This window comes from Sphingobium baderi (assembly GCF_001456115.1).
Lineage (GTDB): Bacteria > Pseudomonadota > Alphaproteobacteria > Sphingomonadales > Sphingomonadaceae > Sphingobium > Sphingobium baderi_A.
Map to the genome: position 1 here is coordinate 3,712,528 of NZ_CP013264.1, position 114,158 is coordinate 3,826,685.

109 protein-coding genes and 1 tRNA gene (2 of these 110 only partly in view) are annotated in these 114,158 nt (G+C 63.2%); 42 read left to right on the forward strand and 68 right to left on the reverse strand.

The genetic code is table 11. The annotated features are described in order from the left end of the window. The 6 genes from ATN00_RS18175 to ATN00_RS18200 all read left to right on the forward strand — a co-directional run. Positions 1-135, forward strand: the final stretch of a protein-coding gene (locus ATN00_RS18175; protein WP_062067334.1) for an MFS transporter. The gene continues 1,170 nt to the left of window position 1, outside the view; only the last 135 of its 1,305 coding nucleotides appear in the window; its start codon lies off the left edge, out of view; the stop codon is at positions 133-135. Continuing rightward, a complete protein-coding gene (gene cysK / locus ATN00_RS18180; protein WP_062067344.1) occupies positions 132-1,049 on the forward strand; it encodes a cysteine synthase A in 918 nt (305 codons plus the stop codon). Before ATN00_RS18175 ends, cysK begins: the two co-directional genes overlap by 4 nt. Positions 1,050-1,067: 18 nt before the next feature. Continuing rightward, positions 1,068-2,417, forward strand: a complete 1,350-nt coding sequence (locus ATN00_RS18185; protein ID WP_062067347.1) for a cell wall hydrolase — start codon at positions 1,068-1,070, stop codon at positions 2,415-2,417. 348 nt (positions 2,418-2,765) lie between these two features. Further along, complete coding sequence (gene rpoB / locus ATN00_RS18190) at positions 2,766-6,932, forward strand: DNA-directed RNA polymerase subunit beta (protein WP_062067350.1); 4,167 nt, start codon at positions 2,766-2,768, stop codon at positions 6,930-6,932. Positions 6,933-7,018: 86 nt separating this feature from the next. Next, positions 7,019-11,275 carry a DNA-directed RNA polymerase subunit beta' gene (gene rpoC / locus ATN00_RS18195; RefSeq protein ID WP_062067353.1) on the forward strand — a complete coding sequence of 1,419 codons (4,257 nt, stop codon included), beginning with the start codon at positions 7,019-7,021 and terminating at the stop codon, positions 11,273-11,275. A gap of 290 nt (positions 11,276-11,565) precedes the next feature. Further along, positions 11,566-11,639: transfer RNA gene (locus tag ATN00_RS18200), tRNA-Gln, on the forward strand. 74 nt (positions 11,640-11,713) lie between these two features. Here the strand turns inward: ATN00_RS18200 and ATN00_RS18205 are convergent. Continuing rightward, entirely contained in the window at positions 11,714-12,469 is a 756-nt protein-coding gene (locus tag ATN00_RS18205; RefSeq protein ID WP_062067355.1) for a helix-turn-helix domain-containing protein, read from the reverse strand. Between the two features lie 178 nt (positions 12,470-12,647). On the opposite strand from ATN00_RS18205, the gene ATN00_RS18210 reads away from it, so the two are divergent. The 3 genes from ATN00_RS18210 (at position 12,648) to ATN00_RS18220 (ending at position 16,412) form a co-directional block, all read left to right on the forward strand. Continuing rightward, a complete protein-coding gene (locus ATN00_RS18210; RefSeq protein ID WP_062067358.1) occupies positions 12,648-14,771 on the forward strand; it encodes a marine proteobacterial sortase target protein in 2,124 nt (707 codons plus the stop codon). Next, entirely contained in the window at positions 14,768-15,376 is a 609-nt protein-coding gene (locus tag ATN00_RS18215; protein ID WP_062067361.1) for a class GN sortase, read from the forward strand. Before ATN00_RS18210 ends, ATN00_RS18215 begins: the two co-directional genes overlap by 4 nt. A gap of 70 nt (positions 15,377-15,446) precedes the next feature. Then, positions 15,447-16,412, forward strand: coding sequence for a hypothetical protein (locus ATN00_RS18220; protein ID WP_062067364.1), 966 nt, complete (start codon positions 15,447-15,449; stop codon positions 16,410-16,412). Positions 16,413-16,424: 12 nt separating this feature from the next. Here ATN00_RS18220 and ATN00_RS18225 read toward each other — a convergent pair whose 3' ends face one another. From ATN00_RS18225 to ATN00_RS18235, 3 genes are all read right to left on the reverse strand, one after another. Then, the gene (locus ATN00_RS18225) at positions 16,425-18,047 is read right to left on the reverse strand and encodes an NAD(P)/FAD-dependent oxidoreductase (protein WP_062067367.1); all 1,623 of its coding nucleotides are present in this window, start codon (positions 18,045-18,047) and stop codon (positions 16,425-16,427) included. Between the two features lie 55 nt (positions 18,048-18,102). Further along, positions 18,103-20,106 (reverse strand): TonB-dependent receptor family protein, encoded by a 2,004-nt coding sequence (locus tag ATN00_RS18230; protein WP_062067370.1) that lies wholly within the window; start codon positions 20,104-20,106, stop codon positions 18,103-18,105. A 76-nt stretch (positions 20,107-20,182) separates the two neighbouring features. After that, positions 20,183-20,608: a DUF2946 family protein gene (locus ATN00_RS18235; RefSeq protein ID WP_062067373.1), complete on the reverse strand. Its 426-nt coding sequence runs from the start codon at positions 20,606-20,608 to the stop codon at positions 20,183-20,185. A 108-nt stretch (positions 20,609-20,716) separates the two neighbouring features. On the opposite strand from ATN00_RS18235, the gene ATN00_RS18240 reads away from it, so the two are divergent. The 3 genes from ATN00_RS18240 (at position 20,717) to ATN00_RS18250 (ending at position 23,965) form a co-directional block, all read left to right on the forward strand. Then, positions 20,717-21,127: a MerR family transcriptional regulator gene (locus ATN00_RS18240; RefSeq protein WP_062067376.1), complete on the forward strand. Its 411-nt coding sequence runs from the start codon at positions 20,717-20,719 to the stop codon at positions 21,125-21,127. A gap of 45 nt (positions 21,128-21,172) precedes the next feature. Further along, positions 21,173-22,975, forward strand: coding sequence for an acyl-CoA dehydrogenase C-terminal domain-containing protein (locus ATN00_RS18245; RefSeq protein WP_062067379.1), 1,803 nt, complete (start codon positions 21,173-21,175; stop codon positions 22,973-22,975). 114 nt (positions 22,976-23,089) lie between these two features. Continuing rightward, complete coding sequence (locus ATN00_RS18250) at positions 23,090-23,965, forward strand: serine hydrolase domain-containing protein (RefSeq protein WP_062067382.1); 876 nt, start codon at positions 23,090-23,092, stop codon at positions 23,963-23,965. A gap of 48 nt (positions 23,966-24,013) precedes the next feature. On the opposite strand, the gene ATN00_RS18255 is transcribed toward ATN00_RS18250, so the two are convergent. The 5 genes from ATN00_RS18255 to sdhC form a co-directional block, all read right to left on the reverse strand. Beyond that, the gene (locus tag ATN00_RS18255) at positions 24,014-24,814 is read right to left on the reverse strand and encodes a DUF2189 domain-containing protein (RefSeq protein ID WP_062067385.1); all 801 of its coding nucleotides are present in this window, start codon (positions 24,812-24,814) and stop codon (positions 24,014-24,016) included. Between the two features lie 185 nt (positions 24,815-24,999). Then, on the reverse strand, positions 25,000-25,497 hold the full coding sequence (locus ATN00_RS18260; RefSeq protein ID WP_062067387.1) for a GNAT family N-acetyltransferase: 498 nt from the start codon (positions 25,495-25,497) through the stop codon (positions 25,000-25,002). A gap of 114 nt (positions 25,498-25,611) precedes the next feature. Further along, positions 25,612-27,429, reverse strand: coding sequence for a succinate dehydrogenase flavoprotein subunit (gene sdhA / locus ATN00_RS18265; RefSeq protein WP_062067390.1), 1,818 nt, complete (start codon positions 27,427-27,429; stop codon positions 25,612-25,614). Continuing rightward, positions 27,429-27,818, reverse strand: a complete 390-nt coding sequence (gene sdhD, locus ATN00_RS18270; RefSeq protein WP_062067393.1) for a succinate dehydrogenase, hydrophobic membrane anchor protein — start codon at positions 27,816-27,818, stop codon at positions 27,429-27,431. Before sdhD ends, sdhA begins: the two co-directional genes overlap by 1 nt. After that, complete coding sequence (gene sdhC / locus ATN00_RS18275) at positions 27,818-28,213, reverse strand: succinate dehydrogenase, cytochrome b556 subunit (protein ID WP_062067396.1); 396 nt, start codon at positions 28,211-28,213, stop codon at positions 27,818-27,820. Before sdhC ends, sdhD begins: the two co-directional genes overlap by 1 nt. 175 nt (positions 28,214-28,388) lie before the next feature. Here sdhC and ATN00_RS18280 point away from each other — a divergent pair, with 175 nt between their 5' ends. The 3 genes from ATN00_RS18280 (at position 28,389) to ATN00_RS18290 (ending at position 31,712) form a co-directional block, all read left to right on the forward strand. After that, positions 28,389-29,717: a methyl-accepting chemotaxis protein gene (locus ATN00_RS18280; protein WP_062067398.1), complete on the forward strand. Its 1,329-nt coding sequence runs from the start codon at positions 28,389-28,391 to the stop codon at positions 29,715-29,717. Between the two features lie 277 nt (positions 29,718-29,994). Next, positions 29,995-30,990 (forward strand): 50S ribosomal protein L11 methyltransferase, encoded by a 996-nt coding sequence (locus ATN00_RS18285; protein ID WP_062067401.1) that lies wholly within the window; start codon positions 29,995-29,997, stop codon positions 30,988-30,990. Between the two features lie 2 nt (positions 30,991-30,992). Then, positions 30,993-31,712: a dienelactone hydrolase family protein gene (locus ATN00_RS18290; protein ID WP_062067404.1), complete on the forward strand. Its 720-nt coding sequence runs from the start codon at positions 30,993-30,995 to the stop codon at positions 31,710-31,712. Between the two features lie 101 nt (positions 31,713-31,813). Here ATN00_RS18290 and ATN00_RS18295 read toward each other — a convergent pair whose 3' ends face one another. Both ATN00_RS18295 and ATN00_RS18300 read right to left on the reverse strand, forming a co-directional pair. Further along, a complete protein-coding gene (locus ATN00_RS18295) occupies positions 31,814-32,944 on the reverse strand; it encodes a M14 family metallopeptidase (protein WP_062067407.1) in 1,131 nt (376 codons plus the stop codon). Further along, positions 32,941-33,537 carry a DUF4136 domain-containing protein gene (locus tag ATN00_RS18300; RefSeq protein WP_062067409.1) on the reverse strand — a complete coding sequence of 199 codons (597 nt, stop codon included), beginning with the start codon at positions 33,535-33,537 and terminating at the stop codon, positions 32,941-32,943. The genes ATN00_RS18295 and ATN00_RS18300 overlap by 4 nt, the downstream gene beginning before the upstream one ends. A 295-nt stretch (positions 33,538-33,832) precedes the next feature. On the opposite strand from ATN00_RS18300, the gene ykgO reads away from it, so the two are divergent. Further along, positions 33,833-33,958, forward strand: a complete 126-nt coding sequence (gene ykgO / locus ATN00_RS18305) for a type B 50S ribosomal protein L36 (protein WP_003046794.1) — start codon at positions 33,833-33,835, stop codon at positions 33,956-33,958. Between the two features lie 51 nt (positions 33,959-34,009). Further along, positions 34,010-34,651 carry an HAD family hydrolase gene (locus ATN00_RS18310; RefSeq protein ID WP_062067412.1) on the forward strand — a complete coding sequence of 214 codons (642 nt, stop codon included), beginning with the start codon at positions 34,010-34,012 and terminating at the stop codon, positions 34,649-34,651. On the opposite strand, the gene pyk is transcribed toward ATN00_RS18310, so the two are convergent. Continuing rightward, positions 34,635-36,086, reverse strand: coding sequence for a pyruvate kinase (pyk, locus tag ATN00_RS18315; RefSeq protein ID WP_082635250.1), 1,452 nt, complete (start codon positions 36,084-36,086; stop codon positions 34,635-34,637). The two genes, ATN00_RS18310 and pyk, sit on opposite strands and share 17 nt — an antisense overlap. Positions 36,087-36,188: 102 nt before the next feature. On the opposite strand from pyk, the gene ATN00_RS18320 reads away from it, so the two are divergent. From ATN00_RS18320 to ruvC, 6 genes are all read left to right on the forward strand, one after another. After that, complete coding sequence (locus ATN00_RS18320; protein WP_062067415.1) at positions 36,189-36,488, forward strand: DUF1244 domain-containing protein; 300 nt, start codon at positions 36,189-36,191, stop codon at positions 36,486-36,488. 40 nt (positions 36,489-36,528) lie between these two features. Beyond that, positions 36,529-36,771 carry a DUF2312 domain-containing protein gene (locus ATN00_RS18325; protein WP_062067418.1) on the forward strand — a complete coding sequence of 81 codons (243 nt, stop codon included), beginning with the start codon at positions 36,529-36,531 and terminating at the stop codon, positions 36,769-36,771. Between the two features lie 24 nt (positions 36,772-36,795). After that, positions 36,796-37,122: a heavy metal-binding domain-containing protein gene (locus ATN00_RS18330; protein WP_197413621.1), complete on the forward strand. Its 327-nt coding sequence runs from the start codon at positions 36,796-36,798 to the stop codon at positions 37,120-37,122. A 67-nt stretch (positions 37,123-37,189) separates the two neighbouring features. Further along, entirely contained in the window at positions 37,190-37,933 is a 744-nt protein-coding gene (locus tag ATN00_RS18335) for a YebC/PmpR family DNA-binding transcriptional regulator (protein ID WP_062067420.1), read from the forward strand. Positions 37,934-38,023: 90 nt separating this feature from the next. Continuing rightward, the gene (locus ATN00_RS18340) at positions 38,024-38,251 is read left to right on the forward strand and encodes a hypothetical protein (RefSeq protein ID WP_062067423.1); all 228 of its coding nucleotides are present in this window, start codon (positions 38,024-38,026) and stop codon (positions 38,249-38,251) included. Beyond that, on the forward strand, positions 38,248-38,739 hold the full coding sequence (gene ruvC, locus ATN00_RS18345) for a crossover junction endodeoxyribonuclease RuvC (protein WP_062067426.1): 492 nt from the start codon (positions 38,248-38,250) through the stop codon (positions 38,737-38,739). Before ATN00_RS18340 ends, ruvC begins: the two co-directional genes overlap by 4 nt. A gap of 30 nt (positions 38,740-38,769) precedes the next feature. On the opposite strand, the gene ATN00_RS18350 is transcribed toward ruvC, so the two are convergent. From ATN00_RS18350 to ATN00_RS18370, 5 genes are all read right to left on the reverse strand, one after another. Continuing rightward, on the reverse strand, positions 38,770-39,048 hold the full coding sequence (locus ATN00_RS18350) for a DUF2218 domain-containing protein (protein WP_062067429.1): 279 nt from the start codon (positions 39,046-39,048) through the stop codon (positions 38,770-38,772). A 2-nt stretch (positions 39,049-39,050) separates the two neighbouring features. After that, on the reverse strand, positions 39,051-39,686 hold the full coding sequence (locus ATN00_RS18355) for a PadR family transcriptional regulator (protein WP_031292409.1): 636 nt from the start codon (positions 39,684-39,686) through the stop codon (positions 39,051-39,053). 206 nt (positions 39,687-39,892) lie between these two features. After that, on the reverse strand, positions 39,893-40,447 hold the full coding sequence (grpE, locus tag ATN00_RS18360; protein ID WP_062067432.1) for a nucleotide exchange factor GrpE: 555 nt from the start codon (positions 40,445-40,447) through the stop codon (positions 39,893-39,895). After that, positions 40,444-41,487, reverse strand: coding sequence for a heat-inducible transcriptional repressor HrcA (gene hrcA / locus ATN00_RS18365; protein ID WP_062067435.1), 1,044 nt, complete (start codon positions 41,485-41,487; stop codon positions 40,444-40,446). Before hrcA ends, grpE begins: the two co-directional genes overlap by 4 nt. 32 nt (positions 41,488-41,519) lie before the next feature. After that, positions 41,520-42,035: a DUF6438 domain-containing protein gene (locus ATN00_RS18370; protein WP_197413622.1), complete on the reverse strand. Its 516-nt coding sequence runs from the start codon at positions 42,033-42,035 to the stop codon at positions 41,520-41,522. Between the two features lie 100 nt (positions 42,036-42,135). Between ATN00_RS18370 and rph the strand changes: the two genes are divergently transcribed. The 3 genes from rph to hemW all read left to right on the forward strand — a co-directional run bounded on the left by rph (position 42,136) and on the right by hemW (position 44,912). After that, positions 42,136-42,852: a ribonuclease PH gene (gene rph, locus ATN00_RS18375; protein ID WP_062067438.1), complete on the forward strand. Its 717-nt coding sequence runs from the start codon at positions 42,136-42,138 to the stop codon at positions 42,850-42,852. A 107-nt stretch (positions 42,853-42,959) separates the two neighbouring features. Then, positions 42,960-43,589, forward strand: coding sequence for an RdgB/HAM1 family non-canonical purine NTP pyrophosphatase (rdgB, locus tag ATN00_RS18380; RefSeq protein WP_062067441.1), 630 nt, complete (start codon positions 42,960-42,962; stop codon positions 43,587-43,589). 147 nt (positions 43,590-43,736) lie between these two features. After that, positions 43,737-44,912, forward strand: coding sequence for a radical SAM family heme chaperone HemW (gene hemW / locus ATN00_RS18385; RefSeq protein WP_062067444.1), 1,176 nt, complete (start codon positions 43,737-43,739; stop codon positions 44,910-44,912). 3 nt (positions 44,913-44,915) lie between these two features. Here hemW and ATN00_RS18390 read toward each other — a convergent pair whose 3' ends face one another. From ATN00_RS18390 to ATN00_RS18430, 9 genes are all read right to left on the reverse strand, one after another. Then, positions 44,916-46,427 carry a M56 family metallopeptidase gene (locus tag ATN00_RS18390; RefSeq protein ID WP_062067447.1) on the reverse strand — a complete coding sequence of 504 codons (1,512 nt, stop codon included), beginning with the start codon at positions 46,425-46,427 and terminating at the stop codon, positions 44,916-44,918. After that, positions 46,424-46,798 carry a BlaI/MecI/CopY family transcriptional regulator gene (locus tag ATN00_RS18395; protein WP_062067450.1) on the reverse strand — a complete coding sequence of 125 codons (375 nt, stop codon included), beginning with the start codon at positions 46,796-46,798 and terminating at the stop codon, positions 46,424-46,426. The genes ATN00_RS18390 and ATN00_RS18395 overlap by 4 nt, the downstream gene beginning before the upstream one ends. 353 nt (positions 46,799-47,151) lie before the next feature. Next, positions 47,152-47,484, reverse strand: a complete 333-nt coding sequence (grxD, locus tag ATN00_RS18400; RefSeq protein ID WP_062067453.1) for a Grx4 family monothiol glutaredoxin — start codon at positions 47,482-47,484, stop codon at positions 47,152-47,154. 61 nt (positions 47,485-47,545) lie between these two features. Next, positions 47,546-47,779: a BolA family protein gene (locus tag ATN00_RS18405; RefSeq protein WP_062067455.1), complete on the reverse strand. Its 234-nt coding sequence runs from the start codon at positions 47,777-47,779 to the stop codon at positions 47,546-47,548. Between the two features lie 23 nt (positions 47,780-47,802). Next, positions 47,803-48,126 carry a DUF1476 domain-containing protein gene (locus tag ATN00_RS18410; protein WP_062067458.1) on the reverse strand — a complete coding sequence of 108 codons (324 nt, stop codon included), beginning with the start codon at positions 48,124-48,126 and terminating at the stop codon, positions 47,803-47,805. A 57-nt stretch (positions 48,127-48,183) separates the two neighbouring features. Next, on the reverse strand, positions 48,184-48,777 hold the full coding sequence (gene leuD / locus ATN00_RS18415; protein WP_062067461.1) for a 3-isopropylmalate dehydratase small subunit: 594 nt from the start codon (positions 48,775-48,777) through the stop codon (positions 48,184-48,186). A gap of 109 nt (positions 48,778-48,886) precedes the next feature. Continuing rightward, a complete protein-coding gene (leuC, locus tag ATN00_RS18420) occupies positions 48,887-50,338 on the reverse strand; it encodes a 3-isopropylmalate dehydratase large subunit (protein WP_062067464.1) in 1,452 nt (483 codons plus the stop codon). Between the two features lie 89 nt (positions 50,339-50,427). Further along, positions 50,428-51,114 carry a glutathione S-transferase family protein gene (locus tag ATN00_RS18425; RefSeq protein WP_062067467.1) on the reverse strand — a complete coding sequence of 229 codons (687 nt, stop codon included), beginning with the start codon at positions 51,112-51,114 and terminating at the stop codon, positions 50,428-50,430. A 218-nt stretch (positions 51,115-51,332) separates the two neighbouring features. Then, positions 51,333-52,925 (reverse strand): isocitrate lyase, encoded by a 1,593-nt coding sequence (locus ATN00_RS18430; protein ID WP_062067470.1) that lies wholly within the window; start codon positions 52,923-52,925, stop codon positions 51,333-51,335. A gap of 140 nt (positions 52,926-53,065) precedes the next feature. On the opposite strand from ATN00_RS18430, the gene ATN00_RS18435 reads away from it, so the two are divergent. Further along, positions 53,066-54,475: a helix-turn-helix domain-containing protein gene (locus tag ATN00_RS18435; RefSeq protein WP_062067473.1), complete on the forward strand. Its 1,410-nt coding sequence runs from the start codon at positions 53,066-53,068 to the stop codon at positions 54,473-54,475. A 212-nt stretch (positions 54,476-54,687) separates the two neighbouring features. Here the strand turns inward: ATN00_RS18435 and ATN00_RS18440 are convergent, their stop codons facing one another. Both ATN00_RS18440 and ATN00_RS18445 read right to left on the reverse strand, forming a co-directional pair. Then, positions 54,688-54,891 (reverse strand): hypothetical protein, encoded by a 204-nt coding sequence (locus ATN00_RS18440; protein ID WP_062067475.1) that lies wholly within the window; start codon positions 54,889-54,891, stop codon positions 54,688-54,690. 102 nt (positions 54,892-54,993) lie between these two features. Next, on the reverse strand, positions 54,994-55,932 hold the full coding sequence (locus ATN00_RS18445) for a NosD domain-containing protein (RefSeq protein ID WP_062068996.1): 939 nt from the start codon (positions 55,930-55,932) through the stop codon (positions 54,994-54,996). Positions 55,933-56,111: 179 nt separating this feature from the next. On the opposite strand from ATN00_RS18445, the gene ATN00_RS18450 reads away from it, so the two are divergent. Beyond that, positions 56,112-56,459 carry a DUF3060 domain-containing protein gene (locus ATN00_RS18450; protein ID WP_062067478.1) on the forward strand — a complete coding sequence of 116 codons (348 nt, stop codon included), beginning with the start codon at positions 56,112-56,114 and terminating at the stop codon, positions 56,457-56,459. Positions 56,460-56,478: 19 nt separating this feature from the next. On the opposite strand, the gene metH is transcribed toward ATN00_RS18450, so the two are convergent. The 4 genes from metH to ATN00_RS18470 all read right to left on the reverse strand — a co-directional run bounded on the left by metH (position 56,479) and on the right by ATN00_RS18470 (position 62,119). Then, positions 56,479-59,097 carry a methionine synthase gene (gene metH, locus ATN00_RS18455; protein ID WP_062067481.1) on the reverse strand — a complete coding sequence of 873 codons (2,619 nt, stop codon included), beginning with the start codon at positions 59,095-59,097 and terminating at the stop codon, positions 56,479-56,481. Positions 59,098-59,181: 84 nt separating this feature from the next. After that, on the reverse strand, positions 59,182-60,228 hold the full coding sequence (locus ATN00_RS18460) for a homocysteine S-methyltransferase family protein (protein WP_021247255.1): 1,047 nt from the start codon (positions 60,226-60,228) through the stop codon (positions 59,182-59,184). After that, entirely contained in the window at positions 60,225-61,151 is a 927-nt protein-coding gene (gene metF / locus ATN00_RS18465; protein ID WP_062067483.1) for a methylenetetrahydrofolate reductase, read from the reverse strand. The genes ATN00_RS18460 and metF overlap by 4 nt, the downstream gene beginning before the upstream one ends. After that, a complete protein-coding gene (locus ATN00_RS18470) occupies positions 61,148-62,119 on the reverse strand; it encodes an ArsR/SmtB family transcription factor (protein ID WP_062067485.1) in 972 nt (323 codons plus the stop codon). The genes metF and ATN00_RS18470 overlap by 4 nt, the downstream gene beginning before the upstream one ends. A 213-nt stretch (positions 62,120-62,332) precedes the next feature. Between ATN00_RS18470 and ATN00_RS18475 the strand changes: the two genes are divergently transcribed. Next, positions 62,333-62,560, forward strand: coding sequence for a hypothetical protein (locus ATN00_RS18475; RefSeq protein WP_062067488.1), 228 nt, complete (start codon positions 62,333-62,335; stop codon positions 62,558-62,560). Between the two features lie 78 nt (positions 62,561-62,638). After that, on the forward strand, positions 62,639-62,896 hold the full coding sequence (locus ATN00_RS18480; protein ID WP_062068998.1) for a hypothetical protein: 258 nt from the start codon (positions 62,639-62,641) through the stop codon (positions 62,894-62,896). A 163-nt stretch (positions 62,897-63,059) separates the two neighbouring features. On the opposite strand, the gene ATN00_RS18485 is transcribed toward ATN00_RS18480, so the two are convergent. After that, positions 63,060-63,470, reverse strand: coding sequence for a glycine zipper 2TM domain-containing protein (locus ATN00_RS18485; RefSeq protein ID WP_062067491.1), 411 nt, complete (start codon positions 63,468-63,470; stop codon positions 63,060-63,062). Positions 63,471-63,655: 185 nt separating this feature from the next. Here ATN00_RS18485 and ATN00_RS18490 point away from each other — a divergent pair, with 185 nt between their 5' ends. Further along, a complete protein-coding gene (locus tag ATN00_RS18490) occupies positions 63,656-64,639 on the forward strand; it encodes an esterase-like activity of phytase family protein (RefSeq protein ID WP_062067495.1) in 984 nt (327 codons plus the stop codon). A 73-nt stretch (positions 64,640-64,712) separates the two neighbouring features. Here the strand turns inward: ATN00_RS18490 and rpmB are convergent, their stop codons facing one another. After that, positions 64,713-65,006 (reverse strand): 50S ribosomal protein L28, encoded by a 294-nt coding sequence (gene rpmB, locus ATN00_RS18495; RefSeq protein ID WP_062067498.1) that lies wholly within the window; start codon positions 65,004-65,006, stop codon positions 64,713-64,715. Between the two features lie 158 nt (positions 65,007-65,164). Here rpmB and ATN00_RS18500 point away from each other — a divergent pair, with 158 nt between their 5' ends. Together ATN00_RS18500 and ATN00_RS18505 are read left to right on the forward strand one after the other, a co-directional pair. Further along, a complete protein-coding gene (locus tag ATN00_RS18500) occupies positions 65,165-65,386 on the forward strand; it encodes a hypothetical protein (protein ID WP_062067501.1) in 222 nt (73 codons plus the stop codon). A 39-nt stretch (positions 65,387-65,425) separates the two neighbouring features. Further along, on the forward strand, positions 65,426-65,884 hold the full coding sequence (locus tag ATN00_RS18505) for a nucleoside deaminase (RefSeq protein ID WP_062067502.1): 459 nt from the start codon (positions 65,426-65,428) through the stop codon (positions 65,882-65,884). Here the strand turns inward: ATN00_RS18505 and ATN00_RS18510 are convergent. After that, positions 65,846-67,747 carry a hypothetical protein gene (locus tag ATN00_RS18510; RefSeq protein WP_062067506.1) on the reverse strand — a complete coding sequence of 634 codons (1,902 nt, stop codon included), beginning with the start codon at positions 67,745-67,747 and terminating at the stop codon, positions 65,846-65,848. The genes ATN00_RS18505 and ATN00_RS18510 overlap by 39 nt on opposite strands. A gap of 44 nt (positions 67,748-67,791) precedes the next feature. On the opposite strand from ATN00_RS18510, the gene ATN00_RS18515 reads away from it, so the two are divergent. Beyond that, positions 67,792-68,211 carry a GtrA family protein gene (locus ATN00_RS18515; protein WP_062067511.1) on the forward strand — a complete coding sequence of 140 codons (420 nt, stop codon included), beginning with the start codon at positions 67,792-67,794 and terminating at the stop codon, positions 68,209-68,211. A gap of 11 nt (positions 68,212-68,222) precedes the next feature. Here the strand turns inward: ATN00_RS18515 and ATN00_RS18520 are convergent, their stop codons facing one another. The 3 genes from ATN00_RS18520 to ATN00_RS18530 form a co-directional block, all read right to left on the reverse strand. Beyond that, positions 68,223-69,023, reverse strand: coding sequence for a LytR/AlgR family response regulator transcription factor (locus ATN00_RS18520; RefSeq protein ID WP_062067513.1), 801 nt, complete (start codon positions 69,021-69,023; stop codon positions 68,223-68,225). Continuing rightward, on the reverse strand, positions 69,020-70,126 hold the full coding sequence (locus tag ATN00_RS18525) for a sensor histidine kinase (protein WP_062067514.1): 1,107 nt from the start codon (positions 70,124-70,126) through the stop codon (positions 69,020-69,022). The genes ATN00_RS18520 and ATN00_RS18525 overlap by 4 nt, the downstream gene beginning before the upstream one ends. Before the next feature lie 121 nt (positions 70,127-70,247). Further along, positions 70,248-70,724, reverse strand: a complete 477-nt coding sequence (locus tag ATN00_RS18530; RefSeq protein WP_062067517.1) for a winged helix-turn-helix transcriptional regulator — start codon at positions 70,722-70,724, stop codon at positions 70,248-70,250. Positions 70,725-70,834: 110 nt separating this feature from the next. On the opposite strand from ATN00_RS18530, the gene ATN00_RS18535 reads away from it, so the two are divergent. From ATN00_RS18535 to ATN00_RS18550, 5 genes are all read left to right on the forward strand, one after another. After that, complete coding sequence (locus ATN00_RS18535; protein WP_062067523.1) at positions 70,835-72,940, forward strand: RelA/SpoT family protein; 2,106 nt, start codon at positions 70,835-70,837, stop codon at positions 72,938-72,940. Positions 72,941-73,249: 309 nt separating this feature from the next. Next, positions 73,250-73,765 carry a 50S ribosomal protein L10 gene (gene rplJ, locus ATN00_RS18540; RefSeq protein WP_062067526.1) on the forward strand — a complete coding sequence of 172 codons (516 nt, stop codon included), beginning with the start codon at positions 73,250-73,252 and terminating at the stop codon, positions 73,763-73,765. 89 nt (positions 73,766-73,854) lie between these two features. Continuing rightward, positions 73,855-74,235, forward strand: a complete 381-nt coding sequence (rplL, locus tag ATN00_RS18545; protein ID WP_062067529.1) for a 50S ribosomal protein L7/L12 — start codon at positions 73,855-73,857, stop codon at positions 74,233-74,235. Between the two features lie 238 nt (positions 74,236-74,473). Beyond that, positions 74,474-74,644 (forward strand): hypothetical protein, encoded by a 171-nt coding sequence (locus tag ATN00_RS23480; RefSeq protein WP_156415306.1) that lies wholly within the window; start codon positions 74,474-74,476, stop codon positions 74,642-74,644. A 71-nt stretch (positions 74,645-74,715) separates the two neighbouring features. Continuing rightward, positions 74,716-75,042 carry a YnfA family protein gene (locus ATN00_RS18550; protein WP_062069000.1) on the forward strand — a complete coding sequence of 109 codons (327 nt, stop codon included), beginning with the start codon at positions 74,716-74,718 and terminating at the stop codon, positions 75,040-75,042. Positions 75,043-75,047: 5 nt separating this feature from the next. Here ATN00_RS18550 and ATN00_RS18555 read toward each other — a convergent pair whose 3' ends face one another. The 9 genes from ATN00_RS18555 to ATN00_RS18595 form a co-directional block, all read right to left on the reverse strand. After that, positions 75,048-75,548, reverse strand: coding sequence for an asparaginase domain-containing protein (locus ATN00_RS18555; protein ID WP_062067534.1), 501 nt, complete (start codon positions 75,546-75,548; stop codon positions 75,048-75,050). 31 nt (positions 75,549-75,579) lie between these two features. Continuing rightward, positions 75,580-76,395, reverse strand: a complete 816-nt coding sequence (locus ATN00_RS18560; protein ID WP_062067537.1) for a pyrroline-5-carboxylate reductase family protein — start codon at positions 76,393-76,395, stop codon at positions 75,580-75,582. A 9-nt stretch (positions 76,396-76,404) separates the two neighbouring features. Further along, complete coding sequence (locus ATN00_RS18565) at positions 76,405-76,911, reverse strand: type III secretion system chaperone family protein (RefSeq protein ID WP_062067540.1); 507 nt, start codon at positions 76,909-76,911, stop codon at positions 76,405-76,407. Between the two features lie 49 nt (positions 76,912-76,960). Next, positions 76,961-77,260, reverse strand: a complete 300-nt coding sequence (locus tag ATN00_RS18570) for an accessory factor UbiK family protein (protein WP_062067542.1) — start codon at positions 77,258-77,260, stop codon at positions 76,961-76,963. A 46-nt stretch (positions 77,261-77,306) separates the two neighbouring features. Further along, complete coding sequence (locus ATN00_RS18575) at positions 77,307-77,855, reverse strand: TspO/MBR family protein (RefSeq protein ID WP_062067546.1); 549 nt, start codon at positions 77,853-77,855, stop codon at positions 77,307-77,309. A gap of 23 nt (positions 77,856-77,878) precedes the next feature. Further along, a complete protein-coding gene (locus ATN00_RS18580; RefSeq protein ID WP_062067549.1) occupies positions 77,879-80,983 on the reverse strand; it encodes an efflux RND transporter permease subunit in 3,105 nt (1,034 codons plus the stop codon). Positions 80,984-80,994: 11 nt separating this feature from the next. Then, positions 80,995-82,041 carry an efflux RND transporter periplasmic adaptor subunit gene (locus ATN00_RS18585; protein WP_062067552.1) on the reverse strand — a complete coding sequence of 349 codons (1,047 nt, stop codon included), beginning with the start codon at positions 82,039-82,041 and terminating at the stop codon, positions 80,995-80,997. Between the two features lie 68 nt (positions 82,042-82,109). After that, positions 82,110-82,850, reverse strand: coding sequence for a TlyA family RNA methyltransferase (locus ATN00_RS18590; RefSeq protein WP_062067555.1), 741 nt, complete (start codon positions 82,848-82,850; stop codon positions 82,110-82,112). Next, positions 82,850-84,877: a protein-disulfide reductase DsbD family protein gene (locus tag ATN00_RS18595; protein ID WP_062067558.1), complete on the reverse strand. Its 2,028-nt coding sequence runs from the start codon at positions 84,875-84,877 to the stop codon at positions 82,850-82,852. Before ATN00_RS18595 ends, ATN00_RS18590 begins: the two co-directional genes overlap by 1 nt. A 77-nt stretch (positions 84,878-84,954) precedes the next feature. Here ATN00_RS18595 and ATN00_RS18600 point away from each other — a divergent pair, with 77 nt between their 5' ends. Continuing rightward, a complete protein-coding gene (locus tag ATN00_RS18600) occupies positions 84,955-86,619 on the forward strand; it encodes an alkaline phosphatase family protein (protein WP_062067562.1) in 1,665 nt (554 codons plus the stop codon). A 359-nt stretch (positions 86,620-86,978) separates the two neighbouring features. Here the strand turns inward: ATN00_RS18600 and ATN00_RS18605 are convergent, their stop codons facing one another. The 15 genes from ATN00_RS18605 to ectA form a co-directional block, all read right to left on the reverse strand. Then, the gene (locus tag ATN00_RS18605; protein ID WP_062067565.1) at positions 86,979-88,286 is read right to left on the reverse strand and encodes an ATP-binding protein; all 1,308 of its coding nucleotides are present in this window, start codon (positions 88,284-88,286) and stop codon (positions 86,979-86,981) included. 8 nt (positions 88,287-88,294) lie between these two features. Then, complete coding sequence (locus tag ATN00_RS18610; protein WP_062067568.1) at positions 88,295-89,005, reverse strand: response regulator; 711 nt, start codon at positions 89,003-89,005, stop codon at positions 88,295-88,297. 174 nt (positions 89,006-89,179) lie between these two features. Next, on the reverse strand, positions 89,180-90,016 hold the full coding sequence (locus ATN00_RS18615) for a TorF family putative porin (RefSeq protein ID WP_062067571.1): 837 nt from the start codon (positions 90,014-90,016) through the stop codon (positions 89,180-89,182). A 291-nt stretch (positions 90,017-90,307) separates the two neighbouring features. Next, positions 90,308-91,804: a SulP family inorganic anion transporter gene (locus tag ATN00_RS18620; RefSeq protein WP_062067574.1), complete on the reverse strand. Its 1,497-nt coding sequence runs from the start codon at positions 91,802-91,804 to the stop codon at positions 90,308-90,310. 3 nt (positions 91,805-91,807) lie between these two features. Further along, positions 91,808-92,506 carry a carbonic anhydrase gene (locus tag ATN00_RS18625; protein ID WP_062067576.1) on the reverse strand — a complete coding sequence of 233 codons (699 nt, stop codon included), beginning with the start codon at positions 92,504-92,506 and terminating at the stop codon, positions 91,808-91,810. A gap of 116 nt (positions 92,507-92,622) precedes the next feature. Continuing rightward, entirely contained in the window at positions 92,623-93,333 is a 711-nt protein-coding gene (locus ATN00_RS18630; protein WP_062067578.1) for a response regulator transcription factor, read from the reverse strand. A gap of 185 nt (positions 93,334-93,518) precedes the next feature. Then, a complete protein-coding gene (locus tag ATN00_RS18635; protein WP_062067580.1) occupies positions 93,519-94,856 on the reverse strand; it encodes a chloride channel protein in 1,338 nt (445 codons plus the stop codon). 141 nt (positions 94,857-94,997) lie between these two features. Beyond that, entirely contained in the window at positions 94,998-96,260 is a 1,263-nt protein-coding gene (locus ATN00_RS18640; RefSeq protein ID WP_062067583.1) for a mechanosensitive ion channel family protein, read from the reverse strand. After that, on the reverse strand, positions 96,257-97,603 hold the full coding sequence (locus ATN00_RS18645; protein WP_062067585.1) for an MFS transporter: 1,347 nt from the start codon (positions 97,601-97,603) through the stop codon (positions 96,257-96,259). Before ATN00_RS18645 ends, ATN00_RS18640 begins: the two co-directional genes overlap by 4 nt. Further along, entirely contained in the window at positions 97,600-98,850 is a 1,251-nt protein-coding gene (locus ATN00_RS18650; RefSeq protein ID WP_062067587.1) for an MFS transporter, read from the reverse strand. Before ATN00_RS18650 ends, ATN00_RS18645 begins: the two co-directional genes overlap by 4 nt. Before the next feature lie 24 nt (positions 98,851-98,874). Further along, positions 98,875-100,326 carry an aspartate kinase gene (locus ATN00_RS18655; protein ID WP_062067589.1) on the reverse strand — a complete coding sequence of 484 codons (1,452 nt, stop codon included), beginning with the start codon at positions 100,324-100,326 and terminating at the stop codon, positions 98,875-98,877. Next, the gene (gene thpD / locus ATN00_RS18660) at positions 100,323-101,243 is read right to left on the reverse strand and encodes an ectoine hydroxylase (protein WP_062067591.1); all 921 of its coding nucleotides are present in this window, start codon (positions 101,241-101,243) and stop codon (positions 100,323-100,325) included. The genes ATN00_RS18655 and thpD overlap by 4 nt, the downstream gene beginning before the upstream one ends. Before the next feature lie 25 nt (positions 101,244-101,268). After that, a complete protein-coding gene (locus ATN00_RS18665) occupies positions 101,269-101,682 on the reverse strand; it encodes an ectoine synthase (RefSeq protein WP_062067593.1) in 414 nt (137 codons plus the stop codon). 15 nt (positions 101,683-101,697) lie between these two features. Continuing rightward, on the reverse strand, positions 101,698-103,005 hold the full coding sequence (ectB, locus tag ATN00_RS18670; RefSeq protein ID WP_062067596.1) for a diaminobutyrate--2-oxoglutarate transaminase: 1,308 nt from the start codon (positions 103,003-103,005) through the stop codon (positions 101,698-101,700). Positions 103,006-103,039: 34 nt separating this feature from the next. Further along, the gene (ectA, locus tag ATN00_RS18675; protein WP_062069002.1) at positions 103,040-103,471 is read right to left on the reverse strand and encodes a diaminobutyrate acetyltransferase; all 432 of its coding nucleotides are present in this window, start codon (positions 103,469-103,471) and stop codon (positions 103,040-103,042) included. 325 nt (positions 103,472-103,796) lie between these two features. On the opposite strand from ectA, the gene ATN00_RS18680 reads away from it, so the two are divergent. After that, a complete protein-coding gene (locus tag ATN00_RS18680) occupies positions 103,797-104,285 on the forward strand; it encodes a MarR family winged helix-turn-helix transcriptional regulator (protein ID WP_062069004.1) in 489 nt (162 codons plus the stop codon). 163 nt (positions 104,286-104,448) lie between these two features. Here ATN00_RS18680 and ATN00_RS18685 read toward each other — a convergent pair whose 3' ends face one another. The 6 genes from ATN00_RS18685 to ATN00_RS18710 form a co-directional block, all read right to left on the reverse strand. Continuing rightward, positions 104,449-104,796 (reverse strand): nuclear transport factor 2 family protein, encoded by a 348-nt coding sequence (locus ATN00_RS18685; protein ID WP_062067599.1) that lies wholly within the window; start codon positions 104,794-104,796, stop codon positions 104,449-104,451. Positions 104,797-104,865: 69 nt separating this feature from the next. Continuing rightward, complete coding sequence (locus ATN00_RS18690; protein ID WP_062067602.1) at positions 104,866-106,248, reverse strand: phosphotransferase; 1,383 nt, start codon at positions 106,246-106,248, stop codon at positions 104,866-104,868. 179 nt (positions 106,249-106,427) lie between these two features. Beyond that, positions 106,428-107,591, reverse strand: a complete 1,164-nt coding sequence (locus tag ATN00_RS18695) for a sulfotransferase (RefSeq protein WP_062067605.1) — start codon at positions 107,589-107,591, stop codon at positions 106,428-106,430. Positions 107,592-107,663: 72 nt separating this feature from the next. After that, positions 107,664-108,905, reverse strand: a complete 1,242-nt coding sequence (locus ATN00_RS18700; RefSeq protein WP_197413623.1) for a DUF1214 domain-containing protein — start codon at positions 108,903-108,905, stop codon at positions 107,664-107,666. Positions 108,906-109,024: 119 nt separating this feature from the next. Next, a complete protein-coding gene (locus tag ATN00_RS18705; protein ID WP_062067609.1) occupies positions 109,025-110,425 on the reverse strand; it encodes an amidase in 1,401 nt (466 codons plus the stop codon). A 113-nt stretch (positions 110,426-110,538) separates the two neighbouring features. Next, complete coding sequence (locus tag ATN00_RS18710) at positions 110,539-112,782, reverse strand: TonB-dependent receptor (protein ID WP_197413624.1); 2,244 nt, start codon at positions 112,780-112,782, stop codon at positions 110,539-110,541. Positions 112,783-113,295: 513 nt separating this feature from the next. Here ATN00_RS18710 and ATN00_RS18715 point away from each other — a divergent pair. Beyond that, positions 113,296-114,158: the 5' portion of a PKD domain-containing protein gene (locus tag ATN00_RS18715; RefSeq protein ID WP_197413625.1), read on the forward strand. It continues 1,237 nt past the right edge of the window; 863 of the gene's 2,100 nt are visible here — the first part of the coding sequence; it begins with the start codon at positions 113,296-113,298; its stop codon lies off the right edge, out of view.

The window sequence follows — 114,158 nt, forward strand, 5'->3', positions numbered from 1 at the left end:
GTGATCGGCGGAGGAATCGGCGCTATTGTCATCACCCTTGTCTGGGCGCGCCTGTTTCCCGAATTGCGCCTTGCACGCACCTTCGACCCACCCGACATAAGGGAGGCGGACATCAGCCAGGAGAAGTCCTCATGAAAGCTGCCAATATTCTCGAAACCATCGGCAACACGCCGCATATCCGCATCAACAAGCTGTTTGGCGACGCGGAAGTATGGATCAAGTCCGAACGCTCCAACCCCGGCGGGTCGATCAAGGATCGCATCGCCCTCGCGATGATCGAGGCGGCGGAGGCTTCGGGCGAACTCAAGCCCGGCGGCACGATCATCGAACCGACCTCCGGCAATACCGGCGTCGGTCTGGCCATGGTCGCCGCGGTCAAGGGCTATAAGCTGATCCTGGTCATGCCCGAAAGCATGTCGATCGAGCGGCGGCGCCTGATGCTGGCCTATGGCGCGCGTTTCGACCTGACGCCGCGCGAAAAGGGCATGAAGGGCGCCATCGAGCGCGCGCTGGAACTGATCGACCAGACGCCGGGGTCATGGATGCCGCAGCAGTTCGAGAATCCCGCCAATATCGACGTGCATGCCCGCACCACCGCGCAGGAGATCGCCCATGATTTCGCCGATGCGCCCATCGATGCGCTGATCACGGGCGTGGGCACGGGCGGCCATATCACCGGGGCCGCCGAGGTGCTCAAGAAACTGTGGCCGAACCTGAAAGTCTATGCGGTGGAACCCACGCTTTCCCCTGTCATCAGCGGCGGACAGCCCGGACCCCACTCTATTCAGGGAATTGGCGCGGGGTTCATTCCGGCCAATCTCCATACGCAGTTGCTGGACGGCGTGATTCAGGTCGATCCCGCCGATGCGAAGGACTATGCCCGGCGCGCGGCAAGCGAAGAAGGATTGTTGGTTGGCATCTCATCCGGCGCGACACTGGCGGCCATCGCCCAGAAGATCAGGGAACTGCCCGCCGGGAGCCGCGTTCTGGGCTTCAACTATGACACTGGCGAACGCTATTTGTCCGTTCCCGATTTCCTGCCGGAATAAGGGCAAGCCGGAAGCGGCATGACGGACGCTCTCCCTCGGAGGGAGCCGCATCCGCTGGTGTGGCTCGTCTGGCTTGCGCTGTTCGTCGGGCTGCCGATGGCCATCGCGAGCTGGGAAGCGCGGGAACGCCCCTTGACGGCTCCGCGCTTCACCGCTGCCGATGCGGAGCGCACGATCCGCCCACCCAGCCCGCCCCCACCCGTCGAACCGGTGGAAGTTTACGACATCGATCGCGATCAGGCGCGGACGCTCAACGCTTCCGTGCCCTTTTCGCATGGCCCCAATCCGGCGGCGCGGCCCTTTCAGTTCACCGGGTCTGCGGACGATCTGGCCCGCGCGACCGACTGCCTCGCCGCCGCCCAGCTTTATGAGGCGGGCGACGATGCGGTGGGCGAACGGGCGGTCGCGCAAGTCGTGCTCAATCGCGTGCGGCATCCCGCTTTTCCCAAGACGGTGTGCGGTGTCGTCTTTCAGGGGCAGGAACGAGCGACGGGATGCCAGTTCACCTTCACCTGCGACGGCGCACTGGCCCGCTCGCCGGGCCAAGCGGCCTGGGAACGGGCACGCGCCATCGCGCAACAGGCGTTGGCGGGCAAAGTGTTCAAGCCGGTCGGCTACGCCACCCATTATCACACCGACTGGGTGGTGCCTTACTGGAGCGGCACGCTGGACAAGGTGACGGCGGTGGGGACGCATCTGTTCTTCCGCTGGCGCGGCTGGTGGGGGACGCCGCCCGCCTTTCGGAAAGCGCAGGAGACAAACGAGCCGGTCATCAGCCGGATCGCCCGCCTGTCTCCAGCGCATCAGGGGCTGCCCGGCCTGATGCCTGGCCTGACGCCGTCGATGCTGGTGGGCGGCACAGCGGCCGAGCTGGCGGGGAAGCCGCAACAGCCGGTGGAGGGTAATGCCATCGCCGGGGCGCGGCTGGTGGTAGCCGTTCCGGGCGGCAAGAGCTTTCTGGTCGAGCTGGCGAGGGAGAGCATGGCGGACAACTGGCCCGTCATGGCGCGCACTTTCTGCGCGGGCCGGCGGGAGTGCCGCATCATGGGCTGGCGTGTGGGGAGCGCACCCACCAGCGTGCCCTTGTCGGGCGAACAGATGGAGAGCATGACCTTCGCCTATATCCACAATGCGGCGACGGGATTGCAGCGGTCCTTGTGGAACTGCGCCCAGTTTCCGCGCGCTAACAGCAATGAATGCATGCGCCAGCGCGAGCCGGTCATCGCAGAGGGGCCGAACGCGGTGGCGGATGCTCCGAAACCCGCCCCTCCCGCCCTGCTGGGCGTTCGGCGGAAGGAGCGCTTTGAAACGGTGAAGATCGCGCCACCAACCTTGCCGGTCGCCGCGGCACCGGCGGCGAAGCCATAAAGGCAGCGATGCGATTTGCGGCGAGGCGGGTAGAAGCGATCCCTCCTCCCCCTTCACAAACCGGGACGTATATCCTATATGCCTTTCTGAAATCCGGTCGATCCGCCGCTTTTGCGGAGTTTGACTGGCCCACGATCCCACCGGGGTCCGAAACCGGGTAGCGCGCGGTTTTCGGCGGAATTGGGTGAGTTCGGCGGGTGCACAAGACGCTGACAGTGCGGATCGGACAGTCCCGGCCCGCACTTTTTTGCGTGGCGAATCGAGTCGAATCCGGCCCGAAAATCGTCCCGTCAGGCTGAGTTTTCGCTGCGATGCGAAAAAATGCGACGAACAAAAGGCAGGAAACGCATGGCGACCAAAGCTCTTCCCCCCATCAGCAACACCGGCGCGAAGAAGCGCATCCGCAAGGTGTTCGGCGACATCCACGAAGTGGTGCAGATGCCGAACCTGATCGAGGTCCAGAGGGAGAGCTACGAGCAATTTCTGCGGTCCGATCCCAAGATCGGCTATGTTTCGGGCCTTGAAAAGACGCTGCGCTCCGTCTTCCCGATCCGCGACTTTGCGGGCACGGCGGAAATGGACTTCGTCCATTATGAGCTGGAAGACCCGAAATATGACGTGGAAGAATGCCGCCAGCGCGGCATCACCTACGCAGCGCCGATGCGCGTCACGCTGCGCCTGATCGTGTTCGAAGTCGACCAGGACACCGAAACCCGCTCCGTGCTCGATATCAAGGAGCAGGACGTCTATATGGGCGACATGCCGCTCATGACCGGCAACGGCACCTTCATCGTCAACGGAACCGAGCGCGTCATCGTGTCGCAGATGCATCGCTCACCAGGCGTGCTGTTCGACCATGACCGGGGCAAGACGCACTCGTCGGGCAAATATCTGTTCGCCGCGCGCGTCATCCCCTATCGCGGTTCGTGGCTGGACTTCGAATTCGACGCCAAGGACATCGTCAACGTCCGCATCGACCGCAAGCGCAAGCTGCCGGTCACGGCGCTGCTCTATGCGCTGGGTCTGACGGCTGAGGACATGCTCGGCTATTTCTACAACAAGGTCGTTTTCGTCCGTGGCGAAGGCGGCTGGCAGATCCCCTATCTCGCCGAAGCATGGCGCGGCCAGAAGCCCGCTTTCGACATCGTTGACGCCAAGTCGGGCGAAGTCGTCTTCGCGGCAGGCCACAAGATTTCGCCCCGCGCCGCCAACAAGGCGGAAAAGGACGGGCTTGAAACGCTGCTGATCCCGACCGAGGAAGTCTATGGCCGCTACAGCGCCTATGACCTCATCAACGAAGCGACTGGCGAAATCTATATCGAGGCGGGCGACGAAGTGTCGCCGGAGAACCTGGAAAAGCTGGACAAGGCGGGCATCGACCGGCTCGAACTGCTCGACATCGACCATGTGACCACCGGCCCGTGGATCCGTAACACGCTGAAGGCCGACAAGGCCGAGGAACGCGATCAGGCTCTGTCCGACATCTATCGCGTCATGCGCCCCGGCGAACCGCCGACGAAGGAAACCGCCGAGGCGCTGTTCGCGGGCCTGTTCTTCGACCCGGAACGCTATGACCTGTCCGCTGTGGGCCGCGTGAAGCTCAACATGCGCCTTGACCTCGACGCAGAGGACACCGTGACGACGCTGCGGGTCGAGGACATCCTCGCCGTGGTCAAGGAACTGGTGAACCTGAAGGACGGCAAGGGCGAGATCGACGATATCGACAACCTCGGCAACCGCCGTGTCCGTTCGGTGGGCGAGCTGCTGGAGAACCAGTATCGCGTCGGCCTGCTCCGCATGGAGCGCGCGGTCAAGGAACGCATGTCGAGCGTCGACGTGTCGACCGTGATGCCGAACGACCTCATCAACGCGAAGCCCGCCGTGGCTGCGGTGCGCGAGTTCTTCGGTTCCTCGCAGCTTTCGCAGTTCATGGATCAGACCAACCCGCTGTCGGAAGTCACCCACAAGCGCCGCGTGTCGGCGCTTGGGCCGGGCGGTCTGACCCGCGAGCGCGCCGGCTTCGAAGTGCGCGACGTTCACCCGACCCATTATGGCCGCATCTGCCCGATCGAAACGCCGGAAGGCCCGAACATCGGTCTGATCAACTCGCTGGCCACATTCAGCCGCGTGAACAAATATGGCTTCATCGAAACGCCCTATCGCAAGGTGATCGACGGCAAGGTGACGAACGACGTCGTCTATCTGTCGGCCATGGAAGAAGCCAAGCACACCATCGCGCAGGCGAACGCCGAAGTGAACGCCGATGGCTCGCTGGCCGAAGACCTGATCTCCGCGCGGGAAGCGGGCGAATTCCTGATGGCGCCCCGTGACCACATCACATTGATGGACGTCAGCCCCAAGCAGCTCGTGTCGGTTGCAGCTTCGCTCATTCCGTTCCTGGAAAACGATGACGCTAACCGCGCGCTCATGGGATCGAACATGCAGCGTCAGGCGGTGCCGCTTGTCCAGGCCGAAGCGCCCTTCGTCGGCACCGGCATGGAAGGCACGGTCGCGCGCGATTCCGGCGCGGCCATCGCGGCCAAGCGCGCAGGCATCGTCGATCAGGTCGACGCGGCCCGTATCGTCATCCGCGTGACCGGCGATATCACTGCCGGACAATCGGGCGTCGATATCTACACGCTGCAGAAGTTCCAGCGTTCCAACCAGGACACCTGCATCAACCAGCGTCCGCTGGTGAAGGTGGGCGACCTCATTGAAGCCGGCGACGTGATCGCGGACGGCCCGTCGACCGAGTTCGGCGAGCTGGCGCTGGGCCGCAACACGCTGGTCGCGTTCATGCCGTGGAATGGCTACAACTATGAGGATTCCATCCTCATCAGCGAACGCATCGTGAAGGATGACGTCTTCACCTCGATCCATATCGAGGAGTTCGAAGTCATGGCCCGCGACACCAAGCTGGGGCCGGAAGACATCACCCGCGACATTCCAAACGTCGGTGAAGAAGCGCTGCGTAACCTCGACGAGGCAGGCATCGTCTATATCGGCGCCGAGGTCGAACCCGGCGACATCCTGGTCGGCAAGATCACGCCCAAGGGCGAAAGCCCGATGACGCCGGAAGAAAAGCTGCTGCGCGCCATCTTCGGCGAAAAGGCGAGCGATGTGCGCGATACGTCCCTGCGCCTGCCGCCGGGCGTTGCCGGCACGGTCGTCGAGGTGCGCGTGTTCAACCGCCACGGCATCGACAAGGACGAGCGCGCCATGGCGATCGAGCGCGAGGAGATCGATCGTCTGGCGAAGGACCGCGAGGACGAACGCGCAATTCTGAACCGCGCGACCTTCAACCGCCTGCGCGAAATGCTGCAGGGTCAGACCGCCACGGCCGCGCCCAAGGGCATCCGCAAGGGTGTGGCGATCGACGAGGCTCTGCTGAACGAGGTCGAGCGCCACGAATGGTGGAAGTTCGCGGTCGAGGACGACAAGATCCAGAGCGATCTGGAAGCCGTCAAGGCACAGTATGACGAAGCCGTCCGCTCGATCGTCGAGAAGTTCGAGGACCGCGTCGACAAGCTGCAGCGCGGCGACGAACTGCCCCCGGGCGTGCTCAAGATGGTCAAGGTCTTCGTCGCGGTGAAGCGCAAGCTGCAGCCGGGCGACAAGATGGCCGGCCGTCACGGCAACAAGGGCGTGATCTCGCGCATCCTGCCGATCGAGGACATGCCGTTCCTAGAGGACGGCACCCATGTCGACATCGTGCTCAACCCGCTGGGCGTGCCGTCGCGCATGAACGTCGGGCAGATCTTCGAAACGCATCTGGGCTGGGCCGCGCGTGGCCTCGGCCAGCAGCTCAAGCACGCGCTGGAAGATTGGCGGGAAGCCAATCCGAACGCGCAGGCTGGCGACATGCCGGATGCGGTCAAGACGCGCCTGCTCGAAACCTACGGCCCGCAATATGCGGACCAGATCAACGGGCGGACCGCGGACCAGATCGTCGATCTGGCGCAGCATCTGGAACGCGGCGTGCCGATGGCGACGCCGGTGTTCGACGGTGCGCGCGAAGCGGACGTGTCGGCGATGCTGGAACTGGCGGGGCTGAACTCGTCGGGTCAGAGCGACCTGTATGACGGCCGCACGGGCGACAAGTTCGACCGTAAGGTGACGGTGGGCATCATTTACATGCTCAAGCTGCACCACTTGGTCGATGACAAGATTCACGCCCGTTCCATCGGCCCCTACAGCCTCGTCACCCAGCAGCCGCTGGGCGGTAAGGCGCAGTTCGGCGGCCAGCGCTTCGGTGAAATGGAGGTGTGGGCGCTCCAGGCCTATGGCGCCGCCTACACGCTGCAGGAAATGCTGACGGTGAAGTCGGACGACGTGGTCGGCCGCACCAAGGTCTACGAAGCGATCGTCAAGGGCGACGACACCTTCGAAGCTGGCATCCCCGAAAGCTTCAACGTGCTCGTCAAGGAAATGCGCTCGCTGGGCCTCAACGTCGAACTCGCCGCGATGGACGAGATCGAAGAAGACGGCGACGGCTTCGCGCAGGCGGCAGAATAAGGGAACCTGCGGGCACTGTCTCCCAAAGGCAGTGCCCCTTCCCTCCTTCGCAGCTCCCAAATTTACCCTCTAGAGGGACTTGAATTATGAACGAACTGACCAACTTCGCGAACCCCGTCCAGAAGGCGGAGACCTTCGACCAGATCCAGATCGGCCTTGCCTCGCCCGAGCGCATCCGGTCCTGGTCCTTCGGCGAGATCAAGAAGCCGGAAACCATCAACTACCGCACGTTCAAACCCGAACGCGACGGCCTGTTCTGCGCGCGCATCTTTGGTCCGATCAAGGATTATGAGTGCCTGTGCGGCAAGTACAAGCGCATGAAGTACAAGGGCATCGTCTGCGAAAAGTGCGGTGTCGAAGTCACGGTGTCGAAGGTCCGCCGCGAGCGGATGGGCCATATCGAACTGGCCGCGCCGGTCGCGCATATCTGGTTCCTGAAGTCGCTGCCCAGCCGCATCGGCCTGCTGCTCGACATGCAGCTCAAGCAGCTTGAGCGCGTGCTCTATTTCGAAAGCTACATCGTCACCGAGCCGGGCCTGACCCCGCTGGAGAAGTTCCAGCTTCTGACCGAGGACGAACTGCTCGACGCGCAGGACGAATATGGCGAGGACGCCTTCACCGCCGGGATCGGCGCGGAAGCGGTCAAGCAGATGTTGATGGACCTCGACCTGGAAGGCGAGAAGGTCGCGCTGCTCGACGAGCTGGCCACCACCAAGTCGGAACTCAAGCCCAAGAAGATCATCAAGCGCCTGAAGGTCGTCGAGAGCTTTCTGGAATCCGGCAATCGCCCGGAATGGATGATCCTGGACGTGGTGCCGGTCATCCCGCCCGAACTGCGCCCGCTGGTGCCGCTGGACGGCGGCCGCTTCGCGACGTCGGACCTCAATGACCTGTATCGCCGCGTCATCAACCGTAACAACCGCCTGAAGCGGCTGATGGAACTGCGCGCGCCGGACATCATCGTCCGCAACGAAAAGCGCATGTTGCAGGAAGCCGTCGACGCCCTGTTCGACAATGGCCGCCGCGGCCGCGTCATCACCGGCGCGAACAAGCGTCCGCTCAAGTCGCTGTCCGACATGCTCAAGGGCAAGCAGGGCCGCTTCCGCCAGAACCTGCTCGGCAAGCGCGTCGACTATTCGGGCCGTTCGGTGATCGTGACGGGCCCGGAACTCAAGCTGCATCAGTGCGGCCTGCCCAAGAAGATGGCGCTCGAACTGTTCAAGCCCTTCATCTACGCGCGGCTTGACGCCAAGGGTCTGTCCATGACCCTCAAGCAGGCGAAGAAGTGGGTCGAGAAGGAGCGCAAGGAAGTCTGGGACATCCTGGACGAAGTGATCCGCGAGCATCCGGTCATGCTGAACCGTGCGCCGACACTCCACCGTCTGGGCATCCAGGCGTTCGAACCCGTGCTGATCGAAGGCAAGGCGATCCAGCTTCACCCGCTGGTCTGCTCGGCGTTCAACGCGGACTTCGACGGCGACCAGATGGCCGTGCACGTTCCCCTGAGCCTTGAGGCCCAGTTGGAAGCGCGCGTGCTGATGATGTCGACCAACAACATCCTCAGCCCCGCGAACGGCAAGCCGATCATCGTCCCCTCGCAGGACATGGTGCTGGGTATCTATTACCTGTCCATGGAACGCGAAGGCGAGCCGGGTGAAGGCATGCTGCTGGCCGACATGCAGGAAGTGCATCAGGCGCTCTTCGCCAAGGCAGTGACGCTGCACACGAAGATCACCAGCCGCGTGCCGCAGACCGACGAAGCCGGCAATCAGTATATGAAGCGCTTCGAGACGACGCCCGGCCGCATGCTGCTGGGCGAGTGCCTGCCCAAGAGCCACAAGGTGCCCTTCGACGTCGTCAACCGCCTTCTCACCAAGAAGGAAATCGGGGACGTCATCGATCAGGTCTATCGCCACACCGGCCAGAAGGACACGGTGCTGTTCGCCGACGCGATCATGGCGCTGGGCTTCCGCCACGCGTTCCAGGCGGGCATCTCGTTCGGCAAAGACGACATGGTCATCCCTGATTCCAAGGAAGGAACCGTTGCGGAAACCAAGGCGCTGGTGGCTGATTATGAACAGCAATATCAGGACGGCCTGATCACCCAGCAGGAAAAGTACAACAAGGTGATCGACGCCTGGAGCCGTTGCGGCGACGTGGTCGCGAACGCCATGATGGACGAAATCCGCGCCCAGCCCAAGGACCCGCAGACCGGCCGCCTGGCCCCGATCAACTCCATCTACATGATGGCGCACTCGGGTGCGCGTGGTTCGCAGGCCCAGATGAAGCAGCTTGCCGGTATGCGCGGCCTCATGGCCAAGCCGAGCGGCGAGATCATCGAAACGCCGATCATCTCGAACTTCAAGGAAGGCCTCACCGTCCTTGAATATTTCAACTCCACCCACGGCGCCCGCAAGGGTCTGGCCGACACCGCGCTCAAGACGGCGAACTCGGGCTACCTGACCCGCCGTCTGGTCGACGTGTCGCAGGATTGCACCATCGTCGAAGAGGATTGCGGCACCGAAAAGGCGCTGGAGATGAAGGCGATCGTCCAGGGCGGCAGCGTCATCGCCTCGCTTGGCGAGCGTATCCTGGGCCGCACCACGGCCGAGGATATCGTCGACACGAAGGACGGCCGCATCGTGGTGCCGGTCGGCACCCTGTTGGACGAGCCTCTCGTGGCTGAGATCGAAGCCATCGGCACGCAGGCGGTGAAGATCCGCAGTCCGCTGATCTGCGAAAGCAAGATGGGCGTTTGCGCGAAATGCTATGGCCGTGATCTTGCTCGCGGCACGCCGGTCAATATCGGCGAAGCGGTCGGCGTCATCGCGGCGCAGTCCATCGGCGAGCCGGGCACGCAGCTCACCATGCGGACCTTCCACATCGGCGGCGCGGCGAACTTCAACGAAACGTCGAACCTGGAATCCATGTCGGACGGCACGATCGAGCTGCGCGACATGCCGACCATCACCGACAAGCAGGGTCGCCGCCTGTCGCTCGCCCGCAATGGCGAGATCGCGATCATCGATTCCGAAGGCCGCGAACGCGAAACGCACCGCCTGCCTTACGGCGCCACCATCCTGTTCGCGGATGGCGACACCGTGAAGAAGGGCGACCGCTTCGCCGAGTGGGATCCCTTCACCATGCCGGTCATCACCGAAAAGCCGGGTGTCGTGAAGTATCAGGATCTGATCGACGGCAAGACGCTGACCGAACAGACCGACGAAGCCACCGGCATCGCGCAGCGCGTGGTCACGGAATTCCGTGGCGCCGCCCGCACGAAGGAGGATCTGCGTCCGCGCCTCACTCTGCTGGATGACGAATCCGGCGAGGCCGCCCGCTACATGCTGGCGGTGGGTGCTACGCTGTCGGTCGATGACGGAGCGCAGGTGCAGGCCGGTGACGTGCTGGCGCGTGTCTCCCGCGAAGCCGCGAAGACCCGCGACATCACCGGCGGTCTGCCGCGCGTCGCCGAACTGTTCGAAGCCCGCAAGCCCAAGGACAATGCGATCATTGCCAAGGTGTCGGGCCGCGTCCAGTTCCTCAAGGATTACAAGGCGAAGCGCAAGATCGCCATCAATCCCGAGGATGGCGGCGAGCCGGTCGAATATCTGATCCCCAAGAGCAAGGTGATCGACGTTCAGGAAGGCGACTTCGTGAAGCGCGGCGATAACCTGATCGGTGGTTCGCCCGATCCGCACGACATTCTGGAAGTGCTCGGCATCGAGCCGCTGGCCGAATATCTGGTCGCGGAAATCCAGGAAGTCTATCGCTTGCAGGGCGTGAAGATCAACGACAAGCACATCGAAACGATCGTTCGTCAGATGCTGCAGAAGGTCGAGATCATCGAGTCCGGCGACACCACGCTGCTGGTGGGCGAGCAGGTCGACCGCGAGGAAATGGACGAGATCAACGCCAAGCTGGCACCGGGCTTTGCGCCCGCGGCTGGCAAGCCGGTGCTGCTCGGCATCACCAAGGCGTCGCTCCAGACCCGTTCGTTCATCTCGGCCGCGTCCTTCCAGGAAACCACCCGCGTCCTCACGGAAGCGGCGGTTCAGGGTAAGAAGGACACGCTGGTCGGTCTGAAGGAAAACGTCATCGTCGGCCGCCTGATCCCGGCGGGCACGGGTGCGGGCATGAACCGGATGCGCGTTGCCGCCTCGTCGCGTGACGCGGCGCTGCGAGCCGCGCTGCGCGCTTCAAGCCAGGTCGACCTGATCGCGCCAAAGACCGCCGCGCAGGAACATGCCGCTGAACTGGCGCAGGGTGCCGAAGCGGCGATCGGCGACGATCCGCTGGGCGCTGTCCAGGGTGAGGACTTCACCACACAGGATATGGACTGAACCATCAGAAAGGGGCCGCTTTCCACCGGGAGAGCGGCCCCTTTTCATTTGGGAATGACGCAGTTTGTAAACAGCCCGAACGTATGGGCAAGGGGACTTATCACCGGGCTACCGGAGATGGACCTGATCGGCCTGACAATATCCGCCCTTCCTGCCTCGGCCATTCGGCGTGGCAAAGGTCGGTCAAACCGCGTTGCGGAAACTAGGTCTGATGGGTTTCAGAACCCCTTGACCTGACCAAAAACCAAGCCTATTTGCGCCTCTCCGGACGGAGCATGGCTTCGTTCTGATGCCCGATCGTCTAAAGGTAAGACTACGGACTCTGACTCCGTCAATTGAGGTTCGAATCCTCATCGGGCATCCACTTTCCCATATAAGCAGATGAAAACGCGGCCTGTTATGGGGGATTTTCTTGCATTCCCCGCCAAGCGCGCCGCGTTATCCGCCATGCCAGCGGCAGAAATCGTCCTTCGTGGCGCGGTCTGTTATGGCGCGACAGACAGGGAAATGCGGGCTCTGCGCGGTCAGGACGCCCATCGGCACATCGGGTAACTGCGCGCGCGGGACGAAGGCGACGGGGCAGGCCACCGGCACAAGCTGCGATCCGGCACCGGCCTGAAGCGTGGTGAGCAGACCGAACATCTGCCCTTCGCGGGTGGGGCGGCCCAGGATGATGAGGCGATGCTGCCCCGCTTCATTGGTCGCCAGATAGGTATGACCCGACAGATTGGGCATGGAAACATGCCCCGCCTGCGCGAAGGCACCGTCCGCCCTGTCCGATTCCGCAAAGCGCAGATGGCCCGCTGCATCATCCCAGAACAGCGTCGTGCGATAGGCGTTGAGCCCCCCCGGCGTGCCGAAACTGGCCCGCAGGGTAAGATAGTCGCCCTCGATCCAGCGGACAGCGGCGCGGCTGTAAGCACCCATATGATCCGGGGCGAGACCGGGAGCAGTTGCAACCTCTCCATGGCCCGGCTGGCCGCGCAGGCTGGCGCCGAGGGCTTCTTCCAGGCGGATGACGGTGGCAAGGGTGAAGGGGCGACTGCCCGCCAGCGCCTTTTCCAGCGTGGACAGACTGATCCGCGCCATATCGGCCACTGCCTGACGGGAAATGCGGCGGCGCGCCAGTTCCTCGCGCAGGCGGTCGGCTATGGCGTCCCCTTCCCCCTGAGGCAATTGCGCCTGATCCGACATGCTTTCCCCTTCACAAAATGATGCGGACAATTCCGCACAAAACCGCACATCCCGTCAAGTCCGTTCCTTCGTTCCGCACGGATGCGCCGGAGAAGGCGGAAACTGGCCTGCATTGCCCATGGCTGTGCGGCGGACCCGCTGCCTATTGGAAAGGCTCCGCTAATGATGGAGCTTTGCCATGTCCCCTCTCCCCTTCCCCAGCCGGTCGCGGCATCGGGCCTTTCTGGGCCTGTTCCTGCTGATCGGCCTGATCGCCGCCATTTTCCTGACCAGCCGCCTGACGGCATCCGAGCCGGAGGGCGATCCCGATGCGATCGGCAGCGGCACGCTGATGCTGCGCGGCAAGGGCGTGGCCACCGCTTTGCCCGCCATGCGGCTGGGCACCGACATGGACGTACGCGTCAGCGGCCAGATCGCTCGCGTGCGCGTGACGCAGGCTTTCCGCAACAGCAGCACCCAATGGATGGAGGCCACCTATCTCTATCCGCTACCCGATGACGGCGCGGTCGACAGCCTGAAGATGGTCGTCGGCCAACGCGTCATCATCGGCCGGATCAAGCGGCGTGAGGAAGCGCGGGCCATCTACGAAAAGGCGCGCGAGGAAGGGAAGAAGGCGGGGCTAGTCGAATCCGAACGGCCCAATATGTTCCGCAACAGCGTCGCCAATGTGGGGCCGGGCGAAACCGTGCTGGTCGCCATCGAATATCAGGCGCCGGTGCGGCAACTGGGCGGGGAATATGCGCTGCGCCTGCCGCTGGTGGTTGGGCCGCGCTATGTGCCGCCGCATACGCTGAAGGACGGGGCCACCGTGGCCGATGCCGGAAATGTCACCGCGCCGCTGTCGCATCCGGCGCTGGGGAAAGAGATCAACCCGGTCTCGATCACCGTGCGTCTCGATCCCGGTTTCGTACCCGCAAACCTCATCAGCCCGTATCATCATATTGCCGTGGAGCAGGACGGGGCGCAGGCGCGGACGATCAAGCTGGTCGATGGACAAGTGCCCGCCGACCGCGATTTCGAACTGCGCTGGCGGTCCGCGAGCGCCGATCCAACCATCGGCCTGTTCCGGCAGGCGGTGGATGGCCAGTCCTATCTGATGGCGTCGATCACACCGCCAAGCCGCGATACAAAGGCTCCGGCGGCACCGCGCGAGATGCTGTTCGTAATCGACAATAGCGGCTCCATGGGTGGGCAGTCCATGGCGGCGGCGAAGGAAAGCCTGCTTTATGCGCTGGATACGCTGGGGCCGCAGGACCGGTTCAACGTCATCCGCTTCGACGATACGATGACCCGCCTGTTCGAACGCAGCGTGCCTGCCTCGGCCGACCAGATTGCGCTTGCCCGGCGCTTTACCGAAGGACTGGAGGCCAATGGCGGCACGGAGATGCTGCCCGCACTGGAGGCCGCGCTGGAGGATGCCAATCCGGCGGATGCCAGGACCGTGCGGCAGATTGTGTTCCTGACTGATGGCGACCTGTCCAACGAGAAGGAGATGATGGCGGCCATCGCAGCCAAGGGAGGACGCAGCCGGGTCTTCATGGTCGGCATCGGGTCCGCACCCAACAACTATCTGATGCGCCGCATGTCCGAAGCGGGCCGGGGCACCTACACCAATATCGGTTCGGGCGAGGAAGTCGCGGCGAAGATGACCGCCCTGCTCGACCGGCTGAAGGCTCCGGTCGTGCGCGACCTGAAAGTCAGCGTCGACGGCGCGCCGCTGGACCTGACGCCCCGCCGCCTGCCGGACCTTTATGCCGGGGAGCCGCTGGTGCTGCTGGGCAAGGGCGATGCGCTGTCGGGCAAGCTCACCGTGTCCGGCATGATCGGGGACCGGCCCTGGTCGCAGCGGGTGGACCTGTCGCAAGCCGTGGACAGCCCCGCCGTCGCAAAGCTGTGGGCCAATCGCCGCATTGCCGATGTCGAAGCCGCCCGCGCGGCGGGGGAAACGGATGATGCGACGGCGGATGAAGCCATCGCGCAACTGGGCCTGAGCTACAGCATCGTCACCCGCCAGACGAGCCTTGTCGCGGTGGACGAAACGCCCAGCCGCCCCGACGGCGTAGGGCTGACACGGGAAGAATTGCCGTTGCTGCTGCCCGCCGGATGGGATTTCGACACGCTGTTTGGCGGACAGGCTACTCATGCGGCGGCAAAGGGCGACATGCAGCCCGCCGATCAGGCCGAGGCGATGGACCTGCCCCAGACGGCGACCGGCTATGCCCTGCTGATCGGACAGGGGCTGCTGTGCCTGCTGATCGGCCTTGCCGGGTTGGTGTGGATGCGCCGGGAGGCTCGGGCATGAGCGGCGCTGCGATCTCGACCGCAAGGAAAGGAGGGCGCGCCTTCGGGCGCGTCCTTCAGCGGACGGTGCTGATCGCGCTGTGCGTAATCGGCCTGACGCTGATGGCGCGGGGCGCGATGGTTCCGCTCAAGGCATGGGCCGCGCAGATATTGCTCGACCGCGCCTTTGATGAAAGCGTCTCGCAGGGTCGGCCGGTCAAGCCGTGGCCCTGGGCGGATACCGCGCCGATGGCGCGCATCAGCGTGCCCCGCCTTGGCGTTCGCGAGGTGATTCTGTCCGGCGGATCGGGGCAGGCCATGGCGTTCGGGCCGACACTGTTGCCCCCCGCACAGGGTCATGACCGCATCACCATCATGGCGGCGCATCGCGATACGCATTTCGCTTTCCTCGCGCGAGCGAAAGTGGGCGACATTGTTCACGTCCAGCCGATCAGCGGCACGGCCCACCGCTATCGGATCACGGGGTTTGAAGTCGTGCGCTGGGACCGTTTCGCCTATCCTCGCGATCCGGCGCGGCCCATGCTGGCGCTCACCACCTGCTATCCCTTTGGCGCGGGCGGGCATGGACCGATGCGGATGGTGGCATGGGCGGAGGAAGACAGATGATTGCGCCTGTTCCCGTCCGCGACCGATGCTATGCTGCATCCTGGTCCGTATGACATGGGAATGTAGGGGAATGATGAAAAGCCTTGTCCGCGCAATCGCCGGGATGATGACCGCCATGATGCTGGGCGCTGGATCGGCCGCGCTGGCCCAGTCCGCGCCGGTGGAGGAAGGCACCTATGTCCTTGAAGGCGGAAGCTACAGCATCACCGTGGAAAAGACCGCGACGGGCCTGATGGTAAAGGAACCGAACAAGGATTCCCCCTATCAGCCAGCGGGAGCGGACCGGCCTGACACCTATCTCTTCTTCAACCCCAATACCGGCTACACCTATGGCATCAGGGGTATCGATAGCCAGACCATAGAGGCGTTCAAGGATGTGGCGGGCAATGTGCCCACACGGCTGAAGCGATTGGGCGGGTCGCCCGCCGCGCGTCCGATCCGGGCCATCGATCCGGGGCCGTCTGGCGCTCCGGCGGAAGGCGCGGATGCGGATGTGGCGCGCAAATATCAGGCGCTATCGACCAGCGACCCCGACAATGCACAAAGCTGGACCGCCTGTTCGGCCGCCGCGCTCAAGCGCAGTATCGCCACCGGGGCGGAGGCCGATACCTATGGAATGCAGGTGGCGCAGATGCTGCGGCTGATCGCGGTCAATGGCGAGGTGACGCCTTGCCCGGACGCCATTCCGCAGACGCTGTGGGACAAGGCGAAGGGTATTGACGATCTGGGCAAGGGCGACGCCGCCGCGAGGGCGGCTGGCACCACGCCAGCTCCTGCGCCGGATGCCGACCGGGCGGACCGGCTGCGCCTGAATGCCGACATGGCCGCCAAGGCCGCGGCTGACGCGGAGCGGATCAAGTCGGAAAAGGACGCCTATGCCGCCGCGCTGGCGGAATCGCAGCGGGCGCAGGACCAGTATCAGCGCGAACGGGAAGCCTATGAAGCCGAATCGGCGCGCGTGAAAGCGGCGCAGGAAGCCTATGACGCGCAAATGACCCGTTATCGTGCATCGGGGGGCCGGACGACGCCGCAATGAAACAGCGCCGGATCAGCGCGCTGCGATACCCAGGGCGACGGCTTCGGCGACCTTGATCCCGTCGATCGCGGCGGAAAGGATGCCGCCCGCATAACCCGCGCCCTCGCCCGCCGGATAGAGGCCCGCGACATTCAGACTCTGGAAATCCTTGCCGCGCGTGATGCGGATGGGGGAGGATGTGCGGGTTTCAACGCCGGTCATGATGGCGTCCGGATGATCGTAATTCGCGATCTGGCGGCCGAAGGCAGGCAGCGCTTCGCGGAACGCCTCCAGCACGAAATCGGGCAGAAATGAAGACAGGTCGGTCAGTGTCACGCCCGGCTTGTAGGACGGGATGACTTCGCCGAGCTGCGTGGATGCGCGGCCCGCGAGGAAATCGCCAACCGTCTGCCCCGGCGCGTTGTAGGAGGAGCCGCCCGCAACATAGGCCAGCGATTCAAGGCGGCGTTGCAGGTCGATGCCCGCCAACGGGCCTTCGGGATAGTCGCGTTGCGGGTCGATGCCGACGACGAGGCCGGAATTGGCGTTGAATTCGGCGCGGCTATATTGGCTCATGCCGTTTGTGACGACGCGGCCTTCCTCCGACGTGGCGGCGACCACACGGCCGCCGGGGCACATGCAGAAGCTGTAGACCGTGCGGTCATTGGCGCAGTGATGGGCAAGGCTGTAGGCCGCCGCGCCCAGCGCGGGATGCCCCGCGCACTGGCCGAAACGGGCGCGGTCGATCCAGCTTTGAGGGTGCTCGATGCGGACGCCGATGGAAAAGGGCTTGGGTTCGATATGCACGCCGCGTCGATGCAGCATCTCGAAAGTCGGGCGCGCGCTGTGACCGACCGCCATGACGACATGATCCGCTTCGATGAAGCTCCCACCGTGGAGATGCAGGCCGCGCAGGCGCTGCGTGCCGTCGCCCTGCCGTTCCAGTTCGATGTCTTCGACGCGGTGCTGCCAGCGATATTCGCCGCCCAGCGCCTCGATCTGGCGACGCATCGCCTCCACCATGGTGACGAGGCGGAAGGTGCCGATATGAGGATGGGCTTCGGTGAGAATGTCGTCCGGCGCGCCCGCCTCGACAAATTCCTCCAGCACCTTGCGGCCCAGAAAGCGCGGGTCTTTCACCCGGCAATAGAGCTTGCCGTCGGAAAAGGTGCCCGCCCCGCCCTCGCCGAACTGGACATTGCTGTCGGGATTGAGTTCGCCGCGCCGCCACAGGCCCCACGTGTCCTTGGTGCGTTCGCGCACCACCTTGCCCCGGTCGAGGATGATCGGGCGGAACCCCATCTGCGCGAGGATCAGGCCCGCAAACAGGCCGCACGGCCCCGCGCCGATGACGACGGGGCGCTTGCCGGACCAGCCTTCGACCGCTTTGGTCACGAACTTATAGTCCGTGTCGGGGCGTGGGCGAACGTCATGATCCTTGTCGAAGCGCGCCAGCACTGCCGCTTCGTCGGTCAGTTCCACGTCGACGGTGTAGACGAGCTGAATCGCATTCTTGCGCCGGGCGTCATTGCTGCGGCGAACGACGACGTGGTTCAGCAATTCGTGCGCCGCGATCCCGAGGCGCTCGCAAATGGCGGCGGGCATCGCCTCGGCCGGGTGGTCGAGGGGCAGCTTCAGTCCCGAAAGGCGCAACATGAGGATGCCCCCTAATGGATGCGGGCGGGAAAGGGAACCGCTGCCCCTTCATGCATCAGAAGCGGGCGCGGATGCCGCCATAGAAAGCGCGCCTTTCCAGCGGATAGAAACTCGCCTGCCCCATATATTGGACCACGGCGCTGATGTCGCCGATGGCGCGCTTTTGCGTCAGGTTGCGGGCGTCGAGGAAAAAGGTCACGCCGTCCCTCACCTGCGCCTGCGCGCTGAGGTTCAGCATGGCATAGCCGTCAACTTTCTTCGTGTTGGCATAGTCGACCCATGCGCCCTGCGGCGCCCATTCGACCGAAGGGGAGATGCTGGCGCGATCCGTGCCCAGCCGCAGTTCGGCGCGATAGAAATGGCGCGGCACCACCGGCAGGCGATTGTCGCCATAAATCGCATCGTGGCGGAAACGGAAGTCGCTATATTGATACATCTGCCGCAGCGTCGCCCATGGCGCCAGCGTCAGATCCAGCCCCGCTTCGATACCCTGGTGCCGCGTCCGGTCGGCGTTGAAGGTGGCGGCGGGATAGGTGCCCGCCAGCACATTATATTGCAGCATTTCGCCCTTCAGCGTGGCGCGGTAAAGGCTGACATCCCATGCCGCCATGCCGATGCGACCGCGCGTGCCGATCTCCGCCGTCCATGCCTTTTGCGCGCCCACAGGCGTGAAACCGGGCGCGCCGCCCACCGGCGTCTGGCTGAGTTCGCCAAAGCCGGGTAGTTCGACCGAGCGGCTGTAGTTCGCATAGACCTGCACCGTGCTCGCCGGCGCATAGAGAAGGCCGAACTTCGGGGCGAATGTGTCGAAATCCGCCTTGCCGCTGCGTTCGGGCAGGAAACGGTTGTCGATCTTGCGCGCGCCATGGGTGTAGAGGCCGCCCGCGATCAACCACAGGTCCGTGACAGGCGCGACGCGCAACTCGCCATAGCTGTTGATCGTCTGCGCCTTCTGGATCGCATAGGCGGTCGGCGCGGCGCGCTTGCCGGAGTTATTGACGAACTGCTTGGCGATGGTCCTGCCGAAGCGCGCCTGAGTGCCCAGCGTCATTTCCACCGGCATTCCAGCGAAGTCGCCTGCCCAGTCGAGGCTGGCGAAGACGCCGCGATCATCGCTGTTCTGGTCGATCACCTGATAGATGGGGTGATAGAGTTCCTTGGCGGTGTAGAAAACGCCGAACGCGATCTGGCCGCCGCCGATCTGGACGGTGGTGCGGTTCTGGAGCCGGATCGAATCGATATTGCGCGCCTGATCGCCGGTGGAATTGCCCTTGGCCGGATGGTCGAGCGCATCGCCCTCCGTCAATGCCCCGGACAATTTCTGGCGGATGCTCTGGACGCTGGCGTAGAAGCGGGTTTCGACCGTGTCGCTGAGCCGGAAGCCCACATTGCCGTTGAAGCGCAGCGCCTTGCGGCGACCATGGTCGCGGTCGCCATCGGAGCGGTCGGCGGTGATGGCGGCCCATGCGTCGGCGCGATCATCGGCATAGCCATAGGCCAGCTTGCCGCGCACCGTGTCGAAGGAGCCGCCGTCGATCCGCATGTCGATGCCGGGCGCGTTTCGTCCGGTCGGCGTGACCGCGTTGATCGCGCCGCCCAGCGTCGATCCACCCAGCCGCAGGGCGTTGGCTCCGCGATAGACCTCGATATGCTGGAAGACCTGCGGGTCGAGTTCCTGGAAATCGCCATTGTCGTCGGCGCTGTTGATCGGGATGCCGTCCTGCAACAATGTCAGGCCGCGCATATGATAGCCACGAGACAGGCCAGAACCACGGATGGAGATGCGGACCTCCTGCCCGAAGCGCGGCTGGGTATAGACGCCGGGCGAGAAGCTCAGTGCATCGCGCAGGGAGACGGCGAGCTTGTCCTGATAGTCTTCGGCCGCGATGACATCCACGCCGCCAGGGGTGCGGGCAACCTTGGCCGCGGCTTCTTCTATGATCGGGCTGGCGGTGACGATGATGCGTTGATCAGCTTCATCGGCAAAAGCCGGAACGGCGGAAAGAGCGCAGGCAATCGCGCAGAGCGACGCGCCACGGGCGCGGAAATAATGGGTCATGGAAAGGGAAACCTTCTGAAAACATGAGCGTAAAGCGGCGCGTCAGGTCATGGCCTCACGCGCAGCGGCATGGATTTCAGAAGAGGGACGGCGGTCCTGAAGACGGCGGTGGCGGCGCGGCCAGCCGGGCGATGAAACCCGTTTTGAGCGCGAAGGCGATCGGCCCGAACGCCAGTTGCCACGCGGGCAGCGGAACGTCCGCCAGCGCAAGCGGCGGAACCGTTGGCGTGGCGTTGGCTCCAGCGAAGGCGCAATGCTGCTGCATCATGCCGTCATCGGCGGGCTGGTGATGCTGCTGCTTCATCCGGCCCTGCGCCACGGAGTCGCGCTGCACCATGACCTTGACCGGGCCAGTGCCGGAACAGAGCGTCACGACGATGCCCTTTGCCGTCCGCACCGGCATGAAACCCGAAGGCGCGAGCAGCTGTATGGCAAGGACAAGCAATGCCAGCGCAGCCAACAGGCCCCGTGCATTATCCGATTGTCTGATTGCCCCCAACATCGTCCGCGCCTCTAACGAAGACAAAGGCTGCTGTCATCAGGACAAAGTGCCCAAGGCGCACGACATCCTAACCTTGACGTAAACGTAAAGTGATTATAGATAGCCGATATGGATCAACGAACCAGCATTGCCGGCATCGAATTACCGGATCAGGATGATCGGCAGACCTATAGCATCACCGATCTGTCGGATGAATTCGGCGTCACCGCACGCGCGCTGCGCTTTTATGAGGATGAAGGGTTGATATCGCCCGAGCGGCAAGGACTGTCCCGCATCTATTCGCGGCGAGACAGGGCGCGGCTGGCGTGGATTCTGCGCGGCAAGCGCGTGGGCTTCAGCCTGTCCGACATCCGCGAGATGATCGATCTTTATGACGCCGATGAGGAACATGAAGCGCAGCGGCGCGTCACTATAGCCAAGTGCAAAGCGCGCATCGACCTGCTCACCCGGCAAAAGGACGATATCGACGCGGCCATTATGGAACTGTCGAACTTCATCGCCACGATCGCCAGAGACTGATCCCCCACCCCTTTTGCAAACAGAACAAAATGTTCGGAGAAGATCATGCCCAGCTATTCCGCGCCTGTTCGCGACACCCGTTTCGTCCTCGACCATGTCGTGGGGCTGGATCGCCATGCCAATCTGCCGGGTTTTGAGAATGTGACCCCTGATCTGGTCGAAGCGATCCTGACTGAGGGCGGCAAGATAGCGGCCGAAGTGCTGTTTCCGCTGAACATGGTGGGCGACAAGGAGGGCTGCACCTGGCACCCGGATGGCAGCGTGACGACGCCGACCGGCTTCAAGGAAGGCTATGAGAAGTTCGTCGAGGGCGGCTGGACGACGCTGCACGCGCCTGCCGAGTTCGGGGGCCAGGGCATGCCCACGGTGCTGGCGACGGCGTTCAACGAATATGTGCTGTCGGCCAACCAGTCCTTCGAAATGTACCATGGGCTGACCACGGGCGCGATCGCGGCGTTGCTGGCGAAGGGCAGCGACGCGCTCAAGGCGACCTATGTGCCCAACATGGTGGCGGGCACATGGACCGGCACGATGAACCTGACCGAGCCGCAATGCGGCACCGACCTTGGCCTCATCAAGACCAAGGCCGTCCCCGCTGCCGACGGCAGCTATGCGATCACGGGCACCAAGATTTTCATTTCGGCGGGCGAGCATGACCTGTCGGAAAACATCATTCATCTTGTGCTGGCCAAGACGCCCGACGCGCCGGAAGGAACCAAGGGCATTTCCCTGTTCGTGGTGCCCAAGTTTCTGGTCAAGGATGACGGGGCGCTGGGGGATCGCAATGCAGTGTCCTGCGGCTCCATCGAGCACAAGATGGGCATTCACGGCAACGCCACCTGCGTCATGAACTATGACGGCGCGACCGGATGGCTGGTGGGCGAGGAAAATAAGGGCCTGGCCGCCATGTTCATCATGATGAACGCCGCGCGTCTGGGCGTGGGTCTGCAAGGCCTTGGCCAGGGCGAAATCGCCTTCCAGAACGCGGTACATTATGCGCGGGAACGGCGGCAGGGCCGCGCCCTGACGGGACCGAAGGAGCCAGAGGAAAAAGCCGACACGCTGTTCGTCCATCCCGACGTGCGCCGGATGCTGATGGAAGCCAAGGCGCTGACGGAAGGGCTGCGCGCCCTGATCCTGTGGGGCGCCTTGCAGGTGGACCTGTCGCACCACGCCGCGACCGAGGAGGAGCGCCAGCTTGCAGACGATCTGATCGGGCTGCTGACGCCGGTCATCAAGGGATACGGCACGGACAAGGGTTTCGACGTGACCGTTGCCTGCCAGCAGGTGTTCGGCGGCCATGGCTACATCTGGGAAAACGGGGTCGAGCAATATGTGCGCGACGCCCGGATCGCCCAGATCTACGAAGGCACGAACGGCATTCAGGCGATGGACCTTGTAGGTCGCAAGCTGCCGATGAACGGCGGGCGAGCCATGCAAGCTTTCCTGAAGATCGTGACGGGCGAAATCGCCGAGGCCAAGGGCGTGGAGAAGTTGGTGAGCTTTGCCGAGGCGCTGGAAAAGGCGACCCAGCAATTGCAGGCCGCGACCATGTGGCTGATGCAGAACGCCATGAAAAACCCCGACAATGCCGGGGCAGCAGCGCATCACTACATGCATATCATGGGGATCGTGGCGACAGGGCTGATGTGGCTCCGCATGGCGAAGGCGGCGAACGGCCTGCTGGAAGCAGACGAAGGGGACGCGACGTTCCTGGAGGCCAAGCTTGTGACGGCGCGCTTCTTCGCCGAACGGATCATGCCGGATGCGGGCGCGCTGCGGCGCAAGATCGAAGGCGGCGCGGACAGCCTGATGGCGCTGGACCCGGAGATGTTCCTGACCGCCTGATCGCTTGGCCGGAGAAAAAAATTGCTGTCGGGCAATGGAAGGGCGCGGCCGGATGGCTGCGCCCTCCCTCTTTCCATTTGACTTCCCGGCATCCGGACTCGATTGTCCGCAGCCATGATGCAAGGGGGCGGACAATCGGGCGGAACATTCCTGCCCGTCGTCTTGTCGCTATTGCTGGTTCTGCTCGCCTATGCCGCCATTCTGTTTTCCGGCGCCTTCGATCCCCGCCAGCGGCTCACGGTTTTCATGACCCGACATGGGCTGACATCGGTCAGCATCGCCTATGGCGACCGGGATGAAATACCGCGAACGCTGACCATCCATTCCGATCCAGCCAAAATCTATCCTTATTACAGCCTGTCAAAACCCATCACCGCGGCGATGGTCATGGAACTGGCGAACCGGCATGTCCTGTCCCTGGACGAAGCAGTTGCGGGGACGTCGCCTCGCAACCTGATGCATCATGCGGGCGGGTGGGATCGGGCCATGGCTGGCGACCCTGTAACCCAGCGCCAGACCAACAATCGCTGCGTCGATATTCCTCCGCCGCCCAAACAGTTCGAACCGGGCACGCGGCAGGCCTATTCCAATATCGGCTATTGCATATTGGGCGCTCTGGTCGAACGCAGATCGGGCCTGCCCTTTGAAGACGCCGCGCGCAGGTTGATCCCGGCGACGCGCAACATGCGCTATGACGGCTGGCTGGGACCGGCGGGCGGATGGTCCGGCACGGCGATGACCTATTGGCATTTCGCTGCCCAGCCGACGAACCCACGCATCATGGAAAGGCCGCTGTATGCCGGGGCGTCCTATTACGGATTGGGATGGAAAGTGTCGCGGGGCGGCTTGTCCCATTTCGGATTGTTCAAGGACAATTATGCCATCGTGCTGAAGCGCGGCCGACACGTTGTCGTTGCCTTGTTCGACGGCAATCCGGGTGACGGGCAAAAAGCGTTGGAAGAAGCCCGTCCCATGCTCCTGTCGCTTTAGAGTCCGCCCTGTCTCGACCGGACGGACTCTGGAGAGCGACCCATGCCCCTAACGCACTACGGCCCGCGTATAGAGGTGCCATGTCGCATAGCCGAGCACGGGCAGCACCACAGCCAATCCCACTAGCGCCGGAAGTGCGCCCAGCACCAACAGCGCAACGACGATGAGGCCCCAGATCGTCATCGTCACGGGATTGCGCCGGGCGACGCGAACAGACGTGCGGAGCGCCACGCCCCAGCTGACCGGCTTGTCGATCACCATGGGAAAAGACACGGCGCTGACCGCAAGTGTGGCGATGGCAAAGCAAAGGCCTGCCAGATTACCGAAGACAATCATGCTCCAGCCTTCCGGGGTCGTGAAAACCGAATGCAGGAATGCGCCGACAGAGCTGACTGCGTCCGGCCCAAGACGCCCCATAGTTCCTTGATAGATGAACCAGGCCGCCGCGATCCATGCCATGAACAGCGCCGCCGTGACGCTCGCAAGGTCGAACAATGCGGGTGCGGACGGACCACGCACGACATCCAGGAAATGCCGCCACCGCGTATCAAGCCCTGCCTCGCGCCGCCGCGCCAACTCATAAAAGCCGCTGGCGAAAAGCGGACCCAGCATGACCGATCCGGCCACCAGTGGGAAAATGAAGGGCAGCATGGACAGCCGGCTGACCGAGAAAATCGCCAGCAGAACCACGATGGGATAGATGAAGCCGACAAAGACCAGATCGCCGCGCTTTGCCTGAAAATCCTCCCAGCCCTGTTTGAGCGCAATGCGAATGTCGCCCAGATCGAGGGCCCGGATTTCATAATTTTCCTGGGCGGATGCCAGTGGAGTTGGATGCACTATTGCCATGGTCGCTCTCCCGAAGGGGTGACCATGCAGGGCGTTGATTCATTTGTCCTTAGTCGGGACGCGCTGGGCCATTCATCCAGTTTCGTCTTCGGCAAGCGCCATCTCGGCATGAGGACCGCCTCATGGCCAATGACCGGCATGATACACCCTTGCGGGGGGAAGGGGCAAGGGTTGGAGGCGCGACCCTATCCGGCGGCAAAGCCTGGATGATAGGCCACCGTCCCGGACGGCGCGGAGCCATCAAAACTGAGGCGCTGAAAATATTCGGCGGGTACATCGGGATAGTGTAGCGCGGGATCGCTTTCGAAACCGAGACGGCCATAATAAGCAGGATCGCCCAGGACCACGCATCCCTGCGCCCGATATTTTTGCAATTGCTCCAGCCCAGCGGCAATCAGCTTTTGGCCGATGCCGCGCTGCTGCCGGTCGGGACGGACGGCGACAGGGCCCAGCCCGAACCATCGCCCGGCGACACCGTCGATACTGACTGGCGAGAAGGCGACATGGCCCACGATCGCACCATCCTCTTCAGCTACGAGCGAGCATGTAAGGGCGCCGGCGTCGCGCAGCGCTTCGACGATGGCGGCTTCCGTGCCGCTGCTGTGGAGAGCGCCGGCAAACGACGCCGTCACGAGATGGCGAATGGCCATTTCATCGGAGGGGCGCTCAGATCGTATTTCCATGCTTACCGTCTAGCCCACCAAAGAGACGACGCCAACACACTCTGACGGCGCGCATAAGGAAAGGGGGCGAGCTGCAGGCCCGCCCCCTTTGCGTTCTTCAGCCTTTGCAGGCGATCAGTAAACGCGTGCCTTGGGCTTGATATATTCCGCCTCGTCGGTGAGCGTATAGTCATGGACCGGACGGTAATCGAGGCTGACCTTGCCACCATTGCCGCCCCAACCTTCGAACCAGCTGACCGTATGCTTCATCCAGTTTTCGTCGTCGCGGTTCGGATAATCCTCATGCGCGTGGGCGCCACGGCTTTCCTTGCGGTTTTCCGCGCTGACCATGGTGCACACGGCCTGCGACATCAGATTGTCGAGCTCAAGCGTCTCGATAAGGTCGGTGTTCCAAATCAGCGAGCGGTCCGCGATGGATGCATCCTGAAGCCGCTTGTTGACCTCCGTCATCTTGGCGACGCCTTCGGACAGCAGCGCGCTGTCGCGGAACACGGCAGCATGCTTCTGCATGGTATGCTGCATTTCGAGGCGGATTTTCGCGGTGGACGAGCCGCCCTTGGCGTTGCGGAAGTGATCGAGGCGGCCCAGCGCCAGATCTGCCGAATCCTTGGGCAGCGGCCGATGCGCGCCATTAGGCTTGATCGTTTCCTTGAGGTGCAAGCCGGTCGCCCGGCCGAATACGACAAGGTCGATCAGCGAATTGGAGCCGAGGCGATTCGCGCCATGGACCGACACGCAGGCCGCTTCGCCGACCGCATAGAGGCCCGGCACCACGACTTCGGGATCGTCGCCGACCTTTGTCACCACCTGGCCATGATAGTTACAGGGGATGCCGCCCATATTATAGTGGACGGTTGGCGTCACAGGCAGCGGCTGGCGGGTGAGGTCAACGCCCGCGAAAATCTTGCCGCTTTCGGTAATGCCCGGCAGACGCTCCGCCAGCACCTTGGGATCGATGTGATCGAGGTGCAGGAAAATATGGTCCTTGTTCGGGCCGACGCCGCGCCCTTCGCGCATTTCCATCGCCATGGAGCGCGATACCACGTCGCGGCTGGCGAGATCCTTGGCCGAGGGGGCATAGCGCTCCATGAAACGCTCGCCTTCGGAGTTGGTGAGGTAGCCGCCCTCGCCGCGCGCGCCTTCGGTGATGAGCACACCCGCGCCGTAGATGCCGGTCGGGTGGAACTGCACGAACTCCAGATCCTGCAGAGGCAGGCCGGCGCGCAACACCATGCCGCCGCCGTCGCCAGTGCAGCTATGCGCCGAGGTGGCGGAGAAATAGGCGCGGCCATAGCCGCCCGTCGCCAGCACAACCGCCTGACTGCGGAAGCGGTGGATGGAGCCATCCTCCAGGCAAATGGCGATGACGCCCCGGCATTCCTTGCCGTTCGGGCCATCTTCCATGATGAGGTCAATGGCGAAATATTCGATGTAGAAGTCCGCGTCATATTTCAGCGACTGCTGATACAGAGCGTGCAGCATGGCGTGGCCAGTGCGGTCCGCGGCGGCGCAGGTGCGCTGCACCGGCGGACCGGCGCCCATATTCTGCATATGGCCGCCAAAGGGCCGCTGGTAGATAGTGCCATTATCGTTGCGGCTGAAAGGCACGCCGGCATGTTCCAGCTCGATCACGGCGGCGGGTGCTTCGCGCACCATATATTCAATCGCATCCTGGTCACCCAGCCAATCCGACCCCTTGACGGTGTCATACATGTGCCAGGTCCAGTGATCGGGCGAGTTATTGCCAAGGCTCGCCGCGATGCCGCCCTGCGCCGCCACGGTGTGACTGCGGGTTGGGAACAGCTTCGTGATGCAGGCGGTCTTGAGGCCCGCTTCGGCGCTGCCCATGGTCGCGCGCAAGCCCGAACCGCCCGCACCCACAACCACGGTGTCATATGTGTGGTCGATGATCTTATAGGCTTCGGTCGACATTATGCGGCAGCTCCCATGAAGGCTATCTTCGCAATCGCGAAGATGCCGGCGGCCGCGCCGCCAATGGCGTAGAAGTTCAGGAGAAGAACGGACAGGAAGGCAAGGCCCTTGTCATGGACATAATCCTCCAGCATCACCTGCATCCCAAGACGCAAATGCCAGAAAATGCTGACGATCATCAGCATCATCGGCACCGCGACCAGCGGATTGGCGATCCAGTGCGTCACGCTTTCATAATCGAGGCCGGGCAGCGTCAGCAAGCTGAAGATCAGCCACAGGACGAGCAGCAGGTTGCCGACGGCGGTGTAACGCTGCGCCAGCCAGTGATGCGCGCCGTGCCGCGCCGAGCCAAGGCCACGAACGCGGCCGATTCCGGTTCCTGTTCCCATCAGAACTTACCCCCGCAGATATACACCCAGACAAGCGCCGTCACGACGACTGAACCGATCATCGCGGCGATCGACCAGCTCTTGTTCGTCTTCAGCTCGTAACCCGCGCCCATATCGAGCACGAAGTGGCGAAGGCCGGAAAAGAGATGCTGGAAAAATGCCCAGGTCAGGCCGATCATGACGATATAGCCGATCGGCGAAGTCGCGCATTTGAGGAAGGTCGCATAGGCTTCCGGCCCGGTCGCCGCGGCAAGCAGCCACCAGACCAGCCCCAGCGCGCCGACGATGGCGAGGCCATTGCCGGTGATGCGGTGCAGGATGGAGATGGCCATGGCAGGCCCCCATTTCCATATCGTCATATGCGGCGAGAGCGGCCGGCTGGTGGATCGCGCCATGTCTACCCGTGTCCCTGATCTTTGTCCCTGGTTCCGCCCCCCTTAAGAGCGAACGCGGCGAAGGGCAAGGCACGGCGGAACGTGGCGCACGAAAGCTGGGATAAAGGATCGATTAACCAAAGCGGGCTATGCAGGCCGAGATGTGATCGCGCACCATTCAGGGACACCTTATTCTATGTCGTCTGCCGCAAACAGCTGGATCATCCAGGCCGACAACCTGGCCGAACTGGACCCCACCATCGGGCCTGAAGCGCTGGAAATATATGGGTTGATCGAAGATTCCCTCGATATCGTCGCGCAGACATTCTTCAATACCTATGCGGCCGAAGCGAAGTTGACCGAACATCTGTCGCCAGAAGCACTGCGTAAGATCGAGGTCAGCACGCGTCACTATGTGCGGGAAAAGCTGTTGCGCTTCGATGCCGGGGAATGGGGTAACATCGCGACCGCTTGCGCCCGCCACGCGAGCAAGCATGACTTGCCCGTGGCCGCGGTGCTGGCTTCGATCGCGCGCGGCGATGAAAAGATCGCGGAACTTGTCTGCGACCGCATCTGGGACGACAGGCCGCGCTGCCAAAGGCTGCTGCGGACGGTCAACCGCATGTCCATGATGAGCATCGGCATGATGAGCAACGCCATGGCGCAGGACATCGCCGATGCCCGGCGCACCGAGCGGATGCACTTTGGCGCCCTGTTCGAACAGCGAATCGTCGCCGAAATCGACAGCGCGTCGCATCTGGGCGAATCGCTACGCGAACAGGCCAAGGACGCATCCGCCGCCACGCGCGGCATGTTGGGAAAGGCATCCGAGGTCGCCGCCGCCGCCGAGCAGTCGGCGCTCGCCATGCGGGACGCAGCGCAGACCTCCGCCGGACTGATCCGCGCCATCGACGATGCCCGCGCCGAAGTGGAAAGCGCCGCGGATGTGGCGCAGCGGGCCGCCCAGCAGTCGAGCGACGCCGTCACCATGTCCGCAACCCTTTCCGAACATGCCAAGTCGATCGAATCGATCCTGGGCCTGATCCGCGACATTGCGGGGCAAACCAATCTGCTTGCGCTCAACGCCACAATAGAGGCGGCGCGCGCGGGTGACGCAGGGCGCGGATTCGCCGTCGTCGCGCAGGAAGTGAAGAGCCTCGCCAACCAGACCGCCCGGGCGACCGATGAAATCGCAGGCAAGATCGCCGACATTCAGACATCGACCAGCCAGTCCGTCCAGACCAACGAACGCATCCGCGACACGGTGGGCGAGGTGCAGACCAGCGCCCAGCGCATCCGTCACGCCATGGACTTGCAAGCCCAGACCGTGACCATGATAACGGCAGCCGTGGACGAGACCGCCCTTGCCGCCGATTCGATGTCGAGCACCATTTCGGCAATCCGGCAGGACACCGAAGTGGTCGCATCGGAAATCGACCAGCTTGAACGCGGCTTCATGACGGTGGAAGGCAAGTTGTCGGGCCTGCGGGTCGCATCGTCGGACTTCAGCCGGCAGGTCGCTTAAGGAGCGGAGACGGCTGGTTGAATGAGGATTATAGGTGGATTGGAGACTATCCGCCTCCTTCCCTGTTCATCCTGGATAGGGGCCGAGCGAAATCGAAGAGGCTGGCGCATCCCTCATGTCCTTCGATACGTCCCCTCGACAAGCTCAGTGGCTGCTCAGGACGAACGGATGTGGGTTATGTCCATAAATGGCCGAAACCCGCCACATGAAACATAAGTCTGCGGACTCCATACGCCCAATACTTCCCCTCCCCTTATCCGTGCAGTAAGGCGGCGGCATGAACGATACCGCCGATCTCGTCCAAAGCTGGAAAGTCACGCTCCCCTGCACCCGCGCCGAGGCCGAGGCGCTGGAAAGCGACATTGCCGCCTTCTCGATGATGGATCGGCCGCCGGTGCTGATGACCAGCGAGGCGGAGCCGGACAATGACGATAGCTGGCGACTGGAAGCCTATTTCGAGGGCAAGCCCAGCGCCGCCGCGGTGAAGTTGTTGCGGACGCTGGTGCCAAGCGCTACGCGCATCAGGCCCGCGATCGAGCAACTGCCCAACGAAGATTGGGTGACGCTGAGCCAGCAGGGGCTGGAACCTGTCACTGCCGGGCGCTTTCATGTCCGCAACCTGCCCGGCGATCCCGAACTGCCCGGCCATGTCAACTTCTTGATCGGAGCCAGCCGCGCTTTCGGCACGGGCCAGCATGAGACGACCTCGGGCTGTCTGATGATGCTGGACCGAATGCACCGCATAGGGATGCGGTTCCGCAACGTCGCCGATATCGGCACGGGCACAGGACTGCTCGCCTTCGCGGCGCTGCGCCTGTGGCCGCGCGCCCAGGCGACGGCTTCGGATATCGATCCGGTCGCAGTGGAGGTCAGCGCGGACAATGCGCGGGCCAATGGCGTGCGGCTGGGCGCGGTTGCCGGTCAGGTCATCCTGTGCATGGCGGCGGGCGCGGACCATCCCGTCATCACAGGGCGCGCGCCCTATGACCTCCTGATCGCCAACATCCTCGCGGGGCCGCTGATCGAACTGGCGCCATCGCTCTGCGCGCTGGTCGAAGAAGGTGGAACGATCGTGCTGGCGGGACTATTGAAGGAACAGGCCGACGCGGTGCTGGCGGCCTATCGGGCGCAGGGAATGCGGCTTGCCGAACGGAGCGACCGGGGCGACTGGCCGACGCTGCGGCTTCGCAAACGGCCGCGGATCGGTTGGAAGCGCCCGCGCCGCATCAACAGCGCGGAACGAGGCGAGGCTTGGGGGTTTGGGAGTATCTGACCATGACAATTCAACGCCAGACCATTGTGCATGAAGGACCGGGCGGCCTATTCGAAAGCATGGCCGTGTTCGATGACGCCACGACCGGGAGCGTGCCGGGCGTGCTGCTGTTCCCCAATGTGATGGGAACGAAGGAAGCGGATTTCGTCTATGCAGAAGAGGTCGCGGCATTGGGCTATGCCGTGCTGGTCGCGGATATCTTTGGGCAGGGCAATCGCACGACGCGGGCGGACGAGGATTTCGGGCGCTATATGAATGTCGTGAACAATGATCGCGCCCTGCTGCGCGATCGGATTAACGCGGCGCATGATGTGCTTAAGGGGCGTGATGAGGTGGACGCTGCCCGGACGGCGGCGCTGGGCTTCTGCTTTGGCGGGAAATGCGTGCTGGATCTGGCGCGCAGCGGGGCCGACATTGCGGGCGGGGTGAGCTTTCACGGCGTCTATGACGCGCCATCCTTTCCCAATGCAGTCATCCGGGCGAAGCTGTTGATCTGTCACGGCTGGGACGATCCCATCGCGCCGCCTGAGGCAACCGTTGCGCTGGCAACGGAATTGACCGAGGCGGGATGCGACTGGCAGATCCATGCTTATGGCCAGACCGGCCACGCCTTTACAGACAAGTCGGTGCACATGCCCGACAAAGGCATGGCCTATAGCCCGCATGCAGACCACCGCAGCTTCCGGGCGATGAAGGATTTCCTGAGCGATCTGTTCGATTGAACGATTGGCAAACGACCGGTGACGGCCGTCACTTCATCGTCAACCTGAACTCGTTTAGCATGACGGCGTGCGATAAATCCCTAACGCACCCACGGACAAACTCAAATCTCGTCGATCATCTCGGCCAGCACGGCAAGGCAATCCTTGCCCAACTGCATCGAGCGGGCGGGTGACCAGCCATAGTCCGCGTCGGGCAGGTCATCATTGTCCTTGAACGGCATTTCCAGCGTCATCGCCACCGCGCCGAAGCGTTCGGCAAGCTGGTTGGTGGACATGGACAGGTTCGCCTTCCCTTCCCCTGCGATGGGATAGCCGCGTTTCGTCTGGAAGTCGGGCGTGCGCACGGCCAGCGTGTCGCGATAGCGATGGAACAGACCCAACTGCCGGTCCGTGATCGACGGTATGCCTTCAAAGCCCGCAAGGAAAACGGCGGGAATGGCCTCGTCGCCATGCACGTCCATCGCGAAGTCGACGCCGCTTTCCTCCATCGCCGCGCGGACGAGGAAAACCTCGGGACTGCGCTCCATCAAAGGTTCGTGCCATTCGCGGTTGAGGTTCACGCCCGCCGCGTTGGTACGCAAATGCCCGCGCCGACTGCCGTCCGGGTTCATGTTGGGGACGATGTGGAAGGTCGCTTTCTGGCGGAGCAGGCGGGCCACGGCGTCCTCCTCATCCGTCAGGCGTTCCAGCGCGCCTTCCATCCACCATTCGGCCATGCTTTCGCCGGGATGCTGGCGGGCATAGAGCCACACCTGCTTTGGGCCGTCCCCCAACGTCAAAAGATCGAGCGGTTGACCGTCGAGCGTCACTCCAAGCTCGCGATGGACGACACCCGGCTGGCAGGCCGCCCAGGCGATCAGATCATGATGACGCTCCATCGAATAGGGCGCGAAATAGGCGACCCAGACCGCGTTGCTATCCGGCGAGAGACGGATGGTGAGCGTGCCGTTCGCATAATCGGTATCGGCGAGCAGCCAATTTTCCCGATCCTCGCTGTAGCGCGCCTTATAGCCCTTCCAGCCATCGGGATAGGCCGATGACCCGCAATTGGTGATGGCCAGTTCCACGTCCCGTCCGGCGACGCCCGCCACGCGGAAGTGGAACCATTGATAGAAATCACTCTGATTGTCGCGGACAATCTCCAGCGTGGCGCGGACAGCCGCCGGCATGTCGTTGACAGAAAGAAGGCGAATATTGCCGCTGTCGAAAGCGCTCGAAATAGAGATGGTCATTTGACGGTTATAGTGCGGCCTGACTCGCCCGGATAGCCCTGGATCAACGCTGTCGCGAGCTTTCCGGCGGCAAGGCCGGGCTGCGCGGCGGGGCTGCCTTCGCGCGCTTCCGTCACGGCGCGGCCTTCCCAGACGGTGGTCGAATCGGAGCGGCGGCGGATCTGCACCTGGAGTTCGGTGGACACGATGTCCTTGGGCTTGCCCGACAGGTTGATGCCGATGCCTACGCCAAGGCCCGAATAGCCGCCGCTACCAACGCCGCCGCCTACGCCGACGCTGACGGGCTTGCCGCTGCGGTCATAGCCGGTAGGCCGAAAGCCCCGCCGAAAGGCGACCAGCGCGACATAATCGCTCTTCGCGCCTTCGGCGGCGGGGGTGAAGCCGACCTTCTGCAATTCCTGCTGCACCGCATTGGAATAGGTGCGATATTCCAGGCTGACATCTGGATTTCCGGGCATTTCCTCCACCGCAACGGTGCCGCTGTGCGCCGGATCGCCGACATGGAAACGCGTCACCTCCACCGGCGGCACAGCCGTCGCGCAGGCAGCCAGTGACAGGGCGAGACAGCAGGGAAGAACGATCTTTTTCAGCATGGATGCACTCCCAACAAAATATATGCCCTGACACGTTGCCACGCGGCGGATTCCTTCCCGGGCCGGGCCGGTTCCAGATGAACCCGGATCGGCTTCTTCTTTTTACTGTCATTTCCGAGTCGGCGGATGATTTCATCTGCCTGATAAATCACTCTAACGCATCAGCCACGGCTTTGCTGCATGCAGGATGAATGGCGGGAAAAGAGGGCTGCTCACCCTTGACTTTCGCCCTTCCCGCCCATAGGGGCAGCGCTTCGATTTTCCGATCATAAAGATTCATCAAAGGCTGGCTTCCATGAAGATCCGCAATTCGCTCAAGTCGCTCAAGGACCGTCACCGGGACAACCGCGTGATCCGTCGTCGCGGCCGCACCTATGTCATCAACAAGACCAACCGCCGCTTCAAGGCTCGCCAGGGCTAAACAAGGCATCGCGCGGAAAAGTGGGCACCGGTTGTCCGTTTTAACGATGCAATGACTGAAGCCGTGGCGGAGGTCGCCGCCGTCATCTTCGACGTCGGCAATGTCCTCTATCACTGGAATCCCAGGATTCTTTACGAGCGCCTGATCCCCGACGATCAGGCGCTTGACGCATTTCTGCGCGACGTGGTGACAGCGGAATGGCATTTCCAGCATGATGCGGGCCGCTCCTTCGCGGAAACCAGCGCGGAACTGATCGCGCGGCATCCCGGCCATGCGGACCTGATCCGCCTGTGGGGTGAACGCTTCATCGATAGCGTGACACCGATGGTTGATGGCATGGCGCAGATCGTTGCGGACCTGCATGAAGGCGGCATCCCGCTGTTCGCCATCACCAATTTCAGCGCAGAGTTCTGGCAGGCTTTCCATGCGCGGGAGGCGGCCTTCTTCTTACCCTTTCGCGACATTGTGGTTTCAGGTGTCGAAAAGATGGTGAAGCCCGACCCCGCCATTTTCCGGCTGGCGCTGGAGCGATTCGGTGCAGTGGCGGGCAAAACCCTTTTCATCGACGACCGTGAGGAGAATGTGGCGGGCGCGCGAGCCTTGGGAATGCACGGCCATCTGTTTCGCGATGCACTAACACTGCGGAAAGAACTGGCCGCGCTGGGACTCCTTCCCTCTATTCCCGTCCTTTGAGTTCATCGCCGCGAATAGTGGCGACGTGCAGCACATTGGTCGACCCGGGCGTGCCAAAGGGGACGCCAGCCAGCACGACGATCTTCCCGCCCTTTTCCACCATGCCATGACGCAGCGCCATGCGGCGGGCTTTGCCGATCATCTCCTCGAAATTGCCGACGTCCTTTGTCCGCACGGCATGAACGCCCCATGTGAGGCCCAGCTTCCGCGCCGTGTCGAGTCGCGGCGTCAGCGCGAGTATCGACACGAGCGGCCGCTCGCGAGCCACCCGCCGCACCGTGCTGCCCGATGTGGTGTAGCAAGTGATCGCGCTCGCTCCGACAACGGAAACTATGCCGCCCGCGCCTTCCGCCAGCGCATCGGCGGTGGTGGCGTCGGGCTGCGTCTCGGTGAAATGCAACCGCGCGAAATAGCCGGGATCGCGTTCCACGCTGTGCGCGATACTGTCCATCATCGCGACGGCTTCCTGAGGCCAGTCGCCCGCCGCAGTTTCCGCCGAAAGCATGATCGCGTCCGCCCCGTCATAGACGGCGGTGGCGACGTCCGACACTTCCGCGCGGGTAGGCGTGGGCGCCTTTATCATCGATTCGAGCATCTGTGTCGCCACCACGACCGGGCGGCCCATGCGGCGGGCGGTGGCGACGATCTGCTTTTGCAGTGGCGGCACAGCCTGCGGCGGCAACTCCACGCCCAGATCGCCACGCGCTACCATCACGCCATCGGACAGTTCCAAGATTTCCTCCAGGCGCTGCACGGCGGAGGGCTTTTCGATCTTCGCCATCAGCGCGCCATGACCGCCCATCAGCCGCCGCGCTTCGGCCAGATCTTCCGGCCGCTGAACGAAGCTGAGCGCGATCCAGTCCAGCCCCTGTTCGATCGCGAAAGCCAGATCGCGGCGGTCCTTGTCGGTGAGCGCGGGCACCGGCACGACCACGTCCGGCACATTGACGCCCTTGCGGTTGGACAGCGCGCCACCGACCTCCACCACCGTTTCGATGCGATCGTCCGAGACTGCCTTGACGCGCAGCACCAGCTTGCCGTCATCCAGCAGCAGCCGGGTTTCGGGCACCAGCGCGGCATAAATTTCCGGATGGGGCAAGTTCGCCCGCTTGGCGTCGCCCGGCTTTTCATCGCGGTCGAGAATGAAGCACGCGCCGGTTTTGAGTACCGCTAATCCGCGCGCGAAGGTGCCGACGCGTAGCTTCGGTCCCTGAAGGTCGCCCAATATGGTGGTAGGCCGTCCATATTCCTTTTCGAGCGCGCGGATGGCGGCGATGCGGGCGGCGTGATCCTCATGATTGCCATGGCTCATATTGATGCGGAACGCGTCCGCTCCGGCGACGAACAGCGCGCGGATCATCTCCGGCGTGTCGCTGGCCGGGCCAAGGGTCGCGAGAATGCGGACCTTGCGCGAGCGGGGCGGCAATCTTGTCATTATCTTCTCCTGGGCATAGGGTCGCCCCTGGCTTGCCTGGGCGCGGTTATCGGTTATCCATGCTGCACGACAGGATTGTGTAGATCAGCGAAAGGCTTCGCCGTGAGCGACACCATACTCAACGACGCCGTTGCCGCAACCGCCTTCCGGCGGCTGGTGGCCCATCTTCAACATCGCACTGACGTCCAGAATATCGACCTGATGGGCGCGGCGGGTTTCTGCCGCAACTGCCTCGCCGACTGGATCGCGGAGGCGGATGGCAACCTGACCCGCGATCAGGCGCGGGAAATCATCCATGGAATGCCGTTTACCCAATGGAAGGACCGCTATCAGGCGGAAGCGACGCCCGAGCAGATCGAGAAGATGAAGGAGAGTGTGGCGAAGAACGCCGACAGCCATTAGGAGCGTGCGTCAACCGATTCACACTCACACGGAGATTCCCATGAGCGATGGCAATGTCGCCGCCGAACAGCTACGCCTCTTCATCGAACGCATCGAACGGCTGGAAGAGGAAAAGAAGGGCATCGGGGACGACATCAAGGACGTCTATCTGGAAGCCAAGGCCAATGGTTATGACGTGAAGACGATGCGGGCGATCGTCCGGCTCCGCAAGATGGAGCGCAACGCGCGCATGGAAGCCGAAGCGCTGCTGGAAACATACAAGAACGCTCTGGGAATCGAATAACGCCCGCGAAACAGGAGAGCGCCCATGACCGAGATCATCGTCAGCACCACCAATCGTCTGGAAGGGCGGCCGGCGAAGGAATATCTCGGCATCGTCACCGGAGAGGTGATCGTGGGCGCCAACCTGTTCCGCGACCTGTTCGCCAGCGTTCGCGACATCGTGGGCGGGCGTTCGGGCGCTTATGAGGACGTGCTGCAACGCGCCCGGGAACAGGCGATCGGCGAAATGCGGATGCGCGCGGCAACGCTGGGCGCCAATGCCGTTGTGGGCGTTGACCTCGACTATGAAGTGCTGGGGTCGAACGGGTCGATGCTGATGGTGTCGGCTTCCGGCACCGCCATACTCGTCTAAGTTGCGCGGACGCGTCCTGAACGCTAGAGAGCGCGCTCCTTAGCACCAACAGTTTCAGGAGCGGGCTGTGGCTGGCCATTCCAAATTCAAGAACATCATGCATCGCAAGGGCGCGCAGGACAAGAAGCGCTCGTCGATGTTCTCCAAGCTGTCCCGCGAAATCACCGTCGCGGCCAAGATGGGCATGCCCGACCCGGACATGAACCCGCGCCTGCGCCTGGCGGTCAACGCGGCCAAGGCGCAATCCATGCCCAAGGACAATATCCAGCGCGCCATCGACAAGGCTCTGGGTGGCGACATGGAAAATTATGAGGAAATCCGCTATGAGGGCTATGGCCCCGGCGGCGTGGCGATCATTGTCGAGGCACTGACCGACAACCGCAACCGCACCGCGACCAACGTCCGCACGGCATTTTCCAAGAATGGCGGCAATCTGGGCGCTTCGGGCGCGGTGAGCCATGGCTTCGACCGCATGGGCCTCATCACCTATCCGGCGACCGCGGGCGATGCCGACGCGATCTTCGAGGCGGCACTGGAAGCGGGTGCGGAGGATGTGTCCTCCAACGAGGACGAGCATGAAGTGTGGACCGCGATGGACGCGCTGCATGAGGTCGCCAAGGCGCTGGAAGCCTCCCTCGGCCCGGCGGAAAGCGCCAAGCTGGCATGGAAGCCGCAAACCACGGTGGAAGTGGACGAAAGCAGCGCGGCGACTCTGCTCAAGCTGGTGGACACGCTGGAAGATGACGACGACGTCCAGACCGTGTGGGGCAATTATGAAGTGCCCGACGCGGTGATGGAGAAGCTGGGTTAAGGCCGGGAAACTTTTCCTCTTTGACAGGGGCCATGCTCTGGCGTGGCCTTCCTCATGCGGAGTGCTGTCCGCTCGCTGGTGGAGGGCAAAATGAGCGCACGGCAGGAGCCGAAAACGGTAAAGCTGGATGTGGGAATCTGGTTCAATGAAGCCAGCGGGCACATCCATGTCGCGGCGAGGGGCGCGTTCATATCCACCGTGAGCAACGACCCACGCTCGAAACGATATCACCCCAATCTCTATGGGAAGCTGGCCGCCTGCCTTCGCGATGCGGGCGCATCCCATCCGTCCGTTGAGGGGGAGGAACAGCCGGCATGATCCTGCTCGGCCTGGACCCCGGCCTCGGCACGACGGGTTGGGGGCTGATCGTTGCGGACGGCAACCGCCTCGCCCATGTCGCCAATGGCCAGATCAAGACGGACGCGGAACTGCCGCTGCCGACGCGGCTGATGGCGCTCGATATGGCGTTGACTGACCTCATCCTTGAACATCGCCCGGATGGCGCGGCGGTCGAAGAGGTGTTCGTCAACGTCAACCCGCAATCGACGCTGAAGCTGGGGCAGGCGCGCGGCGTGATCCTGCTGGCGGCCGCGCGATCGGGCATGGTCGTGGGCGAATATGCCGCGCGGCTGGTGAAGAAATCCGTGGTCGGCGTGGGCAATGCGTCCAAGGATCAGGTGCACGCCATGGTCGCGCGCTTGCTGCCCGGTGCGAAGATCGCGGGCGCGGACGCCGCCGACGCACTCGCCGTAGCGATCACCCACGCCCATCACCTTGCGAGCGCGCGGCGGATACCGACGCGCTAGGACCAAGGGGGTATCCCGCCCTACCCTGCCCTATTGCCAGTCGAAGGTCAGCGGCCCTTCGCGGAAGGCGAAACGGTCGAGATGAGCGACCACCACCTGCTTGAACTGTTCTACATCCGCATCTCCCTTCGGCTCGATCGTGACCGTCAGTGCTTCAGGCGCGGCAGTCATGCGGACCGCTCCCATCGGGAGCGCGATCCGGCCCTGCTGCGCGTCGAAATCGGTCTCGAACTTGTGACCCCAATGCTTGCACAGCTGTTGCAGATAACGGCTGGCATGGCCGGTCGGCACATGAGCGGTGAGCGTCATTCTCAGAGCCTTTCGATCTTGTGGGCTGCCTCATCGATCAGGGCCGCCGCGTCGAACATGGTCTGGGTATCGGCCCCTTCCTTTTCAAGGCGGCCCCGGACTGCCATGGCCAGATTGTGCATGGCCCGGCGGACGGGCGCGCCGTCGCTGCGCTCAGCCTTCTTCGCCAGATGGGCGAGCCGTTCCAGGATGGCCTTCACCTCAGCCTGATTTTCGGCCAGACGCGCCGTTCCGGTATCGGTGACGGCGAACAGCTTGCGGCTGCCTTCGCCGGGCTGTTCGGCGATCAGGCCCATATCGGCCAGCAAAGTGAGCGTCGGATAGACCACGCCCGGACTGGGCGCATAGACCTGCCCCGACAAGCTTTCGATCTCGCGGATCAGGTCGTAGCCATGACGCGGAGCGGCGGCGATCAGGTGCAGCAGGATAAGTTGCAACATGTCGTTGGTGAAGAGGCGCCTCCGCCCGCCGCCACGCCCGCCTCGGCTGTCTCCGCCGAAGGGATCGTCACCAAAGGAGCGGGAACGGCCGCCGCCGCCAAAAGCCCGGCCGAAGCCGTCGGGGCCGGCAAACCGGTCTCGCCCGTCATGGTGAGAAGAGCGGCCTCCATGACCGCGATGGGAAATATGGAAATGCATCTTAATCTCTTTGCTATTTCGTAATGCATCCAGATATATCTTAAAAATCGCGCCATGCAAGATTTAAGATATATCTTTTATGTTTAAGATGCGGACGGAAGAGCCAGGTACCGACCCCTTCGGTTCCAACGACCACAAAAAACGGCGCGAACCAATATGTCCGCGCCGTTCCTTGAAATCCCGATACCGCCCGGTGACGGGTGCAATCAATCCGGCTTCTTCGCCACACTGACCAGCGCGGGACGCAGCAAGCGGTCCTTGATGGTGTAGCCTGCCTGCATTTCCACCAGCACGGTGCCCGGCTCCGCATCGGCGGAGGGCACTTCCATCATCGCCTGATGCTTGTTGGGGTCGAGCGGCTGGCCGATCGATTCCACTTTCAAGATGCCGTTGCGGCCGAACACGCTTTCCAGTTCACGGCCCGTAGCTTCCAGACCCGCTACCAGTCCCTTGAACTTTTCATCTTCCCGCAGCTCAGCGGGGATGGCCTGAAGCGCGCGGGCCAGATTATCAGCCACTGACAACATGTCGCGGGCAAAGGATGTGGAAGCATAAGCCCGCGCGTCCGCCAGCTCCTTTTCCAGCCGACGACGCACATTCTGCGTTTCGGCATGGGCGTAAAGCACGTCCTGCTTCGCTGCCGCCAATTCATTTTCAAGGGCGGTCAGGCGGTCCTCCGCCCCGTCGCCTGCGGGCGCCACATCCTCGGGAAGCTGATCCACGACTTCGGTATTTTCGATATTCTCTTTGTCTTCACTCATCTCATCAATCTCGACAATGTCTGGGCGGTAAAGTCCACCATGGGGATCACCCGCGCATAGTTCAAGCGCGTGGGGCCAATCACGCCGACCACGCCGACGACCCGGCCATCGCCGCCCCGGTAAGGGGCGGCTATGACCGAAGAACCGGACAGGGAAAAGAGCTTGTTTTCCGAACCGATGAAGATTTTGGTGGCATTGCCCGCCAGCGCGCTTTGCAGCAGGCCGAATATCTCCTGCTTGCCCTCCAACTGCTCCAGCAATTGCCGCACCCGTTCCAGATCGGCCGCCGTGCCATCGTCCAGCAGATGTGACTGGCCACGGACGATCAGCACGGGGCGGTCGTCGGCATCCTGCGACCAGATGGCGATGCCGCGCTCGATCAACTCACGCGCCGCGCCTTGGAGCGCGTTGCGTTCGCTCTCCAACTCCTGCCGGAGGAGGTCCCCCGCCTGATTGAGGGTCAGGCCGGTGAAGCGTGCGGACATGAAATTGGCCGCCTCCGCCAGCAAGGAAGGCGTGATGCCTTCGGGCAGGTCGAGCACGCGGTTCTCGACGGAGCCGTCCTGCCCCACCAGCACGGCCAGCGCCTGACGGTCATTGAGTGGCACGAAACCGAACTGGCGCAGTACCGGCTCGCGCTTGGGAACCATGACGATGCCCGCGCAGGCGGACAGGCCCGACAAGGTCGCCGTCGCGGCGGACAGCGCTTCTTCGATCGGGCCGTTTTCCGTCAGTCCCGCCTCGATAGCGCGCCGTTCCTCCTGTGAAGGCTCCGCAGCCTGCATCATGCCGTCCACGAAGAGGCGCAGGCCCGTTTCGGTGGGCATCCGCCCGGCGGAGGTATGGGGTGCGGCCAGCAGTCCCAGTTCCTCCAGATCCTGCATCACGTTGCGGATGGAAGCAGGCGACAAGCTGAGCGAGGCGATGCGGCTGATCGTGCGCGACCCGACAGGAAGGCCCGTGCCCAGATAGCTTTCCACCACCAGACGGAACACGTCGCGCGCGCGCTCATTTAATTCCGAGATCGGGGTGACCGCCATGGGCACCTATCTAGGCAAGACGGGCGCGCCGCTCAAGTGTCGGCTTTGCGGTGCTGGGTGGGCTTCAGCATCGCTTCCAGGCCCAGCATCCGGGGCACGGAGGCAATCATGGCCCGCAGGCGGCCATAGCGCGCGTCCATGCAGCCGGATTGATATTCCAGACGCGTGGGCGCATCCTCCCCCCGGGTCCATTCGATGACATAGCCGGGCATATCGGTGGCGAAGCGCTCGCAATTTTCTCCATGGGTGATTCGCTTGGTGGTGCCGGATGCGGGGCGATAGGCGTCAAGGGCGCTCAGAAACCGCCGATATTGCGCGGGGGTGACGGTAAAGCGCGTAGGGCCGGGAACGGCGGTGAAGCGTTCGGGCTCGATCAGGCCCGATCCATCAGGCGTTACGCGCAGGGTATAGCTGGGACAGGTGCCGAAACAGGGGCCTGCGGAAAAGCGAATCGTGTCCCCGGCCCGCACCGGCGTTTCCAGTTCCGCCTGATCCATGGCACACCCGGTCAGCGCCGCCACCGCCGTCAAACCCATCATTATCCGCATAGCCCACTTCCTTTTCCCGCTCTTTATTCCCTATCGGCACTGGCATGACGCCGCAACGGACGCTAAGCCCCACCCCCTGAACGCTTCGGAGAAGAAATATATGCGTCCTTCCGGCCGCGCGCCCGACCAGATGCGCGAAATCACCATGGAACCCGGCTTCACCATCCATGCCGAGGGGAGCTGCCTTATCAGTTTTGGCGACACGCGCGTGCTGTGCACCGCCTCGGTGGAGGAAAAGGTGCCGCCTTTCTTGCGCGGCAAGGGTTCGGGCTGGGTTACGGCTGAATATGGCATGTTGCCCCGCGCCACCCATACGCGCGGCAGCCGGGAAGCGGCCAAGGGCAAGCAGTCGGGCCGCACACAGGAAATCCAGCGGCTCATCGGCCGCTCCCTGCGGGCGGTGGTCGATCTGGAAAAGCTGGGCGAGCGGCAGATCGTGGTCGATTGCGACGTGATCCAGGCCGATGGCGGCACCCGCACGGCGGCCATTTCCGGAAGCTGGGTGGCGCTGCGAATCGCCATCGACAAGCTGATCGCATCGGGCGCTCTGAAGGAAGACCCTATCGTACAGAAAGTCGCGGCGATCAGTTGCGGCATCTACAAGGGCACGCCTGTGCTCGACCTCGATTATGCCGAGGACAGCAATGCCGAAGCGGACGCCAACCTGATTTTGACCGGCGACGGCAAATTCGCCGAAGTGCAGGCGACCGCCGAAGGCGCGACCTATGACGAGGAAGAATTGCTGCGGCTGCTGCGGCTGGCGCGGATCGGCTGCGCGAAGATCTTCGCGGCGCAGGACAAGGCGACAGGGCGTTAAAAACTTTCTTCCCGGCATCCGTTCGCTTCGCGCCCTTCGACTGCCAGCCCTGGCAGGCGTTCAGGATAAGCTGAAGTCGACAAGCGAACGGTGATATAGGAACAGGCATGAGCGACGATTTCGGACAGGAACAGGCCATCCGCAAGCTGGGACCCGGCAAGCTGGTGATCGCCAGCCACAATGCGGGCAAGGTGCGGGAAATCGGCGATCTGCTGGCGCCCTATGGCATTGAAACGGTATCGGCGGGTGCACTGGACCTGCCCGAACCGGACGAAACGGGCACGACCTTCATCGCCAATGCGGAACTCAAGGCGTTGCAGGCCGCGGATCTGTCCGGCCTGCCCGCGCTGGCCGATGACAGCGGCCTGTGCGTGGACGCACTGAACGGCGATCCGGGCATTTTTTCGGCGCGCTGGGCGGGACCGGACAAGGATTTTCGGCTCGCCATGCAGAATGTGTGGGACGCGGTCGAGGCCAAAGGCCCCGATGCTGGCCACGACGCGCATTTCGTCTGTGCGCTGGCGCTGGCATGGCCTGACGGGCATGTCGAAGTGTTCGAAGGGCGGGTCGACGGCACGCTGATCTGGCCGCCTCGCGGGCACAAGGGCTTTGGCTATGACCCGATGTTCAAGCCGCTTGGCCATGAAATCAGTTTCGGCGAGATGGAGCCGGAAAAGAAACATGCGATGAGCCATCGGGCGGATGCCTTCGCGAAGATGGTGGCGGCAGTCTTCTGAGGAATATGGGGATCGTGCTCCTGCCTTCGTGGGAGCACCGCGCGCCAAAATTGGAGGGACGCAACACCCCAAATCCCCACTCATTCAGCACCCTTCCAGCCGCAAGCGCTGGCCGCGCATGGCAAAGCGGTCTAGGAATGCTCACCCATGTCGTCCTCCCCCCTCATTCCCGCATCGGTCTCGGCCGATCCTATCGCCTTATATGTGCATTGGCCGTTTTGCGTTTCCAAATGCCCCTATTGCGACTTCAACAGCCATGTGCGGGATCAGGTGGATGCCGACTCATGGCGAGACGCGTTGCTGACGGACTTACGGCATGAAGCGGATCTGACTGGCGGACGGCCCTTATCCTCCATCTTCTTCGGCGGCGGCACGCCTTCGCTGATGCCGCCCGCAATCGTGGCCGCGTTGATCGAGGCAGCGACGGTCTATTGGCAACCCGTTTCCGATCTGGAAATCACGCTGGAGGCCAATCCCAGTTCGGTGGAGGCGGCGCGCTTTGCCGATCTGGCGGCGGCGGGGGTCAATCGCGTATCGCTGGGGTTGCAGGCGCTGGAGGATGAAGCATTGCATTTCCTGGGCCGCGCGCATGACGTGCGGGAGGGGCTGACAGCGCTGGATGTCGCGCAATCCGTTTTCGCGCGGGTGAATTTCGACCTCATCTACGCGCGGCCGGGGCAAAGCGAAAGCGACTGGCAGTCGGAACTGGCGCGCGGCCTTTCCTTCGGGACCGATCACCTCTCGCTCTATCAACTCACGATCGAGCCGGGAACGCGCTTCGCGACGCTGGTGGCGCAAGGCAAGCTGGTGCCTGCCGATGGCGATCATGCCGCGACGCTCTATGAACAAACGCAGGAAATGACGATGGCTGCGGGCATCCCGGCTTATGAGATCAGCAATCACGCCCGGCCGGGGCAGGAAAGCCGCCACAACCTAACCTATTGGCGTTATGGCGACTATGCCGGGATCGGCCCCGGCGCGCACGGGCGGCGGCTGGGGATGGCGACGCTGCGCCACAAGAAACCGGAGAACTGGATGAACGCAATCCAGCGCAACGGTCACGGATTGCAGGGCGAGGAGGCGCTCGCCTCGCAGGATCGGGCACGCGAGGCTCTGCTGATGGGATTGCGCCTGGGGGAAGGCGTCGATCTGGAACGGATTGCGGCGCTTTCTGGCCTGCCGGTGGCGGATTTGATCGATGCAAAAGCGGTGGAACGGCTTTCCGGTCACGGCCTCGTCGCGAAAGCTGGACAGGCGCTGCGGATCGAACCGGCGGGCATGTTGCTGCTTGATGCGATCCTGCCGGAAATCGTCGCCGTCTGACGATCAATCTCCGGCGCGGTTGTCGATCCGGGCAATTTCCTCATCCAGATCACGCAGTACTTCGGCCCGGATTTCATCCGACATCTTCATGGCGCGCGCAGCCTCCACCCGAGCCTTGATAAGGCCTGCCCGGGCCGCATTGCTGGCCTGCGCTTTGATCGCGGTTTCGCAGATACGGACGCGGATATGACGGCGGCCATCGGCGCCCACGGTTTCCCGATGACTGACGGTCTGATCGCCATCGCAGCCATTGCGAACATCGACATTGGGAATTCTGCGGCGGATGTCTGCCTCGCTCGGGATGGCATAAGCCTCCATCCCCGCATCGGAAACACGGGCGACAGGCGGAACCGGCGGCAAGGGGGGAACCGGCGGCACCATGTCAGCCGTGGGCGCCATTGGCGGGGGCGGCGCGACGGGGGCAAAAGGCACGGCGTGATGGGCCTGCGCTATGGCCGGCGCGGCGGGCGGCGCGTCCACCGCCTCCGGCGCATCGGCCGTTTGCATGGTCGCGGGTTCATCCGCATGGGCAGGCTGAGCGACCAGATCAGAAAGCCGCGTGAAATCGACGGTTTCCACCTGTTCCGTAATAGCTGACATCTGCCGCGCGGCCCGCCCGCCCGACGCCGTCAGGGCCAGTCCAGTGACCGTCGCCAGCCCCACAAGGGCCATGCCCCAGCTGATCCGGCGGAGCGACATTTCATGGTTCGAGAGCATTTTCAGCCTCCCCTTCAAGGCAGCGATACGGGTGAGATGGCAGGCTCCGGCGAATTGACGCCCACCTGCCGCCTTCAGGATGGCGCGGCCATAGGCATGGGCCTGATCCTGACCGTAGAGCGCCAGCACGCGGGCGTCGCACGCCTGCTCCTGATCGGCGCGATAGGCCCGATAGGCGATCCATGCGACCGGATTGCACCAATGGATCGCCAGCAACAGCAGCGCGGCCATGTTCGCGGCCAGATCACCATGGTCGTGATGCGCCCGTTCATGGGCGATCGCCATCGCCTGTTCCTCCGCGTCGAAGCGCAGTTCGAAATCGACCGGCAGCACGATATAAGGGCGCAACACACCAAAGGCGAGCGGACCGCCAGCCTGTGGGCTGGTGATGATCCGAATGCGCCTTTCCTGCTCGATCAGAGTCGCGCCCTCCAGCATATGCTGCCGAAAACGGATATAGCCGACCAACTGCAAGGCCAGGAAAGCGACCACGCCGCACAGCCAGACCGCGATTGCGATTTCCAGCCATGGAGCGCTGGATGGGGCGTTGGCTGGAGACGAAACGGATATAACGGTCATGAACTCGGGAATACCGGACTGATCGACGGCCGTCTGGAGCGGAGACGGCGCCGCGACCTGGCTGGGCAAGGTGGGCAACAGCATCCGCGCCAGCGGCAAAGCCCAGAGCCAATAGGCGACGCCCGCCCCTATCCACCGCGCGACCGGGCGGCGGACCATCATGACCAGCGCCATCAGTAAAGTCGTGGCGATCAGGGTTTCAGCGAGCCAGATGCTCATGATTTCAGCCCCTTCAATATGCCTTCCAGTTCCGCGATGTCATCCGCCGTCAACTGGTCCTGCTGGGCAAGCTGGGCTACGAGCGGCGATATACGGCCGCCGAACAGGCGTTTGACCAGCCGCCCGGATTCGCTCGCGACATAATCCTCCCGCGCGACCATGGGGCGATAGAGAAAGCGGCGCCCGTCCTGATCAGCGGCGATGATGTCCTTCGCCATCAGGCGGGAAAGCAGCGTCTTGACCGTTTGCACGCTCCAGCCGCGATCCGCCGTCACCCGGCCGGCAACGTCGGCGGCGGTGAGTGGCGCCCGCTGCCACAAAGCCTCCATCACCACCAGTTCGGCTTCGCTGATCTTTTCACTGACAGCCATGATGCGTTTCGAGTCCCGAGTCCTCAACTACGTCTGTAATCGCATTGACTACAGACGTAGTCAATAGGCTGGCCAAGGATGGAATACGCCCATCACGTCCGAACCTGTCGATATATTTTACATCCGCTTCCATCGACGCGAAAGCGTTAACCTTTGAAAGGGCGCTTTTCTGCCAGCCTATAGCTCTGGCACGGCGCTTGCTTCCTGTCAGGCGTTCCCGACCGTTTAACTACTCGGGGGACGCAGGCCGGTCTCCGCCGCGTCCCCCACCCGGTCTTTCCTTCCCGGCAATGGCGCACGAAAAAGGCGGCCCGAAGCGCCGGACCGCCTTCCGAAATTCCCGTAAGGTCGCTTCAGCTGGCCAGAGCGACGCCCTGATCCGTCATCAGCTGGTGCAGCTCGCCCGCTTCATACATTTCCATCATGATGTCGCTGCCACCGACAAATTCGCCCTTCACATAAAGCTGGGGGATAGTCGGCCAATCGGAAAAGCTCTTGATGCCTTGCCGGATCGACTGATCTTGCAACACGTCGACACTTTCATAAGCTACGCCGAGATGTTCCAATATGGCGATGGCGCGGCTGGAAAAGCCGCATTGCGGGAAAAGCGGCGTGCCCTTCATGAAGAGCACCACGTCATTGCCATTGACGATCTCGGCAATCCGCTGCTGCGCGACGTCGGTCATCTATTGAGTCCATTCCTGTCTGGCGCCATCATCGTGCAGGCGCGAACATTATTCCTGCCGCTTAGTTGGGAACGGCAGTGGTCAGTTGCAAGGCGTGGAGGACGCCGCCCATCCGGCCGCCCAGCGCGGCATAGACGGCGCGCTGTTGTGCGACGCGTGTCAGGCCGCGAAAACTTTCGGATACCACGCGGGCGGAATAATGATCGCCGTCGCCGGCCAGATCGGTGATCTCCACCTGCGCGTCCGGGATCGCGGCCCGGATCATGTCGGCTATTTCATCGGCGGCCATCGGCATGGCGGCTTCCCCGTTCCTGCAGCTTACTGGGCTTCGATGAACTGGCGGCGAGCGATCACCTGCTGTTCTTCCAACGCGGTACGCACAGACGCTTCATCAATGTCGACGCCCGCCTGCGTCATGTCGCCCAGAAGCTTGCGGATCACATCCTCGTCGCCCGCTTCCTCGAAATCCGCCTGCACAACGGCCTTGGCATAGGCGTCGGTCTCTTCCGGCGTCAGGCCCATTCTGGCGGCCGCCCATTCACCGACGAGGCGGTTGCGGCGCGCCTGAATGCGGAATTGCATTTCCGCGTCATGCGCGAACATATTTTCAAAAGCCCGTTCGCGATCGTCAAAAGTGGTCATGCTATGCCCTGTTCAAAAGCTCGTTGGTCATCTTCGCAGATATGCCGGACCGCGCGCTTAGGCAACGGTCGGAACGAGCCAGGGCTTTTCGGCCGCAAGCCTGTCCTCATAACGGTCGATTTCGCTCCTGTTATCCAGCGTCAGACCGATTTCATCCAGACCACCCAGCAGGCAATGCTTGCGAAAAGGATCGATCTCGAACGCGAAACGATCCTGGAACCGCGTCGTCACCGTCTGATGTTCCAGATCCACATGGATCGGATCGCTCTTCGCGACCTCCATCAGCCGGTCGATCGCTTCCTGCGGCAGAACCACGGTCAGTATGCCGTTCTTGAAGGCGTTGCCCGAAAAAATGTCCGAAAAGCTGGGCGCGATCACGACCTTGATGCCAAGGTCCGCCAACGCCCATGCCGCATGTTCGCGGCTCGACCCGCAGCCGAAATTGTCGCCCGCGATCAGAATCGGGCTGCCCGCATATTCCGGATCGTCGAAGACGTTGCCCGGTTCCTTCCGCAGCACTTCGAACGCGCCCTTGCCAAGCCCGGTGCGGCTGATCGTCTTGAGCCAATGCGCGGGGATGACGATGTCGGTGTCGACATTCTTCATGCCGAACGGATAGGCCCGGCCTTCGACTTCAGTCAGTTTTTCCATCAGCGAACCTGTTTCGTCTCCGTAGCGGGGCCATCTTCGGCACGACCCAACGTCGCCGCCATGGCGGCGCTCGCCAGTGCGCCCAGCGTAAGCAACCAGAATATCTTCTTCATGCGACCGCCCCTTCCTTATTATCCAACAGTTCGCGCACATCGGTCAGGCGGCCCGTTACTGCCGCCGCCGCCGCCATGGCCGGCGAGACGAGATGCGTGCGCGATCCCGGTCCCTGCCGCCCCATGAAATTGCGGTTGCTGGTCGACGCGCAGCGCTCGCCCGCGGGCACCTTGTCCGGGTTCATGCCCAGACAGGCCGAGCAGCCCGGCTCGCGCCATTCGAAGCCCGCTTCCTTGAAGATGCGGTCCAGCCCTTCGGCCTCCGCCTGCAACTTCACCAAGCCGGAGCCAGGAACGACCATCGCCTGCTTGATGCCGCTGGCGACATGACGACCCTTGAGCAGAGCGGCGGCAGCGCGCAGATCCTCGATCCGGCTATTGGTGCAACTGCCGATGAAGATATGCTCGACCGGCACGTCCTGCATCCGCTGCCCCGGCGTCAGCCCCATATAATCGAGCGACTTCTGCGCGGCGGCGCGCTTGGAGGCATCGGCGAAGCTTTCCGGGTCCGGCACCACCCCCGTCACGGCCACCACGTCTTCGGGACTGGTGCCCCAGGTGACATTGGGCACGATGTCGGCGGCGTCGATCACCACCACCTTGTCGAACACTGCGCCTTCGTCAGTCTTGAGCGTCTTCCACCAGGCTAAGGCGGCGTCCCATGCTTCGCCTTTCGGAGCCATCGGGCGGCCCTTCAAATAAGCGAAAGTCTTTTCGTCCGGCGCGAACAGGCCGGATCGCGCGCCGGCCTCGATCGACATGTTGGCAACCGTCAGCCGTCCCTCGATAGACATGTCGCGGAACACCGAGCCACGATATTCCATGACATAGCCGGTGCCGCCCGCCGTACCGATATGCTGGCAGATGGCGAGCGCCACATCTTTGGGCGTGACGCCAAAGCCCAGTTCGCCGTCGATACGGACTTCCATCGTCTTCGATTGTTTGAGCAGCAGCGTCTGCGTGGCAAGCACATGCTCCACCTCGCTGGTGCCGATGCCAAAGGCCAGCGCCCCCAGCGCACCGTGCGAACTGGTGTGGCTGTCACCGCATACCAGCGTGGTGCCCGGCAGCGTGAAACCCTGTTCCGGCCCGACGACATGGACGATGCCTTGCTGCGGATCGGTATCGCCGAACAGGCGCACGCCGAATTCGGGCGCATTGCGCTCCAGCGCGGCCAGTTGCTGCGCGCTTTGCGGGTCCGCGATCGGGATGCGGTTGCCGGCGGCATCTCGACGCGGCGTAGTGGGCAGGTTATGATCCGGCACCGCCAGCGTCAGGTCGGGACGGCGCACTTTGCGCCCGGCAAGGCGTAGCCCCTCGAACGCCTGAGGACTCGTCACCTCGTGCACAAGGTGGCGGTCGATATAGATCAGACAGGTTCCATCGGGACGGCGTTCGATGACGTGGGAGTCCCAGATTTTTTCGTAGAGAGTGCTCGGCTTGACCATGATCACTTCCCCCTAGACCTGTCAGGCGCGGGACGAAAGAGGAAATGGAGCCTGAATCGGCTGTTTCACCGCATCGTCAAGCAAGAAAGTTATATGGCGCGATGGTCCGCGACAACCCGGCCAGCCGCGGCGACTTCCGCTTCGTGGCTTTCCTCGCGCCATGTTTCCGCCAGAGCAGCAGCTTCCCACTCGCGCATGGCCGGAAGCCCCAGCATATGATCTACCCAGCCCCGCGCCACCGGCCCGATGTCCAGTCCATAAGTCCGCACGCGAAAAGCCACGGGCGCGTAGAAGGCATCGGCGGCGGTAAATGCCGAACCGGCCAGGAAAGGACCGCCAAAGCGCGCCAACCCCTCCTCCAACAATTCCCGCAGGCGCGCGATGTCGCGATTGAGCGCGGGCGATGGCATGTGCAATTCCACGCGGATGCCGACATTCATCGTGCAATCCTGACGCAGGGCGCCAAAGCCGCTGTGCATTTCCGCTACGGCGCATTGCGCCCATGCGCGGACGGCTTCTTCCTGCGGCCAGACAGCGGGATGGCGGTCGCCGAGATAGAGCGCGATGCCCAGCGAATCCCAGACGGTCCGATCGCCATCGACAAGGACGGGCACCTGTCCGGTCGGCGAAAAATCGCGGAAGGCCGCATAGTTGCTGACCTGCGTGAAAGGCTCGATCCGGTCGGCGAATGGTATGTCCAGCGCCTTCATCAACACCCATGGCCGAAGCGACCAGCTCGAATAATTGCGATTCGCGGTGATGAGCGTGAAGGGCATGGGCCAGCCTTTCCATGGAGCGATCCGGCATGACGATACAGCGTCGCTTCTGGCCGTAAAAGTCGGAACGGCGCATAAGTTTCGCAAGGCCATTTCACGGGACGGCAAAAAGACGACCCGGAGCAGGAGCACTCCGGGCCGCCAGTCCTTCCTTATCGCAAGGCGCATGGGACACCCCCTGCGACATGGTTCTCACGGCGCCAGCCGCGAAACCCTTTCTATGCGGCGAACTGGTTCATGGTGTTGCGGACGCCGCCCGCTTTCAACGCGGCTTCGCCGGCGAAATATTCCTTGTGATCGTCGCCGATGTCGGAACCCGACATATTCTGATGCTTCACGCAGGCGATGCCCTGGCGGATTTCCTTACGCTGAACCCCCGCGACATAACCCAGCATACCCGCATCGCCGAAATAGTCCTTGGCCAGATTGTCGGTGCTGAGCGCCGCCGTGTGATAAGTCGGCAGCGTGATGAGGTGATGGAAGATGCCAGCCCGCGCAGCCGCATCCTTCTGGAAGGTGCGGATCTTCTCATCGGCCTCGACGGCGAGGTCAGTCGCGTCATAGTCTGCGCTCATCAATTTTGCACGGTCATAGGCTGACACATCCTTGCCCTCCACCTGCCAGCGGTCGAATATCTGCTGGCGGAAGTTCAGCGTCCAGTTGAAACTGGGCGAATTATTATAGACCAGCTTCGCGTTGGGGATGACTTCGCGGATGCGGTCGACCATGCTCGCGATCTGTTCGACATGCGGCTTCTCCGTTTCGATCCACAGCAGGTCCGCGCCGTTCCGGAGCGAAGTGATGCAATCGAGGACGCAGCGATCCTCGCCCGTGCCGGAGCGGAACTGATAGAGGTTCGACGGCAGGCGCTTTGGACGCAACAGCTTGCCGTCGCGGCTGATGATGACATCGCCATTACCGATCCCGTTCAGGTCGACCTCATCGCAGTCGAGAAAGCTGTTATACTGATCGCCAAGGTCGCCCGGCTCGCGGCTATAGGCGATCTGCTTGGTGAGCCCCGCGCCCAGCGAGTCCGTGCGGGCGACGATGATGCCGTCGTCCACGCCCAGTTCCAGAAAGGCATAGCGGCAGGCGCGGATCTTCGCCAGGAAGTCCTCATGCGGGACCGTGACCTTGCCGTCCTGATGGCCGCATTGCTTTTCGTCGGACACCTGATTTTCGATCTGGAGCGCGCAGGCGCCCGCCTCGATCATCTTCTTGGCGAGGAGGTAGGTCGCCTCGGCATTGCCGAAGCCCGCGTCGATGTCCGCGATGATCGGCACGACATGGGTTTCATGATTGTCAATGGCATGCGTGAGGCGCTGGATTTCGACCTCGTTGCCGGTTTCGCGGGCCTTGTCGAGATCACGGAACAGGAGGCTGAGCTCGCGCGCGTCGGCCTGGCGCAGGAAAGTGTAGAGTTCTTCGATCAGCGCGGGAACGCTGGTCTTTTCATGCATCGACTGGTCGGGCAGCGGGCCGAATTCGGACCGCAGCGCAGCGATCATCCAGCCGGAGAGATAGAGATATTTGCCCTTGGTCGATCCGAAATGCTTCTTGATCGAGATGAGCTTCTGCTGCCCGATGAAACCATGCCAGCAGCCGAGCGACTGGGTATAGGCTGCCGGATCGGCGTCATAGGCCGCCATGTCGCGGCGCATGATCGCGGCGGTGGCGCGCGCAATGTCAAGGCCGGTGTGGAAGCGGTTCTGAAGGCGCATCCGGGCGACGGATTCGGGTGCGATGCCGTCCCAATGAGCTTGCCCGCCGATCAGCGTGCCGGCTTTCGCGATTTCCTGCTGGTAGGTCATGAGCGTCAATTCCGTAAAAAAGAGAACTGGCGCCGGTTTAGGGGGGCGGGATCTGTCCGGCACTCTCTTTGAAGTTCAGTTGTCGATCTTTACAAAAATCTGGTGTAAAGTTGTAAAGCCTGCACAGGAGCATTCTTCAGATGGCCAAGGATCGTCCGGTTTACATGGGGCCGCGCTTGCGAAGGTTGCGCCGCGAACTGGGGCTGACGCAGGCCGACATGGCGGCGGACCTGGAGATTTCCGCATCCTATGTCGCGCTGCTGGAACGTAATCAGAGGCCGCTAACCGCCGATATGCTGCTGCGGCTGGCGCGGACATACCGGCTGGACATGAGCGAACTGGCGGGAGACGGCGGCGCGGAGCAGACAGCGCGTTTGCAGACGGTTCTGAAAGACCCGATGTTCGCCGATATCGACCTGCCCGCCCTCGCGACGCAGGATGTCGCGGTCAACTATCCCGGCATGACCGAAGCTCTGCTGCGGCTCTACACCGCCTATCGCGAGGAACAACTCGCGCTGGCCGACAGGGGCGCGAACATGGACGGGGAACGCATGGAGGCCGGAGACGCCTCTGACCCGGTGGCGGAATCGCGGCGTTTCGTGGCGGCGCGGCGGAACAGCTTTCCGCTGCTGGACGATGCGGGCGAAGTGCTGGCGGCGGAGATCAAGGGCGCGGGCGACCTCCATGCATGGCTCAAGGCAAAGCATGGGCTGCGGGTGCGGCGATTGCCTTCGGAGGTGATGGCGGGGTCGATGCGGCGGCTGGACCGGCATCGCGACGCAGTGCTGATCGACGATGCTCTGGACGGGGCCAGCACCAGCTTCCAGCTTGCGCTGCAGATCGCCTATCTGGAGATGCGGGAGGCCTTCGATACGCTGCTGAAGGAAGGGCAGTTCGCCAGCGAAAGCGGGCGGCGGCTGACGCGGCGGGCGCTGGCGAGCTATGGCGCGGCGGCGATCCTGATGCCCTACACGGCCTTTGCCAAGGCGGTGGAGGCGCGGCATTACGATGTGGAGGCGCTGGCGCGACAGTTCGGCGCCAGTTTCGAACAGACAGCGCACCGGCTGACCACCCTGCAAAAGCCGGGGCAGGAGCGCGTGCCTTTCTTCTTCATCCGGGTCGATCCGGCGGGCAATGTCAGCAAGCGGCTGGACGGGGCGGGCTTTCCCTTTGCGCGCCATGGGGGGTCATGCCCGCTCTGGTCGGTGCATCGGGTGTTCGAAACCCCGCGCGAGGTGGTGACGCAATGGCTGGAGCTGCCCGATGGCGAGCGGTTCTTCTCCATCGCGCGGTCAGTGCGGGCGGGCGGCGGCGGATGGGGAGCGCCGCGCGTCGACCGGGCGATCGCGCTCTGCTGCGCGGCGGAGCACGCCCATCGGCTGATCTATACGCAGGATACCGCGCCGTCAGAACCGACGCCCATCGGCGTGACATGCCGCCTGTGCCACCGCAGCCAGTGCCTGGCGCGATCCGCCCCGCCCATCGGCCGCGACATGTTGCCCGACGATTTCCGGCGCACCCATGCGCCCTTTGGATTTGCGGACGGGTGATGGCGGACGACGGCCAGACCTTGCCGTTAAGCGGAACGTGCAAATGATAGAACAGCCTTTGTTTTGGGGATGGAAATGGCGAACGACGGCCAGCTTGGGACAACCCATCTCCGTTCGGGCTGAGCCTGTCGAAGCCTGGCGAACGGAGATGGGAATAGCAAACCGTCCACCTTCCCACCCAAATCAAACAGAAACGTGGAACCACATACCCCTCACCCGTCGATCAGGTCGAGATAGGCGACGACATCATTGTCGGTGGCAAGGAACAGGCCGTCCTGCACATCGGCCGGCTGTTGCTCGGCGATAAGGAGGGCTTCGTTCAACGGGCCATAGAAAAGAGTCGTGGCCGCCCCGCCTTCCTGCGTGTCGCTCAGATGATAGAGGCGGACCGTGGCGGATTGGTAAGTCGTTCGCATGGGGCCGATTATCCGCCCCAAACGCTCTACTGGCAAGGCAAAGAGGTTTTTGCTTGCCATGATTTTCGGATCGTCAGGTGATCTCCCTGACTTGAAAACGCTTTAGCGGCGGTCGGAAACCTTGATGCCGCTCGCCAGCTTGTTCGCGCCGATCTTTACCGCGTCATCGGTGAAATTGGCGACGAAGCTGCTGCTGCGCGAAAGCCCCGGCACGAAGGACGCGCTGTTGCCCGCGATGGAGAGGCCCGAACTGTCATGTTCCCGGCCTTCGGGGGCGACGGTGATGAAAGCGCTGTAATTATCCTTGTCCTTGCCCTGCACCATTTCATTGCCGGTGATCGTGCCGCTCGCGCCGTTGGACAGGTCGATCATATAGTTGGTGAGGTGCCCGGCGCTGTCGTCGAAGCTGTTGCCGGTGATGGTGACGCGCGGCGTGCGGGTTTTCAGATAATGGCCGCCGTCGCCCTGATCGAAACGGGAGCGAGTGACGGTAAGGCTGCCATAATGGCCGATATAGATGCCATGCGCGCAGTCCAGGTCACGGTCGCATCGGCCCAGATGGCGAAAGGTCGACTTGTCGATGGTCACGCTGCTTCCCGGCGCATCGCCGGAGAGGATGCCTTCCTCGCTATTGCGGAACAGGCTGTTGGTGACGGTAAGGTTGCCGCTTTCCAGACGGATGCCCGCGCCGTTGCCGTCGGGCACGCGCAGGTTCTGAAAGACGATGCCGTCCACCTTGCTTGCGCTGCCGCGCAGGACCAGCGCCGCCTTGCCCTCACAGGTCGCGCCATCGAATATGGCCGTGCCGGGGGTCGCTGCGGTAAAGGTGACGTCGCCGCCCTCCTGCACCGCGCACTGGCGATAGGTGCCGGGCGCGATCACCACCGTCCCCTTCGCATGGCCGATAGCGTTCACGGCATCGGCGAGCGAACCGAACGCCTGCCCCGTTTCCGCGACGGTGAAGGGCGCGGGGGCCACCTGCGCCAACGCGGTGGCGGCGACGGCGGCGGAAACGAGCACGATGGTGGAGAGGATACGCATGAACGGCATGTAGCCCCTGCCCGGCGCGCGGCCAATGCAGGGACATGGTTAACGGATTCCTGCCCCGTTATGGGACGGTCGTGACGCCGAGTGTGAGGGAAGGGAGAAAAGTCTCTGCCGGAACTCCTCCCCCCCGCCGACGTTGCCATAGCGAAATCATTGGCAAAAGGGAGAAATTGATGAACCGAGTCCTTCTGAGCGGCGTCGCGACTTTATTAGTCGTGGGGACGTTGCCGATGGCGGCGTTCGCGCAGGCCAGCTTCACTGGCGCGGGACAGACCACCGAGCTTGATTGCGGAGGCGAGTCCGCCTCCATCACGGGTGCGGGCAATCAGGTGCATATTTCCGGTGATTGCCGCCTGGTCACTATCGAAGGCGCAGACAACCGCGTCCACCTGTCCATGGCCAAGGGCGGCACCATCCACGTCACCGGCGCAAGCAACGAAATCCACTGGTCGACGCCGGATGGCTCCCGGCCCCGGATTCAGATAACGGGCGCTGACAATCGCATCAGCCCGATGAAGTGAACGGCGGGCTGCGATCCGATCAGTCCAGATTGGGCCGCAGCCACCTTTCCGCCGTTTCCACATCGACGCCGCGTCGCTGGGCATAATCCTCCAACTGGTCGCGGCCGATGCGGGCGACGCCGAAATATTCCGCCTGCGGATGGCCGAAATAAAAGCCGCTGACCGCCGCCGTGGGGAGCATGGCGAAACTTTCCGTGAGCGTGATGCCCGTCGCGTGATGGGCATCCAGCATGTCGAACAGCAAGGGTTTCAGGCTGTGTTCCGGGCAGGCGGGATAACCCGGCGCGGGACGGATGCCGCGATATTGCTCCTTGATGAGCGCTTCGTTGGTAAGCTGCTCACCCTCCGCATAGCCCCAGAGCGCGGTGCGGACATAATGATGCAGCCGCTCGGCAAAGGCTTCGGCAAGGCGATCGGCCAGCGCCTTCAGCAATATGTCCGAATAATCGTCGATCGCATTCTTGAAGCGGGCCAGATGCGGCTCGATGCCGTGGAGCGACACCGCGAAACCGCCGATCCAGTCGCCGTCCGGGCTGATGAAGTCGGCAAGGCACATATTCGCCCGCCCTTCCCGCTTGGCGATCTGCTGGCGCAGCATGGGAAGGCGGACGTGGCGTTCGTCCTCCACATGGACGATGATGTCGTCGCCTTCGCGGGCGCAGGGCCACAGCCCCGCGACGCCGCGCGCGGTCAGCCATTTTTCGTCGATGATACGGTCGAGCATCTTCTGTGCGTCGGCAAACAGGCTGGCGGCGCTTTCGCCGACGATGTCATCGGTGAGGATCGCGGGATAATTGCCCGCCAGCTCCCAGGCGCGGAAGAAAGGCGTCCAGTCGATATAGTCCCGCAGATCCTTCAGATCCCAGTCCGGGAAGCGATGAACGCCGGGCAGGCGCGGGCGCGGCGGCTTCAGATTCTCGTCGATCTCGAAGGCATTGGCGCGGGCGTCCTCCAGCGACAGGAGGGCGCTCTGCCCCTTATTCGCGCGGGCGACGCGGACATGCTCATAATCGTCCTTGGTCTTCTGGACGAAATCGGTCTTCTGCGTTTGCGAGACGAGCGCGGTCGCCACGCCCACCGCCCGGCTGGCGTCCAGCACATGAACGACAGGGCCAGTGAAGGCCGGGTCGATACGCAGCGCGGTGTGCACCCGCGACGTGGTGGCTCCGCCGATCAGCAGCGGCATTGACATGTCGGCGCGCTGCATTTCCTGCGCCACCGTCACCATTTCGTCCAGCGAGGGCGTGATGAGGCCGGACAGGCCGATCATGTCGGCATCATTCTCGTTCGCGGCCTTCAATATGTCCTGCCACGGCACCATGACGCCCAGGTCGATCACTTCGAAGCCATTGCACTGGAGCACGACGCCGACGATGTTCTTGCCGATGTCGTGCACGTCGCCCTTGACGGTCGCCATGACGACCTTGCCCTTGCCCTTGGCGCCGGGTTCCTTCGCGGCTTCGATATAGGGGAGGAGATGGGCCACCGCCTTCTTCATGACGCGGGCGGATTTGACGACTTGCGGCAGGAACATCTTGCCCGCGCCGAACAGGTCGCCGACCACGTTCATGCCGTCCATCAGGGGGCCTTCGATCACTTCGATGGGCTTGTCTGCGGAAAGGCGGGCTTCCTCCGTATCCTCGACCACATACATGTCGATGCCCTTGACCAGCGCATGTTCGAGGCGCTTGGCGACCGGCCAGCCGCGCCATTCCTCAGCCGCCTTGTCGACTTCCCCGCCGGTGCCCCGGAATTTTTCGGCGAGTTCGACCAGCCGCTCGGTGGGCGTAACGCTGGGATCGCGCTGGGGGCGGTTGAGGATGACGTCCTCGCAGGCTTCGCGCAGTTCGGGGTCGATGGCGTCATAGACGTCGAGCTGGCCCGCATTGACGATGCCCATATCCATGCCCGCCGGAATGGCGTGATACAGGAAAATGGAGTGCATCGCGCGGCGCACGGGTTCGTTGCCGCGGAAGGAGAAGCTGAGGTTCGACAGGCCGCCCGAAATGTGGACATGCGGGCAGCGGGCCTTGATCTCCTTGCAGGCTTCGATGAAGTCGACGCCGTAATTATTATGCTCCTCGATGCCCGTCGCGACGGCGAAGATATTGGGGTCGAAGATGATGTCTTCCGGCGGAAAACCGATGCTGACCAGCAGGTCGTAGGCGCGGGCGCAGATTTCGACCTTGCGCTCCTTGGTGTCGGCCTGGCCCGTTTCGTCGAAGGCCATGACGACCACCGCCGCGCCATAAGCCATAACCTTTCGGGCATGAGCAAGGAAGGCGTCCTCCCCTTCCTTCATGCTGATCGAGTTGACGATGGGCTTGCCGGACACGCATTTGAGGCCCGCTTCGATCACTTCCCATTTGGAGCTGTCGATCATCACCGGCACGCGGCTGATGTCGGGTTCCGACGTCATGAGTTTCAGGAAGGTCGTCATCGCCTCGATGGCGTCGAGCAGCCCTTCGTCCATGTTGACGTCGACCACCTGCGCGCCGTTCTCCACCTGCTCGCGCGCGATGTCGATGGCGGTGGCATAGTCGCCCGCCATGATGAGCTTCTTGAACTTGGCCGATCCGGTGACGTTGGTGCGCTCACCGATGTTGACGAAGTTGGTGGCGGAAGGTTGGGTGGTCATTCTGTCAATCCGTTCGCTTCGAGCGAAGTCTAGAGGCGGTTGCGTTCGTGTCTCGACTTCGCGCGACACGAACGGAGGTGGGTATCAGGCCGCGATGTGCATCGGTTCAAGACCCGCGAGGCGCGTCACGACCGGCAGTTCCGGCACGACGCGCGGCTTGTGGCCCGCAAGCGCCTTCGCCACCGCGCCGATATGCGCGGGCGTGGTGCCGCAGCAGCCGCCGACCATGTTGACCAGTCCTTCGTCCACCCATTGGCGGATGAGGCTGGCCGTGGTTTCAGGCAGTTCGTCATATTGGCCCAGTTCGTTGGGCAATCCCGCATTGGGATAGGCCAGGATCAGCGTGTCGGCATTCTTCGCCAGTTCACTGAGATAAGGCCGCAGCAGATCCGCGCCGAACGCGCAGTTCACGCCGATGGTGATCGGCTTCAGATGGCGCAGCGAATACCAGAAGGCATTGATCGTGTGCCCTGACAGGTTGCGGCCCGACATGTCGGTGATGGTGAAGCTGAGCATCAGCGGCACCGAACGGCCGGCCGCCGCTTCGGCTTCGCGGGCAGCCATGCCCGCCGCCTTGGCATTGAGCGTGTCGAAGCAGGTTTCGACCAGCAGGAAATCGACGCCGCCTTCGATCAGGGCATCGCATTGTTCGCGATAGTCCGCTTTCAGCGTATCGTAATCCACCTCGCGGTAAGCGGGGTCGTTCACGTCCGGTGAGATCGACAGCGTCTTGTTCGTGGGGCCGATGGACCCCGCCACGAAGCGCGGGCGGCCATCCTTCGCGGTCGCCGCATCACACGCCTTGCGCGCGAGTTTCGCGGCGGCGATGTTGATGTCGCGCACCAGATGTTCACAGCCATAGTCGGCCATGGCGATCTTCGTGGAGGAGAAGGTGTTGGTTTCCACCATGTCCGCGCCCGCCTCCAGATAGGCGGCGTGGATGCCCTCCACGATGTCGGGGCGGGTCAGGCAGAGCAGATCGTTATTGCCCTTCTGGTCCTTGGGCAGCTCCAAATCGCCGCGATAATCCGCTTCGGTCAGGCCATGCTTCTGAATCGACGTGCCATAGCCGCCGTCGAATATCATGATCTTTTCCGCCGCGATGGCGCGGAATTGTTCCTCGGCGGTCATGCACTTTTCTCCGGTCGCAGGCCCAACAGATGGCAGATGGCGTAACTGAGTTCCGCACGGTTGAGTGTATAGAAATGGAAGTCGCGCACTCCGCCCGCATAAAGCTTGCGGCAAAGCTCCGCCGCCAGCGTCGCGGAAACAAGCTGCCGCGCGGCGGGAAGCGTGTCCAGCCCCTCGAACAGGCGACCCATCCAAAGCGGCACATCGGTGTTGCACATGGCCGACATGCGCTGAACCGCGGCGAAATTGCTGACGGGCATGATGCCGGGGATGATGTCCGCCGAAATGCCCGCCGCCGCCGCCGTATCGCGAAAGCGGAAGAAGGTGTCCGGTTCGAAAAAGAATTGCGTGATGGCGCGGGTCGCGCCCGCGTCCAGCTTGCGCTTGAGATTGTCGAGATCGCCCTGGGCGCTCGCCGCATCGGGGTGCGTTTCGGGATAGGCGGCCACGGAAATCTCGAAGGGATGGCGTTTCACCAGCCCATCGACCAGTTCGGCCGCGCCCTGATAGCCCTGCGGATGCGGCTCGAACTTCGCGCCTGCCACCGGCGGATCACCGCGCAGGGCGACGATGTGGCGCACGCCCGCGTCCCAATAGGCATCGGCTACTTCGGTGATCTCGTCCTTGCTGGCGGCAACGCAGGTCAGGTGCGCGGCGGCGGCGAGCGGCGTTTCCTTCGCGATGCGCGCCACCGTGTTGTGAGTGCGCTCCCGCGTCGAACCGCCCGCGCCATAGGTGACGGAAACGAATTTCGGCCCCAGCGGCGTCAGCGTCTCGATCGCGGACCAGAGCTGCTCCTCCATCTTCTCCGTCTTGGGCGGGAAGAATTCGAAGCTGACGTTAAGGTCGCCCGCCAGATCGGCATAGAGCGGCGCATCCAGTGCGCGCCGCGCCTCTTCGACGGAGGGGAAGCTGAGGGTCATGCGGAAATGCGTCCTTCGATCGGCAGGACGCGCGCGCCACGGCGGCGGCCCAGCCAGAGTTGCACGGTAAGTTCCTGTCCGGGCAGGCTTTCCACCCGTTCCAGGTCAAGGCCCGCCTGCGCGAACCAGTTTTCGATCTGCTCGTTGGAAAAGCCCAGACGCGCATGTTGATCGCGCAGGCGCAGTTCCTCGCGCTCATGGGCGGCGAAGTCGGCGATCAGCACCCGGCCCTGCGCGGCGGTGACGCGGGCGGCTTCGGCGATGGCGGCTTCGGGCGCCTGTGCGTAATGCAGCACCTGATGCAGGACCACCGTGTCAACGCTGCCCCGCTCCATCGGCAACTCGCCGAAATCGCCCAGCACCAGCGCATATTTGTCGCCCGCGTCCTCCGGCAACTTCGCGCGGGCCAATCGGAGCATGTCGGGGCTGCGGTCGAGCGCGGTCACCTGTTCGGCTTCGGGGCCGAAAAGCTCGATCATGCGGCCCGTCCCCGTGCCGATATCGAGGAGATGGCCGATCGGCTCCTGCACGAGGAGCGCGGTCATGGCCGCTTCCACATCGGCTTCGGCAACGTGGAGCGAGCGGATCGCGTCCCATTCCTCCGCATGTTCGGCGAAATAGCTTTCTGCGGCGCGCGAACGATCCGCCCGCACGGCGGCCAGGCGGGCGAGGTCCGCCTGCTGCCACAGATGTTCGGCCTGCGACGGTTCGATCCGGTCGAACAAAGCGAGATAGGGCGCGAGGGCGGCATCCTTGCCAAGGCGAAGGAAAACCCAGTTTCCTTCCTTGCGCCGTTCGACAAGACCGGCCTCGGCGAGGATGCGGACGTGACGGGACACGCGCGGCTGGCTTTGCCCCACGACCTGCGCGATTTCGCCCACGGCCAGTTCCATGGCGCGCAGCAAATGGATGATCCGCAGGCGCGTGGGATCGCCAAGGGCACGGAAAATGTCGAGTGCGGCGCTCATGACAAGGTTATATAAAGAAAACTTTATATACGTCAATCGCGCTCTTTCCCTATATGTTTCGCATAAAATCGTGGAAATAGCGCCCTTAACCCACATGAAGAGGATTGCCTTGCGCGGACCAAGGCATTACGAATCGGCCCGCAGACAATGGGGGGTGAGCTTTTCTCCGAGATGGTCTGCACGGTTTTTTGTTCTCAGAGAGGGGTTTAGCCCATGACCAAGTCGATTGCTCTTTCGCTCGTTCTCGCCGCGTCGCTCGGCCTCGCCGCCTGTTCGGGCGGTGCGGAAAATGCCGCTAACGCCGCCGCGAACGCTGCGGATAACGCATCGAACGCTGCCGACAACGCGATGAACGCCGCGCTGAATGCCGCCGACAACGCATCGAACGCTGCTTCGAACGCTTCGAACGCCGCCGCGAACGCTGCTTCGAACGCGATGTAATTCCGTTTCGGAAGTTTTCGAAAAGGGCCGCGCCGGAAACGGAGCGGCCCTTTTCTTATGCGTGAGGAGGATGGAAAAATGATCCGCACCCTTATGGGCATGACGATGCTGGCCTGCCTGACGGCCTGCGGATCGGATTCCGGCGACGGCGTAGGCGGCGTCAGCGCGAGTGAGGCCAGCGCGCTCAACGATGCCGCGGCCATGCTGGATATGCGTGCGGGACAGGCTCGCAATGAAGACGCGGGCATCAACCCAGCGGCGATGAAGGCCCTGCGCGCCGATCGAAATCGTATCGAGCCCGCCGCCGAAAACAGCTCAGGCGCGAAAATTCCGTAAATCCATGCCATGCAATGACCTGCGGCGGTCAGGCGCGGACCTATAAATCCTCCCCAGGAGGGGCGGAGCCGAATGGCCGCAACCCATCCCGGACCACCAAGCAGAAAGGGCCGCCCCTTGCGGAGCGGCCCTGCCTGAATCATGTCCGATGAGGACGGTTCGCTTAGCAATCGCGGTCGATGGCCCGACCCGCGAGGGCCCCGACGCCTGCGCCAAGGATGGCGCCCGTGGTGCCGTCGCCACGGCCATAGCGGCCGCTGCCCTTGCCGACTTCGTTACCCAGCAGGCCACCGGCGATCGCGCCGATGATCGTGCCGCCCGTGCCGCTGTCCCGGCAGCGATAGCCGCCCCGATAACCGCGATAATAATTGTTGCGATAATAGCGATCGCCCCGATAGCCGCGATTATAGTCGCCGCGATAACCGCGATAGCCACGATCACCCCGATAGGAATGGCCGCGATCATAATGACGGCCCCAGCCGTCGCGCGCCATGGCGGGGGTGGCGGTCACCGCGAGAGATGCAACGCCCATGGCCAGCGCAGCTCCCATATTCACAAGAAACTTCATTTTCATGGCGTTGCTCCTCCAAAAGCCATCTTCTCGGCGCATCCGGAATACGAATTCGCCTTGATTGACGCCCTTATGCCCGATTCGCTTTGAGCCAAGCCTGAATAAGCGTGACAGCCATTGTTCAGCTAATCATCGATCTGTCACGCGGATGCTGCAAGCTGCCTGCTATTGTCCTATGGCAAGCCGCGATGCGTCGAATCCTGATCGTTCTGGTCCTTGCGATCCTGCTGCTGCCGGCAGCCCACAAGAACAAGCCGCAACTGCTGCATCCCGGCACGTTGCCCGTGCTGGCGCGCGCCGTCGCGCTGAGCGCCAGCGACCCGGCGCTGCGGCGCGTGGGCAGGCTGGATTATGTCGCGGGATGGGCGCTTACCAGCCGGAACCCCAATTTCGGCGGCATATCGTCGCTGCTGGTGGAACCGTCAGGACAGGTTCTGGGGCTGAGCGACGCAGGCATTTTGATGGGATTTCATGTCGGCCCCGGCGAAGCCCGCCGCCGGTCCTTCATCGCGCCCCTGCCCGTCCGTCCGCAGGATCGGCAGAAACCCTGGTGGGCGTGGGATTCGGAGTCCATGACGCATGACCCCGCCACGGACCGCTATTGGGTCGGCTTCGAATTGCAGCAGATGATCTGCCGCTATTCATCCGGCTTCGCGCGGGTCGAAGCCTGCCGCACATGGCCGGAGATCGAGGCGTGGCCGGAAACCGGCTCCATCGAATCCCTCGCTCGCCTGCCCGACGGACGCTTCATCGCCATCGCCGAAATGGGGATGACGGCGGACGGCAATCATGATGCCCTGCTCTTTTCCGGCGATCCGGCAGACCCGGACACCCCCTCTCCCATTCATCTGCGTTATACGCCGCCGCAAGGCTATCGCCCCACCGATGCGGTGGCGCTGGATGAACGGCACCTGCTGGTGCTGAACCGGCGGCTGACCTTGCAGGAACTGTTCACCGGCGTCGTCGCCATCGTCGAACTGCCCGAACGACTGGAGCCCGGCACGCGACTGCGCGCGGAAACGCTGGCACGGCTCGCGCCGCCGCTATTGGCCGATAATTTCGAGGGGCTGGCCGTCACCAGAGAAGGCGGACAAACGATGATCTGGGTCGCGTCGGACGACAATCACGAATTTTTCCAGCGCACCCTGCTGCTCAAATTCGCGCTGCGCTGATACCGCGCCTGATCCCACGCAAAAAAGCGGCCTGTCGCCAGACCGCTCCCTTACCGAAACGAATCAGAAGAAATCAGGCTGCGGCGGCAGCCTTCTTCTTGACGATGTCGCGCTTCAGGCGCTGCGCCTTCACCGACAGCTGGTCGTCGCCGGTCTTCAGCAGCCAGTTGTCGAGGCCGCCATTATGCTCCACCGAACGCAGGCCATGGGTCGACACGCGCAGCTTCACGCCCTTTTCCAGCGCTTCGGAGATCAGCGTGACATTCTGCAGGTTGGGCAGGAACACACGCTTCGTCTTGTTGTTGGCGTGGGAAACATTGTGACCCACCTGGCGGCCCTTGCCGGTCAGCTCGCAAATGCGCGACATAATCTCATCAACCTTGTTGTTCGGTTTCGTTCGGAAAGCGGCGCCAGTAACCGGATTCCCGTTTCCCGTCAAGCCATGCGGAGGGCTCGATCATGCCGCAACCGCAACCTTTTCCGCTGGCCGGGCGTTCCTTCTCCCGTATCCCAGAGGAGAGTGCAATGCGAGTGATTGGTGGGTTGTTGCTGATCGTGCTGCTGATTCTGGCGGCGGGGATCGCGACGGGCTTTATCAACCTGCAAAAGACGCAGGAGGGCAGCCTGCCCGAAATCTCCGTCAAGGGCGGCCAGCTTCCCAAATATGACGCCAATGTCGGCAAGGTGGAGATGGGCAGCCGCAACGAAACGGTTGAAGTGCCGACCGTGAACGTGAAGAAGCCCTGAGCGTTTCATCGGTGCGGGCATCCGTGATAAGGGCGGCGCATGCCGTCGCCCTTTCCCCTGCCCGATCCCATGCGCCGTGCGCTCGATCTCGCTTATGCGGCGCAGCAGGCGGATGAAGTGCCGATCGGTGCGGTGGTGACGCTGGACGGGCGCGTCATCGGCGAGGGTGAGAATCGCAACCGGCGCGACAATGATCCGACGGCTCATGCAGAGATGGTGGCGATCCGGGAAGCGGCGCGGCGGATCGGCGACTTCCGCCTGACGGGGTGCGATCTGTGGGTGACGCTGGAGCCGTGCCCGATGTGCGCGGGGGCGATTTCCCATGCCCGGATAGCGCGGCTTTATTACGCCGTGTCGGACCCCAAGGGCGGCGCGGTGGAACAGGGGCCACGTCTGTTCGCCCAGCCCCAATGCCTGCACCGACCCGAAGTCTATGGCGGACTGGCCGAGGCGGAGGCCTCAGCGTTGCTGCGCGGCTTTTTTGCTGTCCGGCGCTGAATAGTCGATTTTATAGAGCGTGTAGGGCAATTCCGTCCCGCTCCTGATCGTCACGGGATGCAGCCAGCCCGGCACATGGCCGCGCATCAAATCGGCGTAGAAGCCGCGCGGGCTGCGCGCCTGATAGATGGTTCCTTCGGGGAAATTGGGACAGATCAGCAGATAGGTCGCATGATGCTTTGCCGCGATAGGGCGGAAGGCGTCGGCCGGCCCGTCAAAGGCGTGGTGGACGTCCAGTATCACCGCGCCGTTGCGATGATAGGGTCCGGCGACCGCGCTGTGGTGCGTCGTCGCAATGATGCGCGGGCCAAGGTCGACCATGGTGAAGATGGTGGCGGATGGTAGTCTGTTCATCACCTCCAGCGCGGGGAGGGTGCGGCAACGGCCATTGGCTTTCTTGATCGCGTCGGTCCGCGCCTTCGCCTGCGGACGCCAGGGCTTCGGCTTGTTGCCGGTCAGTTCCGCCCAGAGGCGGTTCGCCTGCGGATAGAGCGGCGCGGCAAAGGCCATGGCAGCCAGCGGCAATATCCCGGCCCAGACGGCGAGGCGGACGAGCGGGCGGGCGTTCAGCATCAGGCCGAGCAGGCGATGCGTCATCCATGCGGCAGGCGGGACCGCCATCAACTGCGCCGCCGGACCCGCGCGCAAGGCCCAGAACAGCATCGCCGTGGAAAAGAGCATCATCAGCCCGACCGTCGCCCATGCCCACAGGCGATCCGCATCCCGCCGAGAATCCCACAAGGCCCACAGCAGGCCGATCAATCCCGCCACCGGCAGCGCCATTAACGGCACGGCGACATCGCGGCTCTGTGCCATCAGGGGCTTGGCCTCGCGAATATTGGCGAGCCACAGGCGCTCAAGCTCCGGTGAAATCTGATAGGCGCCGCTCAGGCATTGCGGCCAGTTGAGCCAGGCAAAGGCCGCGACCGCCGCGCCGACCGCCAGCCCCGCCGCAAGCCGCGCCTGCCAGCTTCGCAGCGGCAAAAAGGTGAGCAGCACCATGCCCGCCGAAGCCGCCGCGAAGATGGCGACCCAGATGGGCGAGATCGCGTCGCACACCATCTGCCGGTTGGCATAGCTGGCGAACAGCACGAACAGCAGAGAAGTCGCGCCGGTGAGGCTGAGCGCATAGGGCAGCATCCGGCGGCCCGCGCCCTCCTTGAACACCCAGCGCAGGGCGATCAACGCGCCGCCCGCCGCCAGATAGACGATCATCTCCATGCCGATGGTCAGCGACAGCGCCGTGCTGATCCCCGCGATAATGCCGCCACGCAGCCAGTTGCGGTCGACCAGTCCCGCCAGCATCGTGACGGCGAGCGCCAGTTGCCAGCCATGATGGTCGATCCGCATCGGCACGAACATGCTCAGGCCCATCTGCGCGGCGAGCGGCGCCAGCGCGGCGATGATCCACGCATTGCCCCCCGCCAGCCGCCGCGCGATAAAGCCGAGGCTCAGCATCAAGAGCAGCAGGGGCAGCATCGGCGCGATGGCGCAGGCCAGCCGGTCGGCCATGCCCTGATCCAGAAAGGCGCGGAAGAACAGCATCAAGCCCGCAATCGGCAAATCCACCAGCCGCGACCAATGGATGTCGAACCCCTTTGGCGGATCGAGCCGATATTGGCGCAGGTCATACCAGCCCTGCCCCGCCAGCCAGTCCTTCACCTGCACATAACGGATATTGTCGTCCGTATCGCTGAGCACAAACCAGTGGATGGCAGACCAGCGACTGACGAGGAAACCCGCCACGATGGCGATCCAGAGGAGCAGGGTCAGCCATTTCCAGTGCTTTGCGGCATAGTCGGGAAAGCCCGTCGCAAAAGTCGCGATACGGGCGCGCAGGGCTGGCCAGCTTTGCAAGTTCATGAACGGTGGATTAGACGCTCCGCATCAAAGCGCAACGGGGACATATGAAAATCATTCAGCGATTGTCGGCAGAGCAGCAGGCGCTGATGTGGCAGATCGTCCGCTATGGCGTGACGGGGCTGTTCGTCACGGCCTGTCAGGCGGCGATCTACTGGGTGCTGGCCGCGCCCGTGGGGCTGCATGTGCAGATCGCCAACGGGATCGGCTATATCGCGGCTGTCGCGATCGGCTATGCGTCCCACAACGCCTTCACCTTTCGCGGACATGGCGCGGGAGAGGATGGCCATGCGGCGCGAGGCGCGCGGTTCGTCGCCGTATCGCTGGTGAGCTATGCGCTCAATGCCTTGTGGGTGTGGCTGTGCGTCACGCATATGCAATGGCCGGAATGGTCGCCCATCCCGGCCATGATGTTCGTGACCCCTGCGGTGGTGTTCCTGCTCAACCGGCAATGGGTATTCCGGTAACGCACCGCGCGTTAATGGACGAACCGCGCCACCACGTCGCGATAGGAGCGGCTGACCTTCACCTGCGCGCCGCTTTCCAGCACTAGGAAACATTCGCCATTGGTGTGGGGCTTCACCTGACGCACCTGCGACAGGTTCACGATGGTCGAGCGGTGGACGCGCTGGAAATTGCGGGGGTCGAGCCGCTTTTCCAGATCCTTCATCGTTTCGCGCAGGATCAGCGAGTTGTCGGCGGTGTAGATGCACATATAATCGCCCGCCGCGTCGATCCGTTCGATCGAATCCACGTCGACGCGGAAAATCTGGCCGCGATCCTTGATGTTGATGAGCTTTTCGAAGCGGTTGGACGCGGGCGCATCCTCGTCCGATGCAAAGTCGTTCATCGCGTCGGGCGCGACTTCGGCCAGCACTTCGCGCAGTTTTTCGACTTCCTGCACCTGCCGCTTTTCGGACAGGCGCTGGCGCACGCGGTCGAGCGCGTCGGCAAGGCGGCCTTCCTCCACCGGTTTCATCAGGTAATCGACCGCCTGCGCCTCGAACGCGCGGATCGCATGGTCGCTATAGGCCGTCACGAAGATGAAAAGCGGGGGTTCGACCTCCATCATGCCCTGAACGACGGAAAAGCCGTCAAATCCGGGCATCTGAATGTCAAGGAACACAAGGTCGGGTTTATGCGTCTTTATGGCGCGAATGGCTTCACGGCCATTGCTGCAGGTTTCAACGATTTCAACATCCTCATGCGCTTCCAGACGCAGCTTGAGGCCCTGAATAGCCAGGCTTTCGTCGTCGACGAGGATCGTTCTGATGGTCATGCGGCCACTTTCGATGGTTCATCCAGATTAAGCGGCATTTCGATAATGACCGAAAAGCCGCCTGGCGTGGAACGCGTTTCGAAGCTCTGTCGTTCCCCGAAAGCCTGAATAAGCCGATCACGGATATTCGCCAGCCCGACGCCTGTTCCCGCGCTGACGGGATTGTTCGGGCGCATGGCCCCGTCATTCAATCCCGGACCGCTGTCCGATACGATGATCCGGACGTTTTCACCGGCGGGCTGCGCCGTGACGGAGATTTCCGCCCCCTCCTCCTTGGGCGTCACTGCATATTTGATGGCGTTTTCCACCAGCGGCTGAAGCAATAGCGAGGGCAGACGCGCCTGCGCGACCGCCGGATCGATGATGAAGACGGGACGCAGCCGGTCCTCGAACCGCATCTTTTCGATTTCGAGATAGAGTTTCAGTGTCTCCACCTCCTGCTCGATCGTCACCTGCGCGGTGGGTTCGTTGATCAGCGTGTAGCGCAGGAAGGACGACAGGCGCGAAAGCATCGCATTGGCCCGGTCGGTCTGTTTCAGCAGCACCAGGGTCGAGATGCTGTTGAGCGTATTGAACAGGAAATGGGGATTGAGCTGATAACGCAGCATCGCCAGTTGCGCGCTGGACGCCTGATTTTCCAGGTGCAGAAGCTGATCCGCCTGCTCCTCCACGGTCAGGTAGAAATTAATGGCGTAATAGAGCGCCGACCACGCGCCGAGCAGCGTGACGCTGAGATAGAAAGCGCCGAGGAAAAGCTGGACCCCCGCCGTCCCGCTCGCGCGGTTCTGGGTGGAAAAGACCCAGGCGTCGATAAACGCCACCAGCCCCGCCGCCGCCAGCACCGTGATGATCGAAACGCCCCAGGTGATGACGGGCTTCTGCTTCAACAGAAAGCGGAAGATCACCGCGATCAGAAGCGTGACCGAATAACCGCTGACGGTGGAGATCAACACCGGGATCAGGCTGGAAAGCGGCTGGCCGTTGGCGACGGTGGAGGAACCGCGCAGCAGGAAGGCCCCGGCCCAGCCCAGCGACTGGAGGTTCCAGAAAGCGCGATTCTTGTCCGCGAAAAAGGGTTCCGGCTGGATACGAGGCGGTGACATCAGGGGCAGACTAAAGCATCATGCGAAAAAGTGGGAACCGGTTTTCGCAAAAAAGATGGCGATCAAAGAACAGTGCCGCGCGATCCGCACCGGGTTCAACGCAGCGGGATCGCGCCGCCCATCAGCCAGCGGCCACTTCCTCCAATGCCGATACTCCATCCGCGCACAGCCAGACCAGATCCTCGATCGCCAGATCGCGGCCATCATGGGACTGGATCGTCATGCGGCGGATCGGCTGACGGTCGCGGCTGTCGGCCAGCACCTGGCAGGTTTGCGGACTGCAGCCCCATCTTTCGCCCCATTGACGCAGGGCGACCATGACAGGGGCGAGTTCCTGCCCCTTTGCGGTCAGACGATATTCGACCTTGCGCCGGTCGCACTGCATGGGCTGGCGGACCATGATACCGTTTTCAACCAGCCGGGCCAGGCGATTGGCAAGGATATTACGGGCGATGCCCAGGACGGACTGGAACTCCTCGAAATGCAGGATGCCCGCCATGGCGCCCCGCAAGATCAGGAAGGACCAGCGTTCGCCCATCATCTCCAGCGCGCTTGGCAGCGCGCATTGCTCCAGGTCCTGCGCCAGATTGTGTCTCATCGTAACAACTCTAACGTAAAGCGCGCTCCGTTGCAAAAGTGCAGCAGAATTACGTCAAAATGGGATTTTTTTGTTGCACCACAAGGTGCTTCACGGACAATCGGGAAACGATGTTACGCCAATATGAACTTGTCGAGCGGGTGAAACGCTATGATCCGGACGCGGATGAAGCGATGATAAACCGCGCCTATGTCTTTTCCGTCCAGAAACACGGGTCGCAAAAACGCGCCAGCGGCGACCCTTATTTCAGCCATCCGATTGAAGTCGCAGGGATTTTGACCGACTTCAATCTGGACGACCAGACCATCGTGACCGCGTTGCTGCACGACACGATCGAAGACACGCTCGTCACCTATGAAGAGATTGAGCAGGCGTTCGGCAGGGATGTCGCGCGCATGGTCGACGGTGTCACCAAGCTCAGCAAGATCGAAGCCATGTCGGAAAATGAGCGAGCGGCAGAAAATCTCCGCAAATTCCTGCTCGCCATGTCGGACGACATCCGCGTGTTGCTGGTGAAGCTGGCCGACCGGCTGCACAATATGCGGACGCTCCATTTCATCAAGAATGAGGCCAAGCGCCGTCGCATCGCGAAGGAGACGATGGACATATATGCCCCGCTGGCGGAGCGAATCGGCATGTATGACTTCATGCGGGAAATGCAGTTGCTCGCCTTCCGGGAACTGGAGCCGGAAGCCTATGACAGCATCACCAAGCGGCTGGAGCAACTGAAGGAAGGCGGCCATGACAAGGTCGACCGGATCGGCGCGGAACTGCAATTGCTGCTGGGCACCCACGACCTGCCGGTGACGGTATCGGGCCGGGAAAAGCATCCCTATTCCATCTGGAAGAAGATGCAGGAACGGCACATCAGCTTCGAGCAGTTGACCGACGTGATGGCGTTCCGCGTCATCACGGAAACCACCGCCGACTGTTACAAGGCGCTGGGCGTGATCCACCAGACCTATAAAATGGTGCCGGGGCGGTTCAAGGACTATATCTCCACCCCCAAGCGCAACGGATACCGTTCGCTGCACACCACCGTCATCCATCAGGACAATGCCCGCATCGAGGTGCAGATCCGCAGCCGCGAAATGCATCATGACGCGGAACTGGGGCTGGCGGCGCACTGGGCCTACAAGCAGCGGGGCGACGCGAACGATCATCAGGCGGCATGGCTGCGCGATCTGGTCGAAATCCTGGAACAAAGCCAGGATGCGGACGAATTGCTCGAACATACTCGTATGGCGATGTATCAGGACCGCATCTTCGCCTTTTCCCCCAAGGGCGAACTGCACCAGTTGCCCAAAGGATCGACGCCGGTCGATTTCGCCTATGCCGTGCACACCTCGCTCGGCAACCAGACGGTGGGGGCGAAGGTCAATGGCCGGGTCATGCCGCTTCGCACGCAGCTGGAAAATGGCGATCAGGTCGAAATCCTGAAATCCGAAGGGCAGCAGCCGCAACCGGGCTGGCTGACCTTCGCCATCACCGGCAAGGCGCGGTCTGCCATCCGCCGCTATATCCGCCAGAAGCAACGGGGCGAGGAAATCGCGCTCGGCGAAAAACTCTATGAGGAAATCGTCGGCCGCCTCCCTCACGAACTGGCGAGCGAACTGGGCGACAAGGCGGTGGCCGCGGCGCTCAAGCGGCTGAAGCTGGAGGATCGCGCCGCGCTGATGATCGCCATCGCGACCCATCGCCTGCTGGATTCCGAAGTGATGGAGGCGCTGATCCCCGGTTCCACCAGCGCGGAAGGCATGGAGGAAGCCCACCCCCGTCAGCACGCGCCCGTGTCGATCCGTGGCCTGACGCCGGGCATTGCCTATCATCTGGGCGAATGCTGCCACCCGGTGCCGGGCGACCGCATCGTCGGACTGCGCCGGACGGGCGAACCGATTGAGGTGCACACCATCGACTGCAAGGCGCTGGAAGCTGGGCAGGATGCGGACTGGGTGGATCTGTCCTGGGACAGCCGGTCAAAGGGCGGGACAGCGCGCCTTTCCGTCATCGTCAAGAACCAGCCGGGCGCTCTGGCGGCCGTCGCCAATGTGTTCGGCGCGACCAAAGCGAATATCCTCAACCTGCAACTGGTGAACCGCGAAGGGCCGTTCCACACCGACATCATCGACCTGGAAGTGGCCGATGCCCAGCACCTCAACCGTATCCTGTCCGCGCTGCGGGCGCTGGACGCGGTGGTGCAGGCGGATCGCGTATGACCCCTTTTCCGCAAGGGATTGCTTTCCTCCACCATCCCTTGTAAAGGGCCGCCACCGGACCCCTTGCGGGTCCACCGTCCGAGACAGTTGGTGAAGGGAATCTGCCCTTCTTAATGTCCAGCCTAGACGGGGAAAAGTTCTTGCCGGACGGGCCTTTATGCCATGTTCCGGGTCTGCCTGTCTTCGTTGAAGCGATTCGGGCCAGTCGACCTCTCCCCATTCGGACCAGTGCCCCATGCGGCGGCGAAAGCCTTTGCATGGGTTTGTTGTGCGCCGGACCGTCCGGCGCATGAATATGTGGAGAATGGCATGGATCGTAATCAGAAAGCTGAGGTCGTTTCCGCGCTGAACGCACATCTGGCAGAGGTCGGTGTGGTCGTCGTGACCCGCAACCTCGGCATGACCGTCGCCCAGTCGACGGACCTGCGCCAGAAAATGCGCGACGCCGGCGCAACCTTCAAGGTTACGAAAAACCGCCTCGCCAGGATCGCCCTTGAAGGCACCGACTATACCGGCATCAGCGACCTGCTGACCGGTCCGGTCGCTCTTGCTTCCTCGGTCGATCCGGTCGCAGCCGCCAAGGTTGCGGTCGAATTCGCGAAAACCAACGACAAGCTTGAGATCGTTGGCGGCGCGATGGGCGAGACACTGCTGGATGCGAACGGCGTCAAGGCGCTCGCATCGATGCCGTCGCTGGATGAACTGCGTGCGAAGATCGTTGGGCTGCTCGTTGCGCCCGCGACCAAGCTCGCGACCGTCACCCAGGCGCCGGCAGCGCAGCTCGCGCGGGTTTTCAACGCCTATGCGGAAAAGAACGCGGCCTGATTTTTCAGGCCCGGTCGAAACCGGACATTGTTTCAACGCTAGTTTAAGGGGCCTTCTGGCCCCGCCCAGAAGGGAACAGGTAAAATATTATGGCAGACATTAACGCACTGGTCGATCAGCTGTCGGCCCTGACCGTCCTCGAAGCCGCTGAGCTGTCGAAGGCTCTGGAAGAAAAGTGGGGCGTTTCGGCCGCTGCTGCCGTGGCGGTTGCCGCTCCGGCCGGTGGCGCTGCTGGCGGCGCGCCTGCTGAAGAAGCCAAGGACGAATTCGACGTCGTCCTGACCGGCGACGGCGGCAAGAAGATCAACGTCATCAAGGAAGTCCGCGCCATCACCGGCCTGGGTCTGACCGAAGCCAAGGCGCTGGTCGAAGGCGCGCCGAAGGCGATCAAGGAAGGCGTCGGCAAGGACGAAGCCGAAAAGCTCAAGAAGCAGCTTGAAGAAGCCGGCGCGACCGTCGAACTCAAGTAAGCTTTCGCTCCGCACCGCGGAGAGAGGATCGGGGCGGCGCCATCATGGCGCCGCCCTTTTCTTTTGGAGGATTTCCGTTCACAAACCCGCGATCATGCATGGGCTGCTATTGGCCAATGCGAACATTTACCGAAACATAGACATCCGTTCGCCCTGAGGTGGGCCAAGCCCTTCGACTGACTGCTTGCTCAGGATAAACTTGGCCTCGGGCCAAGTCGAAGACCCGTATCGAAGGATCTTGCGCGACATCAGTCCTTCGGCACGCCATTTCGACAAGCTCAGCGGCTACTCAGGACGAATGGGGGTGAGGAAAGCGGCCATTCCGCAATCCACCCAAAACCGCAATCCGGCTCAAATTTTATTTGCCGCCTTTCATAAGCCCCTTCTCTCCAAGGCCGCGTACCCATGACCAATGGCGGCCATGAGGCGGAGTTTATGGGGTTGGCAGACACGTTGCCATTCGCGCATGAGGGGCGGAGAATGACCACAGCCATCATCTATATCACAGCAGCCATCGCCGAAATTGCCGGTTGTTTTGCCTTCTGGGCCTGGTTGCGGCTGGACAGGTCGCCGCTCTGGCTGGTTCCCGGCTGCCTTTCGCTGGCCCTGTTCGCCTGGCTGCTGACGCTGGTCGATACCAGCCATGCAGGCCGAGCCTATGCGGCCTATGGCGGCATATACATCACATCCGCGCTGCTGTGGCTGTGGATGGCGGAAGACGTGCGGCCCGATCGCTGGGATCTGGGGGGCGCTACGCTCTGCCTCATCGGCGCGGCCGTCATCCTGCTCGGCCCGCATCGAACCTAGCGCCTTCACTCCACCGGGACGAAGGCGCCCTTTTCGCGGTCCTTGACGACATGCGCGGCGGGAAAGACCGATCCGCTCATCGTGATATAGACGCCCGGCTGCGCCACCTGCACCGTGGCGAAGGCCATGCCGAGGTTGAAGCTCGCGTCGCTCTCACCGAAACGCGCGGGGGCGAGCGCGCCGACCAGCACCACCGTCTTGCCGGGAATATCGGCCAGCACCCTGGCGGTTTCCGTCATCGTGTCGGTGCCGTGGGTGATGACGATGTGGCTTTCGTGGGCCGCGACGACGCGGGCGCGGATATGAGCGCGGTCGGCATCGTCCAGTTCCAGACTGTCCTTGCGGGTCACTTCCTCGATGCGGAAGGGGCGTTTGACGCGGGCGATCTCCAGCAGCTTGGCGACCACGGTTTCGCCCACCTGATAATCGGAGAGCGCGTCGAAATAGATTTTGTCGATCGTGCCGCCGGTGGTGAGGAGGAGGATGGGCGTGTCGGGGGACAACATGGGAAGCTCCAGAAATTGAGTGAGGCGTCCTCTAGCCGCCCCGCGCCATGGCCTCGCCCCGGTCGCGGGCGGCGGTCAGCGTGTCGGTCAGCAGCCTGAGCAGGCGATCGTCGGCGTCGAGCACATTGAGACCCTCCCGCGTCATGCCACCGGGACTGGCGACGCGGTCGGCCAGCGCGCCGGGGCCGTCGCTGGCGCGGGCTGCCATGCTGGCGGAACCCTCCACCGTGGCCAGCGCCATGCGCGCGGCCTGATCGGCGGGCAGGCCCAGCGCCTCCCCCGCCCGCGCCAGCGCGTCGATGAAGCGGAACAGGAAAGCGGGGCCACAGCCGGACAGCGCGGTCACTTCATTGAACTGCCCCTCATCGGCCATCCATTCGGCAAGGCCGAGCGGCGCGATAAGCGCGGTTATGGCCGCACGGGCTTCATCCGGCGTCGCGGCGTCGGTGTAGAGCGCCGTCACGCCCTGCCCTATGCCCACGGGCAGGTTCGGCATGGCGCGCACCAGGGCGCGGGCGGCGGGGAAATGCCCGCGCAAATCGTTGAGCGGCGTGCCCGCGAGGATCGAGACGATGCGCGTCTCTTCCCCGCAGAGCGGCGCGAGGGACGCGGCGACATCGGCGATCTGATAGGGCTTCATCCCCAGCAGAACGGTGGTTCCGGCCGGCAGGGCGGCGGGATAATCGCTTACCACCCGCACGCCTTCGGCTACCGGCTTTCCGCTGGGGCGCAGCACGATGACCCGGGCCGGATCGAGGCCGCAATCAAGCCAGCGAGCCAACATCTGCCCCGCCATATTGCCGCAACCGACGAGGAACAGGTGGTCGGGCCATTTGATGTCGGTCATGGGATGCGTTCAGGCTTCGCCGCGGGTTTCGATGAGGCTGGCGGAGATCGCTTCAGATGGCGTTTTGCCACCCCACAGGACGAACTGGAACACGGGATAGAAACGCTCGCACTCGTCAATGGCGGTTTCGACCAGAACCTGCGCCTGATCGAGCGTCAGCGTGCCCCCTGCGCCAAGCAATGCCCCGTGGCGGAACAGGACGATGCCGCTCGACGACCACAGTTCGAAATGACCCAGCCAAAGCTGTTCGTTGATCAGGGCCAGCGTTTCATGGATCGCGGCCCGCTTTTCATCCGCCACGCGAATGTCGGGCAAGGCCAGAAGCTGAAGCACCTGATCCTCGTCCCGCCAGATGCCGCGCAGCTCATATTGCGCCCATGAACCCTGGGTGCTGGCGACGATCTCATCCTCGCCCATCTGGTCGAAGCTCCAGCCATGCGCCTCGAAATAGGCGGCCAGCATATCAATCGGGGCCGCTTCCTGCCCGCCATTTTCAAATTCGTCGGCGTCCATCATGTGCGGCCCTTAACATCGGGAACAGTGAAAGGACAGGCGCGAAACGCCGTTATTCGGCGTCCTTCGCCTTGCCCTTGTTCGCGCGGACGGTCTTGGTGACGGGTTCGGGCGCTTTGCCTTCCAGCGCGTCGACGCGGGCTTTCAAAAGCTCCACCTCTTCACGGGCGGCGGCGGCCAGCGCCTTGACCGCGTCAAATTCCTCGCGGCTGACGAAATCCATGCCGCCCATCCACTGCTTCGCCTTTTCGCGGGCATTGGACTCGAACTCGCGGCTCATGCCCGCGACGGTCCCGGCGGCGCCGTTCACCAGCTTGGCAAGGTCGTCGAAAAAGCGGTTTTCGCTCTGCATGATCCTGTCGTCCTCATTCGCGCCGCCTCCTGTCGGGCGGCAAAAATCATATCTGGGTGCGAAGCGCCGGGACGACAAGGGTTTCTGCGTCCGGGTTCAGCCGGTCGACCTCATAGTTGAGGTAAGTGGCAAAGGCCAGCCACAGCAGATAAGGCAGCAGCAGCCATCCCGCCGCCCGGCGAATGCGCTGGAAAAGCGCCGTCGTGACCGCCACCAGCACGGTAAGGACAAGGATCAGCGCCAGCGCGTCGCCGACCTGATGCGCGCGGAAGAACAGCGGCGACCAGATCAGGTTCAAGGCGAACTGGATCAGGAACAGGGCGATGGCAACGCCCCGCCCCCGTGCACCGCGCGCATGGAGCACCATCGCGAAGGCCAGCGCCATCAGGATATAGAGCAGCGTCCAGGCCGCGCCGAATACCCAGCCGGGCGGCATCAGCTCCGGCTTGGCAAGCGCGGCGAACCAGCGATTGCCATAGCCGCTATTGGCGAGCTTTCCCGACAGGAAACCGAGAAAGAGGATCGCGGGAACCGTCACCAGCGCCCAGCGCAGATAGGCAAGGCGCAACTGACCGGGCGACGCGATCTGGTTCATCGGCACTTATTCTCCCTGCCCTCTCACTCGGCGGCGTCGGGCGAATCCTTGAGCGCCGAATCCAGCCGCCGTCCCACGGTTTGCGGTGAAACGGTTCGTCCCGCAACCCGCGAATAGAAGATCGGGATCAGGAAAAGCGTGATGAGCGTGGCCAGCGACACGCCGAACACGACGACCGTGCCGATGCTGTGCCGCGCCGCCGCTCCCGCTCCGCCCCGGATGACCAGCGGCACCGCCCCGATCACCGTGGCGATGGAGGTCATCAGGATCGGGCGCAGACGGCGGGCCGCCGCCTGTCGGATGGCGTCGGCGACTTCCAGCCCTTCGTCGCGAAGCTGGTTGGCGAACTCCACGATCAATATGCCGTTTTTCGCGGCCAGCCCCACCAGCATGACGATGCCGATCTGGCTGTAGAGATTGATCGACCCCGCCGTCAGCAGGAGGCCCAGCACGCCGCCCGCAACCGCCAGCGGCACCGTGGCGATGATGACGCCGGGATGGATGAAGCTTTCGAACTGGGCGGCAAGCAGCAGGTAGACGATCAGGATGGTGAGGCCGAATACCAGCCAGATCGACCCGCCGGTTTCGCGCAGCGACTGGCTTTCGCCGCGATAGCCGATGGCGAGCACTTCGGGCGACTGGCTCGCCTGCCCTTCCAGCCAGCTGAGCGCCTCGCCCAGCGAAGTGCCGGGCGCAAGCGCGGCGGTCAGCGTAATGGCCCGCAACTTGTTATAGCGGTTGAGCTGGCGCGGACCGGCGATCTCGCGAACCGTGACGACCGACGAAAGCGGGATGAGCGCGCCGCTGCGCGAGCGGACCTGGATGCGTTCAAGATCGGCAAGCGTCTGGCGGCCTTCCTTTTCGGCCTGCACCAGCACGCGATATTCCTCGCCCCGGTCGACATAGGTGGTGACGCGGCGGGAACCGAGCAGGCTCTGCAAGGCCTGGCTGATGTCGTTGATCGACACGCCCAGATCGCCTGCGCGCTGCTGATTCACGTCGATCCGCATCTGCGGCTTGGTTTCCTTATAGTCGGAATCGAGGTTGATGAGGCCAGGGTTCGAAGCCGCCGCCGCCATGATCCGGTCGCGCGCGGCGGCCAGCCCTTCATAGGTGGCGCCCGCGATGACAAGGTTGACCGGCAGGCCGCGCCCCCGCCCAAGGCCGGATCGGGCGGCGGCGTTGCCGCGCACGCCTGGCTGCTGGGCAATCACCTTGTTGATGGCGTCGGCGACCTGCGCGGTGGTGAGGTGACGGTCCTCCCACGGACGAAGAAAGGCGATGACATTGCCGCTGTTGAAATCGTCGCTGCCCCCGAAACCGGCGGGCGCGCGGAGAAGCAATTGCTGGAGCGCGCCGTCCTTCACCAGCGGCGTCAGATCCTTTTCGATCCGATCCATATAGACGGTCATCCGGTCAAAGCCGGTGCCTTCGGCAGCCATCACCTGTCCCTGGACGACGCCAGTGTCCTCTTCCGGGGCCAGTTCATTGGGCAAGAGGGTGAAAGCCGCGCCCGAAAGCGCCAGGAACAGAGCCACGCCCAGCAGGGGAAGCAGCGGCTTGCCCAACACCCTGTCCAGCCACCGGGCATAGCCCGCCTCCAGCCGCTGGAAACGGGCGTCGATCCAGCGCGCCAGCCGACCGCGCTCGGCCGTCTTGAGCAGCTTGGAGCAGAGCATGGGCGCAAGGCTGAGCGATATGAAGCCGGAAAAGGCGATGGCCGCGACCATGGCGATGGCAAGTTCGCGGAACAGCAGGCCCGTCTGTCCGGCGAGGAACATGACCGGCACGAACACCGCGCAAACCACCAGCGTAGTGGAGATGATGGCGAAACCCACCTGCCGCGTGCCGAGATAGGCCGCGACCAGCGGATCGTCGCCCTGTTCGATGCGGTGATAGACATTCTCCAGCACGACGATGGCGTCGTCCACGACAAGGCCAATGGCGAGCACGAATGCGAGCAGCGTCAGCAGGTTGATCGACAGGCCGCACAGCCACATGACCGCGCAGGTCGCGAGCAGGCAGATCGGCACCGTTACGGCAGGCACAAGCGTGGCGCGCACCGATCCCAGAAACAGGAAAATGACCAGCACGACCAGCAACGCCGCCTCGATCAGCGTGTCATAGACATTTTCGATCGCGCGGCTGATGAACAGGGATTCGTCGGACCCGATGGCGATACGCATCCCCTGCGGCACGGTCGGTTCCAGTTCCTTGATGAGCGCCTTCGCCCTTTCCGCGACCTCCAGCGTGTTCGCCCCGGACTGGCGGACAATACCCAGACCCACCGCATTGCCGCCATTGGCGCGGAACATGTTATAGGGGTCTTCCGCGCCCGTTTCGATCCGGGCCACGTCGCCCAGCTTCACCTGATAGCCGTCATCGCCGCGCCCTACGACAAGCTGCGCGAACTGGGCGGGCGTGACGAAGGGCCGCTCGACGCGCAGGGTCTGGTTCTGGTCCTTCGATTCGAAACGGCCCGCGGGCAGTTCCACATTCTGCGCCCGCAGCGCAGCTTCCACATCGGCAGGAGTCAGGCCGAAAGCGGCCAGCTTTTCCGCGTTGAACCAGATACGGGTGGACGGACGCGCTTCCCCGCTGATGAACACGCGGGCGACGCCGTCAATGGCGGAAAAACGGTCGGAAATATTGCGGTCGACATAGTCGCTGATCTGGATGCTATTCCAGCCGGGACGCGCAAAGGTGAGATAGAGAATGGGCCGGGAATCCGCATCCACCTTACGGATTTCGGGAGCCAGCGCATCTTCGGGCAAATCCTCCACCGCCGCGCTCACGCGGTCGCGCACGTCGTTGGCGGCGGAATCGATGTCGCGGGACGGGCTGAATTCGATATTGATGTCCGACCGTCCGTCCTGCGAAGTGGAGGTGATGGTCTGGATGCCCTGCACGCCTGCGATGGAATCTTCCAGAAGCTGCGTGATGCGGTTTTCCACGACGGAGGCCGCCGCGCCGGTATAGGTGGTTTCGACCGACACGATCGGCGGGTCCGTGTCGGGATATTCGCGCACCGACAGGCTGAGATAGCCGACCAGCCCGACAATGCAGAGCAACACCGCGACCACCGCGGCAAAGACCGGGCGGCGGACGGAAAGGTCGGAAAGCTGCACCGCCCGTCCCGTCAGCGCGCCGGGGCGGCGGTGGGGGCTTTTGCGCCCTCCATCCGCACGGGGACGCCATCGGTCAGCTTGACGACGCCATCCGTCACCACGACCTGTCCCGCCTTTACGCCATCCAATATTTCAACGAGGCCGTTCTGACGCAGACCGGTGCGGACATCGGTGCGCTTCACCTTGCCATCCTGCACGATGAAGATCGACCGCTGCTCGCCATCGCCCACCACCGCGAGTTCCGGCACGGCGAGCGACTGGCGCTGGCGCGCGATGACGCTGACGGTCATCAACATCCCCGGTTTCAGTGCACGGTCGGGATTGGGCAGGATCGCCCGGACTTTCACCGCGCGGGTGGCGGGATCGACCACGGGATCGATGGTGGCGATGGCGCCGCTGAAGGGCCGGTCGGGCCATGCGGCCGACACCGCCTTGATCGCCTGCCCCTGCCGGATCAGGGAGAGCTGGGTTTCGGGTACGGTGAAGTCGAGCTTGATCCGCGAAATATCGCTGACCGTCGCGATGGGGGTGCCCGCCGAGATGATGGCGCCGACCGAGACGGTCCGCAGGCTGGCCCAGCCCGAAAAGGGCGCGCGGATGACACGGTCGCCGATCGACGCCTTGGCCAGTTGGGCATTGGCAAGCGCGGCGTTGGCGGCGGCGACCTGCTGATCGAAGGTCGCGGTGGTGGCGAAGCCCCGCGCCTTGAGCGCCTTGATCCGATCAAGTTGCTGACGCGCTTCCAGCGCCTGCGCCTGCGCGGCGGCGAGTTGCGCCTGTTCCTGCCCCTGGGCCAGCGTGGCGATGATCTGCCCCCGCTTCACGAAGCCGCCGTCGGAGAAGTTCAGCGCCGTGATGCGCTGCGTCACCGGGGCGGACAGCACCACCTGTTCATTGGCGAGCGCGGTGCCGACCGCCGCCACATCGTCGGAAAAAGTGGCGCTGCCTATGGGCGCGGCTTCGACCAGCGCGGCGGGCCGCGGCTTTGCATCCTGTTTCTTGCCGCAGCCGGTCAAGCCAAGGGAAAGGCACAGGAACAGAGCTACGGGAAAACGCATGGAAAGGGAGCTAGCGGCCCTTGAGACGCGACACAACAGATGCTTTTGTCGCAAAATGTAACAGCCGGTCACAGGCCGTCTTTGCGGGCATGGAGCAGGAACTCCACATTGCCCTGCGGGCCGGTGATGGGGCTGGGCGTGATGCCTTCGACCCGCCAGCCCTGCATCTCCACCCAGGCGCGCACTTCCACGCACACGCGATCATGCACGGCGGAATCGCGGACGACGCCGCCCTTGCTCACTTCTTCCCGCCCCGCCTCGAACTGCGGCTTGATGAGGGCGACCAGCATCGCGCCGGAAGACGCGAAAGTCATGGGCCTTTCCAAAACCTTGGCAAGCGAAATGAAGCTGGCGTCGCAAACGATGATCTGGACGGGTTCAGGGATGTGGCTGGCGGTCAGGATACGGGCGCTGGTTTGTTCATGCACGATGACGCGCGGGTCGGAACGCAGCTTCCACGCAAGCTGGTTGGTGCCGCTGTCCACCGCATAGACCCGCGCCGCGCCCTTCGCCAGCAGCACGTCGGTGAAGCCGCCGGTCGAACTGCCCACGTCGATGGCCACAAGGCCGGTCACGTCGATGGCGAAATGGTCGAGAGCGTGGGCCAGCTTGATCCCGCCGCGCGACACCCATGGATGATCGCGGCCGCGCACGTCGAGGGGGGCATCGGGCGCGACCTGCTGCCCGGCTTTCTCGACCTTCCTGTCATTGAGGAACACATGGCCCGCCAGGATGAGCGCCTGCGCGCGGGCGCGGCTTTCGGCCAGGCCCCGATCGACGAGAAGCTGATCGGCGCGCACCTTCGCCATCAGGGCACCAAAGCGGTCAGGGTGGAGACGGTGAGGATCTGCGGCAGCGCCCTCCCCTCGCCGCCAGGCGCATACCAGAGGTAGAGCGGCACGCCCGACCGCCCCTGCCCTTCGAGGAAGCGGGTGATGGCGGGATCGGCATTAGTCCAGTCGCCGACCATGACGGTGACGCCTGCCCTGTCGAACGCGGCGCGGGTTTCGGCGCGATCGATGGCGGCGGCTTCGTTCGCCTTGCAGGTAAGGCACCAGTCAGCGGTGAAGTAGAGGAATACGGGCTTGCCCGCCGCGCGCAGGCTGGCGAGACGCGCTTCGTCGAAGGGAATGGCTCTCGATGCTTGTGCGGAGGCAGCAGCAGGCGCTTTTGCGGGCAGCAACGCCATGCCACCGCCCAGCAATATGAGCGCGCCGAGCAGGACCATCACGCCCCCGCTTTTTCCCCTGCCCTGCCGCCCGCCCAGCCACCAAAGCAGCAGCGCCAGCAGCAGCGCCGCGCCGAGTCCCAGCGTCATCGCCGCGACGCCTCTCTGCTGGCCCAGTAGCCACGCAAGGCCAAGTGCGGTCAGGAACATGGGGATGGAAAAAATGCGTTGCAGCCGCTCCATCCATGGCCCCGGCCGCGGCAAGCGGCTTCGCAAGGCGGGCAGATAAGCCAGCAACAGGAAGGGCAACGCAAGGCCAAGGCCAAGCCCCGCGAAAATGGCGAGCGAGGCCGCCAGCGGCAGCACCAGCGCCGCGCCCATGGCCGCGCCCATGAAAGGCCCGGTGCACGGCGTCGCGACAAAGGCGACCAGCGCGCCGGTCCAGAAACTGCCGATCATGCCACCCTTTGCGGCCAGACGCTCGCCACCGCCAAAAGCCCTCAGCTCGAACAGGCCCGCAAGGTTGAAGGCGATGGCCGTCACCAGCAGCAGCAGCAGCAGGATGATGCGCGGGTCCTGCAACTGAAAGGCCCATCCCACAGCCGCGCCCGCCGCCCTCAGCGCCAGCAACGCGCCGCCCAGCGCCAGACAGGCGACAATGACGCCCGCCGCATAGGCGATGGCTTCGCGGCGCACTTCCCGTTCCTGCCCCCCAGCGCGGGCAAGGCTGAGCGCCTTGAGCCCCAGGATCGGAAAGACGCAAGGCATGACATTGAGCAACAGGCCGCCCAGCACTGCTCCAGCCAGCGCGATCAGGATGGTCTGCGCCGCACCTCCCCCCGGCGCGGCCACCGGCCCGGCCACGGCGGCGACGAGGAAGCCAACATGATCGCCAGTCCGCAGCACGCCCTGCGCCCTGCCGCCCTTGAAACCCTCGCCCGCTTCCGTTTCGATCAGCAGGCGGTCGCCCTCGCGCTGCACCTTTTGCGGCGCGGCATAGCGGGCGAACCCTTCGGCCAGCGGGAAGAAATGCACGTCGCTCGCCTGCGCGCCCGCTGGAAAGGGGATGGCGATGCGAAGCTTGCCATCGGCCATCGCATAGCTGGCCTGCGCGCCCAGCGGCCGGGGCAGATGGGCGCGCCACTGGTCGAAGCGGGCGCCATCGGCGGGCTGGACCTGTCCGCTCCCCGCCACCAGGTTCAGGCTGAGGTCCGCGCCTTCGGGCACGCAGATCTTGTCGGTGCAGGCCAGCCACTCGGCGCGCACGCGGATCGGCAGGCGCGTGCCTTCCGGCACGTCCGGTGCAATCGCCAGCGGCGCCAGAATCGCATAAGGCCCTTCATAGACATGGTTCATCAGGCCGGAGATCGTCAGCATTTCGGGCACCGGATAGCGCAGCGCGCCAATGTTCACGCCCTTGGGCAGCGTCCATTTGACCGTCATGCCAAGGCCCGCGTCGCCCGGATTTTCCCAATAGCCGTGCCATCCCGCCTCTGGCGTCATGGCGAAGGCGATGGTCGTCTCCTGCCCCGGCGCGGGCGCGCCGCTTTCGGCCGACAGGCGCGCGGAGATATGCGGCGCCCCCGTCCCGAAGGCGCCCTGCGCGCAGGCGGCGGCTGGCGTCAGCAACAACGCCAGCGTCATCAAAAGGACATGAACTATCCGCATCGGGCCTCTGGTCGGGTGGCTTGGAGCGGGCTAGGTCTCTGTCCATCCGCCGTCAAGGTCGAGAAGGTCATTGCATAATGTTGAGGAAAGTCGCCGCCGCCCTGTTGCTCGTCCCGTGCGCGATGCCCGCCATCGCCCAGCCGGGCGCAGCCCCTGCCCCGCAAAGCGCGCCCGCGACGCCGCCCAAGCTGATCGTCGCCATTTCCGTCGACCAGTTTTCCGGCGATCTTTTCAACGAATATCGCCCTTATTTCGAAGCTGGTCTGAAGCGTCTGGCCGCTGACGGCATTGCATTCCCACGCGGTTATCAATCCCATGCCGCGACCGAAACCTGCCCCGGCCACAGCACCATCCTGACCGGCAGCCGCCCGTCGCGCACCGGCATCATCGCCAACACATGGTTCGACCTCAAGACCGGGCGCGAGGACAAGGCCGTCTATTGCGCCGAGGATGAAAGCCAACCGGGGACGAGCAGCGGCGATTATGTCGCCTCCCCCATCCATCTGCGCGTGCCGACGCTGGGCGGGCGGATGAAGGCCGCGAACCCGGCGACCCGCGTGGTGTCCGTCGCGGGGAAGGATCGCGCGGCCATCATGATGGGCGGGCCGACCGCCGATCAGGTCTGGTGGCTCAGCCCCAAAGGCTATGTGAGCTACAAGGGCGTGCCGACGCCGCCGCTGATCGCGAAGGTGAATGCGGTTTTCGCACAGAGGCTGGCGCAGCCCAGCCCCGGCTTTGAACTGCCGGCGCAATGCGCGGCAAAGGATTTCCCCGTCGGCATCGGCGCGGGGAAGAGCGTGGGCACCGGCCGCTTCGCGCGTGAGGCGGGCGATTTCAAGGTCTTTCGCGCATCGCCGGAACAGGACGCCCTGACATTGGCATTGGCCGCGTCAGTCATCGACAATATGGACCTTGGCAGGCAGGGGCAGACCGACATCATCTCCATCGGCCTGTCCGCGACGGATTATGTGGGGCACACTTACGGCACGGAAGGCACGGAAAGCTGCATCCAGATCGATCGGCTGGATCAGGAACTGGGCGCCTTCTTCGACCGGCTGGACAAGACCGGCATCGACTATGTGGTCGTGCTGACCGCCGATCATGGCGGCCATGACCTGCCCGAGCGGCACCGGCAGAACGCCATGCCGATGGAAAGCCGCGTGGACGCGGCCTTGACGCCCAAGGCGCTGACCGCAGCGGTCGGCGCCAGGACGGGACTGGCCGGGCGCAAGCTGATCTGGGGCGACGGGCCGATGGGCGATCTCTATTTCGACCTCTCCCTGACGCCCGGACAGCGCGCCGCCGTGCAGGCCGAAACGCTGAAGATCCTGCGCGCCCATCCCCAGGTGCAGGCGGTATTCACCAAGGCGGAGATCGCCGCCACCCCCTCTCCCTCCGGCCCGCCCGAAAGCTGGAGCCTGTTGCAGGAAGCACGGGCGAGCTTCGATCCCGAACGCTCGGGCGACCTGCTGTTGCTGCTGAAACCCCGCATCATGCCGATCATCGACCCGACCAAAGGCTATGTGGCGACCCATGGCAGTCCATGGGACACCGACCGGCGCGTGCCGATCCTGTTCTGGCGCAAGGGACTGCGGCATTTCGAACAGCCGTTGGGCGTGGAAACGGTAGACATATTGCCGACCCTCGCCGCGCTCATCAACCTGCCGGTGCCCAAGGGCGAGATAGACGGACGTTGCCTGGATCTGATCGCCGGCGAAGGAGATAGCTGCGCTGGGCATTAGTCACGCGGCCTGCAAATTCACGCGCAGTAGGGATGGCGGGTTTCGGCCATAGCCGCCACTCCACCTCCGTTCGGGCTGAGCGTGTCGAAGGGCGAACGGAGATAAAGGGAATGCCCACCTTCCACCCATAACCGCCATTCAGAGCGCCCTTTCAGATTCACGCGGAGGCGCAGAGACGCGAAGGGCACAGGCTGATGGTCCACAACGTCTCCGCGTCTCCGCCTCAATCCTTCAGGAAAGGGGATGGGCGGACGCCGTCTTGTTGGGATGGAAGCGAACGTTCCATCCGAAGGAAGTCGACGTCCACCTTCCCACCCAAACCCCGCCATCCAGCACGGGTTTGCAATCCCATGCCTCCCCTAACTGTTCAGCGCGCGGAGGCTGATTTCGGCGCGCAGGCCGCCTTCGGGACGGTTGACAAGCAGCAGCGCCCCACCCTCGCGCTCCACCGCCTTTGCGACGATGGCCAGGCCGAGGCCAAGGCCGCGCGTGTTGCGTTGCCGCGCTTCGTCCAGCCGGGCGAAGGGTTTCAGCACCTCCTCCAGCTTGTCGCGGGGGATGCCGGGGCCGTCATCATCCACGCGAATCAGGACTTCCCCATCGCGCCGTGACAGGCTGACCCGCGCGCGCTGGCCGTAATGCAGCGCGTTTTCCACGAGATTCCCCACGGCGCGGCGCAGGGAAAGCGGCCGCGCCGCCATCTCCAGATGATCGGGGCCGTCATAATCCACATCCCTGCCCTGATCCTGAAAGGCATCGGCGATGGTCGCCAGCATGACCGCGATGTCGGTACGCTGGGTCGGCTCCGTATTCTTTTCCCCGCCCAGGAAAGCGAGCAGGGAATCGATCATCTCGCCCATTTCGGCAAGGTCGCCCTCCATCGCCTCGCGCGCTTCGCCGTCCGGCACGCTTTCCAGCCGCAATTGCAGGCGGGAGAGCGGCGTGCGGAGGTCATGGCCCACCGCCGCCAGCGTCTCCGTCCGCTCGGTGATGAGGCGGTGGATGCGCTTTTGCATCGCGTTGAAGGCGCGGATCAGGTCGCGCACGTCGCTGCCGCCCCCTTCCTCCACGATCACCCCATCGCTCAGGCCAATGCGCTCGGTCGCGCGTGTCAGTTCGCGCAAGGGGGCCAGCGTGCGGCGGATCATCGCGCCCCCCACCAGCAACAGCGCCACCACGGGAATGAGGGCCAGTCCGACCCGGCCAATGGTGAATTCCCATTTCGATCCGCTATGGTGCATCCCGAAATAAAGCCAGCTGCCGTCCGACAGCAGCAGCCCGCCATTGATTTCCGACACGCGCCCCGGCGCGGCCAGCCGCAGCCAGAGACGCGACCTTTCCAGCGACGGTTCCCAAGCGACGATCTGCCGCCGCATCCGCTCCAGTTCCGGCGCAAGCGGCGGCGGCGGCGGGGATGCGGGCGTCCAGTGAATGTCGTAGCGGTCGGTGGTCAATTGCACCGCCAGCGGACGGCGGGCCTGGGCGGGCTGCTCGTCCATCAGCTTGCGCGCGATGATGAGATGTTCTGCCAGCCGGCGCGCTTCGTCATCCTGAAGCGACAAATGGCTGGCCCGCTCGTAGATCAGCGTGCCGACCGCGAATTCCAGCACCACCGTCAGCAGCAATATCGCGAAAATCCGCCCAACCAGGCCGAGCGGCCGCTTCATCCCCGACTTCAAGCGCGGCTGACCTCTGCATTGAACATGTAACCGACGCCGCGCACGGTGGTGATGGGGGCGCCCTTGTCCTGCGTGGAAAGCTTGCGGCGCAGGCGGCTGACCAGCACGTCGATGCTGCGGTCGCTGCTGTCGCCCATGCGGGTGCGTGACAATTCGATCAGCCGTTCGCGGGCAATGACACGCTGGGGGTGGCTGAGGAAAGAGCCGAGCAGGTCGAACTCCGCCCCGGTCAGGTCGACGATGCCGCCCGTGGGCGAACGCAGCTCGCGGCGGGGGAAATTGACGACCCAGCCGTCGAAGCGCGCTTCATTGTCGCGATGCTCGTCCGGGCCGCGCTCCACCCCGACGCGGCGCAATATGGCGCGGATGCGAGCGATCAGCTCGCGCGTGCCGAAGGGCTTGGGCAGATAATCGTCCGCGCCCAGTTCCAGCCCGACGATGCGGTCCGTCTCGCTGCCCTTGGCGCTGATGAAGATGATCGGCACGTCGCTCTTGCGGCGGATCTGGCGGCACAGGTCGATGCCGTTGGTGCCCGGCAGCATGACGTCGAGCACGACGAGGTCGACCGGTCCCGCGTCGAAGGCCACCCACATTTCCGGGCCGGAGGATGCCGGGCGGACCTGATAGCCATTTTCCTGCAAGGCACGGGCGGTCAGCGTGCGAAGCGGCGGATCGTCTTCCACCAGGATGATCGAAGGGGCGGTCATCGCGACTTTACACAGTGGAAATGGATCATGAGGAGGAGATAGGGCCGCGCCTGCCGACGGTCAACCAAGGGGCCGGGGCGCGCGCGGATGCCGGGCCGTCAGCAACAATTTGTCATGATGGAGACATTCGCGGTCGAGGGACGGGGCGGAGGACATCCGCCCCGTCCTCTTCGATCAGAACGCTGCCGAGAGCGAGAAGACCACACGCCCACGCGCGATGGACGAACCGTCCGCGTCCGAGAAGTTCGGGCGGATGTAATTTTCCTCGACCCGGGCGATGTCGGTATCGACATAGGCCACGCCCACCGTCAGCGGCGTGTTCGGAACAGCCACGTCCGCGCCCACCATCCAGTCGAGATATTTGCCGGTCGGGGCAAGGCTGGTGCCGTTGGGGCCCAGGCCCGAATTACCCTTGGACCAGCCCAGATGGGCCTTGAGCGTCACGGGCGTATTGGGGATCGATCCGCTAACGTCGCTCCAGACATAGAAATTGTCGTTCTTCTTGCCCGGATTGTCGGGCAGGACCGACGCCGCGCTGTTATAGACCTTGCCCAGCGCCTTCTGCTTGGGCGCATAGGCGACGCCGACGAGGGCGGAAACCGGGCCGACATCACCCGACAGCTTGATATAAGGCTCGGCGAAATCCGTGGTGTCCGCGCCGCTGGGATACATGTACCAGGTAAGGCCGACGTCCAGCGTCGCGCCGCCCAGCGGGATGGCATAGCCCGCGAACAGGTCCAGTTCCATGTTGGAGCCGCCGAACGTGCCCCATCCCGACAGGTTGGACGCCCATGTTCCGCCATAAAGGCCGCTTTCATGGGTCAGCGTGACGCCGCCCTGGACAGCCATGCCCTTGTCGGTCTGCGACACGCCGCGGAAGCGGTAATCGGAAACGAGGGCCACGCTGCCCGAAACCGTGACAGGACTGGTGGGTGCCTCCTGCGCGAAGGCGGGCGCTGCGGATATCAGCGTGAGAGCGGCACAGGCGATCTGGTATTTTTTCATGAACATTCCCCTTTACGAAAGAATGTTCCTTCCTGCGTCCGCCAGTCCGAAGATCGGTTCGCCTTCGGTACGTGCGGACAGACACAGGGCTATCCCGCCTGCCGTCCCTTACAAACCGTATTTTGTGCAAGTGCGAAAGGCTGGGCGAATAGCGTGGCCCGGGGAACACGGTTCTTTTCCGAATTGGCAACCCATGTTTCCATTTCATTGCTGTCCCATTCCACGCCAGACATGAAAAAGCCGCCGCGTCCGGGGGTGGAGGACGCGGCGGCCAGGGGGGATTCGAAACGGGAGCGGTCAGGCCGCGAGCTGGCGCAACCGTCCCGCCGCGCCGAACAGTTCGACCTCCATCCCCGCATTGCGGCGGCGGTCGATCCATTCCCGCAGCATTTCCGCGCAGGTATGGTCGATATGGCCAAGCCGTTCGACGTTGAGGATGATCACGCGGCCGGCGGGCAATGCCTCCAGTCGTGCGGACAGGCCGGGCAGACTGAAGAAACTGGCCGTGCCGTCCAGCGCGACTTCATGCTTGTTGTCCCAGCTCGTCTCGTCGATCTTGAGGCCGAGGCGGCGAACATGGGGCAGCATTTCCAGCAACGACAGGCCAATGCCGACCAGCACGCCCGTCAGCAGATCGGTCGTCACCACCGTCACCAGCGTCGCGGCCCACACCACCGCCGGAAGCGGCCCATAGCGGTGCAGCAGATGCTTCGCATGGTCTAGGCTGACGAGGCGCACGCCCGTCACCACCAATATGCCTGCCAGCGCCGCCATCGGGATTTCCCGCAGCAGCCAGGGCAGCAGCGCGACGAAGCCCAATATCCAGATGCCGTGCAGGATGGTGGACAGGCGCGTCTTGCCGCCCGCCTGCACATTGGCGGAGCTGCGGACGATCACGCCGGTCATCGGCAATGCGCCGGCAAAGCCGCAAAGCAGATTGCCCACGCCCTGCGCGCTCAGTTCGCGATTATAATTGGTGCGAACGCCGTCATGCATCCGGTCCACCGCCGCCGCCGACAGCAGCGTTTCGGCGCTGGCGATGAAGGCGATGGCGATGGCGGTCGTGATGACGGAGGGGGTCATCAGCTGGGCGAGCAGATTGCCTTCCGGCAAGGTGACTGCCGACATGATCGATTCCGGCACCACCACGCGGGCCACCGGCAGGCCCAGGAAAAAGGCCACCAGCGTCGCCAGCACCACACCGACCAGCGCCCCGGGCAACAATTTCATCGATGCGGGACGGACCTTTTCCCAACCGATCATGCCGCCAATGGTGACAAGGCCGACGGCAAAGGCCATCGCCGCATCCTGATTGGTAAGGCCGAATATCTGGCCCGGCATCGCCAGCAGATTGGCCAGACCGCTCGACAACGGCTTGTCGTCGAACAGGACGTGGAATTGCCCGACGACGATCAGCACGCCGATGCCCGCCAACATGCCATGGACCACGGCGGGCGAAATGGCGCGGAACCATCCACCGACCCTGAGCAGCCCCGCGATCACCTGAATCGCGCCCGCCAGGATCAGAATCGGTCCCAGCGCCGACAAGCCCTGTTGCTGGACGATCTCAAAGACGATGACGGCCAGACCCGCCGCCGGGCCGCTGACCTGCAGGGGCGATCCGGCCAGCAGGCCAACGACGATACCGCCAATGATCCCGGTAACCAGCCCCTTTTCAGGCGGCACGCCGGACGCGATGGCGATGCCCATGCACAAGGGCATCGCCACCAGGAAAACGACGATGGATGCGGTGAAGTCGCGGCTCAGCGTACCGCCTGAAAACGCCTTCAGCATGGCTTACTCCGCGGCCTCTGCGTAAACCGCTCCGGCGGCGAGGCGCCGGGCGTGCGGCAAGGCGACGGGCATGGGCTGGCCTTCGCGCAGCGGCACGAAACGGCCGGTCTCGCCGTCCAGGCCCAGCACCTGACCCGCATGGATGTCGACGACCCAGCCGTGCAGGGCGATCTCGCCGCGCGCGATGCCCGACGCGACCGAAGGATGCGTCCGCAGATGCGCGAGCTGGACAACGACATTCTCCAGCGTGACATTGCGGATCTTTTCCTCGTCGCTGATGTCGTCGGGATAGCTTTCGCGGCAGACCTTCTGCGCGGCATGGGAATGGCGCAGCCACGCCGCCACATTGGGCATGGATGCAAGAGGCGCTTCATTGACCAGCGCCTTCATCGCGCCGCAGTCGCTATGTCCGCACACGATGATGTCACGCACGCCCAGCGCCATCACCGCATATTCGACGGTCGAGGACACGCCGCCATTCTGCGTGGCGAAGGGCGGCACGATATTGCCCGCGTTGCGGCAAACGAACAGGTCGCCGGGGTCGGCCTGCATGATATGTTCGGGGACGATGCGGGAATCGGCGCAGGAAATCATCAGCGCCTTGGGGCTCTGCCCATCGCTGGCAAGCCGGTTATAGAGCACGCTCTGGTTCGGGAAGACATGGCTTTCGAAACTGAAGACGCGGCCGATAAGCTCATTCATGTCGTTATCCTTCCTGTCTTTACGCCGGTCGGGAAACGGACCGGCTTTGGAAGGAAGAATAGGGATGCCGTTTTGCTGCGGCGCAGCGCCTTTGTTAAAAACTATGTCTGGGCTTGTCAGCGCCTCTCGACGATCGCGCTGAACATATAGCCGATGCCCCGCACCGTCACGATCGGCGCCGCGCGGGTGGGGTGATTGAGCTTGCGGCGCAGGCGGCTGACCAGCACGTCCACGCTGCGGTCGGACGAAGGCGTTTCCCGCGTGCCGTTCAATTCCAGTAACCTGGCGCGGGCGACGACGGACCGCGCATTGTCCAGAAACAGGGACAGCAGGGAAAATTCCGCCGCCGTAAAGTCGACCGGCGCGCCATCGGGATCGCGCACTTCACGCCGCGCGAAATCGACCACCCAGCCCTCAAAATGCGCTTCGGTCTGATGGCGCTGGCCCAGCGCCCGCGCGCTTCTTCCGCGCCGCAGCACGGCGCGCAGGCGCGCAGCCACTTCCCGCGTCGAATAGGGCTTGGCGATGAAATCGTCCGCGCCCAGTTCCAGTCCGACCACCCGGTCGACTTCGGTGCTGTTCGCGCCCACCAGAATGATCGGCACATCGCTGCGCGCCCGCACCCCGCCGCACAGGTCCATACCATCGGCGCCGCGCAGCCCCGCGTCCAGCACCAACGCATCGACCGGCTCGGCCGTGATCGCGTCCCAAACGTCGCGCGCGGAAGATACAGGCAGCGTGCGGAATCCACTCTGCTCCAGAAAGGCATGCAGGTCCTGGCGCAATTCCATCTGCCGTTCGGCAACAAGGATCAGCGGATGGTTCATCCCGCCGCCCCATATGCCGGGCGAAGGCGCGGCACGGCGGCGTTCAGCGCCATGGCAAGAGACATGGGAGGCTTCTCCTTTCGCGGCCGGAAACGCCCGGCCGGGAGCCGGACAGCCCAAAGCTGTAACCATGCCACATGTCTGTCATATATGCCGAACGTAACAAAATATTGCTGATGGCCCGTTCATCGGCCCGCGCCGTCAGCTTCCTGACTTGCCGCGGATTGCCCGCCTTTCCCTTCCTCGGCCAGGAAGCCGCGTGACAATCCGTGGTAGAGGCGTTCCCGGCACACCAGCGCGCTGACGGCGTCGGCGATAAGGGCTGTCGCGAACAGGGGCAGCACCAGCCCCCGGCTCGCGGTGGTTTCGGTGATGATGATAACGGCGGTCAGCGGCGCGCGGACCACGCCGACGAAATAGGCGATCATGCCTAGCACCACGACCACGCTCACGGGCGTTGCAAAGAGAGGCGAGAGCAGGTTGCCGATGCCCGCGCCGACCGATAGCGAAGGCGCGAAGATGCCGCCGGGCGTGCCGCTGAGCGTCGTGGCGAGCGTCGACACCAGTTTCGCCGGTCCGAACCACAGCGGCGCGCCTTCGCCTTCCACCAGGTTGCGCGTCGTTTCATAGCCCGTGCCCCAGGTCAGCCCGGTCGCCAGCCCGATCACCGCCACCAGCACGCCGCACCCCAGCGCCAGCAGCACCGGCCTTGCCCGTATCGCGACGATGGCGCGATGCGTGGACCTGCCAAAGCCGAGCACCCCGCGTGAAAAAAGCCCCCCGGCCAGCCCGCCGCAGACCGCCACCACCGGGATCACGGCCAGCGCCGCTCCAAACTCCAGCGTCTGCCGCATCGCGCCGAAATAGACATAATCGCCCGCAATGCCCAGGCTGACAAAGCCCGCAATCATCACCGCCGCCATCACCAGCACGGCGACGCGCTGTTCATAGGCGGCCGCCAGTTCCTCTATGGCGAAGGCCACGCCCGCCAGCGGCGTGTTGAACGCCGCCGACACGCCTGCCGCGCCCCCGGCGATATAGACGCCCGACGTGATCGGCACGCGCAGCAGCCGGTGCATGGCAATCATGATGGCGGCGCTGATCTGGACCGTAGGCCCCTCGCGCCCCACCGATCCGCCGCCGAACAACATGGCGAGCGTCAGGCCGAATTTGGCCCATGCCGTCCGCAGCGAAACGAACGGTCCCTTGCTGGAACCTTCGGGATTGTGCGCCGCCGCGATGACCTGCGGAATGCCGGAGCCGCGCGCCGCCGCGAACCAGCGACAGGTGATCCAGGCGGTGCCCGCGAATATCAGCGGCGTCAGGATCAACGGCGCATAGGGCCAATGATGCACGATCTGAAGCTGGGCACGCTGAAGGCGGTCGCCCAGAGCCGCGAAGACGAGCGCGACCAGCCCCAGCAACACCGCGCCCAGCGCCGTGGCGATGCGGCGGCGGGCCACCGGCACCAGCCTGCCTGCGGACCGGGGCAACAGCCGGTCGATCTGGGATCGCAATTTCATGGCGTGATCGGGCTGTGGGTTTCGAATCCGGGCATGGCGTCTATTGGACCAGCAACCGCAGCGGTTCCAGTCCAAAAGCCGATATCTCATGCCCGGCCCGCGCCGTCGCCTCCTTGCCCCATGAGGACGGACCTTCCGGCCTCAAGCATGCGCCGGGATCGTGAAGCGCGGCGCGGACAGGTCGGAACCCGCCGGCCGTTGAAAGAGCCGCAGCCCGAACTCAGGCATGATGGCGATCAGATGGTCGAATATATCGGCCTGTATGCCCTCATATTCTCCCCATGCCGTAGTGTTGGCAAAGGCGTATATCTGCAACGGCAGGCCATTTTCGCTGGGGGCAAGCTGGCGCACCAGCAACGTCTTGTCGCCGTCGATATCGGACCGGGATTGCAGATAGGCCAGCACATAGGCGCGAAAGGTGCCGATATTGGTCAGGCGCCTGCCATTGACACTTTCCCCCGCCGCCTTCTGCGCGTTCCACTGCTCGATATCCTGGCGCTTGGTCGCCAGATAATCGCGGAGCAGCGCAAAGCGGGACATGCCGTCCAGTTCCTCCGCCTGCAGGAAGCGCACGCTGTTCTGGTCGATCATCACCGACCGCATCATCCGGCGCCCGCCCGATTCCGCCATGCCGCGCCAGTTGCGAAAGCTCTCCGAAATAAGGCGGTGGGTGGGGACGGTGGTGATCGTCTTATCGAAATTCTGGATCTTCACCGTGTGCAGCGCGATGTCGATGACATCGCCGTCCACGTTGAACTGCGGCATTTCTATCCAGTCGCCCACGCGCACCATGTCGTTCGACCCGATCTGCACCGACGCGACCAGCGACAGGATCGTGTCCTTGAACACCAGCATCAGCACCGCCGCCATCGCGCCAAGGCCCGACAGCAGCAGCAAGGGCGACTCGTCCATCAGCACCGCGATGACAAGGATCGCGCTCGCGGCGTAGATCAGCAACTTGCCAAGCTGAACATAACCCTTGATCGGCCGGTTGGCCGCATAGGGACGGCGCTGGTAAAGATCGTTCAGCACGGTGAGAAGCCCGCTCAGCGCGATGGCGATCGTCAGGATCATGAACGCCGCGCAAAAGCTGCGGACGAAAACGATCGCCCCCGCGGGCATATGCGGCACCGCGCCGACGCCGTTCTGGATGACCAGCGCCGGGACGATGTTCGACAGGCGGGCGACGATCGCGCCGATATGCGAAGCCTCGACGCGGAAAGGCAGATGATCGAGCAGGCGTATCAACAGCTTGAGCACGATACGCTTAGCCACCCAGTTGGCGATCCACGCCACCAGCCCCAGCAGCAGCAACGCGACGCCGCTCTGCATCCATGGCTCGCTGACATATTTTTGCGTCAGCGTCCCGACATTTTCGCTGGAAACCGACAGGTGGCGCATCAAGCTCGCTTCTCCTTGCTGAAAGGGTCGTCATACAGGGACTGGCCCGCCGTCTCCGGCATGAAGCGCAGCGCGACGAGGCCCACGGCGCAGGCCAGCATCATGTAGAATGCAGGCATCAGTTCATTACCCGTCAGGCTGATCAGCCCGCTGCCGATCGCCGGTGCCGTCCCGCCGAAGATGGACGTGGACACATTATAGGCGACGGCAAAGCCCGCGAAGCGCACATGCGTCGGGAACAGCGCCGGAAAGGTCGCCGATATGGTCGCAAGCTGCGGCACATAGAGCAAACCCAGCAGGACAAAGCCGATGATCGCGCCCGCCAGTCCCGTCGCCATCAGCATATAAAGCGGCGCCGCCCCGATGAGCAGCCCGATCAGCGACACGCGCCACATCGGCCGCCGCCCGACCCTGTCGGACAAACGGCCGGCGAAGGGCAGGAAGACCATCATCAGCACCATGCCGATGATCGGCACGATCAGCGCCTCGTCCGGCGACAGGCCGATGCGCCGTTGGAGATAAGTCGGCATATAGCTCAGCAGCGTATAGTTGACGACGTTGAGCGCGACGACCAGCCCGCCGACCACCAGCATCGGCTGCCAGTGCCGCCGCATCAGCACGGACAGGCCGAGCGATGCCTGCCCGCTGTCATGCAGGCTGGCCGCCGCGCGGAAAACCGGCGTGTCTTCCATTTTCGATCGCAGATACATGCCGATCAGCCCCATGGGCGCGGCGACCAGGAACGGGATACGCCAGCCCCAATCGTGCATCGCCTGCTCGCCCAGCAGCAAGGAAAAGCCCAGCATCAGCGAGGCGCCCAGCGAAAATCCCGCCAGCGTCCCGAACTCCAGGAAACTGCCATAATAGCCGCGCCGGTCGTCGGGCGCATATTCGGCCATGAAGGTCGCCGCGCCGCCATATTCGCCGCCGGTCGAAAAGCCCTGCACCATGCGGAGCAGGATCAGCAGTGTCGGCGCCCAGAAGCCGATGGTGGCATGGCCGGGGATCAGGCCGACGCACAGCGTCGCCGCCGACATCAGCAATATGGTGAGCGCCAGCACCGACTTGCGCCCCAGCCGGTCGCCCAGCGGTCCCCAGAACAGCCCGCCCAGCGGCCGTATCAGAAAGGAAATGGCAAAGGTGGCCAGCGCGAACAGCACCGCTTCGTCCGTGTCGCCGGGGAACAGGGCTGCGGAAATATAGGTCACGCCATAGGCATAGATGCCATAGTCGAACCATTCGGTCGCATTGCCCATGGCCGATGCGGCGATGGCGCGGCGCAAGGTGACATCCTGTGCCGAAGACGGCGGGGCTGGCGATGCGGGTGCGGGCGAAATCGCGCTCATGTCGTCTGTCCTTGGGTCGCGCCCTCATCGGGCGTGTTCGGATCGAGCAGGGACGCCATGGGCGTGGTGCGCGGGACGATCTGAAACTCCTGCTGCTCGCGACCCGGCACGGGATCGGACGCCCTCTGCCGCCACAGGCCGAAGATCAGCGCGAGCACGGCGCAAATGGCGATGAACAGGAACAGCCCGCCGGTCCCTGCCGCCGTCATGAAACTCGCCGCACAGACCGGGCCGAGCGCCGCGCCAATGGAATAAAGCAGCACCAGCCGCCCGCTGGCCGCCACGCGCTCCGTTTCCAGCAGCCGGTCGTTGCAATGCGCGACGCACAGCGGATAGAGCGCGAAGCTGAGCCCCCCGAACAGCGCGCCCAGCGCCAGCAGCCCGACCCCGCCCGAACCGCGCAGCGCCAGCGCCAGGCTGACCAGCGCGGTCGCGGCAAAGCTCAGGATGATGACCCGCCGCCGGTCATAGCGATCCGACAGCCGCCCGAGCGGCCATTGCAACGCCACGCCGCCCAGGATCACGATCATCATGAACCGCGCCGTTTCCGGCAGGTCCAGCCCCAGCCGCCGGACATGCACCGCCGCCAGCCCGTAAAAGGCGCCCAGCATCAACCCCGTCGCCACCGCGCCCATCGTGCCCAACGGCGTGGCGGCTAGCAGTGACCGGATCGAAAGGGCGCTGGCTTCCGCGGGCGCGGGCGCGGAACTGCGCGTCAGACACAGCGGAATGATGGCGAGCGAAATGAGGATGGAGGCAAGCTGGAAGGGAATGGAGGGCAATGCCCCGCTCGCGCCCAGCAGCAACTGGCCGATCGCCTGTCCCGAATAGAGCGCGACCATATAGGCCGCCAGCACGCTGCCACGCATCTCCGGCTCGGCCCGGTCGTTGAGCCAGCTTTCGAGGCAGACGAACACCCCCGCGACGCAGATCCCGTCGATCAGCCGCAAGACCATCCAGAACAGCGGATGATGCAGCAGCACATAGGCCAAGGTGCTGGCCGACAACAAAGCGACGAAGGCGGCGAAGGCCCGGATATGCCCCACCCGCCGCACGATCCCCCCGGCCCGCAGCGCACCGATCATCAGGCCGCCGAAATAGGCGGTGGCGACGATGCCGATGGTGATCGTGCCGCTCCCCTCGCGCTCCAGCCGCAGGCTGATGAGCGTCGCCAGGAAACCGCTCCCCGCCATCAGCATGAAGATGGACAGCAGCAGGCTTTGGACAGGTTTAATGGCTGCAAGCATGATGTCGTGCGCGATTCCGGCCGATCAGGCCGCGCGCTGGCCCTCCGCTATCGCCTCGTTCTCGTCCTCTTCCTCCACCAGCGCCCGGTGCAACGCGCGGACGGCCGCATCATATTGCGCGACGTCGATGATGAACTGCACGTCGACATTGCGGATCTGGTGCTGCATCGCGATGACGCCGATCCCCTGCGCGGCCAGCGCGCACAGCGCGTCCGCCACCAGCGAGGGCCGGGCGATGTCGCTGCCGATCACCGACACCATCGCGACCGGCTGGGCCGATATGGCGGCGTCGGGATAGCGCCGCTGCAAATCCTCGATCGCCCGATTCACCGTTCCGGCGTCGGTCGACAGATAATGGGTGATGGTGTTGGCGTTGGACGATTTGCTGACGATCCATGCGCGATGGCGCGTCAACGTTTCCAATATGGCGGCGTCATAGCCCTTCACGCCCACCATGTCCTGCTCAAAAAATTGCAGCGCCTGGGCGTGGCGGATGCCGGTGACGATCTCCACGCGCGGCGTGTCGGAAACATAGTTGCCGCAGATCAGCGTGCCGCCATCTTCCCGGTCGAACGTGTTGCGAACGCGCAGCGGAATATCCGTCTGGCGCAGCCCCCGCCCCGCGCCGGGATGGATCGCCTCCATCCCCAGATTGGCGAGCTGGTCGGCCACATCGTAATTGGTGCGCCCGATCTTGCGCGCCTTGTCGGTGCCGACCAGCCTGGGATCGGCGCTCGACAGGTGGAATTCCTTGTGGATGATCGCCTCGCGCGCGCCGGTCAGCACGGCGATGCGGGAAAAGGTCATTTCCGAATAGCCGCGCGCATAACGCCGCACCATGCCCTCGCTGCACCCGGCATAGCCGGTGACGATGGGCAGGGTCGTGGACAGGTCGATGGGTTCGAACGCCTCGACGATGCGCTCGTCCAGCGCACGCATATCCTGCTGGTCCCACAGCGTCAGGTCGACGAAGCGCGCATGGACGCCCGCGTCGCGCAGCAGCAGCGCCGTGCTGTGCGCGCTGTGCGCCTCGCCCAGTCCGGCGAGCATCTCGCGCACCGTCATCAGCTGTTCCTTCACACAGAAACGGCCGTGGCTGCGTAGCCGCGCCAGATCCTCAAGACATGCGGCCACGCCGTTAATCCGCTTGTCGACGAAAGCGTCGGCCTGGGCCAGGCTTTCGGAAGGGACGAACATCTCCGCGTTGCGCGCCCGCATGGCCGCCCGCACATCTTTCATCGCCTCGCGCCAGCCATCCGCGCCGTCGTCCGCGACGAAACGCGCATAGACGCCCGGCTCGCCGCTCTTCTTGTGCTCCAGCAACAGGTCGGTCATCCCGGCATAGGCCGACACGACGAAGATGCGGTTGTAGAGATCGGCGTCCTTGCGCCCCGCGATCAGCACATTGTCGAACAGGATCGCGGTGGCGGCCATGGACGTGCCGCCGATCTTCTCGACGCTGTGGTGGCCCGTCATGCCGGCGCCTCTTCCAGCAGGAGGCCGGATATCGGCGCAATCGCCCGCGGTTCGCCGCGCGTGGCGACGAATTCGGGGCGCGGCCTTTCGACGCCAAAGGGCGCTGCCAGCCGGTTGCTGACCGCATTATAGACAAGGAAGGCGTTGGCGCGGGGGAAAGGCGTGATGTTGCCGTTCGACCCATGCATGACGTTGCAGTCGAAGATCACGACCGATCCTGGTTTGCCGGTCGGCGCGACAATGCCATGCCTGTGCGCCAGTTCGGCCAGGCTGTCCTCGTCCGGCACGCCATATTCCTGCTTCTTGAGGGAAGTGCGATAATGGTCCTCGGGCGTTGCGCCCACGCATGTCAGGAAAGCGCGATGCGATCCGGGGATCAGCATCAGCGGTCCGTTATGCGGCGTATTTTCCGCCAGCAGGACCGACATGGACAGCGCCCGCATCCGGGGCATCCCATCCTCCACATGCCATGTCTCGAAATCACTGTGCCAGTAGAATTCCCGGCCCTGAAAGCCCGGCTTGTAGTTCAGCCGCGACTGGTGAATGTAAACCTCGTCGCCCAGCAGGAAACGTGCGACGCCAGCCAGCCGTTCATCGGCGGCCAGCCGCGCCAGCACGCGGCTCTGCGCGTGGATCGCGAAGATGGACCGCACTTCCCGGCTGCCCGGCTCGGTGATGACGGTTTCGGCCTCCAGCGCGGCGGGATCGGCCAGCAGCTTGCCAGCCTCGGCCTGAAGAAACGCGACTTCCTCATCGGAGAACATGTCCTCCAGCACCAGATAGCCGTCACGTTCGAACTGTTCGGCCTGCTGGGCGCCGATGGGCGCGGCTTCGTTCCATTCGCTGTGAACGACGGGGTCGAGACGCGGCGAGAATTCCGCCATGGCTGCATGGCGGGATGGGTAGATGTCTTTCAAGGGACTTCCCCCTTTCCTGTAATCTTCAATGGGTAAGTTCGCCCTCGCGAACCATGTCTGCTTCGGCGGGATAGGCGCCGCTTTCGTCATGCACTTCCTGACCGGTGACCGGCGGATTGAACACGCAGACGCACAATATGTCGGTGGTGGGCCGCACCACATGCTTGTCATGGGCGTTGAGCGCATACATGACGCCCGATGCGAGCTGGTGGGTGATGCCGGAACCCAGATCCTCGATCGTGCCGGTGCCCTTCAGCACCAGCACGGCTTCCAGATGGTTCTGGTAGTGCATGTGCAATTCCTCGCCCGCGTACATGGTCGTAACGTGGAAGGAAAAGCCCATATTGTCGTCCTTCAACAGCAGGCGGGCGCTTTCCCACTGCTTTGACTGGACGTTGCGGTCCGACTTGCGGATGGCTTGGAGTTTGCGGACGATCATGGATCTTGTCTCCTTTTATTCCGCGGCGACGCCATAGGGCGTGGCCAGCGTTTCACGGATGCTGCTTTCCAGAATGTCGAGCCCCGCCGACAGCAGCGCGTCGTCGATGACGAGCGGGGCGAGCACCTTGACCACCTCGTCATGGGCGCCGCTCGTTTCGATGATGAGGCCGCGTTCGAAACAGGTGGCGGTGACGGTCCCGGCGATTTCGCCCGATCCCAGGTCGATGCCGCGCATCATGCCCCGGCCGCGCGTCGACAGGCCATGTTCGGCCGCCATCGCGTCCAGCCGCCGTTCCAGCATCCCGCTTCTGCGGGCGACGTCCTGCTGGAACTGCCCATCGCTCCAGAAATGGCGCAACGCTGCGGCTGCGGTGACAAAGGCGTGGTTATTGCCCCGGAAGGTGCCGTTATGCTCGCCGGGCGACCATTGATCCAGTTCGGGCCGGAACAGCGCCAGCGCAAAGGGCAGGCCCATGCCCGAAAGCGACTTCGCCATGGTGACGATGTCGGGGACGAAGCCCATGTCTTCGAAGCTGAAAAAGCCGCCGGTGCGGCCGCAGCCCGCCTGAATGTCGTCGACGATCATCAGCGCGCCGTGGCGGCGCGCGATGGCGGCGATGCGCCGCAGCCATGGGGCGGACGCGACGTTAAGCCCCCCTTCGCCCTGCACCGTTTCCACCAGGATCGCGGCGGGCGCGTCCAGGCCGCTTGACGGGTCGGCCAGGCGCCGTTCCAGCAGTTCGGCCGTGTCCACATCTGGGCCGTGATAGCCGTCATAGGGTTCATGGGCGACATGGGATAGCGGCACGCCCGCGCCGCCGCGCTTCGTGGCATTGCCGGTGCAGGCCAGCGCCCCCAGCGTCATGCCGTGGAAACCGTTGGTGAAGGCGATCACCAGTTCGCGGCCCGTCACCTTGCGCGCCAGCTTGATCGCCGCTTCGACCGCATTGGTGCCGGTCGGCCCGGTGAACATTGCCCGGTAATTCAGCCCTCGCGGCCTGAGGATCACCGTCTCCAGCGTGTCGAGAAAGGCCTCCTTGGCGTCGGTGTGCAGGTCAAGACCATGGGTAATGCCGTTGGCGGCGATATAATCCATCAGCGCGCTTTTCAGAACCGGATGGTTATGGCCGTAATTCAGCGTCGAACAACCCGACAGGAAATCGAGATACCGGCCGCCCTGATTGTCGTGCATCCAGACATCTTCCGCCTTGTTGAACTGGCGCGGCATCGACCGCGCATAGCTGCGTACGGCCGATTCCCGGCGTTCATAGATGGCTGTGTCCGGTTTGCATGTGGTGGGCTGCGGAAGGGTGGTGCTCATGTCGCCAATTCTCCTTGATGGGGTATGTCGCGGATCAGCGCGGCAATGGGCCGATGCGGGCCTGCCATTCGGTGGCATGGGCACCGGCGAAATGGGTGTCGCGCTCGAACAGCGCGCTCTTGGTCAGGGACGCGTTCCATCGCCGCGCCAGCCCTTCGAACAGGGCCCAGGACGCGTGATTGTCATCCGTCACCGTGGTGATGAGGTGCGTGACGCCTGCCGCCGCCGGACGCTCCAGCAGCGCCTCGATCATGCGTCCGGCCAGCCTGTGCCCCCGCGCGGCGGGCGAAACGGCGACCTGCCACACGAAGAAGCTCTCCGGCTCGGACGGCGGGCGATAGCCCGAAACCCATCCCGCGACCTCGCCGCGATGCTCCGCAACGACGCAGCTTTCCGCGAAATGCGTGCATTGCAGCAGGTTGCAATAAGCCGAATTGGCGTCCAGCGGCGGGCACCGCGCGATCAGGCTGGTGATCGAAGGCCCATCGCTCCCCATGGGCGGGCGCAACTGAAACTCTGGTTGCACGCTCCGCGCAGGGCGCGCGAACTTCCGTGGCGGCGCCAGGGCCGCGTCGGATTCCGGATCAACGATTATTCACCTCCCGAAGTATATTCTTTGGAACCTGCATGGTCCCGGTGTGACTTCGGCGCCATATATGGCTGTTTGGACTCGGTTTTCAACCCTTATGGCTTTCAAGCAGTCCTTCGGTCAATGAAACATGTGCAAAACTCCTTCACCCTATGAAGGATTCCGCGTGACGAAAAATCCCCAACCCTTCTATAATTCCTTCATGAATTCAGAGATCGCCTCCCTGACGCTGCGCGCCCTGCGCCGCGTGCTCCGCGCCACCGAAATCGGCAGCCGCCGCCTCGCCAGCATGACCGGCCTCACCCCGTCGCAATGGCTCGTCCTGCGCGAAATCGACTCCCGCGATTCGGCCACCCCCGGAACGATCGCAACGGCCCTTCAATTCAGTCAGGCGACCATTACGGCGATCGTCGACCGGCTACAGGAACTCGGTCTCGTGCAACGCCAGCGCAGTGAAAGGGACAAGCGCCAGTTCATTCTGTCAGCCCAGCCCGCTGGCAAAGCCGCGCTCACCGACGCTCCGGACCTCTTGCAGACCACCTTCACCGATCGCTTTGCGGGTCTGCCGCCATGGGAACAGGCCATGATCCTGGCCGCCGTCGAGCGTCTGGCGACGCTCATGGACGCGCAGCATATCGACGCCGCTCCTCTGCTGGACAGCGGCCTCATCGATCGATCGGAACCCGCCTGAGCCTGCGCCATCTGCCCACCGGTTTAATTCGCTGCGAGTTCGACCGACAGAATGGCAGCGATCATGGCGCGTTGAGGCGGCACTGCCCACGTCCAGCGGAGAGATCGGCTCATCCGCATTCAAGACAAAGCTAGGGAGCCCTCTGCCGAGGGCTCCCACGTCTTTAATGGAAATAGCGGACGTACATCTTGCCATTCTCGAACCGGTATGTCTCGATGCTCGGAATAACCTGCTCCGTATCGTTACGGATATTGTCCACAACGGTTGCCGCCTCGTTGCCGTTGATGAGCAGCCTGACCAGATCCGTCCGAATCTTACCCGCATATTCGGCGATCATGTCGGCCATCGCCTTTTCCCCCTCAACCTCGGGGGCTCCGACATATTGGATGGTGAATCCATTCGGCGCGATGGCACGGAACAAATCCATCATCTCGTCGATCCGGTTCTCGCTCCACAATCGATATTGGTTGGTGATGAAATTCTCGATATCCTGCTTGGATACGTCAGACATGGTTGATCTCCTTTCCAATCTTTTTCTTCGACCGCATCAACAGAGCGTCGTCCCCTACCATTGGGTATATCAGCGCGTTTCGATAGGGATGACATTGCGCGAGTGGATACCCAGCTTCACCGGCTCGAACACCGCCTGACGCCGTCGTTCGAGACGGGCCAGCAGCGTGAAGAGTGCAAGCTCTTCCTCGGCAGGAGCCTGCTGCACGTGCCGCTCGAGCGCCAGAACGGCATCGTCGATATCCGCAAAATCCACCTTCAGATAAGCGCTGATATCCGCATGGTCGCGGGCACGCAGTTCGTCTCCACAGCGATCATCCCGCTCAATCCACTCGGCCAGTTCCAGCGCCTGCTCCAGCGTATGCGTATCAATCGGCGCCGCGCCGCGCACCTGGCGGATCGTGTCGTCAAGCGCAGCGATCGCTGTGCCGCTCTTGCCCGCCGAGGGCGTGATCGGCACGGCATCATGATCGGGAAACGGCGCGTGCAGCAGCTTGGACAAGGCCAGCAAAATGCATTTTCGCAGAGACATATCCCATGACAGATAAACGGCGTGCGGATCGCCAGGAGCCGGCTTGCCGACGGTGCCCGCGAACTGCATCGTCCCCAATGTCGAAAACAAGGCAATATAATATTGCACGATGTCGTGATCGACCGGCTCGCCCGTCGCTTCTTCATAGTAGCGGAACAATTCCGGCAGCGGGCGTCCCATCGGTTCCACGCTGTCGCGCATGGCCAGCGTCGCCAGATCGACGTGTGGATCGCTCACAAGGCCAAATTCAAAGTCATAAAAGCCGGTCATCCGGCCATCCTCCACGAGGAATTGGCCGCAATCGAACTGGACGAAACTGGCCCGTGTACGATGCCCGGGATAGTTCCGCTCCAGCCAGCGGATGACGAACTCAAGCAGCGGCTCAGGCTTGCTTTTCGTGCGCTGGTAGAGCGGCATGTAGGCGCGCAAGCCGACCAGCGCTATTTCCTCCGGCGTATCGGGAATCTCGATGCCGATTGCGGCAAACGAGTCGAGCGGCAGCTGATGCATGACCGCCAGCCCGTTCATCAGCGCGCGGCCAATTTCCCGGCGCTGATCATCGGACGTTGTGGCGGCATGCACATCGCGGGTGCCGGGCAATGAATCCATGATGATACATGGGGGATCAGCGCAATAGCCGTGGATGCGTGGCACCGGCACGCCGCCCCGATGGAGCACATCAATAATGTCCGCCTCGCGCTTCAGATCGGGAAAAATCGCCACGTCGCCAACGCGATTGCCGCGCAGGTGCAGCGGCAGGATGGTTCCGTCCATTTCCACGTCGGCAAACCATGCCGGTCGCCAGCGAGCCTGCTGTTCGAGCCGCACGATCTTGCCGCCTGTGGTTTTTTCCACGAGCGCCTTGATCCGATCCAGCCCCGTCTCGTCATATGGGTTGCCCGCAACTTCATTCGAACTCATGATCAGCTTTCTGTTTCCATGGCTTATGTTCCTTTGCGGCGTCCTGTCGGCATTGCACTCGATATTTCACGCGCAGGCGGCCACCCACCCGAAATTTTACGCCGGGGCCGCTTAAAGCATATCAATCTGGTCAACTTGCCGCGGTCAACCCAGAGGGCATTGCAGATACGCCAGCCAGCTCACAGCCCGAACCGCTCCTTATAGGGCTTGAAGATGCGCGCGAGTTCCTTGCGGTCGAGCCCATGCTGCTCGGGGGAATGGTTGAATCGCCCATGACGATCCACCTTGTTGGACGGGTGCGCCAGCCAGGCACGAATGCGTTGCTCGAAATAGGAGGTGAAGGGCAGTCCCTGCGATTCATAGACCCCGGCGAGCGCAGCGACAGGATCCTTCACCAGGTCCGCGAACCGCAGGTGGTAGATTCGCGGGTCATTCACCATAGGATTCGCCAGCACCGCCTGCACGCCAGCCTCCACCGCCTCCACCATCCTGGACGGCTCCTCGCGCCAGTTTCCTCCGCGGATCGGCTGGTAGAAGATATTGTTGATCGATATCATCGAGGCGATCTGATCTTCTATCGGGCGATGGCACCACACGCCGATGGCATCGGGAAAAACATCGAACAGCGATGGCGCCATGTAATGATGAAGGACGCCCTTGCCGACCCAGCGGGCAGTCGGCCGCTTCCACTGATATTGCCGCATCATATTTTTCTGGAACAGATAATGGGCGTGCGGGTCCGACGGGGGCAAGGTCGGCGGCACGCTGGGCGTGTTCTGGAAGTGCAGCGGATAAACGAACCGGAAATCGAGGCAAGCGCCCCACTCATCCTCCGCCTCGGCCATCGCTCCCTTGTCGTGATAAGGATGCGCGACCAACGCCATGCGTTCGCGATCGATCACATGCTGGGTATAAGCGTCGCCTGCCCTGAACGCTTCGGCATCGGCATCGGGATCGAGCCCGGGCGGCGGTGACGGGAACAACCCGTCCATATAACGCGGGGTGCGATGACCCCAGTCCAGAGACAGCAGCTTTTGCGACAAGGTGGTGCCACCGCGCGGAAAGCCCATCACGAATATCGGTCGGGTGATCTCTTCATCCAGAATCGCGGGATAGTCCGCCCAGTCGCGGGACAACTGAAGCCGCATCTCGACGATACGCCGCAGATCACGGAGCGATCCTTCCACGGCATCCTCGCGCGGTTTGGCGAAATCATTGAACTGCTCGACGATGGCAATATATCGCTCGCGAACAGCCGGATCGGCATGCGAGCCCAGACTCGTATCCTCTGCCACGCGATCAAAGATTGCTGCGCCGTCGAAATATCCTGAGGCTGTAAGCATGAAGTCCGTGTCTTTCCCGGCTCTCGCCGAAATGGAGGTTGAAGCGGAGAAGGCGACAAATGGCGCGGCGGCTCAATAGCCGTAAATGGCCAGCACATCGCGACTGCGCTGTGCAAGCTGAGCCTGCCTCTCCACAGGTGAAATGAAGATCGTACCGGCCGGAAGCGCGGTGAACGCATCTTGTGACCTCACGCTGGTCACCTTCGGCAGATCAACCGCCTGTTCCTGATAAAATTGGCGAAACTGCATCATGCCCAGTTCCGCCGCGTCGAGCGGGTCGAGCCAGTTGGGTGCGCCGATATCATCCTTGGACAGGACAAAGCGATATTTGCCGTCAGCATCTTGCCGTGCCTGATGACCGTTCAGGCTCGACTGATGATAAACATAGTCGATGAGCTGAATGTAACGGTTGGCGATGCTGAAGCTCCAATAGCGACTGGTCGGCGCGTTCACCTCGATAATCAGCGCTTCATCGTCTTTCAGACTGAAGATCATATTGTGATAGACCGCAAGGGGATTACCCCCCGCATTGGCCGGAATATGCTGCATAGCGAAGCGGTTGAACTGACGATCCTGCGCCGCCAGGCTTCTATCGAACCCCGCTGTCACCCACGCTCGGACGATGAACTTGACGAAGCGGGCAGCGTGCTCAAGCTTTGCGATCAGCGCCGGTTCGTCGTTCAGCATTGGCCGTGCCGGCGTATCGGATACGCGTTCGATCCACATGCTGGACGGGCGCGCCTTGCCCCAGTCATAGAAAGTTTCGCGAACGAACAGCATCATGACATGCTGATTGGGGTCCAGCTGAATCCAGTTGCCGGGATGCGGCTCCGGACTGGCGATGATCTCGAAGCTCCCGTCCGCATCCATCTGCATGTCGTCGACGAGATAGGATTTCGTTGGCAGCTTGACGAACTCGGCATCCTCGACGATCCCGAACAGTGGCTGAACCTGAATGTCGAGAAACACGCAATCGCTGCGCTTGCCGCTGATGCGATAGGTCTGCCTGCCATCGACGAAACCCCATCGATACCCGTAGTCGGGCGATGGGAACCCCCAGTTCCAGCTCATCGGTTCATGCAGATAACGATAGAAGCGCGGATAATCGACCTGAGGCGCGATGATCCATTGATAGCTGACCGCCTGCATCTGCATCAGGAACTGGGTAGCCTGCTGCCGGACGGTCGGCAGCTCGGCATATTCGCGGGAATAGATGAATTCACGCACCACTTCGATGGCATCAAGGTAAGCGCGCCATGCGTCCCGCACGGCGGGAGACATATGGTCTGCCGCATTAACTGGCTGGTCGTTCATCGAGCACCTCGGACAGAAGGGGGGCAAGCTTGTCGACCGACAGAACAGCTTGTCGCCGGCTGATGAAGAACGGATCATAGCCATCGAGCGATGCGCGCAATCAATTCCACTGGGCTTGCTCAGAAGGTCGGCGGGCGCTGGTCATGCGGGAATGCCTTCTGAAAAGCGCGAGCGATCTTGAACATCTTGGCTTCGCTGCCGGGCTTGCCAACGATCTGCAATCCGACGGGAAGCCCATCGACGAAGCCCGCCGGCACCGAAAAGGCAGGCATGGACAGCCAGTTGAAGAGCATGACGTGGCTTGTATAGACGCCCGCGAAACTGCCATGCGGATATTGCGGACTGTTGATCGTCCAGCAATCGTTCCAGTCCTCAATCTTGCGCGGGAGCAGCTGGGTCGTCGGCGTGAGCAGCACGTCATAATCCTTGAACAGGCGATTGAACCTGTCCACATTCTCGCCGCGCGATTGCAGGGATGCCCATAATTCGTCGGCCGGGGGCTGCTCGCCCATGCCGCGCCCGCCAGCGCCGAAAGCGCGGTTGATCATCATGAAGCCGTCCCAGAAGTCGTCCCATTTCTCGTCGGTGGTCTCGACCGTGGCGCCAAGCTGGTTGAAGCCGTGCGCGGCTGCGCGGATGGCGGCGATCACGCGCGGGCTTTCTTCCTGCGCGTAGAGCGAGGCGAAGCCCATATCGTCGCTCCATGCGAAGCGCATCCCCTCCACGCCGTCTTCAATGTTCGCGCTATAATTATCGGGTTCATCGTACAGGCTATAGAAATCGCGACCATCCGGACCAGCCATCGCCTGCGTGGCGATGGCGCCATCGAGCACGTCGCGGCACATCGGGCCCGTGCTCGCGGTGAGCGCCATCGCGGGCGCGGATGGGTGAATCCAGGGGATGCGTCCCGGTGTAGCCACGATGCCGAACACCCCGGAATAAGCCGATGGCAGGCGTGTCGAACCGCCACCATCAGACCCCAGGCCGATCGGCACCAGACGGGCGCTCGCTGCTGCTGCGGTCCCCGAACTGGACCAGCCCGGCACGCGCGATATGTCCCACGGGTTGCGCGCCTCGACATCCCAGTTGTAACTCCGCCGGGGGTCTCCGCCAGCAAGGCTCGCATCAGAGCCTGAACCCATGAGCGTATTCGTGCCGATAATCACGGCTCCCGCCGCCCGCAGCCGCTCGACCTGTACATCATCCCGCGGGGCGGCGGGAATGTTGGACAGGGTTCCCATATCGAACGTCGGCAGACCTTCGACAAAGATGTGGCCCTTCACCGAAACGGGGATACCGTGGAGGGAGCCTAGCTGCTCCCCCACCGCGACCGCCCGCTCGGCCCGTGCGGCCTGCGCGCGCGCGCCGGCATGATCGACATGTGCGAAAGATTGAATCTTGCCGTCATGCTCTTCGATCCGCGCGAGGAAATGTTCGGTCACCTCCACCGGCGAAATCTCCCGCCTGACGATCAGATCCCGAATCTGCCAAGCCGGCATCCATGTGATTTCGTTGAGCATTCGGTCGTCTCCTGGAGCATGTGCCACGACGCGCGGCCAACACATATTTAACTTATGAAATTATTATTATTCCAATATTTGGAATATAATCCAGATTGATGATAATGTTATATTCAGAACTTGAATTTTGCTTCCATGGCAAGAATTCTCGGCTCCGCATATGTGTAAAGCAGGGTGCCGAAATTCGCCAACTGATTGGCATTGCCCACGATATACTTTTTGTTGGTGACGTTTCGGGCATAAGCCGCCAGCGACAGGCCGGTCCCTGCGATATCCCGCCACTCTACCCTGAGGTCGAGCTTGGCATAGCCCTTGACGGTTGTCCCAGGCTGGAGAACCCCATCGATCCGATTCGCCGGATCGAAGGCCACGCCTGTCTGGTAATAGAGCGCGGCCAGCGCCGTCACCGTGCCAAGCTCATTGGACAGCGGCATATTCAACCGCGGCGTGAGGGTGAATTGGTGACGTGGCGCATTGGGAAAGCGGCTGTCACTGAGGTCCGCCGAGACGAGACCCGTGGGTGTCACGACGAAATCCGTGTAATCTTTATACTGGGTATCGAGATAGGCATATTGAAAGCTCGTCTCGAAGACTGGGCTCGGGGCGACGCTCAGTTCCAGATCGAGGCCCTTGACATTGCCGCGAGCTGCATTGGTCGTATAGGTTGCAGCCGGAACTGTCGGCAGAAGCACCAGCCTCTGTATGTTCTTGTAATCGTCGTAGAACAGATCGACGTTCGCGCGGATCTTCCACCCCCCTTCGGTGACGAAGAAGGATTTGATGCCGATCTCATAATCCGTGACCGTCTCGGGCGCATAGGATAACAGTTCCGGTGTCGAGGCGGCCGGATTGAACCCGCCAGCACGAAAACCGCGGCGGACGGCACCGTAGACGCTCACATTGGGATTGATCTTGTAAAGCGCGCTGGCATTCCAGGTCGTGGCCTTGAACGAGCCCGATGCGGCAAGGACGGGGCCAGCCGGGAAGCCGGGAACAAGCAGGCTCGTTTGCGCCTTGGACGACCGGCTATCCTTCGTCCGCCGGATACCGCCTGTCAGCGCAAGCGCATCTGTGACATCGTAGGTGACTTCCAGAAAACCCGCCCTGGTCTTCTGATCGCCCTTGTTGAAACCGGCAGCGGGCAGGAATCCCAGACCCTGCAGATATTGAACGGTCTGCGACGCCAATCGATAGGGGTCTTTGAGTGTCTCATCATAATAACCGACGACGAAGCGCAACTGGCTGAAATCGCCTCGTAGCTGAATTTCTTCGGTACGGTTCTTGGTATAGCCTTTGAACGGATTTACCACGTCGAGCACCGGCAAGGTGGTGCCGTCCAGATCAAAACCGCGCGAGACATCGAATTCCCTGTAACTGAAGATGTTCTTCAGTGAGATATTTTCCGTTATATCCAGTGTGGTCGTATTGATGACCCCGTTCGATTTGAACTTGTTGAACAAAGGCTGGCTCGTGGCCAGCTTTCGGATTCCCAGCGCCTGCTGATTGGCCAGCAGGGCCGTAAATTCCGCGGCGAGCGGGTGCGAGGCACGAAAGCCCGAGAATATCTGGGCCACGCCATGCTCGTCGATCCGCGTACGCTCAACGATAGTGTAGTTTTCGAAGCCTTCGACAGGGGAAAGGATCAGGCTCGCCCGGAACGATGTCTTGTGCTCGTCATTCGCCCGCTTGCCCGATGTAAGTTCATGCACATAGCCATCGCGGCGGAGGATCTGGCCCGCCACCCGCAACATAACCTTGTCCGGCACGATCGCGCCTCCGACCGCGAATTCAAGATCGCGGCGATCATATGAGCCCAACCGCCCGGTAATGAAGCCCTCCCACTCATTGCCCGGTCTCACGGGAGAAAACAGGATCGCGCCGCCCGTCGTATTCCTGCCGAACAACGTTCCTTGGGGGCCCTTCAACACCTGAACGCTGGCAAGGTCGTAGAATTGCGTCGAAAATTCGGGGACCTCCGCGAAGTAGGGGACAACGCCTGGCGCACTTTGGCCAAGCGTCTGCCCCTGTCCGCGCAACGAGAATTGCGCGGTGGTCCCCGAACCACTTGCCTGCACGCTCAACCCCGGCGCGACGTTCGGCAGATCGAAGGCGCTGCGCACGTTGCGTTCGGTCAATTGCCGCGCATCGACGACTGTGATCGAAAGCGGGACATTCTGGAGCCGCTCGTTAACGCGCCGCGCGGTAACAACGATGTCTTCGGCCATGGCCTGGTCGATTCGGGACGATCCGGACTCACCGGCCGTGATGCGAGGCGATTCCGCAGGCGCCTGTGCATAAGCGAGGCCCACCGGCAACGCCAGGCAGGTAAATCCGGTCGCCTTGGCGATGCGAGACATTTCTTTGGCCATACGAGACATCTTACTCTCCCGATATGCTCGGTTGCCGGCCTGCACGTGGCCGGCTCCGAACGTTTATATGCGACCGACTCTGCCTCTGAGGCTCAGAGTGGGTGCGTCGCTTGGCCCGATTTCTAGCAATCGCCCAATAATAAAATAGGGGTCACTATTCGTGTCAGGAGAAACCATGGGCAGTAGAACAGGCCTCTTGGTAATTTTGACCACTATTTTATCGAACATAAACAGATAATATGGAAGGCAACCATATTAATGACTTACAAAACATCTTGGGTTGATGGAATTTCCAGATTCATGGACGGAATGCGCTCGCCCGACATCCATTGGATTTCGGCATAACTGTTGAAAAATTTGATAGAATGAAGGGTTGTTCGCTCGATCACTTCATAATTCACGAATTTCAGCCGTGCGGCGCTTATCGACGGGATAGCGGGCAATGAACAAAAGCGGCCATCTCGACGCAACCAGCTCGGACCAGACAAATAGGAGAATATCTTGACGACAAAGAACATCGGGGGGGCACTCGACCTCGCATCCTATGCATTGACCGACAGCTATTTCGGCGCACCCTACATCGATCGCGACGAACACAGGTCCGAACCGCGGTCGCATCGTGTGGTCCATGGCGGATTTGCTGGCACGGACACTCGCTTCAATTTCTATTTCCAGTCGGAGGAAGGCTATCGCAGCCGCATGTTCCAGCCGATGGAAGGTGGCCACGCCGGGCATGAGAACATCTTTGGGGAAGGCCCCGTCGCGAAAATTTCCGGCGGGCTCGAAATGGCATTTCGGCTGGGCGGCTATATGGTCGAATCCAATTGCGGGCATATCGGGGACGATATCGATCCGCGCGGAGGCGAAGATCCGACGCTCTATGGCTTCCGTGCGGCGATCGAATCCGCGCGGCTCTCGCGCCATCTTGCCGAACAGATTTACGGCGCGCCGCCCGCAAACGGCTATGTCTATGGCGGCAGCGGCGGGGGCAGGCGCTCGCCGGGATGCCTCGAATATGGCGCTGGAGTCTATACGGGGGCGCTGCCTTATCACAGCGGCGGCAATATCGAACCCTGGGGGACGACATCACGCGTACGGAGCGAACAGCCCGTCCATTTCGGCCTGATGTTCAACGTCCAAAGGCTATTGGGAGACCGTATCGGCAGCGTCATCGACGCCATGGCGCCGGGCGGCTCGGGCGACCCCTGCGCGGGCCTGAATGTGCATCAGCGGGAGGAACTCACCAATCTCTACCGCCTGGGCTTTCCCCGCGGCGACGAATTCATGATCAGCCAGCCCTTCGGCCAAATCTGGCTCTGGACCTCAATCGCCGACATGCTTCTTGAGGATGATGCCGACTATTT

Bases quoted from the DNA above. Each gene is read 5' to 3' on its own strand.
- cysK (WP_062067344.1), top strand. From the start codon at position 132: ATGAAAGCTGCCAATATTCTCGAAACCATCGGCAACACGCCGCATATC.
- ATN00_RS18185 (WP_062067347.1), top strand. From the start codon at position 1,068: ATGACGGACGCTCTCCCTCGGAGGGAGCCGCATCCGCTGGTGTGGCTC.
- rpoB (WP_062067350.1), top strand. From the start codon at position 2,766: ATGGCGACCAAAGCTCTTCCCCCCATCAGCAACACCGGCGCGAAGAAG.
- rpoC (WP_062067353.1), top strand. From the start codon at position 7,019: ATGAACGAACTGACCAACTTCGCGAACCCCGTCCAGAAGGCGGAGACC.
- ATN00_RS18205 (WP_062067355.1), bottom strand. From the start codon at position 12,469: ATGTCGGATCAGGCGCAATTGCCTCAGGGGGAAGGGGACGCCATAGCC.
- ATN00_RS18210 (WP_062067358.1), top strand. From the start codon at position 12,648: ATGTCCCCTCTCCCCTTCCCCAGCCGGTCGCGGCATCGGGCCTTTCTG.
- ATN00_RS18215 (WP_062067361.1), top strand. From the start codon at position 14,768: ATGAGCGGCGCTGCGATCTCGACCGCAAGGAAAGGAGGGCGCGCCTTC.
- ATN00_RS18220 (WP_062067364.1), top strand. From the start codon at position 15,447: ATGATGAAAAGCCTTGTCCGCGCAATCGCCGGGATGATGACCGCCATG.
- ATN00_RS18225 (WP_062067367.1), bottom strand. From the start codon at position 18,047: ATGTTGCGCCTTTCGGGACTGAAGCTGCCCCTCGACCACCCGGCCGAG.
- ATN00_RS18230 (WP_062067370.1), bottom strand. From the start codon at position 20,106: ATGACCCATTATTTCCGCGCCCGTGGCGCGTCGCTCTGCGCGATTGCC.
- ATN00_RS18235 (WP_062067373.1), bottom strand. From the start codon at position 20,608: ATGTTGGGGGCAATCAGACAATCGGATAATGCACGGGGCCTGTTGGCT.
- ATN00_RS18240 (WP_062067376.1), top strand. From the start codon at position 20,717: ATGGATCAACGAACCAGCATTGCCGGCATCGAATTACCGGATCAGGAT.
- ATN00_RS18245 (WP_062067379.1), top strand. From the start codon at position 21,173: ATGCCCAGCTATTCCGCGCCTGTTCGCGACACCCGTTTCGTCCTCGAC.
- ATN00_RS18250 (WP_062067382.1), top strand. From the start codon at position 23,090: ATGATGCAAGGGGGCGGACAATCGGGCGGAACATTCCTGCCCGTCGTC.
- ATN00_RS18255 (WP_062067385.1), bottom strand. From the start codon at position 24,814: ATGGCAATAGTGCATCCAACTCCACTGGCATCCGCCCAGGAAAATTAT.
- ATN00_RS18260 (WP_062067387.1), bottom strand. From the start codon at position 25,497: ATGGAAATACGATCTGAGCGCCCCTCCGATGAAATGGCCATTCGCCAT.
- sdhA (WP_062067390.1), bottom strand. From the start codon at position 27,429: ATGTCGACCGAAGCCTATAAGATCATCGACCACACATATGACACCGTG.
- sdhD (WP_062067393.1), bottom strand. From the start codon at position 27,818: ATGGGAACAGGAACCGGAATCGGCCGCGTTCGTGGCCTTGGCTCGGCG.
- sdhC (WP_062067396.1), bottom strand. From the start codon at position 28,213: ATGGCGCGATCCACCAGCCGGCCGCTCTCGCCGCATATGACGATATGG.
- ATN00_RS18280 (WP_062067398.1), top strand. From the start codon at position 28,389: ATGTCGTCTGCCGCAAACAGCTGGATCATCCAGGCCGACAACCTGGCC.
- ATN00_RS18285 (WP_062067401.1), top strand. From the start codon at position 29,995: ATGAACGATACCGCCGATCTCGTCCAAAGCTGGAAAGTCACGCTCCCC.
- ATN00_RS18290 (WP_062067404.1), top strand. From the start codon at position 30,993: ATGACAATTCAACGCCAGACCATTGTGCATGAAGGACCGGGCGGCCTA.
- ATN00_RS18295 (WP_062067407.1), bottom strand. From the start codon at position 32,944: ATGACCATCTCTATTTCGAGCGCTTTCGACAGCGGCAATATTCGCCTT.
- ATN00_RS18300 (WP_062067409.1), bottom strand. From the start codon at position 33,537: ATGCTGAAAAAGATCGTTCTTCCCTGCTGTCTCGCCCTGTCACTGGCT.
- ykgO (WP_003046794.1), top strand. From the start codon at position 33,833: ATGAAGATCCGCAATTCGCTCAAGTCGCTCAAGGACCGTCACCGGGAC.
- ATN00_RS18310 (WP_062067412.1), top strand. From the start codon at position 34,010: ATGACTGAAGCCGTGGCGGAGGTCGCCGCCGTCATCTTCGACGTCGGC.
- pyk (WP_082635250.1), bottom strand. From the start codon at position 36,086: ATGACAAGATTGCCGCCCCGCTCGCGCAAGGTCCGCATTCTCGCGACC.
- ATN00_RS18325 (WP_062067418.1), top strand. From the start codon at position 36,529: ATGAGCGATGGCAATGTCGCCGCCGAACAGCTACGCCTCTTCATCGAA.
- ATN00_RS18330 (WP_197413621.1), top strand. From the start codon at position 36,796: ATGACCGAGATCATCGTCAGCACCACCAATCGTCTGGAAGGGCGGCCG.
- ATN00_RS18340 (WP_062067423.1), top strand. From the start codon at position 38,024: ATGAGCGCACGGCAGGAGCCGAAAACGGTAAAGCTGGATGTGGGAATC.
- ruvC (WP_062067426.1), top strand. From the start codon at position 38,248: ATGATCCTGCTCGGCCTGGACCCCGGCCTCGGCACGACGGGTTGGGGG.
- ATN00_RS18350 (WP_062067429.1), bottom strand. From the start codon at position 39,048: ATGACGCTCACCGCTCATGTGCCGACCGGCCATGCCAGCCGTTATCTG.
- ATN00_RS18355 (WP_031292409.1), bottom strand. From the start codon at position 39,686: ATGCATTTCCATATTTCCCATCGCGGTCATGGAGGCCGCTCTTCTCAC.
- grpE (WP_062067432.1), bottom strand. From the start codon at position 40,447: ATGAGTGAAGACAAAGAGAATATCGAAAATACCGAAGTCGTGGATCAG.
- hrcA (WP_062067435.1), bottom strand. From the start codon at position 41,487: ATGGCGGTCACCCCGATCTCGGAATTAAATGAGCGCGCGCGCGACGTG.
- ATN00_RS18370 (WP_197413622.1), bottom strand. From the start codon at position 42,035: ATGCGGATAATGATGGGTTTGACGGCGGTGGCGGCGCTGACCGGGTGT.
- rph (WP_062067438.1), top strand. From the start codon at position 42,136: ATGCGTCCTTCCGGCCGCGCGCCCGACCAGATGCGCGAAATCACCATG.
- rdgB (WP_062067441.1), top strand. From the start codon at position 42,960: ATGAGCGACGATTTCGGACAGGAACAGGCCATCCGCAAGCTGGGACCC.
- hemW (WP_062067444.1), top strand. From the start codon at position 43,737: ATGTCGTCCTCCCCCCTCATTCCCGCATCGGTCTCGGCCGATCCTATC.
- ATN00_RS18390 (WP_062067447.1), bottom strand. From the start codon at position 46,427: ATGAGCATCTGGCTCGCTGAAACCCTGATCGCCACGACTTTACTGATG.
- ATN00_RS18395 (WP_062067450.1), bottom strand. From the start codon at position 46,798: ATGGCTGTCAGTGAAAAGATCAGCGAAGCCGAACTGGTGGTGATGGAG.
- grxD (WP_062067453.1), bottom strand. From the start codon at position 47,484: ATGACCGACGTCGCGCAGCAGCGGATTGCCGAGATCGTCAATGGCAAT.
- ATN00_RS18405 (WP_062067455.1), bottom strand. From the start codon at position 47,779: ATGCCGATGGCCGCCGATGAAATAGCCGACATGATCCGGGCCGCGATC.
- ATN00_RS18410 (WP_062067458.1), bottom strand. From the start codon at position 48,126: ATGACCACTTTTGACGATCGCGAACGGGCTTTTGAAAATATGTTCGCG.
- leuD (WP_062067461.1), bottom strand. From the start codon at position 48,777: ATGGAAAAACTGACTGAAGTCGAAGGCCGGGCCTATCCGTTCGGCATG.
- leuC (WP_062067464.1), bottom strand. From the start codon at position 50,338: ATGGTCAAGCCGAGCACTCTCTACGAAAAAATCTGGGACTCCCACGTC.
- ATN00_RS18425 (WP_062067467.1), bottom strand. From the start codon at position 51,114: ATGCCCTTCACGCTCATCACCGCGAATCGCAATTATTCGAGCTGGTCG.
- ATN00_RS18430 (WP_062067470.1), bottom strand. From the start codon at position 52,925: ATGACCTACCAGCAGGAAATCGCGAAAGCCGGCACGCTGATCGGCGGG.
- ATN00_RS18435 (WP_062067473.1), top strand. From the start codon at position 53,066: ATGGCCAAGGATCGTCCGGTTTACATGGGGCCGCGCTTGCGAAGGTTG.
- ATN00_RS18440 (WP_062067475.1), bottom strand. From the start codon at position 54,891: ATGCGAACGACTTACCAATCCGCCACGGTCCGCCTCTATCATCTGAGC.
- ATN00_RS18445 (WP_062068996.1), bottom strand. From the start codon at position 55,932: ATGCGTATCCTCTCCACCATCGTGCTCGTTTCCGCCGCCGTCGCCGCC.
- ATN00_RS18450 (WP_062067478.1), top strand. From the start codon at position 56,112: ATGAACCGAGTCCTTCTGAGCGGCGTCGCGACTTTATTAGTCGTGGGG.
- metH (WP_062067481.1), bottom strand. From the start codon at position 59,097: ATGACCACCCAACCTTCCGCCACCAACTTCGTCAACATCGGTGAGCGC.
- ATN00_RS18460 (WP_021247255.1), bottom strand. From the start codon at position 60,228: ATGACCGCCGAGGAACAATTCCGCGCCATCGCGGCGGAAAAGATCATG.
- metF (WP_062067483.1), bottom strand. From the start codon at position 61,151: ATGACCCTCAGCTTCCCCTCCGTCGAAGAGGCGCGGCGCGCACTGGAT.
- ATN00_RS18470 (WP_062067485.1), bottom strand. From the start codon at position 62,119: ATGAGCGCCGCACTCGACATTTTCCGTGCCCTTGGCGATCCCACGCGC.
- ATN00_RS18475 (WP_062067488.1), top strand. From the start codon at position 62,333: ATGACCAAGTCGATTGCTCTTTCGCTCGTTCTCGCCGCGTCGCTCGGC.
- ATN00_RS18480 (WP_062068998.1), top strand. From the start codon at position 62,639: ATGATCCGCACCCTTATGGGCATGACGATGCTGGCCTGCCTGACGGCC.
- ATN00_RS18485 (WP_062067491.1), bottom strand. From the start codon at position 63,470: ATGAAAATGAAGTTTCTTGTGAATATGGGAGCTGCGCTGGCCATGGGC.
- ATN00_RS18490 (WP_062067495.1), top strand. From the start codon at position 63,656: ATGCGTCGAATCCTGATCGTTCTGGTCCTTGCGATCCTGCTGCTGCCG.
- rpmB (WP_062067498.1), bottom strand. From the start codon at position 65,006: ATGTCGCGCATTTGCGAGCTGACCGGCAAGGGCCGCCAGGTGGGTCAC.
- ATN00_RS18500 (WP_062067501.1), top strand. From the start codon at position 65,165: ATGCGAGTGATTGGTGGGTTGTTGCTGATCGTGCTGCTGATTCTGGCG.
- ATN00_RS18505 (WP_062067502.1), top strand. From the start codon at position 65,426: ATGCCGTCGCCCTTTCCCCTGCCCGATCCCATGCGCCGTGCGCTCGAT.
- ATN00_RS18510 (WP_062067506.1), bottom strand. From the start codon at position 67,747: ATGAACTTGCAAAGCTGGCCAGCCCTGCGCGCCCGTATCGCGACTTTT.
- ATN00_RS18515 (WP_062067511.1), top strand. From the start codon at position 67,792: ATGAAAATCATTCAGCGATTGTCGGCAGAGCAGCAGGCGCTGATGTGG.
- ATN00_RS18520 (WP_062067513.1), bottom strand. From the start codon at position 69,023: ATGACCATCAGAACGATCCTCGTCGACGACGAAAGCCTGGCTATTCAG.
- ATN00_RS18525 (WP_062067514.1), bottom strand. From the start codon at position 70,126: ATGTCACCGCCTCGTATCCAGCCGGAACCCTTTTTCGCGGACAAGAAT.
- ATN00_RS18530 (WP_062067517.1), bottom strand. From the start codon at position 70,724: ATGAGACACAATCTGGCGCAGGACCTGGAGCAATGCGCGCTGCCAAGC.
- ATN00_RS18535 (WP_062067523.1), top strand. From the start codon at position 70,835: ATGTTACGCCAATATGAACTTGTCGAGCGGGTGAAACGCTATGATCCG.
- rplJ (WP_062067526.1), top strand. From the start codon at position 73,250: ATGGATCGTAATCAGAAAGCTGAGGTCGTTTCCGCGCTGAACGCACAT.
- rplL (WP_062067529.1), top strand. From the start codon at position 73,855: ATGGCAGACATTAACGCACTGGTCGATCAGCTGTCGGCCCTGACCGTC.
- ATN00_RS18550 (WP_062069000.1), top strand. From the start codon at position 74,716: ATGACCACAGCCATCATCTATATCACAGCAGCCATCGCCGAAATTGCC.
- ATN00_RS18555 (WP_062067534.1), bottom strand. From the start codon at position 75,548: ATGTTGTCCCCCGACACGCCCATCCTCCTCCTCACCACCGGCGGCACG.
- ATN00_RS18560 (WP_062067537.1), bottom strand. From the start codon at position 76,395: ATGACCGACATCAAATGGCCCGACCACCTGTTCCTCGTCGGTTGCGGC.
- ATN00_RS18565 (WP_062067540.1), bottom strand. From the start codon at position 76,911: ATGATGGACGCCGACGAATTTGAAAATGGCGGGCAGGAAGCGGCCCCG.
- ATN00_RS18570 (WP_062067542.1), bottom strand. From the start codon at position 77,260: ATGCAGAGCGAAAACCGCTTTTTCGACGACCTTGCCAAGCTGGTGAAC.
- ATN00_RS18575 (WP_062067546.1), bottom strand. From the start codon at position 77,855: ATGAACCAGATCGCGTCGCCCGGTCAGTTGCGCCTTGCCTATCTGCGC.
- ATN00_RS18585 (WP_062067552.1), bottom strand. From the start codon at position 82,041: ATGCGTTTTCCCGTAGCTCTGTTCCTGTGCCTTTCCCTTGGCTTGACC.
- ATN00_RS18590 (WP_062067555.1), bottom strand. From the start codon at position 82,850: ATGGCGAAGGTGCGCGCCGATCAGCTTCTCGTCGATCGGGGCCTGGCC.
- ATN00_RS18595 (WP_062067558.1), bottom strand. From the start codon at position 84,877: ATGCGGATAGTTCATGTCCTTTTGATGACGCTGGCGTTGTTGCTGACG.
- ATN00_RS18600 (WP_062067562.1), top strand. From the start codon at position 84,955: ATGTTGAGGAAAGTCGCCGCCGCCCTGTTGCTCGTCCCGTGCGCGATG.
- ATN00_RS18605 (WP_062067565.1), bottom strand. From the start codon at position 88,286: ATGAAGCGGCCGCTCGGCCTGGTTGGGCGGATTTTCGCGATATTGCTG.
- ATN00_RS18610 (WP_062067568.1), bottom strand. From the start codon at position 89,005: ATGACCGCCCCTTCGATCATCCTGGTGGAAGACGATCCGCCGCTTCGC.
- ATN00_RS18615 (WP_062067571.1), bottom strand. From the start codon at position 90,016: ATGTTCATGAAAAAATACCAGATCGCCTGTGCCGCTCTCACGCTGATA.
- ATN00_RS18620 (WP_062067574.1), bottom strand. From the start codon at position 91,804: ATGCTGAAGGCGTTTTCAGGCGGTACGCTGAGCCGCGACTTCACCGCA.
- ATN00_RS18625 (WP_062067576.1), bottom strand. From the start codon at position 92,506: ATGAATGAGCTTATCGGCCGCGTCTTCAGTTTCGAAAGCCATGTCTTC.
- ATN00_RS18630 (WP_062067578.1), bottom strand. From the start codon at position 93,333: ATGAACCATCCGCTGATCCTTGTTGCCGAACGGCAGATGGAATTGCGC.
- ATN00_RS18635 (WP_062067580.1), bottom strand. From the start codon at position 94,856: ATGAAATTGCGATCCCAGATCGACCGGCTGTTGCCCCGGTCCGCAGGC.
- ATN00_RS18645 (WP_062067585.1), bottom strand. From the start codon at position 97,603: ATGAGCGCGATTTCGCCCGCACCCGCATCGCCAGCCCCGCCGTCTTCG.
- ATN00_RS18650 (WP_062067587.1), bottom strand. From the start codon at position 98,850: ATGCTTGCAGCCATTAAACCTGTCCAAAGCCTGCTGCTGTCCATCTTC.
- ATN00_RS18655 (WP_062067589.1), bottom strand. From the start codon at position 100,326: ATGACGGGCCACCACAGCGTCGAGAAGATCGGCGGCACGTCCATGGCC.
- ATN00_RS18665 (WP_062067593.1), bottom strand. From the start codon at position 101,682: ATGATCGTCCGCAAACTCCAAGCCATCCGCAAGTCGGACCGCAACGTC.
- ectB (WP_062067596.1), bottom strand. From the start codon at position 103,005: ATGAGCACCACCCTTCCGCAGCCCACCACATGCAAACCGGACACAGCC.
- ATN00_RS18680 (WP_062069004.1), top strand. From the start codon at position 103,797: ATGAATTCAGAGATCGCCTCCCTGACGCTGCGCGCCCTGCGCCGCGTG.
- ATN00_RS18685 (WP_062067599.1), bottom strand. From the start codon at position 104,796: ATGTCTGACGTATCCAAGCAGGATATCGAGAATTTCATCACCAACCAA.
- ATN00_RS18690 (WP_062067602.1), bottom strand. From the start codon at position 106,248: ATGAGTTCGAATGAAGTTGCGGGCAACCCATATGACGAGACGGGGCTG.
- ATN00_RS18695 (WP_062067605.1), bottom strand. From the start codon at position 107,591: ATGCTTACAGCCTCAGGATATTTCGACGGCGCAGCAATCTTTGATCGC.
- ATN00_RS18700 (WP_197413623.1), bottom strand. From the start codon at position 108,905: ATGAACGACCAGCCAGTTAATGCGGCAGACCATATGTCTCCCGCCGTG.
- ATN00_RS18705 (WP_062067609.1), bottom strand. From the start codon at position 110,425: ATGCTCAACGAAATCACATGGATGCCGGCTTGGCAGATTCGGGATCTG.
- ATN00_RS18710 (WP_197413624.1), bottom strand. From the start codon at position 112,782: ATGTCTCGCATCGCCAAGGCGACCGGATTTACCTGCCTGGCGTTGCCG.